The organism is Flaviflexus massiliensis, from assembly GCF_001375495.1.
Classification (GTDB): domain Bacteria; phylum Actinomycetota; class Actinomycetes; order Actinomycetales; family Actinomycetaceae; genus Flaviflexus; species Flaviflexus massiliensis.
Genome location: NZ_LN831058.1, coordinates 1,095,334 through 1,210,676 on the forward strand (window position 1 = coordinate 1,095,334; position 115,343 = coordinate 1,210,676).

Here is a 115,343-nt window from a genome sequence, read left to right on the forward strand (position 1 = left end):
TGGTGTGGCATCGGCCGACGACATCACGCAGGGTCTGCCCCGTGTCCAGGAGCTCTTCGAGGCACGTACCCCGAAGGGTGAAGCCCCGATCACGGAAGCGGCCGGTACGGTCTCCATCGAGGATTCCGAGCGCTCCCGCCAGATCGTCATCAAGCGTGACGATGGTGGAGAAGACCTCTCCTACCAGGTGTCGCGTTCGTCCAAGCTCCTGGTTGAGGATGGCGGACACGTGCAGGTGGGCGAACAGCTCACCGAGGGTAGCGTCGACCCGAAGAAGGTGCTCCGCATCTCCAACCGTCGCCGTGCCCAGCTCTACCTGGTGGAACAGGTTCAGGCCGTGTACCGCTCGCAGGGCGTGGAAATCCATGACAAGCACATCGAGGTCATCGTCCGGCAGATGCTGCGCCGCGTCACCGTTATTGAATCCGGTGACACGAGCCTCCTGCCCGGTGAGCTCGCTGACGTCAAGGACTACGAGTCCGCGAACCGCGAGGCCGTGGCACGCGGCGGCAAGCCTGCCACCGCACGCCCCGAACTCATGGGTATCACCAAGGCGTCGCTCGCAACCGACTCGTGGCTGTCCGCCGCATCGTTCCAGGAGACCACGAAGGTCCTGACCGAGGCCGCGCTCAACGCGAAGCGAGATCCGCTCAACGGTCTCAAGGAGAACGTCATCCTCGGTAAGCTCATCCCGGCCGGCACCGGCCTCGAGAAGCTCCGCAACGCGAAGGCAGAGCCCACCACGGAGGCCCGCCTCGAGTTTGAGAAGATGACGGGCTTCATCCGCCAGGATCTTGATCCCTACGATTCGGGACTCGATCTGGGTGCCGGACTCTACGGAACCGGATACTCCGGTTACGGTCCCGCATTCGGAAACTAGTCCGTGACCGCGACAATCTAATGATTGGCCTGTGTCGAGTACCACCGCTCGATACAGGCCAATCCTTTGACGACACACACGAAATCGCGCTAATCTGATAAACGGTGTTCGTTTCGGCGAACCTGCCTCGCGCGCGGGAGTTGCACCCGCGGGGGAGGAGACAGTCCGGCGTTGCTGCGAAAGACCGGATCGTCACGCTCTCGCTTTTAGCGAGTCCATACACCAGTAAATAATGAGCAGGAGATAGAGTGCCCACTATTCAGCAGCTGATCCGCAAGGGTCGGTCTTCGAAGCCAGGCGCCTCCAAGACGCCGGCGCTCCAGGGTAGCCCGCAGCGTCGTGGGGTGTGCACCCGCGTATACACAACTACCCCCAAGAAGCCGAACTCGGCCCTTCGTAAGGTCGCCCGTGTGCGCCTCTCGACCGGTATCGAGGTTTCCGCATACATCCCCGGTGAAGGCCACAACCTCCAGGAGCACTCGATCGTGCTCGTTCGTGGCGGTCGTGTGAGGGACCTCCCGGGCGTTCGCTACAAGATCGTTCGCGGCTCTCTCGACACCCAGGGTGTGAAGAACCGCAAGCAGGCACGTTCCCGCTACGGCGCTAAGAAGGAGAAGAAGTAATGCCACGTAAAGGCCCCGCTCCGAAGCGTCCCATTGTTGCAGATCCCGTTTACGGCCAGGAGCTCGTGACCCAGCTGGTCAACCGCGTCCTGCGTGACGGCAAGAAGTCAACCGCTCAGACCATCGTTTACGGCGCACTTTCCGGTGTTGCCGAGAAGTCCGGACAGGACGCCATCGAGGTCCTCAAGCGAGCCATGGACAACATTAAGCCGTCCCTCGAGGTGCGTTCCCGCCGTGTCGGTGGCGCCACCTACCAGGTGCCGGTTGAGGTGAAGGCTAACCGCTCCACTACCCTGGCTCTGCGCTGGCTCGTTGACTACTCCAGGCAGCGTCGTGAGAACTCGATGACCGAGCGTCTCATGAACGAGATTCTTGACGCCTCCAACGGCCTCGGCGCCGCAGTGAAGCGTCGTGAAGACACCCACCGCATGGCAGAGTCCAACAAGGCCTTTGCTCACTACCGCTGGTAAGCGGCTGTCCGACTACCTCGAACCGAAGAGAGCTTATAGTGGCACAGGAAGTGCTTTCCGACCTGACAAAGGTCCGCAATATTGGCATCATGGCTCACATCGATGCTGGCAAGACGACGACAACCGAGCGAATTCTGTTCTACACCGGCATCAACTACAAGCTTGGTGAGACGCACGACGGCGCATCCACAACCGACTGGATGGAAGATGAGAAGAACCGTGGTATCACGATCACTTCCGCAGCTGTCACCGCGTTCTGGAAGAACAACCAGATCAACGTGATCGACACCCCGGGACACGTCGACTTCACGGTCGAGGTGGAGCGTTCGCTCCGCGTCCTCGACGGTGCTGTCGCAGTGTTCGATGGTAAGGAAGGCGTTGAGCCGCAGTCGGAGACGGTGTGGCGTCAGGCGGACAAGTACAACGTCCCCCGCATTTGCTTCGTCAACAAGATGGACAAGCTCGGTGCCAGCTTCGACTTCACCGTGTCGACGATTAAGGATCGCCTCAAGGCAACCCCGCTCGTCGTGACCCTTCCGATCGGTTCCGAGAACGACCTCTCCGGTGTAGTCGACATCGTGCGCCAGGTTGCGTACCGCTTCCCGGCCGAGCAGAACGGCGAAAAGACCTACGGCACCGTTGTCATCGAGGAAGAGATTCCCGCTGACATGCTCGACAAGGTTGAGGAAGTTCGCGGCGAATTGCTCGAGGCCGTTGCTGAGACCGATGAGGCACTTCTTGATAAGTACCTCGGTGGTGAAGAGTTGACCGTTGAGGAGATCAAGGCTGCGATCCGCAAGCTGACGATCGCCGGCGAGGCATACCCCGTGTTCTGTGGCTCCGCCTACAAGAACATCGGTGTTCAGCCGATGCTTGATGGTGTCGTTGACTACCTGCCGTCCCCGCTTGACGTACCCTCCATCGAAGGCACCGCCGTCAACAACGAGGAAGAGATCCTCGTCCGCAAGGCAGACGAAAACGAGCCGTTCGCGGCCCTCGCCTTCAAGATCGCCGTGCACCCCTTCTTCGGTAAGCTCACCTACATTCGCGTGTACTCGGGCTCCCTCGAAGCTGGTTCTCAGATCCAGAACTCGACCAAGGGCCAGAAGGAACGCATCTCGCGTATCTTCCAGATGCACTCCAACAAGGAGAACCCGGTTGATGTAGCCCACGCTGGCCACATCTACGCTGTTATTGGTCTGAAGAACACGACGACCGGTGACACCCTGTGTGATCCGCAGAAGCAGATCATCCTCGAATCGATGACGTTCCCGGAGCCCGTGATTCACGTGGCTATCGAGCCGAAGTCGAAGGGTGACCAGGAGAAGCTCGGCACCGCGATTCAGCGTCTCGCTGAAGAGGACCCGACCTTCACCGTCCGCCTCGATGAGGAAACCGGCCAGACCGTTATTGGCGGTATGGGCGAGCTGCACCTCGACATTCTCGTGACCCGTATGCGCCGCGAGTTCAAGGTTGACGCCAACGTGGGTGCACCCCAGGTTGCGTACCGTGAGACGATCCGTCGCAAGGTCGACAAGGTCGACTACACGCACAAGAAGCAGACCGGTGGGTCCGGCCAGTTCGCTAAGGTCCAGGTGTCCTTCGAACCGCTGGAAACAACGGAAGATGGCGAAATGTACGAGTTCGTGGATGCCGTGACCGGCGGTCGCGTGCCCCGCGAGTACATTCCGTCCGTCGATCAGGGCATCCAGGCAGCCATGGAGAACGGTGTCCTCGCCGGATACCCGATGGTGGGCGTGAAGGCCACCCTCCTCGATGGTGCCTACCACGATGTTGACTCTTCGGAAATGGCATTCAAGATCGCCGGTCAGGGCGTGTTCCGCGAAGGCATTAAGATGGCGGATCCCGTGCTGCTCGAGCCGATGATGGACGTCGAGGTACGTACCCCCGAAGAATACATGGGCGATGTGATTGGCGATCTTAACTCTCGCCGTGGCATGATTCAGTCCATGGAGGACGCGACCGGTATTAAGATCGTCCGCGCCCAAGTTCCGCTGTCCGAAATGTTCGGTTACGTTGGCGACCTGCGTTCCAAGACGCAGGGCCGTGCGGTGTACACCATGCAGTTCGCGACTTACGCGGAAGTTCCGAGGAATGTCTCCGAGGAAATCATCAAGAAGACCCGGGGCGAGTGAGCCTAGGTCATTTAAGAAAATAACCGACTAGTAGATCGCTCAGCCCCAAGGATGCTCCTGTATCCTGAAGCAGAGAAACTACCCGAGTCCTACAGGAGGACAAGTGGCCAAGGCCAAGTACGACAAGTCCAAGCCGCATATGAACATCGGCACCATCGGTCACGTCGACCACGGTAAGACGACGACGACCGCTGCAATCTCGAAGGTTCTTGCTGACAAGTACCCGGAACTGAACGAGTTCACCCCGTTCGACCAGGTTGACAACGCTCCCGAGGAGCGCCAGCGCGGCATCACCATCAACGTGTCCCACGTCGAGTACCAGACCGAGAAGCGTCACTACGCACACGTTGACGCCCCCGGACACGCTGACTACATCAAGAACATGATCACCGGTGCTGCTCAGATGGACGGCGCGATCCTCGTTGTCGCTGCCACCGACGGTCCGATGGCTCAGACCCGTGAGCACGTTCTCCTCGCCCGCCAGGTTGGCGTTCCGCAGCTCATCGTTGCGCTGAACAAGTCCGACATGGTTGACGACGAGGAAATCCTCGAGCTCGTCGAGATGGAGGTCCGTGACCTTCTCTCCTCGCAGGGCTTCGACGGTGACAACGCTCCCGTCATGCAGATCTCCTCGCTCAAGGCTCTCGAAGGCGAAGAGAAGTGGGTCAAGTCCATTGAGGACCTCATGGAGCAGGTTGACGAGTACTTCGAGGATCCGGTCCGCGAACTCGACAAGCCGTTCCTCATGCCCATCGAGGACGTCTTCACGATCACCGGCCGTGGCACCGTTGTGACCGGTCGTGTTGAGCGTGGTCAGCTCCAGATCAACTCCGATGTCGAAATCCTTGGCATCAAGGAGAAGCCGATGACCACCACCGTCACCGGTATCGAGATGTTCCACAAGCAGATGGATCACGCTGACGCAGGCGAGAACTGTGGTCTGCTCATCCGTGGCATCAAGCGTGAAGACGTTGAGCGTGGCCAGGTTGTTTGCAAGCCCGGCACGATCACCCCTCACACCAAGTTCGAAGCTCAGACCTACGTGCTTAAGAAGGAAGAGGGCGGCCGTCACAATCCGTTCTTCTCCAACTACCGCCCGCAGTTCTACTTCCGTACCACGGACGTGACCGGCGTCATCACCCTCCCCGAGGGCACCGAGATGGTCATGCCCGGCGACAACACTGAGATGACCGTTGAGCTCATCCAGCCCATCGCCATGGAAGAGGGCCTCGGCTTCGCTATCCGTGAGGGTGGCGCAACCGTTGGTTCGGGCAAGGTCACCAAGATCATCGCCTGACCTCGATCATCCTAGATCTTAAGATCTTCAAAGTGAGCCCCGGCTTCGTCCGGGGCTCACTCGTCTTTCCAGCCCCGACCGCGGGCCTAACACAACTGGACCAGCGGGTTGTTTCATGGCCTTGGAGCAAGAAACTATTTAACTACTGCAACCTCGTTCGGCAAGGCAGCTGGACCGCGACAGTAGCGAGGGAGCATTGTTGTGCTCCAGTGGCATCAGTCTTGCTCTTGGATCGCTACTTCTAAACTGGTCGCTCCCGATCGGGCCCTCAGCTAGGGTGGTGGCATGAGCCTCCACGACGTTTTCCGCGCATGCGGACTTGATTTTCAACCCGCCGCGATCCTCTGGGACCTGGATGGCACGATCACGGACACAGAATCCCAGTGGGTTTTCAAAACCCGATCTGTCATTGAGGAACGGGGTGGCATTTGGACCGCCGACGATGAGCTTGTCTTTCACGGATGCTCGACCGAGGATCATGCTGAGCACATGCACACCATGCTCAAACGTGACAGCGGGGAGCTTGCCGAACCGATGGAATTGTTCCACGAGGTCGCAAGTCACATGGCTGAGCACGTGTATTCACAGCCGGCTCTCATGGCGGGAGCGATCGACCTTCTTGAGGCCTTCGCGGAAGCCAATATCCCGCAAGCCCTCATTACCGCCACCCCCATCGAACTCGCAGGGCCGGCCATTAAGAGCCTGCCGAAGCAGTACTTTGCTGCCCGGGTAACGGGCGATGAACCGATCCCGGGCAAACCCAACCCCGCACCTTACGCCACTGCAATGGAGCGGCTCGGTGTGGAACCATCCCGATGCCTTGCTTTCGAAGATTCAATTCCTGGCTCCCAGTCGGCTGCTGGGGCCGGTGCCACGGTGGTCAACGTGATGCATCAGGAACTCAAAACTTTGGCAACACTGCTGTAGATAAGAAGGAGTTTGTTGTGGGCTGGCAGGTGATCTGTCAGCCCACAACCATCCCAACCCAGCGACGCCCTTGCTAGTGGACTGAGTTCGTTGCTGAGCCTGGACAAGTATCGAGCCATGGCGCGAGGCCACGTCTAACCATGACTCGATACTGGTCTTGAGGAAGCGAGCTGGTTTAGCTCGCGGCGCTCTTGAGTCCCTGCGAAGAGGTCAGGCGGCTGACATCCCGCGTATTGGTCGTAAGGGTGCCAAGCAACTGAGCTGATTCGACCGTTGTCGTTTGGGTTTCGCGATCGATCAGGGTCTTGAGAAGCTGCACTGAGGGAGCGTGGTTTGCCGCAATTTGGTCGGCGAGTTCACGCGCGAGAGTGAGAGCGTTTCCGGTTTCTGTAACCTCGCTGACGAGCCCGGCTTCGCGTGCTCGCTCGGCCTCGTAGAAACGTCCCGTCAGAAGGAGATCGGCAGCGACCTTGGTTGGGACCCGGGAGGCAATCAATGTGCCACCACCACCGGTGATGCCGATACGGGCCTCTGGGTAACCGAACTGAGCTCCCTTACCTGCCACGACAATGTCACAGGACTGGCTGAGTACGAATCCAGCTCCCACCGCGTATCCCTCGACGGCTGCGATGATCGGCTTTGAGAGTTTGATCGTGAAGTTCGGGTAGGCACGAGAATCATCCGGGGGAGGGGCATTGAAGTCCGCTCCAGCACAGAACGCTTTGGTTCCTTCGCCATGGACGATGCCGGCAGCGAAGGGGTCCGTTTCGAGCAGGTCGTAGGCTTCACCCAGTGCATCGACCGCTTCCTGGGTAAGGGAGTTTCGCTTGTCGGGGCGGTTGATCTTGATCTCGAGAACGGGCCCGCGCTCGGTCACAATCACTGTGTCAGTCATGTCAGCCCACCTTCCTATTGTCTACATGGTTGTCTTGATTCAGGGATGAGATGACTTCGTCGGTGTGCGCACCGAGCTTGGGCGGCGGTAGCGCGACGGCGGGGCGCTGCGCATCAACAAACCGGTACGGCCTGTTGAACACGTAGTAGGGGGCCCTGCCTTCCTCCGTGATTTGTGCGAGCTGCTGGCTTTCGTGAAGGAGGCCGCGGTCGTAGATGTCCTGATAGCTGGAAACCTGACCGTGAGCAATCCGGATGGTGTCGAATGCTTGCCCCGCCTCGTTGACCGTCCAGTCCTTCTTGTCGATAGCATCCTGAAGTGCCTGCCACAGATCATCCTGGTTCTCGAGGCGATCCTGATTGGTGAGGTAGAGCGGATCGGTGACGAGATGGGGGATGTCGAGCAGGTGGCAGAGTGCCTCCCAGTGGGCGGGCAGGTAGGCGGAGAAAATGACATAGCCGTCGCGCACCTGATGGATTTCGGCGGCCGGTGCCACGGCGGGCTCGCGGTTGCCGATGCGGCCGGGGTTGATCCCGGTTTGGAGGAAGAGCCCCCAGTAGTAACTCTGTGCGTGCAGTCCGCCTTCGAACAGGCTGGTCTCTACCTCGCTGCCTTCGCCGGTGCGGAGCCGTTTGATGATCGCGGCAAAGATTCCCTGAAGCAGCGAATCGCCGGTTGCCACATCAACCGGGTTGTAGGGGAGCTTAAGAGGGCCCGTTTCCTCGGTTCCATTAACCCAGATCATGCCGGACTCGGCTTGGCCGATCCCATCGAAGCCCTTGTCGTTCGCGCGGGAGGTATTGGACGGGAAGCCGCGGATCGAGCCGTAGATGAGGGCGTGGTTTTTTTCTCGCAGAGTCTTCCCGCCCAGTCCGTGGCGTTCCATCGAGGAGGCGGAAATATTGTGGATGACAATATCGGCGCTGAGAGCGAGCTCTTGGGCGATCTGTTCGTCCTCTTCATCGTTCAGGTCGAGAACAACGGACTTCTTGCCGTGGTTGAAGGTCTCAAAGATGCTCGAGGCAACGCTGCCCGTGGCGGGCCTGGTGGGATCGCCCTTGGGGCTCTCAACCTTGATGACTTCTGCACCGAGGTCGGCGAGTGCCTGTCCCACGGAGGGGGCTGCGATGAAGTGGGAGAACTCCACCACTCGCCACCCTTCCAGGGGTTTGTCTATCTGTGTCATGACTGTCCTTCCTAACTGACCTGGCGCTGTGGCTCGCGGCCTAAAAGTTCGGGTGCCGTGAACGAGCGGCGGAGGAATTGTTTCGTTCGAGGATGTTTCGGGGTATGGATGACTTCGTGGGCGGGACCGGATTCGACGATCCGTCCCTCGTCCATAAAGATCACCCGATCGGCAACGTCAGCCGCGAACTGCATTTCGTGGGTGACGATGAGCATCGTGGTGTGCTCGGCAGCTAGCGAGCTGATGACGTTGAGGACTTCACCGACGAGCTCGGGGTCGAGAGCCGAGGTCGGCTCATCCAGGAGGATTGCGGCCGGATTGATAGCGAGAGCGCGGGCGATGCTCACTCGCTGGGCCTGGCCCCCGGATAGTGTCACCGGGAATTGGTTCTCAACCTCGGCCGTGATGCCAACTCTGCGGAGGAGGTTTTGGGCGATGGTTTTCGCCTCGTCCTTAGCAGCAACTTTTCGAAGCACAATCGGGTCCTGCACATTGCGTAGTGCGCTCCGATTGCGGAACAGGTTGTAGTGCTGGAAGACCATGGCGGTCTTGGACTGGAGTGCGGAAATTTCCTTCTTGTGGAGCTTCCCGACAAGCTCAACCTCAGTGTCGCTGATCGTGATCGTGCCTTGATCGGGACGCTCGAGGAGATTGAGGCACCTGAGGAGAGTTGATTTTCCGGAACCGGAGGGGCCGATGATGGCAACGACTTCACCCCGGTTCACTTCCAGGTCGATGCCCTTGAGGACTTCGTTCTCACCGTAGGTCTTGTGGAGATTGTGGACGCGGATCATTGTTCACCTCACGTAGGGGCGGCTCATGCGGGACTCGAGGACCCGGACGAGTTGTTCGATTAGGAAGATGACGGCCCAGTAGACGACGCCGACCATGAGATACGTTTCCAGGTAACGGAGATTGTCAGCCGCGGTCATCTGAGCGCTCGCAAACATGTCGGTGATGCCGAGCGTGAAGACGATCGATGTTTCTTTGATGAGTCCGATGAAAACATTCGCTGTCCCGGGGATCGCGTTGTACGCAGCCTGGGGGAGGACGTAGTTGGAGTAAATCTGTTTTGCTGTCAGCCCGAGGCTAAGTCCGGCCTCACGCTGACCACGGTCAACGGAAATGAGGGCGGCGCGGAAGATCTCAGCCAGGTACGAGGCTTCCTTGAGCCCCAGCCCGACCACCGCCGCCATCATCGCCGACATGCTGCTCATGCCCGGAATGAGCTGGGGTAGACCGAAGTAGATGAGGAACAGCAGGACGAGCCCGGGAATGCCACGGAAGAACGAAATGTACAAGATCGCGACATGGTTGAAGACCGGTGTTTGGGCGAAGCGAATGAGTGCGAGAACGAGACCAACTCCGACTGACAGCACCATCGCAAAGATCGCGATGAGGAGCGTGGTGGGCAGGAACTCAAGGAGCGCAGGGATTGCGCTCACCATGTAGGCTGGATCGAAACCTTTCATCAGCCTTCGCCACCGGGAATGGACAGTTCGGCAGGATCCGGAACCGTGAAGTTCTCACCCGGGACCGTCAGGTCCTCACCGAAGTACTTCTCGGACAGCTCAGCTAGCGTCCCATCCTCTTCCATCTCTTCCAGCGATGCCGAAATGTCCTCGGCAAGCTTGCGTCCGCGCTCCGTGTTGGCAAACGGGAAACGCGTCTGTTCATAGGTGAGGGTCCCGCTCACTACCTTGAGTTCAAGGCCTTTCGAGTTGATGTTCGCGTTGATCGACGCGAGCGGGCCTGCATACCCATCGATTCGGCCGAGCAGGGTGTCCTGTTGCGCCTGGGCCGGCCCGTCGTACGGTCGCACGGTTGCTCCGTTTCCGGTTTCGCTGATCCACGCCTCAACGGCCGCCTCGTTTGTGGAACCAGCACCCGTACCGATGGTCTTGCCGGCTAGGTCATCCTCGGTCTGAATCTCCTCATCGTCCGCGCGAGCGGCGAGAACTACACCACCGAAAGCATAGGCGCGAGTAAATACGTAGGTTTCGCTCCGTCCTCAGTCCAGGTCAGGTTTGTCGCCGTGGTATCGATGCGGCCCGCCGTCACCGAACCCATGAGGCCGGGGAAGTCCATTGTCTGGAATTCCACTTCGTATCCGGCACGCTCAGCCGCTTCGGTAATGACCTCGGTGTCGAAACCGGTCAGTTCAGAACCGTCCTTGTAGGAGTGGGGGAAGCTCGTGCCTGTTCCACCGACACGGATCACCTCTGCCTCGTCATCGGCGGTGCCGCAGGCAGCAAGGGTGAGCATGAGGGCAACGGATGCTGCGACGGTACGGCTGAGTTTGGTGAAGGACCGAGCCATGGTGGTCTCCTTTTTTGTTGTTTTTGGGTGGGGGAGAGTGGCGCATTGGGGAACAGAAGTGGGTACGCAAATGCATACGCGTCCGCTCATTCAACGCGGAGAATGAAAGTGGTTTGCCTACAGGCTGGAGAGAATTGGCTCAGGCATGCCATGCGCATACAGGTCGCCCAAGGGCTTTATATGCGTGAGACCAATCCTGGAATTTAGAGTGCCGACTCGTGCGGCTGAACTGGCTTCACAGATAACAACAGGTACACATGATGTCGTGCATGGAAGCTGACACGATGTGTTCGAAAATAGTTGACTGTGCAGTCGTAGCCATGGCTAGAACTGTAATCAATAAATCAACTTTCACAAATGTGTCTCACATCCCAGCCCGAGAAGGCATCCCAGAATCTAGCCGAGTAATGGCGCATAACGACCTGTCGATGCGAACTGACGAAACCTACTTCTTCTTGATGTTTCAACGAAAAGATTGCCGATTCGAGTGAGTCAGAATGCCTCTCAATTTCTTCGCAAAGTGACCTTCGCCACAGAGGGTGTTTGTGGTTTGGTATTCCGTCCCGTCAAGCCAACGTCTTTGACTCGTGGCCTTAAGTCAGGAATTAATCGTGAATCGTGAGCATCGAGGGATTTACGCGCCGATACGGTAGTGAGGAACTGGCAAGGGAATCAGCTCCTGGGTGAGTTCCTTCGCGCGGGGAGTGTCGGTTGATAGCCTCGGGATATGAACGCCCAGATAGATTTTGAGTCCATCGGTATTGGTTTTGGAACCTCGCCCCTCAAGGGCGAGGAGGCAGCCCGTGCCGTCACGTCCGCCATCGAAGCCGGATACACGCTCATCGATACGGCATCGCGCTACGAGAATGAGGAAGCTGTGGGTCAAGGCATCCGGGACAGCGGCATTGCCCGAGAGGATGTCATCGTCCAGACAAAGCTTCGCGGTCACGACCACGACAACGTGCGCGGCGCCCTGGAGCTGAGCCTGGAGAAGCTTGGCGTGGATTACGTTGACGTGTGGATGGTGCACTGGCCGCTTCCCATGCTCGGCCTCTACCCGCAGGCATACGAAGAAATGATCACCCTCCAGGAGGAGGGGCTCGTTCGCACTCTCGGTGTTTCGAACTTCCTTCCCGAGCACCTCGATGAACTGAAGTCCCGCACCGGCCACGTGCCCGCGGTCAACCAGATCCAGGTCGATCCCGGCATCCACCGCCCCGAGCTCCGTGCCGAGCTCAAGAACCGTGGCATTACCGTTCAGTCCTGGTCGCCACTCTCCAAGGGAGGCGACTTGTTCGAGACCGAACCCGTCAAGTCTGCCGCGGAGGCCCACGGCATTACTCCCAGCCAGGCCGTGCTTGCCTGGCACCGGGCCATTGGTGCAGTTCCGATTGTCCGATCCACGAGCGAGGAGCGTCGAAAGCAAAACCTTGATGCCATCAAGGTCACCCTGACACCGGCAGAGGTTGAAGCGATCGGCGGCCTGCCCCAGCGTGAGCTCGGCGAATGGGATCCGCGAACCCACGACGAGCGCTAGCTGGAAGCTCATTTCCTTGCCATACGTGGCTGTGCCCCTCCAGAATGTGAGGGGCACAGCCACGCCCTGCACCGGTCGTTTCAGGTCGGCTGAATAGGTGGAATTGTGGAGCGTGTGGTGGGTCATATTGCATTGCGGTTCCAAACTCTGAGACGCTAAGGACTCCTCGGTAACGGGGATGTCTAATTGAATAACCATCAAGAGTGGCTGAGAGACCTGGCTCTATGACGCTGCAGCAACCGAGGAGTTAACCGGTGCTACCGCCAGGACCGATGGAGGATGAATGATCAAGCTGGACAATGTCCACAAGGTGTACCCGGGGCCCGTAGTGGCCCTTGGTGGGATCAACCTTGACATACCCGAAGGGCAGATCCACGGCATCGTGGGTCAGTCAGGTGCGGGAAAGTCCACCCTGATCCGCTGTCTCACCGCACTTGAGAAGCCCACCGAAGGCCACGTCTGGGTCAACGGTCGGGACATGGCGGCGCTTGGCCCAAAGGAACTACGCTCAGCGCGCCGCTCGATCGGCATGGTCTTCCAGGGAGGCAATCTTCTTGACGCACGCACTGCTCGAGCCAATGTTGAATACCCGCTCAAGGTCGCGGGCGTGAAGCGTGAGGAGCGGCGCGAACGCGCCCAGGAACTCCTTGATCTCGTTGGCTTGGGGGATCGCGGATCTTCCTATCCCGCACAGCTTTCCGGCGGTCAGCGCCAGCGCGTCGCGATCGCTCGCGCGCTCGCCGCCCGCCTCATCCTTCCCCGTTCGGGGCTCAAGGCCATTCGTGGTTGAGGAGGTGTGTCTCTTTTTAACCCCACTGGGTGTGGAAAAGGAAACGCCCCCCCGCCCGCCCCGCCGTGCTCCTGTGCGACGAGCCGACCTCGGCTCTCGATACGGTCACCACCCAGCAGATCCTCGACCTCATCAAGGATGTTCGAGAGAAGACCGGTGTCACGGTCGTTATCATTACGCACGAAATGGCGGTCGTTCGCGAAACCTGCGACGCTGTCACCCTGCTGTCGGATGGCAAGATCGTCCAATCGGGACGAGTGGACGAGATCGTGGCCGATACGAACTCGAGTCTGTCGCATGCCATTGTTCCAAAGCCCAGGGTTGATGAGATCCAGCCGGGCAAGGCCCTGATCGACATCTCGTTTACGTCCGAACCGGGTGAGCCGGCGAGCTCCCAGGTTCTTGCTCTCGTTGCCGAGCTCGGTGCCGATGTCACCGCTGGCACATTCGAAACGATTGGAGCTGCACAGATCGCACGCCTAGCTTTGTCGGTTGATGAGGCGGAGCGGGAGCGGACCTTAGCCGTGCTGCGAGCGGAAGGCATTACTGCAGGGGAGCGTGCGGCATGATAGCGAACGCACGTACTGAAGAAATGGAATGGTTCGGTAACCGAATCATTCAGAACGAGCTGTGGGATGCGACCGTTGAAACGCTTCTCATGGTGGGATGGGCGTCGCTTGCGACCGTTCTCATCGGGTTGCCGATCGGCATGGCGCTCGTGGCAACCCGGCAGGGCGGCATTCGCCCCAACAAGATCATCAACTTCATCCTGTCCCTCATCGTCAACGTCGGTCGCTCCATCCCTTTCATCATTCTGCTCATCATCTTGCTCCCGGTCACGGACTGGGTGATGCAGACCAATATTGGCTGGCGGGGAATGGCCTTCCCGCTCGCAATTGGGTCCATTCCGTTCTTTGCCAGGCTCGTAGAAACGAATCTCCTTGCCATCGACTCGGGCAAGGTTGAGGCCTCGCAAATGATGGGAGCATCCCGGACGAGGATCATGGGGGATGTGCTCCTGCGCGAAGCGCTACCCGGGATCATCCAGTCCACCTCAGTTCTCGTCATTATGATCATTGGTTTCTCGGCCATGGGCGGCACCGTGGGTGGCGGCGGGCTCGGAGCCCTCGCCTACAACTACGGCTACCAGCGCTACCACCTCGACGTTCTGACGATCACGGTCGTCGTTCTCGTCATCATTGTGCAGCTCGTCCAAATGCTTGGCGACATGCTCAGCCGGTATGTGGACCACCGCTGAGTCTCCATATACCGGTAGAGCCGACTCGCAATCATTCGCTCTCCTGAGCACGGTCTCACGTGAGCACCCCATTTTCAAACAAAGGAAACAACAATGCGTCGCACTATTTTAGCTCTGGCAGCCACCACGGCCCTTGCCCTGTCCGCCTGCTCCTCCGATGACAACACCGCTGAGGAAACAACCGGTGGTAATGGCAATTCCGCGAGTGGCGAGGTCGTGACCCTCAAGGTGGGTGCCTCCCCGGTTCCCCACGCCGACATCCTCAACTTCATTGACGAGAACCTGGCTGAAGATGCTGGCATCGACATCGAGGTTGTTGAGTACACGGACTACGTGCTGCCGAACCGCAACCTCGACTCGGGCGAGCTCGATGCGAACTTCTTCCAGCACGTTCCCTACTTCGAAGCCGATTCCGAAGACAACGGCTACGACTTCGACCGTGGCGAAGGCGTCCACATTGAGCCCTACGCCGCCTACTCCGAGACCATCGACTCGATCGAAGATCTCCCCGAGGGCGCCCAGGTCTCGATCGTCAACGACCCCTCGAACCAGGCACGCGCACTCTGGCTGCTCGAAGAAAATGGCGTCCTGACCCTCGACGAATCGGTCGAGAACCCCACGATCTACGATGTCGTCGACAACCCGAAGAACGTCGAATTCGTTGAACTCGAGGCCCCCAACCTCGTGCGCACCCTCGACCAGGTCGACCTCGCGATCATCAACGGCAACTTCGCTCTCGACGGTGGACTTGTTCCCGCCGAGGATTCCATCGCCATTGAAGAGGGCGAAGGAAACCCCTACGCCAACGTTCTCGCTTGGAACGCAGACACCGAGAAGCTGGAAGCCATCCAGACCCTGGACGAACTGCTCCACTCCCAGGAAGTCGCCGACTTCATCACCGAGAACTACCCCAACGGTGAAGTCATCCCGGCCTTCTAATTCGGCGAGTTCCATTCGGAACATCGTGGACAACTCCACTTGAAAAACTAAGGATTCTGCACGTGGCTTCAAGTCGGTAAGACCCGCACAATAAGTTCCACAAGAATCCACACATATTTCCGCGAAAGCGGGGACGATCATTGCGGTCGCCCCCGCTTTTTCAATGCAAGAGAGTGGGCATTTCCCAGGAGCTGGGCATTCTCCCGCATGCTTAGGGAAAGCGTGCATGCAAACTTGTTGTGGAATATTTCCTGTTGCTGTGGAAGTGGGTTAGTCTTTCGAGTATTGATCAAGGAGGATTCATGCTCGCACAGGAACGCAGGGAGCTCATACTTCGAGACCTTCGCGCCACCGGTGGTGTCGAAACCGATGAACTAGCCGTCCGCTTCCAGGTCTCGGTCGAGACGATTCGTCGCGATCTTCTCGAACTGGAAAAGCGTGACCTGCTCGAGCGTGTGTACGGGGGAGCGGTTGTTGCTCCCGCGGTACGCAGCGAGGCATCGCACTCCGAACGAGAGTCGATTGCGGCAGAGCAGAAGAAATCGATTGCCGCGCGCATCGCTTCCCTCATTCCCCACACGGGAACGGTGTTCCTTGATCTCGGTACGACGGTCGAAGCCATGGCGCGGGAAATCCCTCGCACGTTCAGCGGGACGATCGTGACAGCCTCGCTGCGTGCCGTTGGCACACTGTCGGCCCTGCCCGATGCGGAAATCATTGTGTCGGGCGGTCGCCTCCGCAAATCGGAACTGTCGCTGTCAGGGAACATGGCGACCTCATTTCTGGACGGTCTCTACCCGGACCTGGCCATCATCTCCATCGGCGCCATCAGTGCCGAAGCCGGGGTGACGGACTACGACTTTGATGAACTGCACGTCAAGCAGGCAGTTCTCAAGAACTCTCAAACATCCATTGTTGCCGCGGACTCCACGAAGGTCGGCAAGGTTGCTCCCTTCCGCCTCTGTGACGTGGCAACACCAACCCATATTGCAATCGATCGCGGCCTGGATCAGGACCAGGTCGCCCTACTGGAAGAGCGTGGAGCGAGCCTGCTCCTCGCCTAAGTGAGAACAAGGTCAGCGTTGACCGGAAAGCAGTACCATGGCAATTCTTGCACTCGATCAGGGAACCTCGGGTTCGAAGGCAATCGTCGTTGATGAGGATGGAGTCCACGCAGTCGTGGAGAACTCCATTCACCCGCAGTATCTCCCGGGCGGTGCCGTCGAGCAGGACCCGGAAGAACTCTACAACTCGGTCATTGAGGCCGGGAAGGAAGCGGTCAAGCAGGCCGGCAAACCTATTGAGGGCATCGCGCTAGCCAACCAGGGAGAAACGGTTCTGGCCTGGGATCCCGAGACCGGCAAGCCCCTTACCCCGTGCATTGTGTGGCAGGACAAGCGTGCCTCAGCGGTCACGGACCGCCTGACCGAGCATGCCGACCGCATTCACGAGCTCACGGCTCTCGTTCTCGACCCGTACTTCACCGCTCCCAAGCTCACCTGGATTCGTGAAAACCTCACGACCGAAGGCGTTGTGACCACGACTGACACGTGGATTATTTACCGCCTGACCGGAGAGTTCGTCACCGACACGTCGACTGCCTCCCGCTCCCTCATTCTCGACGTCGACAAGGTCGAGTGGAGCGATGAGCTGCTCGAAATCTTCGACCTTCAGAACGAGAAGCTCCCCAGGCTCGTTGCCTCTGATGAGATCGTTGGCACCACGACTGAGTTCGGCGGGGAAATCCCCGTTGGCGGACTCATTGTCGATCAGCAGGCTGCGCTGCTGGCAGAGAACTGCCTGACCCGAGGGGAGGGCAAGTGCACGTACGGAACGGGAGCATTCCTGTTCGTCAACCTCGGCGATCAGGCACACCGGTTCGAAACGGGACTGACCACCTCGGTTGCGTGGACGCTACGGGGAGCGACCTCCTACTGCGTTGATGGTCAGGTCTACACAGCGGCCTCAGCGGTGCGGTGGATGAACGACATGGGCATCATCGACACCGCATCGGACCTCGACAAGATCACGGCCGCGGATTCCGCAGGAGTCATTTGTGGTCCGTCGTTTGCTGGACTGGCTGCGCCCTGGTGGCGCCCCGACACGGGAGCGTTCCTGACCGGAATGCGGCTTGCCACCGGCAAAGCCGAAATCGCCCGCGCCATCCTCGAAGGCATCTCGGCACAGATCGCGGAGCTCGAAGGGCTCATTGCGGACGAGGTTGGCCAGAAGCTTGAGCGCCTCAAGGTCGATGGTGGGCTCACACGTTCGCGGGTCTTCATGCAGATCCAGTCCGACCTTATCCAGGCCCCGATCGATACCTACCCGTCCGCACATGCCACCGCCCTCGGCGCTGCGGCAGCCATGAGGCTTGCTCTCAACCCCGAACTGACCCTCGAGGAAGGCCCCTTCGCGTGGGAGCCCGAGGTCACCTACGAACCCCAGATCACGGCCGAGGAAGCCGATGCATTCCGCAAGCGCTGGGTTGCAGCCGTTGAAGCGAATATGGAGTTCTAGCCATGGGAGTGAACGATATTATCGTCGTGATCATGGCGATCTTCGTGCTCGTGGGAGCGCTAGATCGCGCGATCGGTAACAGATTTGGGCTGGGAGAGCAGTTCGAAGAAGGTCTCAACACCTTCGGACCACTCGCCCTTTCCATGGTGGGCATGATTTCTCTTGCCCCGCTCCTGTCTAAGGTACTCAATCCCGTCGTCGTCCCCATCTACGAATTCCTTGGTGCAGACCCGGCCATGTTCGCCGGCACCCTGCTCGCGAACGACATGGGTGGCTTCCACCTGTCGATGGAGATGGCGCGGACGGAAGATGCCGGGCTACTGGCCGGAACAATCCTTGCCGCGATGCTCGGATGCACCGTGGTATTCACGATCCCCGTGGGCCTCGGCATCGTCGAAGAAAAGAACCGCCCCGAATTTGCACTCGGCGTTCTCGTTGGTGTCGTCATGATCCCCGTCGGAGTGTTCATCGGCGGCCTGGTTGCGGGCTTCTCCATCACCATGGTGCTCGCCAACCTCGTTCCGATCATTATTGCTGCCGCCCTCATCGCCCTCGGGCTGTGGAAGGCACCGACAGCCATGACCAAGGGCTTCCTCGGATTCGGTAAGTTCCTCGTCTTCATCATCTCGATCGCCCTCGGTATCGGAACCTTTGAGGCTTTGACGAAGTGGACGATCATGCCGGAGGGCTGGGAACTTGTTCCCGTCACCGAGGGCCTCGAAATCGTGGCGGGGATCTGCCTCTTCCTCATGGGAGCCTTCCCGCTCATGCACCTCATCGTCAAGGTTGCTCGCAAGCCGCTTGGTAGCTTCGGCAAGCTGATGGGCATGAATGAGGTAGCCTCGGGCGGTCTCATTGTGTCCCTCGCGAACGCGATCCCCACCTTTCAGATGATGAAGGACATGGACAAGCGCGGAATCTTCATCAACACGGCATGGGCCGTGTCGGCCATGGCGCTCCTGGGCGACCACCTGGGCTTCACGGCCAGCATTGCCTCGCACATGATCGTCCCCATGCTCGTTGGTAAACTGGTGGCGGCAATCGCTGCCATCATCCTCGCCTATCTCATCGCCAAACGGCGCTACCCGGCCTACGCGGAAGTTGAAGCTGAAGCCACGGCCACGACGGAGACCCAATAATATGGCTGCACCAACAACATACGATTTCGTCATTATCGGTGCGGGCGTCGTCGGTAACGCGATCGCACGAGATCTCGCAGGCACGCAGTACAGCGTGGCTCTACTGGATGCGAGAGATGATGTGTGTGAAGGAACGTCAAAAGCCAACACCGCCATCCTCCACACCGGCTTCGATGCCACCCCGGGCACCCTCGAATCCCGGCTCGTCCGCGAGGGCTACCACCTGGCAGAGGAATACAGCCACCGCACCGGTGTCGGATTGAAAAAGTCCGGAGCGATACTCGTGGCCTGGGATGAGGAAGAGAAAGCAACCATCCCCTCCCTACAAGAAAAAGCCATCAAGAACGGCTACGAAAAAACCGAAATCCTCACCTCCGAGCAGGTCTACGATCAGCTACCCCACCTTGGGGGAGGGGCGCTCGCGGGACTCGCAGTCCCCGATGAATCGATCATCGATGCCTGGTCCCTCCCGCTCGCACTGGCAACCGATGCCGTCAACCGGGGAGCGACCCTCCTCCTGGAGCACGCCGTCACCGGCGTGACGACAGGGGAGGACACGACCACGCTACATACGAGTAAAGGCGATGTAGGGGCCCGCTGGGTGATTAACGCGGCCGGCCTCGGCGGTGACACGATCGATCAGTATTTCGGTTTCGACCGGATCCGGGTTCACCCCCGCAAGGGCGAACTATTCGTGTTTGACAAGCTCTCTTCTCAGCTGGTCGATAAGATCGTTCTCGCGGTTCCTTCCAAGAAGGGCAAGGGCGTTCTCGTCAGTCCCACGGCGTTTGGGAACGTCATGCTTGGTCCGACGGCTGATGATGGGGAAGACAAGACCGACACTTCGACGACCGAATCCGGATTCGAGTTCTTGCTCGAAAAGGGTGCCCACATTTTCCCTCAGCTCCTGACCGAAGAGGTCACGTCCTCCTACGCGGGCTTGCGTGCTGCTCACAACCTGAGTGACTACCTTGTCGAGGTTGATGCGGACCAACGTTACGCGACCGCAGGTGGCATCCGGTCCACGGGACTGACGAGTGCCATGGCAGTATCCCTGTACCTCATGGATCTCATGAGGCAAGCTGGCCTAGAGTTCACCGAGAGGGAGAACCTGCCGGACGCGCCGACCATGGCTCCCCTGGGTGAACACCAGGTCCGCCCCTTCGCGAACGCCGAACTCATTGAGAAGGACCCTGCCTACGGTGAGATTGTCTGCTTCTGTGAGCGCGTCACCCGGGGAGAAATTCGGGACGCCATGAATCAGACGATCCCACCCACGACCATCAACGGCCTGCGCAGGAGAACCCGAGCCATGAATGGCAGGTGCCAGGGCTTCTTCTGCGGTGCCGAGGTTAAGACCCAATTCGAATCGTTGAAGAAGGAGGCCTGACATGGTGACAGAACTGAACCCCAAGGTCCTCATTATTGGTGCCGGCCCATCCGGGCTCACCGCGGCAGCGGAGCTCGGCAAGTCCCTCGGTAGCGAGGTGCTTGTCGTTGAGCGCGAGGCAACGCCCGGCGGAATACCCCGCCATTCCGACCACCCGGGGTATGGGATGAGGGACTTGAAAAGATTCATGTCCGGTCCCGCCTACGCCCGCAAGCTCACGCAGGCTGCCGAAGACGCCGGTGTCACGATCTTGACCAGCACTCAGGTCACGAACATCGGTGCCGATGGTGCGCTCGAGGCAACCGGCCCCACGGGCAGACTCTCAATCAAACCCGAGGCCCTCGTTCTGGCCACCGGTGCTCGCGAACGCCCCCGCATGGCACGCCGCGTCCCCGGCGACCGACCGGACGGGGTACTGACCACCGGTCAGTTGCAAAACATGGTGCACATGCATGACCAGAAGCTCTCGGGCCGCGCCGTCATCATCGGTGGCGAGCTCGTCTCCTGGTCGGCAGCGCTCACCTTGAAGGAGGCGGGAGCCAAACCCGTTGCTCTCGTGACCAAGTATCCGAGGAGTGAGTCGTACCGAGTCTTCCGAGGACCAGGCAAGGTCCTGTTTGGAACGAGGGTCGTCCCGAACTCCACCGTCACAAGAATCATTGGTAAGGGCCAGGTTTCCGCCATCGAAGTCGAGAACTCGGAAACCGGAGAGCGATCGACAATCGAAACCGACTGGGTCGTGTTCACGGGGGACTGGGTGCCCGATCACGAGATCGCACGAATGCTGGGACTGGAGATGGATCCGGCAACGAAGTCTCCCAAGGTCGATACCGGGTTGCGAACATCCCGCCCCGGCACCTTCGCCATCGGTAACCTCCTTCACCCGGTCGATACTGCGGACGTGGCGGCACTGGATGGCAAGCACGTCGCTAACCAGGTGCTTGCCTACCTTGGTGGAGCAAGCGCACCAACCGATGGCGTCGACCTCGAGGTTGATTCCTCCCTCCGCTGGGTCAGCCCCAACATCATTCGCCCAGGCGACACAGCTCCTTCGAGGGAAAGGTTGCTGTTCTGGACGGATGAATATATTGCCCGGCCCACGGTGGAAGCACGCCAGGGTGGCAAGGTCATCGGTTCGACTCGAACCTCGTGGCCAGCAGCTCCGGGACGAGTATTCCGTGCACCGTCGTCAATCCTAGGCAAAGTTGACTACACGGCTGGGCCGGTCACCATCACCGTTCGTTAGGTGACGGTCGTCTAGCACACCTGAGCGCATGGCGTCGCTTGGGTGGCATGCGGCCTAACGCGCTTGAGTCTCACCTAGGGCGAGAATCTCGGCTGGGGGTAACGGAAAATGTCCGCTACGCCCAGCCATCTCACTTCTGATGCACGGTTGTACGTGTGCTGTCAGGGTCAGCGACACTTCCTGTTTAATGTAATTCTTCTCGGAGCCCCGAGGTCATCAACCGAACGTGATCGGGTCGACAGTATTTCGATACAAGACGAAGCCAAAAAGTAGAAGGACGTAGAAGTAGATAACAAAGGGATTTCAGTTCACGAAATCTCCGCCCCCCCGATTTTCCTTGTTACCGTTGAGCGCATACGCAACGAGGATGTTGGGAGACTAAATGACGGAAAAGCGCATACGGCAACAGAATTCAAAAGCTCAAATTCAGTCACTCGTAGTCCGAATTGTATCGCTGTACTCGTTGGTTTCCTTGGCATCGTCGCCATTGGTATCGCAAGCATTCGGTTGGATGCCGCCTACTTGGGAGTGAGCGTCAATTGGTCGAACGAGATTGTGTCGTTGAGCGGGCCGTCTGCCCTCCTGTGGGGCCTTGCCCTCACGATCATCGGAGCCGTTATTATTGCCTGCCTGTGGCCGAATAGAAAAACTGCTACGGGAGCGATTCCGCCGCTAATCAGTGCCCTGATATTCCTTGGCTTTGTTATCTGGGGCAATACGGAGCGGACTCAGGGCATGCTGAACAGTTTCAGCACCGGACAAGCGGCTGACATCAACGGCCCGGTTCCCGGTTCGGAGGATGGCACCCTCCGGCAGTGGCTTCTCGCAGGAGCGATTAGCCCCGCAACATTCGCCCTGATCGGCGTCATGCTCGGCCTCGGCGCATACGTGTTGGTCACCTCGAGGAAGGTGCAGTGACGGATGTCCTGGGAGCCTGAGGGTTGCCCGGCGAAAGACAAAGGAGTGGCCCGCAGAATCTGCGGGCCACTCCCATTCTTAGTACCAAATACTAGGCGTTAAAGGTCTTGGCGATGGCGGGGTTCTTCTCGATGTAGGCATCAAGGACGTCCTTGGCTACGGTAATCGAATCAACAAGCGGGTGGGAGGCGAGTGCCTTCCAAGCTAGCTCGCGGTCACCGGTCAGCGCTGCTTCGATGACGAGTTCTTCGCAGGCCTTGACCGTGGTGACCAGCCCGAGTTCCGGTCCGGTGAGCGGTGCCTGGGGGATGGGGTGGATACCCGTGTTGTCGACATTGCAGGGAACTTCGACGATCGCATCGGGTGCCAGTTGAGGGATGAGGAGTTCTCCTCCGTCACCGTTGGCAACACCGAGAATCATGCGTGCCGGAGTTCCCGTTGCGAGCGCAGTCATGAGCTCCAGAGCCACGTGCTCGTACCCGCCACCCATGTCTTCTTCCCTGCGGTCTTCGCCCTCTTCGCGAGACTCCGCCATGTACGTGGCTTCGCGCTCGTTGTGGGTTGCGGTCCACAGTTCTCCAGCACGTGCCGGCTCGGCCGCTGCCTGCTCGTAGAAGGAGCCTTGCTGTTCTTGGAGGAATTCTCCGCGGGTTTGACCGTGGGAGATTGCCGCCACGGATTCTCGGTTGAAGTAGTAGTAGAAGAGGTACTCGTTGGGGATCATACCGAGGGTGCGGATCCAGTCGAAGCCGACCGTGCGCGCTTCCTCCAGGTGTTCCAGCACATCGTCATCGGCGATCATCTGGGGGAGCAGGTCCTCGCCCTCGAATTCCAGAGAACGCAGCCAGCCCAGGTGGTTGAGCCCGATGTAGTCGTAGGTGATGTCCTGTTCCCTGTGGCCGGCGATGGTGGCGGCGCGGCGTACGAGACCAATTGGGGTATCGCAGATGCCGACGACGTTGCGGTGGACGGTGCGCATGGCCTGGGTGATGATGCCCGCGGGGTTCGTAAAGTTAATGACCCAAGCGCTCGGTGCGTGATCGCGGACCGCTTCGGCGAGCTTCATTGCCTCCGGTAGGGTGCGGAAGGCGTAGGCGTAGCCGCCCACGCCAACGGTTTCCTGGCCGAGGATGCCGCGGGAGAGTGCTTCGCGTTCATCAATGACACGCCCGCAGGTGCCGCCGATGCGCATGGCGGAAAAGATGAAGTCCGAGCCTGTCACTGCCTCGGTCATGTCCGTCGTCGTGGTGATTGTCGGCAGGTTCTCGTAGCCAAGCTGGGCCACAACGTCCTTCATGACCCCAAGTCGTTCCTCGGAAATGTCGTAGAGGCAGACCTCGGTCAAATGAATGGGGAGGTCGGGATTCGTGAGGACACTCAGAATTTGAGGAACACGGAAGCCGCCGCCGCCGACGAGGAGAAGTTTCATGGATGAATCACCTGTGTGTTGAGGGACTTGATGGAATCAACTATAGGGCCCGTCGCGGTCGTGATCACGCCATCAAAATCGGTGATCGGCGCGATCTGGAGGATCCCGGAGCCGGGGAACTTGTCAGGGCTGGCAAGAAGATATGACCGGTTCGAGTTGCGCAGAATCGACTTCTTAATCGGTACCTCTGTACCCGTGGAGTCCATGACCATCAAGTCCTCTCGCACTCCCGACGTGCCTAGGAAAGCGATGTCGGCACGGAGCTGGTCCATTGCCTGTTCCGTGAGGGATCCAACCATGGACAGATAGGTTGAGCGGACCACGCCACCCAGGACCACCAGCTCGGTTCCGGGGGAGTTGCGGAGGATGTCAATGACGGCGAGGGAGGCGGTCAGAACAGTAACTCTTCTGCCGTAGAGCGCCTCGGCCGCGGCAGCGGTCGTGGTGCCAATATCGATGAGAACTATGTCTCCATCCGCCACCATTTCGGCTGCGGCCTCCCCAATTCGATGCTTGTCACCGGCCGCATGTGGTGCGATCTGAGCAAAAGTGCGCGCATTAACATCAATTGTTCCGCCACGGACCCGCTGGAGCATGCCCTGCGAGTCGAGCAGGTTGAGATCTCGGCGAATCGTCGACTTCGAGACTTGATAGCGTTCGGAAAGGGACACGACATCGAGTCCCCCAGATGTGCGCACTTCTTCAAGAATGCGCTTCCGGCGTTCGGCGGGGAGCATAGACTGAGCATAATGAATGCAAATTAGGTTCACAAGCACGCACTAACGATCACTTGCATTCAGCGATTCTCGCCTCTACGCTTCCCCTATGGGTTATGTCACGCCGGAGTTGGGTTCACCCACTGTCTACGTTGCCGGCTCCTTGTTCCTTGACGTCGTCATGGCGGGATTGAACCATGCGCCGCGCCCCGGTGAGGAGCAGTGGGTCGCTGGCAGTGCGATCATGCCCGGGGGAGTGGCAAACCAGGCCGTGGCTTGTGCTCGGCTGGGTATGAACGCCTCGGTCATTACCTACGTTGGGCGGGACCGTGCTGGCCACTGGGTGTCCGAGATGCTCGCTGACGAAAAGGTCGACATGAGCCTCGCGGAACCAACCGAATACCAGAACATCACGGTATCGCTGGTCATGGAGGGGGACCGGGCTCTTACCACTCAGGGTGTTGACGAAGTTCCGCTTCCCCCGGAAGGTACCCCGGCCCCCGATATTTTCATGGCCTCCCTTCCCTATCTCGCGCGCGTGCGGGAGCAGGTGGCCTGCTGGCGCGAACAGGGCACGATCGTTATTGCCGACACCGGGTGGGATGAGACGGGTCTGTGGCCCGAAGAGCACCTGCGTGCGCTCGACGTGGCTGATGTTTTTGTTCCCAACTGCGCTGAAGCGCAGCAGTACACGCGGACCCTAACGATTCCCGATGCGGCGCTTGCCCTGGTCGAGTACGTGCCGACCGTGGTTGTGACATGCGGCGGCGAGGGAGTGCATGTGACGCGGCGCGATGGCGATAATATTCGAAGTGACGTGTTTCCAGCGATTGAGGTCGACGCCATCGACACCACGGGAGCGGGGGATGCGTTTAGCGCGGGTTTCGCAACCGGTTTGGCTACGGGAGCTTCCCTGTCGGACAGCATTCATCTTGGCCAGTGCTCGGCTGCGTGGACCGTCTCAAAGATTGGCGGATCGTGCGCCGCGCCGGCCATGAATGAACTAATCGAGTGGGTAGGAAACGATTCAGCCTTGAATGCGCTTGCGGGCGACTCGGTCCGTGCAGTGCAGGCGAGGGTTAACGGTGTTCGGACGCAATGATGCGCCGACGGAAGGAAACAACAATGAAGACCAGCAAGAAGATCGTGGGACTGAGCGCGGCAGCGCTCCTCGTTCTCACGGCATGTAACCCCTCCTCGTCGGACGATGAGGAAACGACCGGTGGTGAAACTGATACCAGCGGTGAAGTCTCGACTGACATTAGCGAAGCGCCCGAACAGACACTTGTCGTGTGGGACCAGGAAGTTCGTGGCGGCCAGAACGAGCAGATGGAACGCCTCAACGAAGCGTTCACGGATAAGTACCCGAACATCAAGATCGAACGTAACTCGCAGTCGTTCGACGACCTGCAAACCACCCTCCGCCTCGCGCTGACGGGTGCGGACGCACCGGATGTTGTTCAGGCCAACAACTCGCGTTCGATGATGGGCCAGTTCGTGTCCTCCGGTCAGATCCAGTGCCTTGACGACTACGTTGAGGCCTACGAATGGGATTCCCGCTTCGAAGAGTCGATCCTCTCCTACTCCTCCTACTCTGATGATGCGAAGGTCTTCGGTGAGGGATGCGTCTACGGCTTGCCCCAGGTTGGCGAGACTGTCGGCATCTACTACTCCGAGTCCAAGCTCGACGAACTCGGCCTCGAATACCCCGAAACCTGGGACGAGCTCGAGTCGCAGCTGGCCGAGATCAAGGACGCCGGTGAAACTCCGCTCGTCCTCGGCAACATCGACAAGTGGCCCGCCGGCCACGTCTTCGGGCCTATCCAGGGCCAGTACGTAGAAGCCGACCAGATCTCCACCCTCGGCTTCGGCAACCCGGGTGCCTCGTGGGACACGGAAGAAAACATTGAAGCAGCCACCGAACTCCAGACCTGGGTTGAGGAAGGCTACTTCAACGACGGCGTCAACGGCGCAGACTACGACCAGGTGTGGCAGGACTTCGCCAACGGTGAGGGTGTCTACCTCATCGGTGGCTCGTGGCTCGCAGCCGACCTCGGTGAAGCGATGGGTGACGACGTGCGCTTCGCACTGCCCCCGAGCGATGGACCCACGACGACCGGCGGCACCGGCCTGCCCTTCGCCATGACCTCCGCAGCCAAGGACCCGGATGTGGCAGCGGCCTACATCGACTTCATCACCTCCGATGAGGCCATGCAGATCCTGGCCGAAACCGGCAACGTTCCCGTCAACAACGCGGCCGACTACGCCGATGAGGCAGAGGGTGTTGTTGCGGACGTCATGACCGCATTCGATGAGCTGACGACCGAAGGCAACATCACCCCCTACCTGGACTGGGCAACCGAGAACATGGACCAGGTGCTCGGTGATGCACTCCAGAACCTCATCGCAGGCAACTCCACTCCGGAAGAGTTCGTTCAGATTCTCGAAGAGGCCTACTCCGAGGCAACGACCGAATAATGGCAGTAGTACCTGAGGTTGCCGGCACCACCACCGGTGGTGCCGGCCCTCGGCGCAAGGCGCACAGCAAACGACGTACCCGACTCGTCACAACGGTCGGTCTGCTCACCATCCCGGCTCTCGTCTACGGCGCCTTTATCATCTACCCGATCATCCGAGTCATCGGACTGTCCATGTGGGAGTGGGACGGACTGGGGGATGCTACCTGGGCGGGCTTCGACAACTACGTTGCGGTCTGGGAAGACGAAAGGCTGCGGGCTGCGTTCCTGCACGGCCTTGTCCTCATCTTCTTCTTCGCGATCCTCCCCATCATCATTGGCCTACCCCTCGCCTCGATTCTTGTCCGCAGTAAGGCGCGGGGCCTCGGGTTCTTCCGCACCGTCGTCTTCCTCCCGCAGGTCATTGCCATGGTGGTCCTCGCGGTTGCGTGGCGCAACATCTATGCCTTGAACGGGCCCATCAATACCGTTCTGGGATGGTTTGGTGTGGAAATGAAGGAGTCGTTCCTCGGTTCCTTCACGTGGGCGCTGCCCGCGGTGGGCTTCATCGGTACCTGGGTGTCGGTCGGTCTTGTCACGGTGCTCCTCATGTCCGGCATTGCCCGCATTGACGAGTCCTACTACGAGGCCGCGACGCTTGATGGCGTGGGAGCCTTCGGAAAATTCCGGTACATTACCCTCCCCGCCGTGCGTGCAGAGATCCTCGTCTGCATCACCCTGACAACGATCAACGCACTCAAAACCTTCGACCTCGTCTACATGACAACAGCGGGCGGCCCCGGAACATCGACGACCGTTCCCGCCTACGAGGTCTATTACCAGGCCTTCAGGGCCGGCAGCGTTGGGACTGCGTCCGCGCTGGCCGTGCTCCTGACGCTCCTGATCTTCTCCATCAACCTCGTGGTCAATATCCTCGGTGAAAGGGAAAAGAAGTAAATGTCCCGTACCGAGCGCATTGGCACCTATGCCATCCTCTGCCTCTTCGCAATCTCTGCCCTGTACCCGATCCTGTCGGTTTTCATCCGCTCCCTCGACTCCACGGTCGCGACCGACCATTCGTGGGGACACTTCGAGAACTACGCGACTGCGTGGGATGACGGTAACTTCAATCTGTACATGAAGAACTCGGTGATGATCGCGGTGCTGGTCGTCACCACGGCCCTCATCCTCTCGATCATGACCGGATACGTTCTTGGCGTCATCAGACCCAGGGGCGGAAATATTATCTTCTTCATCTTCCTCGCGGGCATGATGGTCCCGTCCGAGGCACTCGTCATTCCCCTGTTCTACGACCTGCGAGACCTGGGATTGACGGACACGATCTGGGCGGTCGCGATGCCACAGATCGCCCAGTCACTCGCATTCGGCACGTTCTGGATGAGAGCGTACTTCCGGGGCGTCAACCCATCGGTGATCGATGCGGCCCGCATGGACGGGGCGAGCGAATGGCAGGTGCTGTGGCGAGTGCTGCTCCCGATGGGTCGTCCAGCGATCGTCACCCAGATCATGATCACGTTCATGTGGACCTGGAACGACTTCCTCATCCCGCTCGTTATGTCCCCCATGGGCAAGTTCCGCACCGCCCCCATGAGCCTCGCGTTCTTCGAAACGAACCACACCTCATCGGCGGTCCTCATGGCAGCGGCAGCGGTGCTTGTTGCCCTCCCCATGATCATCCTCTACGTGTTCCTGCAGAAGTACTTCATTGCGGGCATGACCGAGGGCGCAGTCAAGGAATAGGTCGATCATTCGGCATGTAACCAGATAGCAAAGTGATAATCGGATTGGCGTCCAATTAACCGGTTACGTAGCGAGAAGGGCATGTACAGGCCCGGAAGGGCCAGCACCTCCTCGCCCCTCACTCACAGCCACAGTGATGGATACGTGCTCATAGCTGCGCAATAATGATCGCCAAATTGGGAATTTCTCCCATATTCTTCCAAAAGAGTCCAATTGTACGTAGGCTGTGGCCTACAGCGCCCCACTATGGTGAAAATCCCGGGGTGATGGTCGGGCTTCAAGGAGGAAGCATGAAAAGGAAAATAGGACTGGCGATGGTTGCCATCGCCGGCCTGCTGACCCCAACATTAGCGAGCGCTGATGATGGGGCCAGTGCCGAAGAAACACTACAGATAGAAGAGGGCACCCGCGCCACGGATGTCTCGCCCGTCAAACTCGACGTGCTGGGCGTCTGGTCGCACCCGGATGATGATGCGGGGATTATTGCCCCGTGTGGCGTCTGGGGTGACCTGGCAGATATTGATTGCGGCATCATGCTCACCACTCGCGGTGAGGGTGGTTCGAACTCGGTGGGGCCGGAGGCAGGTCCCGACCTAGGACTGCGCCGTGAGAACGAGGACCGTGCTTCGCATGTTCGTGCAGGCACGGTCGACATGTATTACCTCGACAAGGTCGACTTCTTCTACAACACGTCTGCACCGCTGACGGAGCAGGCCTGGGGTGAAGAAGACGTGCTGAGGCGCGCTGTACGCGTGGTTCGTGAAACCCAGCCGGAGATCCTTGTTTCCTGGACGGGATCCGTCTCGGCAGGGCACGGCAACCACCAGTACGCGGGCAGGCTCGCATACGATGCTGCGGCAGCAGCCTCCGATCCGACAATGTTCCCCGAACAACTTGAGGGACCGGATGCGACCGACGTGTGGCAGGTGAAGAAGGTTGTCCAGCAGACCTGGGGCAACCCCGATGGCACCGGGCGCGTGACCGATGCTCCGAACTGTATGGCTGACTACCAGCCGAACAACCCGAACGCCTACACGATCCACGGCACGTGGACCGGCTACGAATCCCCGTACGAATGGGTGGAAGGCAACACCGCAGGCAAGCCCGCCGGCGAAAAGAAGACCTGGGCCCAGGTTGGTCGGGAAGATGGGCAGCTGCACGCCACCCAGGCCCGCACCATGGTCAAGAACACTGTCGACCCCGGATGCGTCAACTACCTTATCGGTGAATCATGGGTTCCCATGCAGGAGCTCGGAACCGAGGCGGCCGGTAACGACCTCGCCGTCCACTACGGTTCTTCGATCCAGGATCCGGGCGGCATGCCGCTCGGCACCATCTACTACCCGGAAGCAACCGAATACTTTGCTGCCCCGGGCGAAACCACTCCCGTGACGCTCACCGTCACCGCCGGTGAGACCGCGACCCCCGCGGGTACCGCTACCGTTGATGTCCCCGAGGGCTGGAGCGTCGAGAGCGACGCACAGATCCCGGCACTCAACCCCGGACAGAGTGAAACGGTCACCTTCACCGTCAACGTGGCACCGGATGCTCCACCCGGCGTGGTGCGCCTGCCGGTGAGGTTCGCTGGCGCCGATGTCACCGCCTACAATGAAACCCACGTGGAAGTCACCGCACCGGTTGATGGTCGCTTCTCCCGCTGGGGCAACTTCCTCGAATTTGAGGAATGGGCCGATGCCTCCGGTGTCCGCGTGGAAGGTAACTCTCCCGCGATCAACCAGATCGGCGCAGGCGAATCCGTGTCTCTCGATGTTGACGTCACCAACAGGACCTCCGAGGCCGCATCGGGAACCGTTGAATTCGACATCCCAGATGGCTTCGTTATCGACAACGAAAGTGTGTCGTTCGAGAACATTCCCGCGGGTGAAACCGAGGTTGTGACCGCGATACTGACGAACACGGACCCGTCCGATATGGGCGGGCGCATCGACGCTCTTACGGCCACCACCACGTCCGGTACGTCGGTTGCTGAGGAGACGATGCAGCTCTACGTTGTTCCCTCGACTGTGATTCCGCAGCTCGAAGCGGCCCCGGACATCGATGGTGCCGGCAATGAATACACGCAGGCTATCGATATCTCCAACCACTGGGAAGGCCCCGAATGTGAGAGCGACACCGACTGCGGTGCCGACTCTACGACGAAGCTCGGCTGGTTCGACGACGCCCTCTACATGTGGATCGACGTCGTTGATGACACGGCCTCTGCCGCTGCCACCCCCGACCGTTGCTTCGGTCATTGGCTTGTTGACTCCGTCGAGGTTCAGCTCGATCCCCTCGGTAACTCCGTCGACACGTCATCGACCTTCAAGCTCGGCGTCTTCCCCTTCACTGACGATGCTGACAACTGGGCCGGCAACGGCGTTAACGGACCGTGCTGGACGAGGGACGCTGACAACCACCAGGGCTTCTCGTCTGGACCGCTCGCAGCTGACATTGAGGGCGGACTGAACGCCGAAGGTGTCGAGGTTGCGGTCTATGCGGAACGTGAGGGTAACGCCTACGTGGGTGGCCGCTACCAGATCGAGGTCAAGATTCCTCTCGATCAGCTCCCCGCAGCCACCGGACCCACCTCCGACGCACCCACGGGTGATCAATCCACCAACGAGGTTGATCCCACCTACATGGGACTCAACATTTCCCCTTACGACACGGACAACCAGAATTTTGTTGGTGAAACCAGGCTCGCCTGGTCCGCTTTCGGATCGCAGCAGTCTGAACCGTACCGCTGGGGCCACGCCTACCTCGAGGGCTACGCACCGCCGGCGGATCGTTCGACCGAGGTATCGGAACCCATCATCCCCAACACCGCACTCCTCGGTGTGGAATCCCCGCAAACCGTCTACCAGTCCGCAGTGTCCGGTAACACCATTGCGGGAGAGCAGCCCAACAGCGCGGTCACCGTCACCCCGTCCCTGACGGGAGACACGGTCTCCCTCGCCGTCGAGAGCGCGGATGCTGGCACGGTTCGGGCCTTCCTCTGGCAGGGCGACCCCACCTATATTCCGGTGTGGACGAGCTCCTGTGAGGTGTCCGAATACGGTAACGATGCCTGCTCCGCATCCGATGGTCAGGCTCGCCCCTGGGCTCCGGACCTGAATGGCAGGCTCCTCGCCTCGAGCGAAGCCGCTGCTACCGCAGGAAGCCTCAACCTGGACCTAGCCGACGTCACCGTCGACACGGAACAGGAAGCCTACTTGCTCGTCTCCTACGCGGACGACACCACGGTCGAAGCCTGGTCTTTCCCGGTTTCGGCTAAGGACGAAGATCCCGAGGAGCCCGAGGAGCCGGGTGAACCACCCGTCACCCCGACCAAGGGCAACCTGTTCTACATCGCCAACTCCTGGACCACCACCAAGGCCGATCAGACCGTCGTCTTCGGACGCAAGGGTGACGAAGTGCTTGTTGGCGACTGGGACGGCGACGGCAAGGACACCCTCGGCGTCCGCCGCGGCAACGAGTTCTTCCTCGACAACACCATCAAGTCCGGCAACGCCGACATCTCCTTCCGCTACGGCAAGGTAACCGACGAAGTTCTCGTCGGCGACTGGAACGGAGACGGCAAGGACACGATCGCTGTGCGCCGCGGCAACACCTACCACGTGAAGAACACGCTCGTGGGCGGCAATGCCGATACCAAGTTCAACTACGGTCGCGTCACGGACGAGGCGTACGTTGGCGACTTCGACGGTGACGGCAAGGACACGTTCACGGTGCGTCGTGGCAACACCTTCTATGTCGCCAATGCCCTGAAGGGCGGCAATGCCGATGCCAAGTTCAACTACGGCAGGGCAACCGACGAAGTCTTCGTCGGCACCTTCAAGGCAGACGCCAACGACACGATCGCGATCCGTCGTGGCAACGTCTTCCACGTGAAGTACACGCTCTCGGGCGGCCCGGCCGATGTCTCGATCGGATACGGCAAGGCGTCCGATATTGCCTACATTGGTGACTTTGACGGAGACGGCATCGACACCCCAGTCGTGAACCGCTACGTCAAGTAACGCCTCCCGCCGCTATCCCAAGCCTGTGGGATAGCAGGCATCAACGGTACTCCCCGGGGCACAAAGCCCCGGGGATTACCCATGTCTTGAGCGCTGCCGAGCTGAGAATCGATAGGGTAGGAACATGCCAAGAACACTCTTGAGAGAACTCGGTTTGGAGAGCATGCCCGCGGGAGTGCTGTGGGACATGGACGGGACGATCATCGACACCGAACCCGAATGGCTTGCAGCCTCCATTGCCGTCGTCGAAGAGCATGGCGGCATCTGGCACCCTGACGAGGATCCGCAGCGAGTCCTCGGTGTCTCCTCGAAAGATCATGCGGAGGCGCTCGCGGACGCGGTGCGACGCGGGGGAGAAGAGGCTGACGCATGGGAACTTTTCGACCAGGTTGTTGCCCACATTGAAGAACACATCCGTGCCGGTGTTCCGCTCATCCCCGGTGCCGGTGAGCTCCTCGACTTCTTCCAGGAGAATGGGGTTCCCCAGGCTCTCGTCACTGCTTCCCCGCGCAACCTCGTTCAGGCCCTCGTCGATGGAATACCCCATCACCCATTCACAACCTTTGTGTCCGGGAGCGATGACATCCCTGGCAAACCCAACCCCGCACCCTACCTGCTTGGGGCAAGTCGGCTCGGTGTGGACATTGAGAAGTGTTTGGCGTTCGAGGATTCGATGACGGGACTGGCTGCGGCGCGCGGCTCGGGTGCCACCGTTCACGCGGTGACCGAACGCCCCCTCGCCACCCTGCTCGAGTACCTCCCCGGGAGCGGAAACGAAGCCCGTTAACTGGCGTCAATGCGGCGTTTCCCAAGTGTTTACTTTGGGCGTGAATTCGTGGTCCACAACTCGAAAATTGGCAGTTTTGGGCTATTGCCCTGAATCGCTCGTGTGAGAGAATCGAGCCATGGGTCATGCACTTAAGACTTTCTTCGGAGCCGTTATCGGCCTGCTCGTCACCTTCGTCGTCCTCCTCATCGCCATCGAGGTGGCCTTGCACTTCATCATGGGTGAGCCCCAGGTGAACCTCTCCGTCCTCATCGCCCTCGTTGGAACCCTGGCACTCTTCGCCTGGAACGCCTACCGCAGGCAGACGCGAGTCGTCTAGCAGCACGCAAGAGAGAAGGAAGCTACCGGCACCGACCGGTAGCTTTTTATTTACCCGGGTTTTGGTGGGGGCTTGCTCGGGGCCTGGTGGTGCTCGCTCGATGGGGACGTAGTGAGCCTGTGCGGAACGGGTGATTTGTTACCTCCCGATTCGAAAAAGGAAGGTTTAAGGAATATTCTTTGCGGAATTGTGAGGTTACTTGATTTCCGGTTTTCGCATGTTGCAGTTGATAAAGTAGAGATGGCTCACCGTGTTGGTTTGGCCGAAGTTGTTTCGTTGTGAATGCGTGAAAGGCTTCTGTAAAACTGCGTCGTCATCTCGTGTCATTGCTTCCCATTCGCCAAGATTTTACTGTTTTCCGTCACCACTGGAAGGGTGACATTGCCGCCGGTATCACAGTCGGCATTGTTGCCCTCCCGCTTGCGCTTGCCTTCGGTGTGTCATCCGGAGTGGGCGCCGCCGCTGGTCTCGTCACCGCCATCATTGCCGGGATCGTTGCCAGCGTTTTCGGTGGCTCCAACCTTCAGGTGTCCGGACCGACCGGGGCCATGGTTGTCATCATTGCCCCGCTCGTGCTTGAGCACGGTGCCGCGGCCGTGCCGCTCTTGTCGGTGCTGGCAGGAGTCATTGTCGTGCTCGCCGGGATAGCTGGGATGGGGAAAGCCATCTCTCTCATTCCCTGGCCCGTGATCGAAGGATTCACCCTGGGGATCGCGACCATCATTGCCCTCCAGCAGGTGCCCAACCTTCTCGGAGTTGATGCTCCCGCCGGATCGAATACCCTGCAGGTCGCGATCGAAACGATCGGGATCGCCTCCTGGCCGGAGGCCCTCACGACGCTGGGCCTTGCTGCCGGAACCATCCTCGTGATCCTGCTAGTAACGCGTTTCTTTCCGACCTGGCCTGCCTCCCTCATCGGAGTCGTTCTCGGCAGCCTCATAGTCTTTGCGTTCTCCTTGGATGTCCCACTCATTGGGGCACTTCCTGATGGTTTACCGATGCCGTCGATGCCGGCCATGAACCTCGACCTCATCACCGCTCTCGTTCCCGGCGCGTTCGCCGTCGCGCTCCTGGCGGGAATTGAGTCGCTCCTGTCGGCACGGGTCGCTGCGGGGCTCGTCAAGGGGGAGGGCTACCACCCCGACCGTGAACTCGTTGGGCAGGGCCTTGCCTCGGTTGCGTCAGGAATGTTTGGTGGCATGCCGGCCACGGGCGCGATGGCGCGAACGGCCGTCAACATCCGTGCGGGCGGGCGCACCCGCCTCTCGGTTATCACCCATGCCCTCTTCCTCCTCGCGGTTGTCTATCTCGCCTCCGGGATTGTTTCCCGGATTCCGCTTGCCAGTCTGGCGGGCGTTCTGGTCGTTACTGCATTCAACATGGTCTCCCGCTCGACTGCACGCACGATGCTGCAGTCAACCAGATCGGATGCTCTCGTGTTCTGTACGACCGCGGTGACCACGATCGTGCTGGATTTGATCTGGGCGATCGGTGTGGGCGTGGCCGTCATGTGCATCCTCGTCCTGCGCCACCTCGCCAAGCAGTCGGGTGTGCGCCGCGAGGATCACGGAGATGAAGATCGGAGGATCGCGATCTTCCGTATCGACGGGGCCATGTTCTTCGGTGTTTCCGATCGCCTCGAAGCAGAAATTCCGACCCTCGACGATGTTGATGTCGTCATCCTGCGACTATCGCGCGTGGGGGTCATGGATGTGACAGGTGCGAAGGCCCTCGCCGATATCGTCACTCGCCTGCGCGAAGCTGGAAACGTCGTCTATCTCAAGGGCCTGGACCCGAGCCTGCTGGACCTTGCCGACAGAGTCGGTGTTATCGATGCCCTGGGAGGGGCTGAACATCTCTTCGACTCACTCGATGAAGCACTCGAGCGCGCAAGGAATCTTGTGGCTTTGAAGGAACGCAAGGGACTCACCAGGTAGGTGTCACGGGATCAGGCCCGGGCAAACCGTGGTGCCAACATCCGTGTGCCGTAGCCGTAGTACTTGTTTTTCGAGCTTTCCCCGAGTGTTGAGGGATGAGTACGCGAGGATAAGGAGTTCATTGACGTGTGGGCCTCCCACTATCAGCCATTCGGCTGGTGCGGGAGGCCCACTCCTTAATTGTTGCCCGACGGTTGATGACCGCAGGACTATGGGTTGTTAGTTCTTTGGTTGTTCGTCTGAGCGGGGCTCGCGATGGAGGGCACCGGGATCGAGCTCCGCGCCACCGGGCACGGAGGCGGGGGAGGGGGACTCGAGAGAGGTGCCGCGCTTGCGGGCGATGAAGCGCATGGCGTGGTAGATCCCGATTGCTGCGAAGGAGCCGAGGGCGATGCCTTCGAATACCATGTCGCCCCAGTGCCAGGTGTAGTTTGCGATGGCGAGCACCATGGCAACGGCGGCGGTGTTGAGGTTGACCGGGTCGGAGAAATCAACGCGGTTCTGGACCCAGATCCGAACCCCGAGCATGCCAATCATTCCGTACAGCACCGTGGCCGCACCGCCGAGAACGCCCGGCGGGATCGTGGCGACGAGCTCACCGAACTTGGGGAACATGGATAGGCCGAGAGCGACGAATGCGGCGATGACGTAGGCGGCTGTCGAATAGACGCGGGTTGCCGCCATGACTCCAATGTTCTCCGCGTAGGTGGTTGTACCCGAACCACCGCCAGAGCCGGCGAGTGCGGTCGACAGACCGTCCGCGAAGAGTGCCCGGCCGGTGATGTCGTCCAGGTCTTTACCCGTCATGGCCGACACGGACTTTACGTGGTCCACGTTCTCAGCAACAAGGACGAGAACGACAGGGATGAAGAGCCCCATGAGGGAGATATCGAAAGAGGGGGCACGGAACTCGGGAACACCAACCCAGGCTTCACTCGCAATCCGATCGAAGTTCACCTCACCCTGCGCAACGGCGGCGATGTAGCCGGCGATGACACCGATGAGTATGGAGAGCCGGCCGATGATTCCCTTGAAGAAAACGGTGACGAACAGGATTGCTGCGATCGTGATGATCGCGGTGAGCGGTGCCTGAACCACGTTGTTCCATGCCGCGGGTGCCAGGTTGAAACCAATGAGAGCAACGATGGCTCCGGTAACAACCGGCGGCATGAGCTTGTCGATCCAGTGCGCTCCTGCGAAGTGAACGATGATGCCGATGAGAGCCAGCGACAGGCCGGTCGCAATGACACCGCCCTGGGCGAGCGAAGCCAGCTCCTCGTCGAGCGGCTGGCCACCGTTTGCCACGTATCCTGTCACGGCCCCAAGCGGTGCGAGCAGCGCGAAGGATGATCCCAGGTAGCTGGGCAGCCGTCCCGCGGTGATGAGGAGGAACAGGATGGTGCCGATCCCGGTGAAGAAAAGGGTCGTGGCCGGATCGAAACCGGTCAGCAGAGGAACGAGGAACGTTGCGCCAAACATGGCAACGACGTGCTGAGCTCCAATACCTATGGTTTGGGGCCAGGCGAGCCGTTCGTTCGGTTGAACAACCTCCCCTGATGCAATCGTTTTTCCATCACCGTGAAGTTGCCACCGAAACAAAGACATGAGGGCCTCCTAGCCGTAAATCCTAGGAAAGTGTAATGGCAAGACCGGCAGATCCAGCCTTCCGTCCATGTGACCTTCGCCAGAACCCGCCTCACGTCGGATACTCGCGGTCTCGCGGAGTTAAGGGGAATGGGAGAGGAAGGCGAGAGGTAAGGAGAGAAGGGAGGGGAAGGGGAGGGACGTCGCCGTGAACAACATTGTTGGGAGCGCGCTATAAATACATACCAAGACCGGAAACAGAGCGCAGCGTGGTAGATATAACGAGAGTCACGATGTCAGCTCTTTCGGATGATTTTTGAACCCGTTAGAATGGATGAGTCGCTTTCGGCTGGAGAGAGTCAGTCCCGGTGTTAACCAGGACGCAGTTTCTTCAGATGTTTGCACGTCCGGGGGCTTTTCTGCCAGACTAGGACGGTTGCTCGAGAGAGCGTGAAAGACGTTTGTCAGTCCACACGGGCTGGCAGGTAAAAAGAAAATGGTTCACTTAACCAACATAGGGCTGATTGTCGCGGGTCTTCCGCGGTGAGACACTCCCGGATGCGGGTACAGGTGAACACTGCGGTTAAAGAGAGGTAGACGACGCCATGGCGGGACAGAAAATCCGCATCCGGCTCAAGTCATATGACCATGAGGTCATTGATAGCGCGGCGAAGAAGCTCGTCGACGAAGTGACTCGTACCGGTGCTCAGGTAGTTGGCCCGGTGCCGCTGCCGACCGAGAAGAACGTTTACTGTGTTATTCGTTCTCCCCACAAGTACAAGGACAGCCGCGAGCACTTTGAGAAGCGTACGCACAAGCGGCTGATCGACATTATCGATCCCACACCGAAGACCATCGATTCGCTCCAGCAGATCGACTTCTCCGGTGACGTTAGCGTCGAAATCAAGCTCTGAGGTTCATCATGTCCAACAAAACTGAAGCGGTTGCCGCAGCGCCCAAGGCGCTCCTCGGCACCAAGCTCGGCATGACTCAGGTCTGGGACGAGGCAGGTCGCCTGATCCCGGTCACGGTCGTGCGAGTCGGCACCAACGTTGTTACACAGGTGCGCACCCCCGAAGTTGACGGTTACTCCGCTATCCAGCTCGCCGTAGGCGACAAGAAGCCGAAGAACGTCACACAGCCTATGCAGGGCCACTTTGCCGCTGCAGGCACCACCCCTAAGCGCCACCTGGCCGAGATTCGTACCGCGGCAGCAGCCGAGTTCGAAAAGGGCCAGGAGCTCACCGCCGAGGTGTTCGAAGCCGGTGACGTCGTTGACGTTGTTGGCACCACCAAGGGCAAGGGCACCGCTGGTGTCATGAAGCGCCACGGCTTTGCCGGTGTCGGCGCTTCCCACGGTTCACACCGTAACCACCGCAAGCCCGGATCGATCGGTGGGGCCTCGACCCCGTCCCGAGTGTTCCGTGGACTGCGTATGGCCGGCCGCATGGGCAATGCCCGTCGCACCGTCCAGAACCTCACCATCCAATCGGTTGATATCGAGAACGGCCTGCTCCTCGTAGCTGGCGCCGTTCCCGGCAACAAGGGTGGTCTCGTTGTTGTCCGCACCGCCACGAAGGGAGCCTAACAATGGCGAACCTCACCGTCGATATTCTCGACACCGCTGGCGCGAAGTCCGGTTCCTTCGATCTCCCCGCTGAGATCTTCGATGTGGAACTGAACATCCCCCTGATCCACCAGGTTGTTGTTGCACAGCAGGCTGCTGCACGTCGCGGCACCGCTGCAACGAAGACCCGTGCAGCCGTTCGCGGTGGTGGCAAGAAGCCGTTCAAGCAGAAGGGCACCGGTCGTGCTCGTCAGGGTTCGATCCGCGCTCCGCAGTTCGCGGGAGGCGGCGTGGTCCATGGACCTCAGCCCCGCTCCTACGAGCAGCGCACCCCGAAGAAGATGAAGGCTGCTGCGCTCCGTTCGGCACTGTCCGATCGTGCACGCGCCGGCCGCATCCACGTCGTCTCGGCATTCGTCGAAGGTGACACCCCGTCCACCAAGGCAGCACGCGGCCTCCTCGAGACCGCTATCGCGGACCGCAAGGCACTCGTTGTCGTGTCTCGTGGCGACCTGGTTAGCACCAAGTCTGTCCGCAACCTTGCTGAGGCACACGTCCTCACCGTGGAACAGCTCAACACCTATGACGTCATGGTCAACGACGATGTCGTCTTCACCGAGTCCGCAATCACCTCGTTTGTTGGTGGCGGCCAGGAGGAGGAGAAGTGAACCTTCACAGCAAGGATCCGCGCGACATCATCATCCGCCCCATCGTGACCGAGAAGTCTTACCGACTCGAGGACGAAGGCAAGTACGTATTTGAAGTTGCGCCCAGCTCCAACAAGACCGAAATCAAGATCGCTGTCGAGAAGATCTTCGACGTCAAGGTTGATTCGGTTAACACCATGAACCGCAAGGGCAAGACCCGCCGCACGCGTGACGGTATTGGCAAGCGCAAGGACACCAAGCGCGCCATCGTGACCCTGCGTGAAGGTTCCATCGAACTCTACGGGCAGATCGGCTGAGGCCGGCAGGAAGATTGAGGATTTAACTCATGGGTATCCGCAAGTACAAGCCCACGACACCGGGTCGTCGTGGCTCGTCCGTGGCTGACTTTGTCGAGCTGACCCGCTCCGAGCCGGAGAAGTCACTCGTCCGTCCGCTGCACAAGACCGGTGGTCGTAACAACAACGGCCGCATCACCACCCGCCACAAGGGTGGTGGCCACAAGCGCCAGTACCGCGTGATCGACTTCCGTCGTCACGACAAGGACGGCGTACCGGCAACCGTTGCACACATCGAATACGACCCCAACCGCACCGCACGCATTGCCCTCCTGCACTTCGCAGATGGCGACAAGCGCTATATCGTTGCTCCCGCCCGCGTGAAGCAGGGCGACCGCATCGAGCAGGGTCCCGCCGCGGACATCAAGCCCGGCAACAACCTGCCGTTGCGCAACATCCCCGTTGGTACCGTCATCCACGCAGTGGAGATGCGTCCCGGTGGTGGAGCAAAGATCGCGCGTTCCGCAGGCTCGTCGGTCCAGCTCGTCGCCAAGGAAGGCAAGAACGCTCAGCTGCGTATGCCGTCCGGCGAAATCCGCAACGTCGATGCTCGCTGCCGTGCAACGGTGGGCGAGGTCGGCAACGCCGAGCAGTCCAACATCAACTGGGGCAAGGCCGGCCGCATGCGCTGGAAGGGCGTTCGTCCTTCCGTCCGCGGTGTCGTCATGAACCCGGTTGACCACCCGCACGGTGGTGGTGAGGGTAAGACCTCCGGTGGTCGCCACCCCGTCTCCCCCTGGGGACAGAAGGAAGGCCGCACCCGCCGTCCGAACAAGGCCAGCGACAAGCAGATCGTCCGCCGTCGCAAGTCCGGCAAGAACCGATAGGAGAGGGCGAACGATATGCCACGCAGTTTGAAGAAGGGCCCCTTCGTCGACGAGCACCTTCAGAGGAAGGTCGATGCTCAGAACGAAAAGGGCAGCAAGAACGTCATCAAGACGTGGTCCCGCCGTTCGGTCATTACACCGGACTTCCTGGGACACACGTTCGCAGTCCACGACGGCCGCAAGCATGTTCCGGTGTTCGTCACCGAATCCATGGTTGGTCACAAGCTCGGAGAGTTTGCTCCGACCAAGACCTTCAAGGGTCACGAGAAGGACGACCGCAAGGGACGCCGCCGCTAAGGCGCGCCGCGACTAAGAAAGTTAGGAACACATGGAAGCCAAGGCACAGGCGAGATACATTCGTATTACGCCCATGAAGGCACGCCGTGTCGTGGACCACGTCCGCGGAATGCGTGCTGTCGAGGCCGTCGACGTGCTGCGATACGCGCCCCAGGCCGCTGCGGAACCTGTCCGTAAGCTCCTGGAGTCGGCTATGGCGAATGCTCGCCAGGCAGCAGATCAGGCTGGGGAGCGTTTCGACATCGATTCGCTTCACATCGTCGAAAGCTACGTCAACGAGGGCCCGACAATGAAGAGGATCCAGCCCCGTGCGCAGGGTAGGGCAAACCAGATCCTGAAGCGCACGAGCCACATCACGATCATTGTCGGCGACGAAGTCGCCCAGAAGAAGGGGAGGACCCGCTAGTGGGACAAAAGGTCAACCCGACCGGGTTCCGACTCGGCATTACCACCGAACACCGTTCGCGCTGGTTCGCTGATTCGACCGTTAAGGGACAGCGTTACCAGGATTTCGTCGCCGAAGACATTGCCATCCGTAACATGATGGAAGAGGGACTTGAGCGCGCGGGTATTTCTCGCGTGAACATCTCCCGCAAGTCTGGCCGCGTCGAGGTCGATATTCACACTGCTCGCCCCGGCATCGTCATCGGTCGCCGTGGCGCCGAGGCTGATCGCCTCAAGCAGCAGCTTGAGAAGCTGACCGGCCGTGCCGTGCAGCTCAACATTCTTGAGGTCAAGAACCCCGAAGCTGACGCACAGCTCGTCGCGCAGGGTATCGCGGAGCAGCTCGCATCGCGTGTCTCCTTCCGACGTGCCATGCGCAAGGGCGTTCAGTCCGCTCTCCGTTCCGGCGCCAAGGGCATCCGTGTCCAGGTCTCGGGTCGTCTGGGTGGCGCTGAAATGTCGCGCTCGGAGTTCTACCGCGAAGGCCGCGTGCCCCTGCACACCCTCCGCGCCAACATCGACTTTGGCTTCCACGAAGCCAAGACCACCTTCGGTCGTATCGGTGTCAAGGTGTGGATCTACAAGGGCGACATCACCGAAGCCGAATACCAGCGCCAGCTCAACGAAGCTCCGCGCGGTCGTGGCCGCGGTGGCGAACGCCGCGGAGGCGCACGTCGCCCCCGTCCAAGCAAGCCGCACGCGGAGGCGCACGTCGCCCCCGTCCAAGCAAGCCGCAGGCCGAGCAGGCCGCATCTACCAGCGAATCGGAGGCATAGACAATGCTGATCCCTCGCAGGACTAAGTACCGCAAGCAGCATCGCCCCACCCGTTCGGGTTACTCCAAGGGTGGTAACACCATCGCGTTTGGTGACTATGCCATTCAGGCTCTCGAGCCGGCATACGTCACCAACCGTCAGATCGAGGCAGCTCGTATCGCCATGACCCGTCACGTCAAGCGTGGTGGCAAGGTGTGGATTAACATCTTCCCCGACCGCCCGCTGACCAAGAAGCCCGCCGAAGTCCGCATGGGTTCCGGTAAGGGTTCGGTCGAGTTCTGGGTTGCCAACATCAAGCCGGGCCGTATCCTCTTCGAGCTCTCCGGTGTCGACGAGACACTTGCTCGCGAGGCCATGTCCCGTGCGCAGCACAAGCTGCCCATGAAGACTCGTTTCGTTATGCGTGAAGGCGGTGACAACTGATGGCAGTAGGAACCAAGGGACTGTTCCCTGAAGATCTGGACAAGATGACCGATCAGGAGCTCGAAGAGCGCCTGGCCGAATGCAAGGCTGAACTGTTCAACCTGCGCTTCTCCGCCGCCACCGGGCAGCTCGAGGATCAGGGCCGACTGAAGGCAGTACGTCGCGACGTCGCCCGCATCTACACCATTGCTCGCGAGCGTGAGCTCAAGATCCGGACCGCTCCGGCAGAGAAGAATTGAGGACGACAGTGACTGACACTCAGAACACCGAGTCGCTTGAGCGCAACTACCGCAAGACCGCACGCGGCTATGTCGTGTCCGACAAGATGGACAAGACCGTGGTCGTCGAGGTTGAGGAGCAGGTGAAGCACGCCCTTTACGGCAAGGTCATCCGTCGCTCCAAGAAGGTTAAGGCGCACGACGAAAACAATGAAGTGCACGTGGGAGACCTCGTTCGCATCATGGAGACCCGCCCGCTGTCTGCTACCAAGCACTACCGCGTGGTCGAGGTCATCGAGAAGGCCAAGTAGTCTTCTCCCCACCAACCCATCCGTTCGGCCAGGCTCGCAAGAGAACCGGCACGACGACAGGAGATAGTTCATGATCCAGCAAGAGTCGCGGGTCAAGGTCGCCGACAACACCGGTGCGAAGGAAATCCTTTGCATCAAGGTGCTCGGCGGTTCAGGCCGACGCTACGCCGGAATTGGCGACACCATCGTTGCCACCGTCAAGGATGCAATCCCTGGCGGCAATGTTAAGAAGGGCGAAATAGTCAAGGCTGTTATCGTCCGCACCAAGAAAGAAAACCGTCGTCCCGATGGTTCGTACATCCGCTTCGACGAGAACGCTGCCGTGATTATCAAGACCGATGGTCAGGATCCGCGCGGTACCCGTATCTTCGGTCCCGTGGGTCGCGAGCTTCGTGACAAGCAGTTCATGCGTATCGTTTCACTGGCTCCGGAGGTGCTGTAGATGGCGAAGATCAAGAAGGGCGACCTCGTCCAGGTGATCGCAGGCCGCGATAAGGGCCTCCAGGGACGTGTCCTCACCGTTGACACGGCACGCGACCGCGTGATCGTTGAGGGTGTTATGCGCGTCAAGAAGCACACGAAGGCCGGGCAGCCCGGAGCTTCCGCTTCCGGCGGCATCGAAACCGTTGAAGCCCCCATCCACATCTCCAACGTTGCCCTCGTGGGGCCGGACAAGAAGCCGGTCCGCGTTGGTTACAAGGAGGTTGAGGTGGAGCGCGACGGTCGTACCCGCAAGACCCGTGTCCGCATCGGCCGCCGTGGCGGAGAGGAGATCGAGCTGTGAGCGAAGCAACGACTGAGAAGGTAACCCCTCGACTCAAGACGAACTACCGCGAGAAGATCGTGCCCGCCATGATCGAAGAGTTCTCGATCAAGAACCCGAACCAGGTAGCGAAGCTCGATAAGATTGTTGTCAACATGGGTGTCGGAGACGCAGCACGCGACTCCAAGGTCATCGACGGCGCAATCGCGGACCTGACCGCCATTACCGGTCAGAAGCCGCAGGTCACCAAGGCCCGCAAGTCCATCGCACAGTTCAAGCTGCGTGAAGGCCAGGCCATCGGTGCCCACGTCACGCTGCGTGGCGACCGCATGTGGGAGTTCCTCGACAGGCTCCTGTCGCTCGCACTGCCCCGCATCCGTGACTTCCGCGGCCTCTCCCCGAAGCAGTTTGACGGTCACGGCAACTACACGTTCGGTCTGACCGAGCAGTCGATGTTCCACGAAATCGACCTGGACAAGGTCGACCGCACGCGCGGCATGGACATCACGATCGTCACCACCGCTAACAACGATGACGAGGGACGCGCACTCCTTCGTCACCTCGGTTTCCCGTTCAAGGAAAACTGAACACGCTTTGAATAGCATTCACCCGCTGGTAATTCCATCTACGTCGCAGGTCCTAAGGAAACCGCGACGGGAAAGGGCGCAGGCCCGATGACAATGACAGACCCCATCGCAGACATGCTGACGCGTCTGCGAAACGCCAACTCGGCGTACCACGAGACGGTTTCCATGCCGTACTCGAAGCTCAAGGGAGCCATCTCGGACATTCTTGTCCGCGAAGGCTACATCGCGAGCTTTGATGTTGACGATGCAGAGGTCGGCAAGACCCTCACGCTCAACCTGAAATTTGGACCCAACCGTGAGCGTTCGCTCGCCGGACTTCGTCGTATCTCGAAGCCGGGCCTGCGCGTTTACGCTAAGTCAACGAAGCTGCCGACCGTTCTGGGCGGCCTGGGCGTGGCAATTCTGTCCACCTCCTCAGGTCTGCTCACCGACCGTGAGGCCAAGGACAAGGGTGTGGGCGGAGAAGTCCTCGCCTACATCTGGTAAGGAGGGAAACACACATGTCTCGTATTGGTAAGCTACCCGTGACCGTTCCCTCCGGTGTTGACGTGACGATCAACGGTCAGGACGTTTCGGTCAAGGGCCCCAAGGGTTCCCTGTCCTACACGGTTCCTGCCCCGATCACCGTCGCTCAGGAAGATGGCGCGATTGTCGTGTCCCGTCCTGACGACGAGCGTGAATCACGTTCGCTCCACGGCCTGGTCCGCACACTCATTTTCAACAACGTCACCGGCGTAACCGAAGGCTTCTCCAAGAAGCTCGAGATCGTTGGTACCGGTTACCGCGCAGTCCAGAAGGGCTCCAACCTGGAGCTTTCTCTCGGCTACTCGCACACGATCGAGGTCGTGGCCCCGGAAGGCATCACCTTCCAGCTTGAAGGCCCCACCAAGATCACCGTGAGCGGTATCGACAAGCAGCAGGTAGGGGAGATCGCGGCCAACATCCGTAAGCTCCGCAAGCCTGAACCGTACAAGGGTAAGGGCGTTCGCTACGCTGGTGAACACGTCCGCCGCAAGGCCGGAAAGGCTGGTAAGTGATGGCTGTCTCGATCAAGGGAAAGGGCAAGTTTGTTGCCCGCAAGCGTCGGCACCTTCGCCTTCGCAAGAAGATCACCGGTACCGCCGCGCGTCCGCGCCTCGTTGTTACCCGATCCAATCGCCACATCGTTGCCCAGGTTATCGACGACCTGGCCGGACACACGGTTGCCTCAGCATCCTCCCTCGAGGTGGAGTTGCGCGACAACGATGGTGACAAGACCGCTAAGGCACGCAAGGTTGGCGAACTCGTCGCCGAACGCGCCAAGGCTGCAGGTGTAGAGTCCGTGGTCTTTGACCGTGGCGGAAACCAGTACCATGGTCGCATCGCGGCCCTGGCAGACGGTGCCCGCGAATCTGGCCTTACCCTGTAGTGACGGAACGAGAGTAGAGGAAAACTATGGCTGCATCGCAGCGTCGGACCAACGGTCCGGAAGGCGACGGCGAGCGCAACAATGAGCGTTCCGGTTCCGACCGTCCCAGGGGACGTCGTGGAAACAACGACCGTCGCAACGAACAGAAAGACGCCTACATTGAGCGCGTCGTCACCATCAACCGCGTATCCAAGGTAGTGAAGGGCGGCCGCCGCTTCTCCTTCACCGCACTTGTTGTCGTCGGTGACGGTAACGGCACCGTCGGTGTTGGCTACGGCAAGGCCAAGGAAGTGCCCCAGGCTATCTCCAAGGGCACCGAGGAAGCGAAGAAGAACTTCTTCCGCGTTCCCCTCATCGGCCGCACCATCCCGCACACCACTCAGGGTGAGGACGCAGCAGGCGTTGTCTTCCTGCGCCCCGCATCCGCAGGTACCGGCGTAATCGCCGGTGGCCCGGTGCGTGCAGTCATGGAAGCTGCCGGCATCCATGACATCCTGACCAAGTCGCTTGGTTCGTCGAACGCCATCAACATCGTTCACGCAACCGTCGCAGCTCTTCGTCAGCTCGAACAGCCAGAGGCTGTCGCGGCCCGCCGCGGCAAGTCCCTCGAGCAGGTCGCTCCCGCAGCCATGCTCCGCCAGCGTGCGTCCTACGACGCTGAACAGCGCGAGAAGCAGGCCGCTGAAGTAGCCGAAGCTGAGAACGAAGCCGCAGCAGCCGGAGTGGGTGCGTGATGCTGAAGATTACTCAGACCAAGTCCACCATCGGTGGAAACAAGAAGCAGAGGGACACCATGCTGTCGCTCGGCCTGCGCAAGGTGGGCCAGAGCGTTGAGCGTGAGGACCGTCCCGAGGTTCGCGGAATGATCAACGTTGTTTCGCACCTCGTCACCGTAGAGGAGGCATGATGTCGGAAAACACGAACGACGTCACCAAGCTCCACGATCTCGCACCCGCACCCGGCGCACACAAGGCGAAGACCCGTGTCGGCCGCGGTGAGGGCTCGAAGGGTAAGACCGCTGGCCGCGGTACCAAGGGTACGAAGGCTCGCTACCAGGTCCCGATCGGGTTCGAGGGTGGGCAGATGCCCCTGCACATGCGTATGCCGAAGCTGCGCGGGTTCAAGAACCCGTTCCGCGTCGAATACCAGGTGGTCAACCTCGATCGCATCAACTCCCTCTTCCCCGAGGGCGGCGACGTGACCGTAGACGAACTTGTTGCCAAGGGCGCAGTCCGCAAGGGCCACCCTGTCAAGGTTCTCGGTACGGGCGAGATCTCGGTCAAGGTGAAGGTGGAGGCCGACAAGTGGTCGGCATCCGCTCAGCAGAAGATTGAAGCTGCTGGCGGCTCCATCTCCGCACGATGAAGCACCACAATTAGCAACATGAGGCGGGCCGGATGACGGCCCGCCTCATTGCACGCTTGTCGCGGTTCTTTGATCGTTTGTCAGGCGCGTTACACTGTCTGTGGCCCCCACCGGGTCTCACCACCAAGGAGGAAGTTTGCTTTCCGCATTCGTCTCGGCCTTCCGCACACCGGACCTGCGCCGCAAGCTGCTGTTTACGCTGGGTATCATCGTGCTGTTCCGTCTCGGTACGTTCGTTCCGGCACCCGGAGTCAGCTACGAAAACGTTCAACAGTGTCTAGCCGAATCCGGCTCCGCTGACCTGTTGACGATGCTCAACATGTTCTCGGGCGGCGCCATGTTCCAGCTTTCTATTTTCGCGCTGGGCATCATGCCGTACATTACCGCCTCAATTATCGTGCAGCTTCTGCGCGTCGTGATTCCTCGTTTCGAGGAGCTTCACAAGGAAGGCCAGTCGGGCACCGCGAAGCTCACGCAGTACACGCGCTACCTGACGATCGGTCTTGCCGTCATGCAGTCCGCAGTCGTCATCTCGGTCGCAAACTCGAGCCTCTTCCTCGGCTGTAGCGTCAACCCCTTCCCGGACACGTCCCCGGCCATGATTCTGCTCGCCATTTTGGCGATGACCGCGGGGACGGGCCTCATCATGTGGATGGGTGAACAGATCACGGAATACGGTGTCGGCAACGGTATGTCGATTCTTATCTTCTCCGGTATCTGTGCCTCCTTCCCGCCGGCCCTCGGACAGGTGCTGCGCTCGAACAACGGCGTTCAGAACCTCATCTTCATTCTTGTTCTGTTCCTCGCGATTACCGTCGTAGTGGTCTTCGTTGAGCAATCCCAGCGTCGCATCCCCGTCCAGTACGCGAAGCGCGTCGTGGGCCGCCGCACCTACGGTGGTTCCACCACCTACATTCCGATCAAGATCAACATGGCTAACGTCATCCCCGTCATCTTCGCCACCTCGCTTCTTGCGCTACCGACGATGGCGATGCAGTTCGGTGACCCGACTGCCGGCTGGGTGCAGTGGCTGTCTGCGAACTACAACCAGACCTCCGCGCTCTACCTCCTGACGTTCGCTCTGCTCATTATCTTCTTCGCGTTCTTCTACACGTCGATCACCTTCAACCCCGAAGAGGTGGCTGACAACATGAAACGCTACGGCGGGTTCATTCCCGGCATCCGCGCCGGCGCACCGACAGCCCGCTACCTCAAGAACGTTGTCACTCGTATCACCTGGGTAGGCTCCTTCTACCTGGCGATCATTGCCCTCATCCCGACCATCGTCTTCAACCAGCTCGGCATCACGATGATGGCATTCGGTGGCACGTCCATCATCATCATCGTGGGCGTTGGTCTGCAGACCGTGAAGGATATCGACGCCCAGCTCCAGCAACGACACTACGAAGGTTTCCTCCGATGAACCGCATGATCATTCTTGGTGCACCCGGCGCAGGCAAGGGCACCCAGGCCACGATTCTCACCGAATCGCTCGGCATCCCCGCCATCTCCACCGGCGCCATCTTCCGCACCAACATTTCCGAAGGCACCGAGCTCGGCACCATCGCCAAGGGCTACATGGATCGGGGAGAGTTCGTTCCCGATGACATTACGGACGCACTGGTGAAGAACCGGCTGAACGAGCCGGATACCGACAACGGCTTCCTCCTTGATGGCTACCCCCGCACCCTCCAGCAGGTCGGGGCACTCGACGAGATCCTCCTCGAGCAGGGCCGCGAAGTCGACCTCGTCGTCGAGCTCGTGACCGAACCCGAGGTGCTTGTTGAGCGTCTGCTCAAGCGTGCCGAGATCGAAGGCCGCGCCGATGACACCGAGGACATCATTCGCAGGCGCATGGAAGTCTACGTCGAGCAGACGAAGCCGCTGTCCCGCGTCTACGAGCAGCGAGGCATCCTCCACCGCGTGGACGGACTCGGATCCGTGGACGAGGTCCAAGAACGCATCCAGGCCGTCCTCAAGGCACAGTAATGTTCGGTCGCGAAGCAATCGAGTACAAGTCCAACGAGCAGATCGTCAAGATGAGGAAATCCGCCCTCATCGTTGCCGACATCCATGACGCTCTGCGGGAGGCTGTCAAGCCCGGTATGACAACCGGGGAACTCGACCTCGTTGCGGGTAGGGTGCTCCAGGAAGCGGGAGCCCGCTCCAACTTCCTCGGCTACTACGGCTATCCCGCCAACGCCTGCATCTCCGTCAACGAAGTGATCGTCCACGGAATCCCCGGTGACCGCGTCATCACCGATTCCGATATTGTCTCCTTCGACTGCGGTGCGGTCCTCGACGGTTGGCACGGTGATGCTTGCTTCACGGTGACGATGCCAAACGCATCCGAAGTGAACAAGAAGCTCTCACACCACACCGAGACCGCCATGTGGCACGGCATCGCAGCCCTCGCAAACGCGAAGCACGTGGGTGAGGTTGGGGGAGCGATCGAAGACTACGTCGATTCGATTCCCGAGAACGAACGCCCGGGCCTTGTCATGGAATACATGGGCCACGGCATCGGGAGTGAAATGCACATGGCTCCCGATGTCCTCAACTACCGCGCCCGCAACAAGGGCGCCAAGGTCAAGCCCGGTATGGTCCTCTGCGTAGAACCCATGCTGACACTTGGCCGGCCCGCGAACGAAGTTCTGGACGACGACTGGACCGTGGTGACCAAGGACGGCTCCAATGCCTGCCACTGGGAACACCAGGTTGCCATCCACAAGGACGGCATCTGGGTGCTGACCGCACGTGACGGGGGAGTGGAAGGCCTCAAGCCTTTCGGTATTACCCCGGTGCCGCTCGACTAGTCACAACAAGTTAAGCGACCGCCCAGCAGCTGACTCATAATTGATTGGGGAGGCGCCGAGTAGCTGATGCTCGGCGCCTCCCCAATCAATATGAGTCAGTAGTCCGACAGCCCCGCGCTCTGAGATTAGAACTCCTTGTGCGACGTTGCACATCTCTTCCCCCTACAGTTCGAGTCCGCTTTCCTCTAAACTGAATAGTCGGTGCCTTGTATCAGCAGGGATACCGTAGCTATCAACCGATAGCATTTCAGATTAACTGCGTTAGCGGGGGTTATGGCGAAGAAAGACGGCGTCATCGAGGTTGAGGGAACTGTTGCAGAAGCACTTCCCAATGCGATGTTCCGTGTGGAACTGACAAATGGGCACATTGTGCTCGCCCACATTTCGGGCAAAATGCGTCAGCACTACATCAGGATTCTGCCCGAGGATCGGGTTGTTGTGGAGCTTACTCCCTACGACTTGAACCGCGGTCGAATCGTCTACCGCTACAAGTAAGCCCCGCACTACACCGAGCCCGGGAAACCTCCCGGGCTTAAAGAAGGTTGGACATGAAGGTCAAGCCAAGCGTGAAGCGCATCTGTGACAACTGCAAGGTGATTCGTCGCCACGGCAACGTCATGGTTATTTGCACAAACCCGCGGCACAAGCAGCGTCAGGGCTGAATCCCTGAAAGTGGGCACCCGCCCGCGACAGCGCTACAGATTTGCCCGTGGCCCGGAGGCCATGGACCAGGAACTGGACGGTAGCGCACCACACCTCCGGCCTACCAACAGGAGTTAAAGTTGGCACGTATTTCAGGTGTTGATCTCCCCCGTGAAAAGCGGGTAGAGGTTGCACTCACATACATTTACGGAATTGGGCGCACTCGCGCCTCCGAAATCCTCGCCGGCACCGGTGTTTCCCCCGACGTTCGGGTGAAGGACCTCACCGAGGATGACCAGGTTAAGATTCGTACCTTCATCGATTCGAACTACGAGGTGGAGGGTGACCTGCGCCGCGAGGTTCAGGCAGACATTCGCCGCAAGATCGAGATCGGCAGCTACCAGGGTATCCGCCATCGTCGCGGCCTCCCCGTTCGTGGCCAGCGCACGAAGACCAATGCTCGTACCCGCAAGGGCCCGAAGCGCACCGTTGCAGGCAAGAAGAAGTAGTTCGCTCAGCGAACCGATGATCTCAAGGAGAATGTAACTAATGCCCCCTAAGTCACGTACCGCTGCGCGCCCACGTCGCGCACTGCGCAAGAACATTGTCAATGGTCAGGTCCACATCAAGTCGACCTTCAACAACACCATTGTGACCATCACCGACCCGACCGGTGCAGTCATCTCGACCGCATCCTCCGGCATGATGGGCTTCAAGGGCTCTCGTAAGTCCACCCCCTACGCTGCTCAGCTGGCTGCAGAGACCGCAGCTCGCCGCGCCATGGAATCCGGCCTCAAGAAGGTCGACGTTTTCGTGAAGGGACCCGGCTCGGGCCGCGAAACCGCGATCCGTACCCTGACCGCCAACGGCCTCGAGGTCACCTCCATTTCGGATGTCACCCCGCAGGCACACAACGGTTGCCGTCCTCCCAAGCGCCGCCGCGTCTGATTTGTTGACCCGGCCCACCTCGGTGCCGGTTCCGTACTGCAGTGTCATATAGCGGTCACTGCTGAAAGGAAAATATCGTGCAAATCGCACAGCGTCCCGTCCTCTCCGAGGAAGTTATTTCCGAATACCGGGCCAAGTTCATTCTTGAACCCCTCGAGCCCGGCTTCGGCTACACCCTGGGTAACTCGCTCCGTCGCACCCTGCTGTCCTCCATCCCCGGTGCGGCAGTCACCTCGATCAAGATCGACTCGGTTCTGCACGAGTTCTCGACCATCGAAGGCGTGAAGGAAGACGTTTCCGAAATCATCCTGAACATCAAGGAACTCGTTGTCTCTTCCGAGAACGATGAACCGGTTCAGATGTATGTTCGCAAGCAGGGCCCCGGTGTTGTTACCGCTGGTGACATCAACCCGCCCGCTGGTGTAGAGATCCACAACCCGGATCTGGTCATTGCCACTCTCAACGAGAAGGGCAAGATCGAGATCGACCTGATTGTTGAGCGCGGCCGTGGCTACGTTTCCGCCGCACAGAACAAGAACCCTGATGCCGAGATTGGTCGTATCCCCGTGGACTCGATCTACTCGCCGGTCCTTCAGGTGTCCTACAAGGTCGAAGCTACTCGTGTTGAGCAGCGCACCGACTTCGACAAGCTCATTGTCGATGTGGAAACCAAGCCGTCAACGAACCCCCGCGATGCTTTCGCTTCCGCAGGTAAGACTCTCGTTGAACTGTTTGGTCTTGCAGCTGAACTCAACCTTGAGGCTGAGGGTATTGAACTCGGCGAGGCCCCCGTGGAAGAGGCGCAGTCTTCGGACCTGCAGCGTCCCATCACCATTCTCAATCTTCCCGCACGTTCGCAGAACTGCCTGCAGCGTGAAGGAATCGAAACCATTGGCCAGCTCATCCTGCGCTCTGAGGCAGATCTGCTGGATATTCGTAACTTCGGTGCGAAGTCGATCGAGGACGTGAAGGACGAGCTCGCAAAGCTCGACCTTGCACTCAAGGATTCCCCTGGCGCCTTCATGGGTGGCTACGACGATTCCTACGGTTCGTCCATGTTCAGCGACGACGCCGCGCACTGACAATCATTACAAGGAGACATCATGCCTCAGCCCTCTAAGGGTCCCCGCCTCGGGGGAAGCGCCGCTCACGAAAAGGCCATGCTGGCCAACCTCGCGAAGTCGCTGTTCGAGCACGGCTCGATCACGACCACCGAGAAGCGTGCACGTCGCCTCCGCCCCTACGCGGAACGTATCATCACCAAGGCCAAGAAGGGCACGACCGCTGCTCGTCGTGACGTCCTCAAGGACATCACCGACCGTTCCGCTGTCGCGATCCTCTTCGAAGAGCTCGCCCCCACCTTCGCCGAGCGCGAGGGCGGTTACACCCGCATCGTCAAGATCGGTAACCGCAAGGGCGACAACGCTCCAATGGCCGTCATCTCCCTCGTGACCGAAGCAGTTTCGCCCAAGCAGGCCGTTGTTGCTGAAGCCGAGAAGGCAGCCGTGAAGGCTGCCGCAGCTGAAGAAGCAGAAGAAGTCGAGTCCACCGACTCTGTCGAATCTGCCGAGGCAGCTGACTCCGTTGAGTCCGCAGAGTCCACCGACTCCGCCGCAGCAGCGGAGTCCGCGGATGCTCCCGAGGCAGCAGAAGCTGCTGAGGAAGTCACCGAGGAAGAGAAGTAACTCGCAGGAGTGATTCTTTGAAAGGGCCAGGGATTTTCCCTGGCCCTTTAGCTTTCATTGCTTCGTGACCCTGGACCTCCTGCTTGTTGGGTGGTCGAATGGGAGGAGAACGAAGGGAGTTCGCCATGAAACTCATGGATGTCGTCGACGAAGCAAAGAGGGTTGCGAAGGAATCCGACACCGGGAGGCATGCCGCGATCGTTGTGCATGACGGGCCGCTACGACAGTCGGTACTTGCATTGACCGAGGGGACGGAGCTTGCTCCACACAACTCTCCTCCCGCAGCATCGATCTTCGTGATCGAAGGTGAGATCACGATTGTGGGTACCGAGACAGACACGATCCGGGAGGGCGAGCTCAAGGCTCTGACCCACGTACGCCACGGAGTGGTGGCAAATCTGGACTCGGTTTTTCTCCTCACGACCGTCACGGGGATTGAGGGGACCGATAGCCACGACGAACGACAGTCAGTCTCGTAATCCCGCATTTTCCGGACTCAGTTCGTGAACCGTGGGCAACGTGTGCATGAAGGTGAACAAACGTGCTTGAAATAGGACGCAGAACGACTAACTGGGAGAATTTGACCTGGTATTCTGCCAGTGACTCAGTTTGTTATTGAATTGAGACCTAACTTTCCCCGACTGAAGGAAACTTTGTGGCCTCTCGTGTCCTGGGCTCCGTTCTTGCCCTTGTTTTGTTCTTATCAACCGCACTGTTCACAGTGCCTGCGAATGCGGCAGCAGATCCTCGCCTCGGGACAAACCCGGGCACGGGAACCCTTGTCTCCGCTGATCTCGCGGTCGATCAGGCCAAGATTCAGGCGGAGGCGCTTCCCGCTTTGCGAGAGATTCGCGCAAAGATGTACGACGACAAAGAGGTACTGTTCGACGGGAAGCCGCTCTACAAGGTTGTGCAAGAGCAGGGGATGACCCGGGAGCAGTACATCAACGCGGTCCAGTGGAGCACGGACCTGGAACGTTCCGCTCTTCAGAGGGCCTATGAACAGAACATCACCTGGGGTCATGTGCGTCCTGACGGTAGCTCCTACAAGGAAGCTGATGTTCGCGGGCGTTGGCCCGGCGAGATCCTCACCACCCAGGCAGATATCGCCGTGTCGATTGCCGATGTGAAGAACGGTTCGTGGGCGGGGGAGCGCGATGATCTCATCCGCTACAACGGTGCCTTCAACAACGACACCGGCCACCTCTACAACCTCCTGAACCCCCGCTACAAGTCCTACGGCTTTGCTCGCGTCGGTGGCGTGACGGTGGGGTGGATGGAAGGCGCGACCTCTACCTCAACGGGCGGCACCAAGCTTAAGGGCACCTACACTTTCGAAGCTGCTGTTAACGCCTCGAACCTCAACAGGCTGTCGGGCCAAATCGTGGTCCCGGTGTCCCTGAACTCGGGAGCTACGGGTACGGCAGAGGTGACAGGGTCTGCGAAGGCCATGACGTGGCTGCGCGCGGTTCCCGTCACGATCGATGCGACGTACACATCCTCGAACAGTAGCGTTCTGACCATTGATCGAAATGGCTCCTATCGCGCTGTTGGTGGCGGCAAGGCAACCATCACCGCAACTACCTCGGGAAAGACCTATTCGACGACGGTGACGGTCTCGGGGACCCCCGCTGCTCCTCAGCCCTCGATCAAGAACTACATGCATCTGACGAATGACTGGTCCACCCTCGCCATTGCCCAATCGGTCGTTTACGGCCGCGTCGGTGACGACGTCATTGTTGGTGACTGGGACGGCAACGGAACCGACACCTTTGGTGTGCGCCGCGGCAACACCTTCTACCTCAACAACACGATCTCAGGCGGCTCAGCCGACATCCAGTTCAACTACGGCAAGGCAGGGGACGAGGTCATCATCGGTGACTGGGACGGCAACGGCACCGATACCCTCGGGGTGCGCCGTGGCAACCGCTTTTTCCTCAACAACACACTGCGTGGCGGAAACGCTGATATTGCATTCGACTACGGCAAGAAGGCGGACGAAGTGATCGTTGGTGACTGGGATGGCAACGGGACCGACACGATCAGCGTCCGCAGGAACACAACCTTCCACATCAACAACACGCTGGTTGGTGGCTACGCCCAGCGCAGCTACAACTACGGGCGGACCGGGGACCTCGTTCTAGTTGGCGACTTCAATGGGGACGGGATGGACACGGTGACCCTGCGACGAGGCAACATTATCCACGTCAACAACAATCATTCCGGTGGTAATGCGGAGCGGTCTGTAGCCTTTGGTTACACAACCGACACGATCGTGATCGGTGACTGGAATGGTGACGGCATCGATACCCCCGCCATCAACCGAGTCGAGTAGCTGAAACACTTCAGCAGTGAAGGCTGTGCCGGGGCGGGATCTTTCCTACCCCGGCACGACCATATTCCAAGGCATAACAGCACCCGGTACCCAAGCATTGTTTACTGGTTCTGCTCGTTTCTGAATGAAGCGTGGAAGATATGTGCCTGAATCCTGGTACGGAGGAGTCACAGCAGAACGAACTGGTTCATCTGCGTGGGTCTGCCGGCGGCGGTGTCTTAGGATGAGAGGAATGGTCGGCGTTATGTGCGCGGCCGGGGTTCAGAATTTTCTGAAAGTGAGAGTCGTTATGGAGCGTGGCAAGGAAGACGGCAGGGTCTTGAATTTGGTGCGGAACACCGAGGTGAAGGACATCCACCAGTTCCGTCTCGCTTTCACCCGCTTCATGCTCAATTACGAGTTTGGTATGGAGGAGGTGCTGACCAAGATCAACATCCTCAAGGCAGAGTTCTCCCAGTTGCACGACTACAGTCCGATCGAGCACGTGACGAGCCGGATCAAATCACCCGAAAGCATCATGAAGAAGGTGAAGGCACGCGGCTTCCCGATCTCGATCGACGGCATTCGGGACAACATCTTTGACATTGCAGGAATCCGCATTGTCTGTAGCTTCCTCAAGGACGCATATGTTATCGCCAACATGCTCACCGAGCAGCCCGACGTGGAGCTGCTCGAGGTCAAGGACTACATCAAGAACCCGAAACCCAATGGTTACCGCAGCCTCCACCTCATCGTCGAGATTCCCGTGTTCCTCTCCCACGGTGAAGAACGAGTCCGCGTCGAACTCCAGATCCGTACGATTGCCATGGATTTCTGGGCCAGCCTCGAACACAAGATCTACTACAAGTTTGAGTCCGACATTCCCGACTACCTCAAAGATCAGCTGTATGAAGCGGCGCAGATGGTGGGGGAGCTGGACGTGAAGATGGAAGGGGTAAGCGATGCTGTCAAGGCCCTTCACCCCGACCCGGATGCTGAGGCCGGGGCACGTATCGAACTCTCACCTTCGACCACTCTTGAAGATCTGCTCAAGAACCTGCAATAGCCAGCGGACGTTAGTAACTCCTTGGCGGGGATCGCTCCCCAACCCAGTCCTTTCACTATCAATTGAACGATTCTAGGGTTTTACGAGCCGGAACGTGGGTTAAGAATTGGCAAACAATTTTTCGCCAGCGCGAGAATTTTCAACATCGCCACTAGGCTGAAAAGGACTGAGTTCTGGGAAGAATGTGAAAGGGTGCCTGTGGGTGTCATCAATTACGATCGCAGCGAGCTGAATACGCATGCGCAGACTGGCTGGAATGACGGACAAACTCTTGCCAACATCGCGTTCGGCGTCAACGAATTGAGTGGCGAAGCCGACAGCCGTGTTAAACCTTTACCGATTGATACGGTTGGTGGCTCCGGTAAGACAGATAATTCTGGCACCGAGAGTATGAAGAAGGAAATGGGATACTTCATCGAAACGATGAATTTAATCGTTCTTGAGTTTTCGGATGCCTGCGGAGTACTCGGGTCGGGATCTGCGGAAACTCTTTCAAACGCAGACTCGACTGAGTCAGTCATCACTCAAGATTTTGAATTCCTGACATCCTCGGTGGAGGTAGATTCATGAGCTATTCGACGAAGTCCGGTTCGGCAGCACTCCCGCTTCCTACTCAATCAACGTCGGTTACGGAGTTTGCGGGAGCGCTTGATAACGTTGCTTCCGCCCTCATGGAGACATCTATAGCCCAACAGGGCGGTGCAATAGATGTCTGGACCGGTAGCGCAGCTGCAGCATATTCAAGCGAAGCGAACGTGGTCCAGTCCCGTATTGGTGACGCTGAAGCCGCGCTCAACAATGCTGCAACTGCTATCAATGACTACCAGTCCGCCTATGACACCCTGGTAGGAACAACCATTCCCGACTACCAGCAGCAGTGGGACGAAGCGCGTCGGGTCCACGACGAGAATGTTGAATCGTATGAGGAACAGAAGGCCGCTGCTATCGCTCGGGCTGAGCCGGGTGTCACCGTTGATACGTCAGAGTTTGATCGGCTCATCCAGGAAGAGCACGAGACTCTGGAAGAGAATCAAGATGACCTGGCACGGTACTACAACCAGTCTGTTGATGAAGTCGACGGGATCGCTGAGGAAAAGGGCGGACTTGTGGCGGCCGCAATCGACGGTCTCGTTCCCCGCGATATCGCAACTGACGGTGGGGATCCCTACACGCCGAACCGGAACAACATTGGCGTAGAACTCTTCGGGGACCTTGATCATATTGGTTCGAATGCTCGCTGGGAGAACGCTCAAGAGGATGTTGAAGGTGCTGTCGAGCTACTGAATGATACGAGCGGTGAGGGCGGCATGCCCTCTCAGGAAGCTCTCGAGGCCTTCAACGAACAGTACGGGGATTTGCTTGCCAATGACCCCTTCTTCGCCGCAGCATTCGCCGACCGTGTACCTCCCGAGCAGATGTTCGAAATCTCGGGTGCACAACGCGACTACATGGTGAGTTTGCCGGCCGAATACCAGGCCGCCTACAGCGAGTTCCAGGCAAACATGGGGGCTGCCCTCATGCTCGCCACCGGATCAGAACCGGCCGGCGGAAGTAATACTGCTTGGGACGTGTGGCAAGGTGGCAGGGATGCTCTGGTTTTCTCTGGCAACACCGGGTATGAAGAGTGGGCGCCGCAGTACCTTGGCGATATTGGTGAAGCTGCTCAAGGTAACTATGGCTATAACGGCACGAGCGGCTACTACTATCTCACGCAGATGCTGGGTGCGACAGGTGACCACTATGAGAATCTCGCGCTCTCCGATGGTTTCCTTAATGATGGTGGAACCAACTCGCTGGGACACCAGATCGTTCAGTGGCGTCACGAGAGTCCGTTCCAGTTCGAAATGATGTCAGGGGCAAGCCCGACAGATTTCAGGGATCCCCTGTACAACATGTTCAAGGTGATGGATGGCAACCCTGATGCGACACGAACATTCCTCGGCTCCGAGACGGGCTTCGACTACGGTAACGACAATACAAACATGACAGCCTACCTGGTTGGTCACGTAACCGATATGGATCAGGCTCCGTGGCCCGACCAGGGCACTCAGCTCGGAACTATCATCGATGAGGCGACATCGACACCGGATGCTCGTCAACATCCGGAGACTTTCGAAATTCTTAATGGATTCCTTGACGGATACAACGATGGGCTGCAACGAGACCAGACGCCCGGACTCCTCGGGGGTGACGACAAAGTCTCTGATTGGAATTTCCTAAGTAATAAGGAAGGTGAAGGGCAGGACTACTTTGGTCGGAACAATGCCGGATTGCGTCACATGGCGGGCTCGATCTTGGAGGAGTACACCTCGGATCTTGCACGAGAAATTAGTCTTCCTTCCGGAGTTGCAGGCGCACCACCGTACATGCAGAGCCTCGACGGTAGCGGCTACACCTTGGCGCTTTCACCGGAGCTCCACAATGCTCTCACCGATTCTGAAAATGGGTTCTTCTTCGATCTCTCATACGACACGCCCGCACATCCCGGCAGTGACGCAAGCGCTGAAGAGCTCCAGGCATGGTCTGAACAGGTTGCGGATTCGGCACTCGGCAAGATCTCCACGTCGGCCGCTGCAGGTATGAGGACCGAAATGATCCAGGCTGAGATTGAAGGTAACGGGGCATATTACAACGACGTAGCGGGTGACTACGGTACTTTACTTACCCACCTTGAGCTAGCCGACTACAACGCCGACGTTGCTCAGGGGGCGGCGGCCGATGCTCGGAATTCGACCGTTCGCAGTTCAATCGATTTTGTGACTGACTTCCTCCCTGTCTCGAAAATCCCGGGTTGGGATGAACTCCCTGACTATGTGCAAACTGCCATTGAGAAGGGGCAGGAGGGCGCTACCGAGACGTCGTACGATGCATTCCTCTCGACGAATAACGAAGAAAATGCCCAAGACGCCCGTGGTGTGGGGCTCGAAAATATCGAGCGTCAGTTGCGTGACATGAGTAATGCTAACGGCATTATTGCGGGCAATGAGGCACTTGAAAATGCCTTGACTCCAGAGGAACTCGCGGCGCTTGAGCAGCAACGGGAGGAAGTCAGATCAAACCAGATCTTCGTTAACCCCGACGGCACAATCACCCAGTGGGGCCAGATGACACCGGAGGAGCAACAGGCTTATAACCTCTGGGTCAACGATTACCGCCTCGGCGATGGCGATAATACCGCCGACTTCAACAATGACATTGCCGACATCGTTGATAATGCTTACAACGATTCGGTGAACTATAACCCCTGATTGAAGCGCGCGATAGCACTGGCGTACCTGAACCTTGCTCGTTCGGGTACGCCAGTACTTGTGAAGGGATCCTCGAGAAGATCCGAGATGTACAGGGTTATCAAGCAGTCACTGTGAGGGCGAAGCGCTCTAAAGCATCTGGGGGCCTCACCGCATCGGTGAGACCCCCAGAAAAGTTCATGAAGAAGACTTTGGCCCTTGATACGGACTTTCAGTCGACCTCAAGGTGACTAGAGAGTGACAGCGTCAAGTGCCGCAGTTATGTCGGACGGAATATCGCCCTCTCCTGGATAGTCCACGGTAATTGTCAGGAGCTGATCGCCGCTGCGTGTATACCAAGACTGTGTTGTTCTCTCGTTGTCAGTATTGAAGTACTGGAGTCCGAAGGCCGGTTCAGCCCCGAATTCACGAGTCCCAACATCAGACACATCCTTTGTTGAAGAATCAATTTCCAGGCTCGTTATGCGCTCCTCACGGATCTGCTCGGGAGCGATGCTGGTTGTGCGGGACTGAATGATGAAGCGTCCAGTGCCCCCACTCTCCGACTCCCTCTCCATCTCAACCACAGTGTTAAGAGCGCCCGTACTTCCATACTGAAGTTTCGTCCATCCTTCTTCCGCAAGAGTGGTTTCAACCTGTGTGGGAAGGTCTTCTACAGCTGTCGTCACGGTGCTCTCCTCTTGTTGTGGGGTTTCGCTACCATCGCAAGATGCCAACCCAATGAGGGATAGCAAGCTGAGAACGAAAACTCCTGGCTTACTGTTCATAGTTCAACACTAATAGTTGGAAGGACGAACAACGATGCGTGAGCACATTGTTCACCGTTAGTTTGACTTGGACTTAAGTATGTAGTTGAAGGGTTTACCTTCCCGACAGGCTCCAGGCACGAACACCGGATGACATGCCCGCAGCGTTTGAGACGAAGTTTGCTTCGGGAAGGCGCTCGCGAACGGTCGGGACAATACGGGAGGCGTTGCCGCCACCGATATAGATCGTGTCCCACCGGATTACGGGATAGAGCAGTTCGATGGCGCGAAGGACGCGCCTCGACCAGGCGGAGTCACCAAGCCTGCGCCGCTCGTGTTCGCCAAGCACATCGTCAAAAGTTAGCCCCCAGCGCATCGGTGCGTGTGAGATCTCGAGGTGAGGGGAAAGGACACCCCGATCGACGAGAGCGGTTCCGAGCCCAGTGCCAAGTGTCATGAAGAACTCTAGACCCTGGCCGGTCACGATACCGGAGGCCGCCACCTCCGCATCGTTTAACACGAGTGCCGGCACGTCGAGTTTTTTGCTCAGCGCCCCCTGCATATCAAAATCCTGCCACTGCGACATGAGCTCGGGCACGGGCTTCGTCCGGGGTCCCGACCGGCAAATATAGTGCGGGGTGTGGACAACAATGCCGTGGCGGATCATGCCGGGCATGCCCAACGTGATCCGATCGAAGGTCGGTAGCTGCTTCGCCATGCCCGCCACGAGCGACAGGAGTTTCGACGGGGGAAGCGGGTAGGGCACGGGCTCGCGCAGTGCGGGGGCGATCTGGAAAGAACTAGCGTCCAAGACGGTTGCCTTAATACCGCCGCCACCGCAGTCCACCCCGAGGGTGAGAGGTCCCTCGTGCGAATTATTGTCCATGAACAAGACGCTAGCATCCATTGCCGGAACGACCGCCACCGTGTGCGAAACTTGTTGGATGAAACGCATCCGTATCGACTTGGCGTACGACGGGACGTCGTTCCATGGCTGGGCTGCCCAGCCCGGCCTCCGCACCGTCGAAGGGACCCTTACGGCAGCCCTGGAGACGGTTTTGCGGCACGAGGTGAAGCTGACCGTGGCGGGGCGGACCGATGCTGGCGTGCACGCCTCCCACCAGGTCGCTCACGTGGACGTCGAAGACGAAGCCTGGGCGCGGCTCCCCGGCCGATCCGACCGTACACCCGAACAGGCATTCCTCACCCGCGTCTCCGGAGTGTTAGCAAGAGATGGGGGAGAGGCAGGCGGGCCCGCCCGCCTCGTTACCGAGGTGGTCCTATCTGGCGCAACCGTTGTTTCCCAAGATTTTGATGCTCGTTTCTCAGCGCTAGGCAGGGCCTACCGGTACCGGATTGACGACCGCGATATCCCCGGAGTTTTTACCCGCCACATCGCGCTACGAACTGATGCGTTGGATGAGAGGGCGATGATGATCGCCGGTGCTGATCTGCTGGGGGAGCACGACTTCCTCTCCTTCTGCAAACCCCGCGAAGGCGCCACCACGATCAGGACTTTGCGGAAGCTTGCGGTGTCACGACCAGAGCTGGGCCCCGATGCTGGCCTGCTGGTCGTTGACCTGGAGGCTGATGCTTTCTGCCACTCCATGGTCCGCACCATTGTTGGCACTCTTATCGAAGTTGGCCGGGGCAAGCGGCCCGTGACCTGGCCGAAGGAACGCCTTGAGCAACAGAGCCGTGACCGGGGAGTCATTGTTGCTCCGGCTCACGGACTCACCCTCGAAATGGTGGACTATCCGGACCCGCAGCGATACGCTGAACGGGCTGAAATGGCGCGCCGTGTCCGTGAGAACCCACTCACATAGCTGGCTCAAGCAATTGACCAGGTTGGGCCGTGCCACTACAGTTATGAAAGTTGTGTTATCCGTCTGTGCGTTCCCACTCGCCTGGCGTTGAAAACAACAACGAGATTTGTTCATTTACCCTGGTGGAAGCTGAACGTGAGCCATGCGAACAGCTTTCCCCACATGAGAAACGAAGGCATAGCCCGTGCGTACGTACACACCTAAGCCCGGCGACGTTGAATCTAAGTGGTTCGTCATTGACGCCACCGACGTTGTGCTCGGCCGATTGGCAGCTCAAGTTGCCACCCTGCTCCGTGGGAAGCACAAGCCGAACTTTGCTCCCAACGCTGACCTGGGTGACCACGTCATCATCATCAACGCCGAGAAGGTTCGCCTGACCGGTAACAAGCGTCAGCAGAAGTTCGCTTACCACCACTCGGGTTACCCGGGTGGCATGCGCGCAGTATCCTACGAGGAACTTCTCACGAAGTACCCCGAGCGCGCAGTCGAGAAGGCCGTGAAGGGAATGCTCCCTCACAACCGCCTCGCAGCCCAGCAGATTAAGAAGCTCAAGGTCTACGCAGGTGCAGAGCACCCGCACCAGGCCCAGAACCCCGAGGTTTTTGAGCTGACCCAGGTGGCTCAGTAGAGCCCCGCACGGACCAGGAACTTTTAAGGAGAACTGTGGCAGAGACTACCGCAGCAGACGTTGAGCTTGAGGACGCCCCAAGCTCGTACACAGTGAGCAGCGATGCTCCCGAGACAGGCCAGGGCCAGTCCCTGACCGCCCCCGGCCAAGCACTTGGTCGGCGTAAGGAAGCCGTTGCACGCGTTCGCCTCGTCCCCGGAACGGGACAGTGGACCATCAACGGCCGCACCCTGGAAGACTACTTCCCGAACAAGCTCCACCAGCAGCTCGTGAGCTCCCCGTTCGCGCTCCTCGACATCGAGGGCCGCTTCGACGTGATTGCTCGCATCAACGGTGGCGGCACCTCCGGACAGGCCGGCGCCATGCGCCACGGCATTGCCCGCGCCCTCAACAACATTGACCGCGACCACAACCGTCCGGCACTGAAGAAGGCCGGCTTCCTCACGCGCGATGCTCGCGCAGTTGAGCGTAAGAAGGCAGGCCTCAAGAAGGCCCGTAAGGCTTCGCAGTTCTCGAAGCGCTAAGCTTTCCCGAACGCTACTCACCCCCGCATTTGCGGGGGTGAGTTGTTTCTATCCGAAAACTTGTTCGAGAATCAGCCGGAATCATTCCTCTGCTTTGTCCCCACTTCTGTCAATCGTGGTTTGCTGGGAGGTGCTGGGGTGATGCGGGATGGATGGAACTGCTCTCAAAGCGCGATTCTTGCGGTTGTCCCGGGACTGACAGAGCTAGTTGCGGTAGATTTGGGGACAGATTTATTACCGTGTGAAGGGAACATTGTGGGTCAACTGTTTGGGACCGACGGAGTCCGCGGGCTCGCCAACCATTTCGTGACTGCCGACCTGGCTCTGCAACTGGGTGAGGCAGCCGCCCGAGTCCTTATCAAGGACCGTGACGGAACGAACCGGCCCACTGCCATCATCGGTCGTGACACGAGACAGTCGGGCGCCATGCTCGCTCAGGCAGTTGCTGCGGGCCTCGCTTCGGCAGGTGTCGATGTCACCCACGTTGACGTGGTCTCCACCCCGGCAATCGCCTATCTGTCCGCCAACCAGGACTACGACCTCGGTGTCATGATCTCGGCCTCGCATAATGCGATGCCGGACAACGGGATCAAATTCTTTGCCCACAATGGCTACAAGCTTGAGGACGCCACCGAGGACGCCATCGAAGCACGCCTCGGTGAAGACTGGGAACGCCCCACCGGGACCGGAGTCGGCAAGATCGGAGACGACTACGAGGTCGCCTCCCGCGAATACCTCGATCACCTGTCCACCGTTCTTGAGACCGACCTGTCGGGACTACGCATCGCCGTGGACTGCGCCAACGGTGCTGCGAGCGAACTTGGACCCGAGGCACTGCGCCGGGCCGGAGCCGATGTTGTTGTCATCAATGCGGCACCCGATGGGAAGAACATTAACGACCACTGCGGCTCCACCCATCCGGAACAGCTCCAGGCTCTCGTTGTTGCCTCCGAAGCTGACTTCGGTGTCGCCTTCGACGGGGATGCTGACCGGTGCCTCGCCGTCAACCACGAAGGTGAGTTGGTTGATGGCGACCAGATCCTGGGCGTGCTTGCGGTGGGGATGAAAGAGTCGGGACACCTGACCGATGACACCCTCGTCATCACCGTCATGTCCAACCTTGGGCTTATTTTGGCCATGAAGGAACGCGGCATCAAGACCATCCAGACAGGTGTGGGTGACCGTTACGTCCTGGAGGCAATGCGGGCAGGCAACTACGCCCTCGGTGGAGAACAGTCCGGCCACGTCATTGCCGCGGAATACGCGACGACGGGTGACGGGCTGCTGACTGCTCTGCTGCTTGCCGAGCAGGTGGCGAAGAGCGGGAAGACTCTCAAGGATCTCACGAGCTTCATCCAGCGCCTCCCACAAACCCTCGTCAATGTCCCCGGCGTCGATAAGACCCGCGCCGCGACCGATCCCGTCCTCCAGGAAGCCGTCCAGAAGGCCGAGGAGGAGCTTGGGGAGACCGGGCGAGTACTTCTTCGCCCCTCGGGCACGGAACCGCTTGTAAGGGTCATGGTGGAGGCCGCAACCCAGGACCAGGCCGACCGCGTGGCAGACGACCTCGCAAAGGTTGTTTCCTCCCAGCTAGCGCTCTAGTGATCCGGTGGAAATCTTTCACGTGATCCAAGACTGGGTCATTGCAGCAGGCACCTCACCGTGGGCCCTGGTCATCACCTTTCTCCTCTGCATTGTTGATGGATTCTTCCCCCCGCTACCGTCGGAGTCGATCATCATTGCCCTTGCGGCACTGACGGTCACATCCGAGGGACCCAATCTCTTCCTCCTGTGGGCCATCGCCACCCTGGGAGCGTTCTTGGGTGACCAGGTTGCCTACTCGATCGGCAAACGCATCCCCGTCAAGAAGATTCCCTTCCTCAACCGGGGGAGGGGTGCCCGCGCGTACGCGCGGGCGGGAGTGCTTCTCTTGTCCCACGGACCCGTCTTTATCATGGGTGCCCGGTTCATCCCCATCGGCCGTATCGCGGTGAACATGGGTGCCGGCTCCATCGGCTATCGCCGCTCCACCTTCTCGGTCGTGGACGCACTGTCATCGATGCTGTGGGCGGGCTATTCGATCGCGATAGGCATTGGGGCGGCTCATATTCTCGAGGGTCACCCACTCCTGTCCATGCTGCTCGGGATCGTTGTAGGAGTGCTCCTGGGAGCTATCGTCTCCAAGCTCATCTCCGTCCTGCAGCGAACCTTCTTCCCACAGCGCTACGCTGAGGCCGAGAAGGCAGCACAGGAATGGGCTGAAAACTTTCCTGATGATGGGGCGGACTCCCCGGGTACCACTCACCTATAACGGTGGTTTCATGCGGTTTTGAGATGTTCTATCGTCATCTCAGGAGGTAATCATCATGACCGCGATTCAGACCCGCCCAGCCCCTTTCAACACCAACTATGTACCCGCTGCCCGCTACCAGGCTCCGAACAACTTCGCCCCCGTGGGGCACCGCCGTCCGGTAGCCCAGTCGGCGCCGATGTGGGGCCAGCAGGCCCCCCGCCCGCAGCAATTCTCCACCGCCCCCTACACTCCTCTCCAGGGAGCAGGAGCCGCCTACCTCGAGCGCCCCAGGCTCCACACTTCGATCCCCATGCCGGTCGTCACCCTGCTCGCCGCGATCGTCATCATCATTGCCATCGCCGTCGGCTACTGGGCTGCCGCCTAGGCGCACCAGGTTCCGACATCAATGCTGCCTGTGGACCAATCAACGAAATCCCAAGGGCACGCATACTCTCTCGATCTCTCCATCCCTCTATCTCTCCATCTCTCTCACGAGGTCTCCCTCAATCAGCGCTGCTGAGAATGCCTGATCGCCCGCCTGCCAGTCGCTAGTGTGAGCACGTGGATTACGTCGATCACGAGGCTGTTGTTGCGGTGTACGTTGCCGGTTCGAGTGTCACTGGGGAAGCAGATCCTCATTCCGATCTCGATATCTATGTGCTGACCGATGGGCAAATTGACCTGTCCTGGCGTGAACAACTCATCGGCCCCCGCTTACCGCCCAGATATTCACTGGCCCCGGGCCACTTTGGTGATGGGGATGCGTGGGAGACAGACGCAGGAAAATTCGACGTGATGTTCTGGGAAGTGTCAGACACGATCGAGAACCTGCGAAGCATCCTTGACCACCATGTCCCACGACTGGGGTACACCACCGCGTTCTGGCACACCGTCCGCACCTGGCAAGAGCGCGGGCGCTCCGGGCGAAGCCCGGAGAAGCTGGCGGAACTGGAAGAACTTGCTGGTCGCGACTATCCGGACGCATTGGCACGAGCAATCGTGGATCACAATGCCGTACTCCTGCGTGGCGTGATGTTTTCCTTGGAGGAGCAACTCTCCGCAGCACAGGTGCGCCAGGATCCCGTTTCCATCCAGCATCGCACAACCGCCATCCTCGCAAGCTGGTTCGACATCGTCTTCGCTGTCAATAGGCGCACCCACCCGGGGGAGAAGAGGCTACTGAACCACCTGAAGAAACTACCCTCCCAGCCGCGCGATGCTGATCCAATGATCAGGGAGCTAGTCGCGAAACCCGACCGAGCAACAGAAACGTGCCGCCAGCTTCTTGACCAGCTATTCGACTGGCTCAGGGCAGAGGGATATCTACCGTCAACCGGGTAAGGTCCCGCGATGAATTAACCGATTAGACACGTCGGGGTTCCAGTTGTGGAACTGTTGAAATCGAGTGATGCGACACCCGAATGTTTAACGGGAGCCAGGGCTCTAGCCGGTGTTACTGGTAGAGATTGAGTAGGAATACGACCTGGTCGTCAAGAGCCTGCTGAATGACCTCGTTGCTGCCGTGAATGGTGAGGCCGTGGCCCGCCTCGTATTCGGTGAGGAGGAAGGGTTTGCGGGCCTTGTTGAGGCGTTTGGCGAGGTTCTCGCCATCGTCCTTCAGCAGGTCATCGCTTCCCGTTTGAATGAACACGGGCGGCATCTTCTTCACGAGTGCCAGATCGTAGGCGGGGCTGGCGAGCGGCTGGATCCGTGATTCCGGATCCGGGAAGTACGCATCCGCAGTGAAGGTCACGATCTTGGCGTAGAGCCGGTGGAGGAAACCGTCCTGCTCATCGTCGCCCTGCTGCTCTGCGATCGGGTTGCGGTTCGGGCGGCTCACGTCCGTCACGGGAGTGGTTGCGATCAGTCCTGCCAGTCCCATTCGCGTCTCGTGTGCCTGCTGGGCGACGTTGAGGGCGAGCTTCGCTCCCGTTCCCGTGCCGCCAACGGTGATCCGTTCGGGGTCCCATCCGTACCGGTCGGCATTTGCTCGGGCCCACTGGAGCACGTCAAAGCAGTCCTGCTCGGTCGTGGGGAACGTGACCTGGGGTGCGGCACGGAAGTGGGGAGTGAGAACGATGGCTCCGGTTTCGGATGCGAGGTAGCGGCTCACGTGCTCATCTTCCCGGACTGCTCTGCCGATCATGCCGCCACCGTGAAACTGAATGTGAAGGGGAGGGCGAGAATGTTCGTCACCGGATAGTGGAGCGATGCCGCGGGAAAGATACACGAGTGTGCTCATCGGCCCCGACCGCGTGGGGACGGTGAGCGTGGTTTCGTCAACCTGGTGGGTGGTGAGTGGGAAGGATGCAGCGCCGGTCATACGGCTACGAGTTTGGACGGACCACGCCAAAATCCAGCGGTCTGGTCGAAACTCGTTCATCCTACCTCCCTCACCTAGCGCCCTGTTTATGGCCAGCCGACGGGCCTACCACGACAGGTGAGCCACGCTAATAATTCTGTCACGAATCCCTGGGCTTAACCGTGAAGCTTAGCGGTGCGCTATCAGCTTTTTCGCAGGTAAACCGATTCCATCCGGTGATTCTCGCCCTTGCGGAGGATGACGGTTGCGCGGGAGCGGGTGGGCTCGACGTTGATGGAGAGGTTGGGGGCGTTAACGGTCGACCAGATCTTGTTCGCAATCTCTTTGGCTTGCTCGACGGACAGGTCGGCATAGCGGGAGAAATAGGACTGTGGATTGACGAACGCGGTCTGCTGCAGTTTGAGGAAACGCTTGACGTACCAGGAACGAATATCGTCGATATCGGCATCGACATAGATGGAGAAGTCGAAGTAGTCCGAGACTGCGGACAGTTGGCCGGTGGCATCGGGGCGGGGCGCCTGCAGCACGTTGAGGCCCTCGACAATGACAATGTCGCAGGCCTGCACCTGCTGCACGCGGTCGTCAACAATGTCGTAGGTGACGTGATCGTAATAGGGTACTTCTTGCGGGAAGCGGCCGGCCTTGACTGCCCTCATGAAGCGCAGGAGGGCGCGCCGATCGTACGATTCGGGAAAGCCCTTCCGGTTCATGATGCCGCGCTTTTCGAGGACGGCATTGGGGAACAGGAAACCGTCCGTAGTGACGAGCTCGACCTTGGGGGTGGAGGGCCAGCGTTGGAGGAGGCGCTGCAGGAGACGAGCTACGGAGGACTTGCCGACGGCAACGGACCCGGCAATCGCGATAACGAAAGGCGTGTGTTCTTCCGTGGTCTTGAGGAAGTCACTGACCCTCACGTGCCTTCTCAGTGCGGACTCGACATGCATCTGGATCAGAGCGGACAGCGGCCGGTACACGGCATCCACCTCCGCCATATCGATCGGGTCACCGAGGGACGACAGTTCGGTCACTTCGTGTGGAGTCAGCGGCAGAGGTGTGCTGGTTGCCAGTGACTCCCAGTGATCCCGCGTAAGATACAGGAAAGGATCCAGCGGGTTCGTAGCCGGGAATTGGGTCATGTTCTATAGTTTGTCATCTCGTCACCAAATCATCTGCGAGGAGCTAGAAGTATGTGCGGAATAGTCGGATATGTTGGGGCAGAAAACTCAACGCGTGCAGTTGACGTTGTTCTCGAGGGCCTGTCACGGCTCGAATATCGGGGATACGATTCGGCCGGTGTTGCCGTGACAACCGGGACAATATCCCAGGTCAAGAGGGCTGGTAAGCTCCAGAACCTCCTCGATGAGCTCGCCAGCAACCCGCTCCCGAACTCCGCCACCTCGATTGGGCACACCCGCTGGACAACTCACGGCGGACCGACGGATGAGAATGCTCACCCCCACCTCTCCTTCGACGGATCGATCTCCCTCGTGCACAACGGCATCATCGAAAACCATGCCGAACTCGCTCGTGAACTTGCCGAGCAGGGCATCGAACGCGTCACCCAGACCGACACGGAAGTTGTCGCCCACCACCTCGCCCTCTCCTACAAGAAGGAGGGCGACCTGACCAAGGCACTGCTCGCGACCGTGGCCGAGCTCGAAGGCTCATTCACGATCGTTGCCATCGCGGCAGACGCACCGGGCACGGTTGTGGCCGCCCGCCGCAACTCGCCCCTCGTTGTTGGTCTGGGCGATGGTGAGAACTTCGTCGGATCCGACGTGGCAGCATTCGTGGGGCAGACGAAGCGCGCGATCGAAATGGGACAGGACGAGCTCGTCACCATCACACCTGACTCCGTCACGATCCAGACCTTCGAGGGTGAACCCGTCGAACGCGACGAGTTCGAGATCAACTGGAACGCCGAAGCCGCGGTGAAGGGCGGATTCAACACGTTCATGGAGAAAGAAATCCACGACCAGCCCTCCGCCGTGCGCGACACGCTGCTGGGCCGCATGAGCGAATCCGGTTCCCTCATGCTCGACGAACTCCGCATCGACGAATCGATCCTCCGCAGGATCGACAAGATCATCGTCGTTGCCTGCGGCACGGCAGCCTACGCCGGCCACGTCGCCAAGTACGCGATCGAACACTGGTGCCGGATCCCGGTCGAAGTGGAGCTCGCCCACGAATTCCGCTATCGCGACCCCGTCGTATCCGAAAAGACCCTGGTCGTTGCCATCACCCAGTCCGGTGAAACGATGGATACGCTCATGGCGGTCCGTCACGCCCGCGACCAAGGCGCAAAGGTCCTTGCCATCGTCAACACGCACGGCTCCACCATCGCCCGCGAATCCGATGCCGTCCTCTACACGCATGCGGGACCGGAGGTTGCTGTCGCGTCAACAAAGGCCTTCGTCGCGCAGATCACCGCCACATACCTCCTGGGCCTCTACCTGGCCCAGCTGCGAGGCAACAAGTACTCGGACGAGGTCATCACCTACCTGGATGAGCTCATGGCCATGCCCGACAAGATCACTGCCGTCATCTCCCAAGAAGACGAGATCAAGGCGCTCGTTGCCAGCATGAAGGACGTCAAGACCGTTCTCTTCCTCGGCCGCCACGTCGGATACCCCGTCGCTCTCGAAGGAGCACTCAAGCTTAAGGAGCTCGCCTACATTCACGCGGAAGGCTTCGCGGCCGGCGAGCTCAAGCACGGCCCCATCGCCCTCGTGGAAGAAGACCAGCCCGTCTTCTTCATCGTCCCAACCCCGCGCAGGCCAGTCCTGCACGCCAAGGTCCTCTCGAACCTTCAGGAAGTGAAGGCCAGGGGTGCGCGCGTCCTCTGTATCGCCGAAGAAGGAGATACCGCGGTAGCGGAATACGCGGACACGGTGATCCGCATCCCCGAGACCCCGACGCTCCTTCATCCTCTCGTCTCGGTCGTTCCGCTCCAGATCTTCGCCTGCGCACTCGCAACCGAGAAGGGCCTGGACGTGGATCAGCCGAGGAACCTCGCCAAGTCCGTCACCGTGGAGTAACCATGCTGAGAGCCTTTCGTTCCGCAGAAGTCAGGGCAGCCGAGGAACCCCTCCTAGCGGAGGGTGTGCCGCTCATGGAGCGGGCCTCCTTTGCGCTCGCAACCGTGGTCGCTGACGAGCTCCGTGCCCGCGGGCACCTCGTCACCGGCTCCCACATCCTCGTCCTTGCGGGTGGGGGCAACAACGGGGGAGATGCACTACTTGCTGGAGCGTACCTGGCACGCCGCGGAGCCCGCGTCGATCTCGTAGTCCTGACCGACCACGCTCATGAGGAGGGCCTCGCCGCGGCCCGTGAGGCGGGATGCCGGATCGTGGCACCCGGAACCGAGGCTCTCATCAAGGCTGCCCGCTACGCTGGGGTCTGGATCGATGGGATCGTCGGTATCGGCATCACCCCACCCCTGCGCGAACCACTCGCGGGAGTGGTGGATCTGCTTGAGAACGAACGGCTCCGTTGCCCGGACGAACCAATCGTTGTAGCGGCCGACTGCCCCAGCGGCATCGGAGTCGACGACGGATCCCTATCGGGACCGCACCTAACCGCGACTGTGACGGTGACAATGGGAGCGGCGAAGCCCGGACTCCTCGCCCCACCAGCATCCCGCGTGTGCGGACGGGTCGAGATCATCGATCTTGGACTCGACCTTCCAGGTACCCCGGCTCTTGCGAGCCTGACGGGGGCGGATGTCGCGGATCTGCTGACCGTTCCCGGTCCCAACGACCACAAGTACACGCGCGGCGTTGTGCTTCTCGGAACCGGCTCCGAATCCTATCCGGGTGCCGCCATCTTGTCGGTGGGTGGTGCACTCGCGGCCGGCCCGGGCATGGTCCGTCTCGACTCGCCCGACACTGCCGGCCTCGTGCTCCGCAGCTACCCGGAGGTCGTCACTGGCCTTGGCAGGGCGCAGGCAACCGTTCTGGGTTCCGGTGTTCCCGCCACCGAGGCTGATCGCCTGCGGGCACCACTCGACCGGGCACTCGAAGAGAACCATCCGGTGGTGCTTGATGCTGGGGCTCTTGAACTACTCAAGGAGGACTACACCGACCTGCCCTCCACCGTGGTTCTTACCCCTCATGCTGGTGAACTTGCCGAACTCCTGTCCGCACGAGGTGAAGGGCTGACCCGGCGCGATGTCGAAGCCGCTCCCATCCGTGCCGCCCGCCTCGCGGCCACGGTCACGGGCGCGACGATCGTGCTCAAGGGGGCAACGGATCTTATTGCGGGGCCGGACGGCCCCGTCTATGCTCAGCCTGCACCTTCCCACTGGAAGGCGACCGCGGGAGCGGGGGACGTGTATGCGGGACTGCTCGGAACGCTTCTCGCCTCAATTGGGGACGAGGTGGCGCGGGCGGGCCGCGGTCACGGTAGGCCGGCCCTCATGGCGGCCGCAGCAAGTTGGATCCATTCGGAAGCGGCCGACTCCGCCCGTCCCATCAGGGCCACCGACATCATCGCCCGCATCCCCCACGCCATCGGCAAGGCCCTCCGTGGCTGAGCCCCGCCACACTACCCGTGTCGCAGTGGGGAGAGCACAAGTGAGCGGGAACGGGATTGTGAGAATCATGAGGGGAGACCGGTGAGCGGCGAAGGAGAGAACGGGACAATGTCAGGACCGGATGGTGGATACGGAGAGATGGTTGGCGGTGCCAGCATTGATCTTGATGCGCTCGAACAGAACTTCCGCCACCTGAAGTCGCTAACGAATGCGAAGATCGCCGCCATCGTCAAAGCGAACGGATACGGGCACGGCATGGCCGAGGTGTCGCGCCGCCTTGTCGAAGCCGGTGCCGACTACCTCGGCGTTGCACAGCTGTCCGAAGCCCTGTCCTTGCGCGAATGCGAGCCCGACATTCCGATCCTCACCTGGCTCTACGCACCGGGTACGGACCTGACGTATGCCATTCGGGCGAAGCTCGACATCTCCATCGGTGCCCCCTGGGCATTGGATGCCGTTCTCGAGGCCGCCCGCCTACTTGGTCAAACAGCCCGCGTGCACATCGAGGTGGATACGGGAATGTCCAGGGGCGGATTCGAACCGTCACGTATCGCGGAGGCCGGCGCCATACTTGCTCGTGCCGAAGCTGATGGCCTAGTGAGGGTCATTGGCGCGTGGTCGCATCTGGCGCGAGCCGATGAGCCGGACAGTTCCGAGACGGGTCGTCAACTCGCTGCCTACCGGGAAGCGCTGGATGTTTTGGAAGGGACTGGAGTGGTGCCAGAAATCAGGCACCTGGCCAACACGGCCGGGCTCCTGTGGCATCCCGAGACCCACTTTGACATGGTGCGTCCCGGCGTCGGGCTCTTCGGACTCAGCCCCAACCCCAATGTCGAAACAGCGGATGAGCTTGGGCTTGTCCCGGTCATGACTCTCACCTCCCGCATCGTCGCCACCCGCAAAGTACCTGCCGGCACCGGGGTCTCCTATGGGCACACGGACATCACCGACCGCACCACGCGGCTCGGGACAGTGCCGCTTGGCTACGCGGATGGGATTCCGCGTTCCGCATCATCACTCGGCCCGGTCACTGTTGTCGGGATCCGGACCCACGTCGTGGGCAGGGTCTGCATGGACCAGGTTGTGATCGAACTGCCCGATGGGGTGGAGGTTGGTGATGAGGTGATCTTTTACGGTCAGGGCGGTGCGAGCGCGGATGAATGGGCGGATCTTGCCGGCACGATTGGGTACGAAATCACAACCCGTCTCGGCAGGCACGTTCCACGCACGTATCGGGGTAAAGTAGGGCACTGACAGGAGGACGGCATGGAACTAGTGGCACGCGACGCGGACGACATGCGCGCGATTGGGAAGTCGATCGCGGCGCACGTGGAGGCCGGCTCCCTCATTATGCTCTCCGGACCGCTCGGTGCAGGGAAGACCACGTTCGTCCAGGGCCTTGCCGACGGGCTTGGGGTGACCGGCAGGGTCACGTCACCCACGTTCGTTATTTCCCACGTTCACCGGGGCAATCCCGACCTTGTGCACGTGGATGCCTACCGCCTGGAGAACCTGGACGACGTTGACGCCCTTGACCTCGACACGTCCCTGGACGAGTCCGTCACGGTGATCGAATGGGGTAAGGGCAAGACCGACGGCCTGTCCGATGACAGGCTGGAAATCGATATTGTCCGCTCCACGGGAGCGGACACGGGTGAAGAACCGGAAGACCTGCTCGACGACAGCCCTAGGACCCTGACGATCAGGGGCACTGGGGTTAAGTCCCGTGCGCTCGTGGAAAAACTGGGATCCTAGTGCGTTCCGTTCTCGTCGTCTTCTCGATGCTGCTCGTGCTCTTAGGGGCAGCGGGCGTAGCCCTGACCGACTCTGCCAAAGAGTGGTACGACACTGAAGGGCAAGCAACACTGCAGTCTTTCGCGGGCAGCATGTTCCCCGAATTGAGCGAACAGGAGCTCGAAGAGCTCGTCATTAGGGAACCCGTTGCCGCAGTGTCTATACCGGAAGACTCCAGCGACCCGCGCCGGGTGGAAACGGAACCCGAATACTTCGCCGCCCCCGTCACCTCCGACGACACCCCCGTCGGGGTCCTCACCTACCACGAGACCGAAATAACCAGCGAGGGAGCTGTCGTTGCCGACACGTACCTGGCTGAACGCATTCACTCACTCGAGGAGGGCGACACACTCCTGTATGACGCAAAATACGGGAGCTTTTTCATTCTCCGGGACGAACAAATCATCCCCGCGAACACCGACGCTCTCGAATACTTGGCGGGATCAACGACACTGAGCTCGTATCTGGACTGGCGAAAATCTCTCGCGGATGAAGGCCCGATCCTGGGCGATGAGCCGTCGCAACGGAACTATACGCCGGTCACCATTGCAGGAATCGTCCTCACCCTCTTCCTCACACTCACCCTCATCTTCACCTGGCTACGGCACTCACCCCACGCCCCGCAGCATTTCTAAATCCGTGACAGAAACATTAGGCCCGTCCGCTTCTACCGCCGAGGAGGCAACCGTGTTAACGCTGACGATTGATACATCCACCGTTTCCGTCATCGCACTCGTCGACCAGGATGCCGAGGTTCGCAGAAGCCCCGACAGCCGTCACCACGCAGAAACCCTCGCCCCCCTCATCAACGAACTCGTCGGCGACCGCACACCCGACCGCATAGTTGCCGGCACCGGCCCGGCCGCATTCACCGGCCTGAGAGCAGGGCTCGTCACCGCACGCGCACTCGCCAGGGCATGGAACATCCCCCTCATCGGTATCGGCTCCCTCGACATCCTCGGACGCTCCGGACTCGACAGAGTCGGCAAGAGTGGCACTCCGAATTCCCCGGTGATTGCCGTGGGAGACGCTCGGCGCAAGGAAGTCTACGCACAGGTTGTCACCGCGCGCGGCAACGACGATCTCGACATTCCCTGGGGTCCCGAGGTTCTCACCCCGCAGGCGCTCGCCGAACGCTACCCGGACGCAACCTTTGTTGGACCAGGGGCCGTTCTGTACAGCGACATCCTGAAAGGCGCCGTCAACGAAGAGATCGACCCTCTCGTCATGGTGCGCCTTGCCAACTCACGGCTCGCACGCGTTGACTCCGGTGAAGAACTCGATCTCGGTACGGAACCCCTCTACCTGCGCCGGCCCGACATTCACGGAGCATGAGACTCCTCGGCCCGGCCGACACGGAAGCCTTTGCCCAGCTCGATCTTGACATCTTTGGTGTAGAGGCATGGCCGGCAGGAGTGATTGCCGAACAACTCGCCACCAATCGCATCGTCGCCTACGGCGTTGACTCAACGAGTAGTTCTCCAGGCGAGGACGGCACTGGCACGGTGATTGAGGGGGGAGCGGGCAGGCTCGATGCGGCGGCAATTCTGGCCCTCGGGATTGAAGCTGAACTCTTGACAATCTCGGTACGTCCCGAACGCAGGCGCGAGGGTCTCGCCACCCGCCTCATTACCCAGCTCCTCACCCATGCCGGCAAAGCAGAGGCATGCTTTCTAGAAGTGAGAGCAAGTGACCGGGGTGCGCGCTCCCTGTACGAGGGGCTCGGCTTTGTCGAGGTGGGGCGCAGAAAGCGCTATTACCGCGATGACGATGCCGTGGTCATGCGAAAAGAATTACGCAAGCATTTAGGAAACACAGATCTCGCTTAAGACCTGGATCACATTTATTGGATGTATTCCATCTATGTGCGCATCCATAATCTATCCCAATGATAGTGTTTCGTGGGTTTGGGTGAATTTTGCGCGAGTGGCGGGCGAATAGTTTGCAGACTCGGGGGACAAGCTGGGACGGAAATCGCAAAATGGACATGTGTCGAGGGCTACGATGTGATGTATGGCAACCTCTACGACGACAGCGCCAAAGAAGGTAGGAAAGCTGTCAACCTCCGTGGGTCTGAAGATCCAGATGGCGGTCAGCGGGCTCATCTTTGTGCTCTTTGTTTTATTCCACATGTACGGCAACCTCAAGATGTTCAACGGGCCGGAAGCGTACAACGGATACGCGCAGTTCCTGCGCGACGTTGGCTATCCGATCGTTCCTCACGGGAGCGTGCTCTGGATTCTTCGCATCATCCTGCTGGTAGCGCTGGTGCTACACGCACGGGCAGCGATCATCCTGTGGCGCCGCGGCAAAGCCGCACGCGGCCCCAACCAGTACAAGGTGAAGCGTGGCAAGAAGAACCAGCAGACCTATGCGTCAAGGACGATGCGCTGGGGCGGCATTATTCTTCTGCTCTTCATCGTGTGGCACCTCCTGCAGTTCACGACCCTGACCATCTCCGTTGGCGCTGATGACTATTCGGCACTCACCCCCTACGACCGCATGATTGCTGGCTTCCAGCCAGAAGTGTGGTGGGGTTACGCGATCTATCTGATCGCCATCCTTGCCCTCTGCCTCCACATCAGGCACGGAGCATGGTCCGCCCTGCAGACCCTCGGTTGGAGCAACAGGCACCGCGAGCCTGTCTTCCACGGCATCGCCATTGTCATCGCCGCCATTATCTTCATCGGCTTCATGGCTCCCCCGACCGCCATTCTCTTCGGCCTCATCCCGTGAACGGAACTAGTGACATGACTGAACTTATTGATGGCCTCTACCGCGAAGGCGAACCAATCGCGGACACGAAGGCGCCGGCCGGCCCACTCGAGAAGAAGTGGGAGACCCGCAAGTTCGAAGCCAAGCTCGTGAACCCCACGAACAGGCGCAGGATGCACATCATCATGGTGGGCACCGGCCTCGCCGGAGCATCGGCAGCCGCATCGCTCGGTGAAATGGGCTACCAGGTGAGCGCGTTCTATTACCAGGACTCGGCACGCCGCGCCCACTCCATTGCCGCCCAGGGCGGCATCAACGCTGCGAAGAACTACCGCAACGACAACGACTCGACGTTCCGGCTCTTCTATGACACGGTCAAGGGAGGCGACTACCGTTCACGCGAATCCAACGTGTACCGCCTCGCCGAGGTCTCCGAATCGATCATCGACCAGTGCGTGGCCCAGGGCGTGCCCTTCGCCCGCGAATACGGTGGCCTGCTGGATAACCGCTCCTTTGGTGGTGTCCAGGTTTCCCGCACGTTCTATGCTCGCGGCCAGACAGGCCAGCAGCTCCTCATCGGCGCCTACCAGGCGCTCGAACGCCAGGTCGCGGCCGGCACGGTCAAGACCTACGCACGCCACGAAATGGTTGAGCTCATCGTTGTTGGTGGCAAGGCCCGCGGCATCGTCACCCGCGACATGGTGACTGGCAAGATCGAAACCCACCTCGCTGACGCGGTCGTGCTCGGCACGGGCGGCTACGGCAACGTGTTCTTTCTGTCCACGAACGCCATGGGTTGCAATGCTTCGGCCGTGTGGCGCGCACACCGCAAGGGCGCCTACTTCGCGAATCCCTGCTACACGCAGATCCACCCCACCTGCATCCCCCAGGCCGGCGAATACCAGTCGAAGCTGACCCTCATGTCCGAGTCGCTCCGAAACGACGGCCGGATCTGGGTGCCGAAGAAGAAGGAAGACTGCGAGAAGGATCCCCGCCAGATCCCCGAAGAGGATCGCGACTACTACCTGGAACGCATCTACCCGGCCTTCGGTAACCTCGTGCCCCGTGACATTGCCTCCCGCCAGGCAAAGAACATGTGTGACGAGGGGCGTGGCGTGGGACCAAAGATCGACGGTGAAGCACGCGGCGTATACCTCGACTTCGCCGAAGCGATCGAACGTCTCGGCAAGGACACGGTCTCTGCCAAGTACGGCAACCTGTTCGACATGTACCAGCGGATCACCGGTGAGAATCCGTACGAAGTTCCCATGCGCATCTACCCCGCCGTGCACTACACGATGGGTGGGATCTGGGTCGACTACGATCTCCAGTCCACCATCCCCGGGCTCTTCGTCACGGGTGAAGCAAACTTCTCCGACCACGGAGCGAACCGCCTCGGAGCCTCGGCTCTCATGCAGGGCCTGGCCGATGGCTACTTCGTTCTGCCCAACACGATCAACGACTACCTGGCCGGAGCGCCCTTCGAGGACGTATCGAACGCCCCCGAGGTCGCCGAGACCCTCAAGAGCGTCGAAGACCGCATCAACACCCTCATGAGCATCAACGGCACCCGTTCCGTGGATTCATTCCACAAGGAACTGGGCCACATTATGTGGGAAAAGTGCGGCATGGAACGCACCGAAGAAGGATTGCGCGAAGCAATCACCGAGATCCGTGCCCTGCGCGAAGAATTCTGGACCAACGTCAAGGTTCCCGGTAGCGCAGCGGATCTCAATCAGTCCCTCGAGAAGGCCGGCCGCGTTGCCGACTTCCTTGAACTGGGTGAACTCATGTGCATTGATGCGCTCCACCGCAGGGAATCCTGTGGCGGACACTTCCGTGCCGAGTCACGCACCGAAGAGGGCGAGGCCCTCCGACACGACGACGAATTCGCCTATGTTGGAGCGTGGGAGTGGGGCGACGACAACCAGCCACCTACCCTCCACAAAGAGGACCTCGTGTACGAATTTGTCGAAATGAAGCAGCGGAGCTACAAGTGAGAATTACACTCGAATACTGGCGTCAGAACGGACCTGCAGATCCCGGTCGCTTTGAAACCCGGGCGGTCAATGTTGACGAACACTCGTCCTTCCTGGAAATGCTGGACGTCCTCAACGAGGAACTGTTTGCCGAAGGACTCGAACCCGTTGCCTTCGACTCGGACTGTCGCGAAGGCATCTGCGGCCAGTGCGGCCTCGTCATCAACGGCGACCCGCACGGACCCGAAGTCACCACCACCTGCCAGCTGCACATGCGCAGCTTCAAGGATGGCGACAAGATCACGATCGAACCCTGGCGTTCCACGGCCTTCCCGGTACTCAAGGACCTAATCGTCGACCGCTCCGCCTTCGATCGCATCATCCAGGCCGGCGGCTACATCTCGGTTAATACCGGTGCGGCCCCCGATGCTCACGCACAGCCTGTCCCGAAGACCAACGCCGACCTCGCCTTCGAGGCCGCCGCCTGCATCGGATGCGGCGCCTGCGTGGCAGCCTGCCCCAACGGCTCAGGCATGCTCTTCACCGCAGCCAAGGTCGTTCACCTCGGCCTGCTCCCGCAGGGACAGCCCGAACGTGACGAGCGCGCACTCAACATGGTGCGTCAGCACGATGCTGAAGGCTTTGGTGGATGCACGAACATTGGTGAATGCCAGGCGGCCTGCCCGAAGGGCATCCCGATTGAGTTCATTTCCATGCTCAACAAGGACCTGCGCACCGGAGCCGCAATCTAGCCCGGTTGCACACCCTTAACCACGGAAGGCCCGCACATTGTTATCAAGGTGCGGGCCTTACCAGTACCGACACGAGTTCTCCCAGCCCCTCACAACCGGTATTTGGATACTTGTTTCTCAGAACCGCAGTGGCCGAATCCTTGGATGAGCCGCGAGACTGTACCGAATGCGGTGCGGGTGTGAGTATGAACCCCGTAGGTCCAATGCGAATTTGCATGGAATCGGCGGGTGTTAGTTGAATCAAGGAAAACCGTGATCCCTAGGATGCTGCTTTCTCGTGCACTAGACTGGCTTCTCGTGGCTGAACCCTTGATTCTTGGTATTGAAACATCGTGCGACGAGACCGGCATCGCCCTCGTACGCGGATACGACCTGCTGACCGATGTGACGGCGTCGTCGATGGACGAGCACGCTCGATACGGCGGGATCATCCCCGAGATTGCGTCCCGTGCCCACCTCGAATCGTTTGTTCCCACGCTCGATGCGACCCTCGAGAAGGCAGGCGCCGAGCTTGCGGAGGTGGACGCAATCGCGGTCACGGCGGGTCCCGGCCTTGTTGGTTCGCTCACCGTTGGAGTGTCTGCTGCCAAGGCCCTTGCTCTTGCACTGGGGAAGCCCCTGTACGGCGTCAATCACATCATTGGTCATATCGCTGTCGATGAACTTGTCAACGGCCCGATCCCGGACAACTCCGTGGGGCTTGTCGTTTCGGGGGGCCACTCGTCACTCCTGCGCATCGGCAACATCGCGACCGACGTGGAAGAGCTCGGATCAACGTTGGATGATGCTGCGGGTGAAGCCTTCGATAAGATCGGCCGCATCCTCGGCCTGCCCTACCCGGGTGGCCCTCACATTGATCGTCTCTCCAAGGAGGGTGATCGTACCGCGATCCGCTTCCCGCGCGGTCTCGTTGGTGGCAGGAACAAGGAGAAGCACCAGTACGACTTCTCGTTCTCTGGGCTCAAGACGGCGGTTGCTCGCTTCATTGAGGGCCTGGAGGAATCGGGTGCAGCAGTGCCGGTTGCGGACATTGCCGCCGGATTTTCCGAATCTGTTGCCGATGTGCTATCGGCAAAGGCCATCGCTGCCTGTGAGAAGCAGGGGACCGATACTCTCGTCATCGGTGGAGGATTCTCCGCCAACTCCCGCCTGCGTGAACTCGTCGCAGAGCGCGCCGAGAAGGCGGGCGTGACCGTCCGTATCCCACCGATCCGCTACTGCACCGACAATGGTGCCATGATCGCAGCGCTCGGCTCAGCCCTCGTACGAGCTGGGGTTGCCCCCTCATCCCTCGACATCACGGTCGATACTGGGATGCCGATGGAGCTCATCAGGGCATAGTCGGCCACAGGGCCCCGCATATTCTCTAAGTACTGGTAAGTTACCGGTAGCGTCCACCCAAAGATTCCCGGAATCGCGCCGTGGTCCAGGGGCGGTGCCCTAACGGGATGTCCCCAAGTAGTTAGCTTAAATTTTTTAATGCTGCGGTAGCCGGTTGACGAGCAGGGCGTGCCGTCCAGTGACAAGCGGGGTAAGGATCACCGTGGCTGACTCAGTCCCCGAGAGTTTGAGGCGTTTCCGAAGAGTCTCCGGGGTGATATCGACCCCGCGCTTCTTAATTTCTAGCGAACCAATATTTCGTGATTTCAATTCACGAGCCAGTTTCTTTTCCTGAAGGGGAAGAACATCCTTCACCTGGAAGGCATCGAGAAAAGGTGAGGTGATGGGGGAGTTGCCGGTGAGGTAGGCGATCCCCGGTGCGACCGGGGCAAGATCATACTTTTCGCACAGGAGGGCGATACCTCCCGAACGGATGATGGCCGGATCGGGTTCAAACACGTACTCACCAAGCGGCGCGGGATCAACCATGGTGACGGGACCGTTCGGGGGTCCAGGAACAACGAGTTGCCCACCATCCAGAAGGGTTGCCACTCGTGCTGGTTCACCGGTCCCCAACCAGATGATTGCCTCGATCAGGTCCCTGCCAAGCGACAGCCATTCGACTCTGGAATCTGATGGCAGGTGGGCGTGATCAATGCCGGGGGCAACCTTGATCCCTGCGACTTTGACTCCACGAGCGGCCCGAACTACTGAGGACAGGGCCGGCATCCACTCCTCAGGATTAGAGATCCGACCCTTGGCGCCACGGCGTGCGGGGTCCGCCCACATCCCATCCTCATCGATATCGGCCAAACCATCAGCCACGTCAATGCGAACGTTCTTGAAGTCAGCCAGATTGTGGCGAGCAAGACGTGCTCTTTCATTATCCAGTTCGCGGGCGGTGACGGTCAGTCCAGCGCTAGCAAAGGCAGTCGTGTCGGCACCGATGCCGCACCCAATCTCCCGAAGCGATTGCACTCCAGCATCGAGAAAAATCCGAGCATGGTGCGCTGCTGCCTCCGGCCGGCTTGCCTGCTCGAGAGCATCGCTGGTGAAAAGCATTTTCGAAGCGCGATCACCAAACTTCGGCACAGCCTTCTCTCGCAGGCGTGCCTGCGTCAGAGCCTGAGAGATGATCTCGGGCTGCCACCCGTCCTTGCGGAGTGAGTTCGTCAGGGAAAAGACCTCATCCTCCCGGTAGGGAGGTAGCTGATCCAGGAGATGAAGGACATCCGCGTGTAGTGGAGAAGGCACCACACCATAGTGCCAGATCGAAATCATTACACCTGCGTAGCGGGGGATAAGACTCGCGGTCTTTGTGGGCGGGGCAAATGAAGGCAGTGAATCTACGCGTAAGCTCCCCTTCCCACCTGCGTGGAATGCGGCCTTGCCGTAGGGTTTCGCCCATGACTGAGTCAACTGATGAACATGGGGGAGTGGATCCACCATTTGATGCGGGGGAGTGGGAGATACTCGTGGGTAGAGCTTTCTTCGCGGCACAATCGCCATGAAGACCGCCAGTCTGTCTGATGATCGGTTGAGACAGCGACAAGACCAAGCGAGATAACACTGGGTGGGATGCTCAAGCACCTCACCTTGGTAGAACGACAGTGGTTCTCTGACTGTCTTGCCGGGGAGGTCTACGGACAGCCGCGGGAGAGTGTCGACTGTGATGCTGACAACGACTGGGATTGGCACAGTGCGGGCGAAGACTCGGGTGAGACATTGCGCTCGGAGTGGCATCAGGCCACTGCAGACTCTGACTAACTGTGCCAAGGAAGCTTATTCGGCTGAAGGAATGGATGCGCTCGCGAAGCACCAGTGCAAGAAAGGTGTGGTTTTCGGCTTCACTGGATCATGGTTCACATGATCGAAGAGTACGGCAGGCTCTGCGGCCACGCTGCTCTCATCCGAGAGTCCATCGACTGTCAAACCGGCGAATAAGAGGCGGATCTGAGGTTGTGAATCGCTTCTTTGCGGCGGTGCGTATGGCATCAACTCGCTCATCGTGAACAATTGGCACTCGAGTTGACCGAGTGCTAACTACTCTTTATTCTATGTAGCAGACGTGGTTCGCCACGCACACGTTTCTTCCGGCCCCCGCGACGGCGGACAGAGGCGTTGTCCAATCCGTTTAGATAGGAAAAGGAGGGGTCCGCGTGTCGGTCTCCATTAAGCCTCTCGAGGATCGCATCGTCATCACCCAGTTGGAAGCTGAGACGACCACTGCCTCGGGTCTCGTTCTCCCCGATACCGCAACCGAGAAGCCCCAGGAGGGCAAGGTTGTCGCCGTTGGACCTGGTCGCATTGACGACAAGGGTAACCGCGTTCCCGTCGATGTAGCCGTCGGCGACGTAGTCATTTACTCCAAGTACGGTGGCACCGAAGTGAAGTACGCAGGCGAGGAATACCTCATCCTCTCCACCCGCGACGTGCTCGCTGTCGTCGAGAAGTAACCCGATAAGAAGTACTAAAGCCTGTGAAGGGGCGGCCGAAAGGTCGCCCCTTCAGTCATGTTTGTCTGCCATTGCACTAATCAACCATTTCGATGACTGGGATTTCGGAAGTGTGAAGCGGGACACGAGAGTCAGGCAACGCGGAGAGTCCTTCGGTTGTCCCTGAGATCTTTATGGGATGGTTCGATTCTCTATGGGGAATCTGATTGTTTGTCGACTATTCGTGAGCGGCCGGGACGACACGGGGCCGGTACCTCATGAGTACCGACCCCGAACAATTCTGTGGAATGAACTTATGAGACCCTTTTGATGCGCTGAGCGGCAATGATGGCGTGGCGTTCTTCTTCACTCATGCCACCCCACACCCCATAAGGCTCCTGAGTGGCAAGTGCGTGCTTCCTGCACAGCTCCAACACCGGGCAGCGTGCACAAACCCTCTTTGCGGCCTCAGCTCGGCGACGCCGTGGTCCACCACGTTCTCCCTCCGGATGGAAAAAATGATTGGGATCCATTGAACGGCACAGCCCGTCCAGCTGCCACTCCCAATGATCTGAATTTGGTCCGGGAAGTCGATGGATGTCAGCCACTGAGCTTGCACCTCTTCCTAGGGGTATCGGTCGCATTGCCGCCTGCCAAAAACCGGCGGCAATAAAAAAGAAACCGTTGGTATTTCAACGGTTGTGATTACTGTTCCATTTTTGACCGGCCCGGAATTGAAGTCAACAATATTCACCTGAATCGGGTGGGGAGTGGTTCCCAGAGCGGCCTCGAAAACCGTTTCGCTGACGAGTCTCACAGTGGGCGGATATCGCCAGATATTCGCTTTGGATCTAAGGTTGGGGTGTGAGCAACGAGAATCATGACCCCTTTGGCTTTATCGGACTGACCTACGACGATGTCCTCCTGCTTCCTGGAGAGACCGACGTGATCCCGTCGGAAGTGAACACTTCGGCGCGACTCACGAAAGAGATTAACATCCAAATCCCGCTCGCCTCGGCAGCAATGGATACTGTGACCGAAGCGCGCATGGCGATCGCCATGGCCCGTAACGGTGGTATCGGCATTCTCCACCGCAACCTGTCGATCGAGGATCAGGCACACCAGGTGGACCTGGTGAAGCGAACCCAGACCGGCCGCATCACCAATCCCGTGACCATCGGCCCCGATGCGACTCTCGATGAACTCGATGCGATCTGCGGACAGTTCCGTGTTTCGGGACTGCCCGTTGTCGACCCGGACGGCAAGCTACTCGGCATTTGTACCAACCGAGACCTGCGCTTCACACCAGTGGCAGAGTGGGGAACCACCCTGGTGCGCGATGTCATGACCTCCGAAGGTCTCATCACGGGTGACTCCAACATCACCCACGAGGATGCCACCGCGCTACTCCGCAAGTACAAGCGTGAGCGGCTGCCCCTGATTGATAAGAACGGGATCCTCACCGGCCTCATTACCGTCAAGGACTTTGTTCGCTCCGAACAGTTCCCCATGGCATCGAAGGACTCCAATGGTCGCCTCCTTGTGGGAGCTGGCGTTGGCTACTTCGGTGATGCGATGCAGCGCGCAGAGGCGCTCGCCGAAGCCGGTGTTGACGTGCTCGTTGTCGACACCGCCAACGGTCAAGCACGCCTCGCCCTCGACATGATCCGCTCCCTCAAGGCATCCTCCACCTTCGATGACGTGCAGATCATCGGTGGAAATGTTGCGACGTATGAGGGTGCGCTGGCGCTCGCGGAAGCGGGAGCTGACGCGGTCAAGGTCGGCGTTGGACCGGGCTCGATTTGTACGACACGCGTGGTTGCTGGCGTGGGCGTTCCCCAGGTCACCGCAATCTATGAAGCCGCCAAGGCCTGTAAGCCCCTCGGTGTGCCGGTGATCGGTGATGGTGGGCTCCAGTACTCCGGAGATATCGCAAAGGCACTCGTGGCCGGTGCCGACACCGTTATGCTCGGCTCTCTCCTCGCGGGTTGCGAGGAATCCCCGGGTCAGCTCGTCCTCATCAACGGCAAGCAGTACAAGGCATATCGTGGCATGGGTTCGCTCGGCGCGATGGCTTCCCGCGGCAAGAAGTCCTTCTCGAAGGACCGCTACTTCCAGGCTGACGTGGCCTCTGATGACAAGATCGTTCCCGAAGGTATCGAAGGCAAGGTCTCGTACAAGGGTAGCCTCGGCACCGTTACCCACCAGCTTGTTGGTGGCCTGCACCAGTCCATGTTCTACGTGGGTGCACGCACCATTCCGGAGCTCAAGGAAAAGGGCAAGTTCATTCGCATCACCCCGGCCGGCCTCAAGGAATCCCATCCTCATGACATCACGGCCATCGCCGAAGCACCGAACTACAGCATTAATTAAAACCACCTAGCGGATGATCCGATAGTCATCCCCGGACAGGCATATTGCCGTATTCGAACCTCCCCGGTCACTGGACCAGCACGATCCAATGTCCGGGGAGTGTCGCTGTATCTGGATGGTCGGGGGTGGGGGTGGAGGTACGTGAACTCTCGTGACTCTCAGTCGCCGGAATTCTGCGGGCTCGCCAGTGGCCACGACGCATCAACATCGGGTTTCCGGCCCCTGCTTTCCAGCCACTTGTTGAACGAGACCGCCCACTTCTCGTGCGATTGCTTCTGGAGCTCTTGGAGCTTCCTCAAGGATGAGGCTTTGAGCATCGCGTGCTGATTGATCATGGCACGCAGCAGTCGGAGTGTAGCCACAACATCGTTGTGAGCATCGTGGAATCCGCCAGCATCAATCTTGTAGATGCCGACAAGTGTTTCGAGACGGCGCGGCCCCTTTCGATAAGGGTCGAGCATCCGATCAAGAACGAGGGGATCAAGAACGGGAGCGGGTTCGTGACCCAGGAGCTCGGTCATGGTGGAAAGCCCGTGACGTGCGAGCTCAAATTCCATGAGAGTGAGATCAAAGGAAGCATTGAAGGCGACAACGGGATGACCGGCCCCCATGTGCCTAACCAGGATGTCGCGAATTTCTATGAGGACCTCGGCAGGTGGCCTGCCCTGGGAGCGAGCCTGAGCGGTAGAAATACCATGAACATCTTGAGCCGCACGCGGAATCTCTACACCCGGGTCTGTCAGCCAATCGAAAGTCTGAGATTCTTCGCCGGTGATGATGATAGAGGCGGTAACGAGACGCGAATGGCGCGGACTCACCCCCGTTGTTTCGGTATCAAAACCAACGAGCGGTCCAGCGGTCCAGTGTGTTTGCGTCGACATGACACGATTCTACGCGGGCGAGAGGCAAAAATCGGTTGGCTCTCGTTACACTGGTGGAATGGTACAAGAGGTTGAAATTGGTCGCGGAAAGCGGGCGCGCGTCGCCTACACACTCGACAAGGTGGCCGTCGTGCCGTCGCGTCGCACACGAGATGCCTCGGATGTGTCGACCGGGTGGCAGATCGACGCCTACTATCTCGATATTCCGATCATGGCCGCACCCATGGACTCGGTCACGTCCCCACAGACCGCAATCGCGATGGGCAAGTTTGGCGGAGTCGGTGTTCTCGACCTTGAGGGCCTGTGGACCCGTTACGAGGATCCGACCGCACTGCTGAATGAGCTGGCTGACATGCCTGCCGAACAGGCCGGTGTGCGCATGCAGGAGCTGTACCGCGAACAAATCAAGCCCGAACTCATCACCGCCCGCCTGAGTGAAATCCGGGACGCCGGTGTCACCGTTGCCGGAGCACTCTCACCCCAGCGCACCCAGGAACACTGGCGCACCGTTGTCGAAGCCGGTGTTGACCTCTTCATCATTCGCGGCACCACCGTCTCGGCCGAACACGTCTCCTCGAACCGAGAACCCCTCAACCTCAAGCGTTTCATTTACGAACTCGACGTCCCCGTGATCGTCGGTGGCGCAGTCACGTACACGGCAGCACTCCACCTCATGCGCACCGGTGCCGCCGGTGTGCTCGCCGGCTACGGAGGTGGCGCATCGTCCGCCAACCGCCGCACTATCGGTGTTGCCGCCCCCATGGCCACTATCGTCGCCGACATTGCCGCAGCACGCCGCGACTACCTTGATGAGTCGGCAGGCCGCTACGTTCACGTCATTGCCGATGGTTCGGTTTCCTCCTCTGGTGACATCGTGAAGGCTCTTGCCTGCGGTGCGGATGGTGTCATGCTCGGCACCGCCCTCGCGCGTGCCAGTGAGGCACCGGGTCGCGGCTGGCATTGGGGTGCGGAAGCACGCCACCCCGACCTGCCCCGAGGTGAACGAGTCTGGGTCGGTGACGAGGGAACGCTCGAGCAGGTCCTGTTCGGGCCCTCGCACAACGCTCGCGGTGTCCTCAACCTCGTTGGTGCACTCAAGCACGCGATGGCATCGTCGGGCTACTCGGACCTCAAGGAGTTCCAGCGCGTTGAGATTGTGGTTCAGCCCGACTAGACGAGAGGGACCATTCGCCGTGTTTTCTTAGCTCAGGTGAGGGACAATTGAGCCATCACCACATCAAAGGAGAAAACAAGTGAGTGAAGAGTTCCGTATCGAACACGACACAATGGGCGAAGTTCAGGTTCCGATCAATGCCCTCTACCGTGCACAAACACAGAGGGCAGTCGAGAACTTTCCGATTTCCGGTAAGACGCTCACCTCTCACCACATCAGTGCCCTCGGCCAAGTGAAGCGCGCCGCCGCGCTCGCGAACGCCGAGCTCGGTGTCATCACGGAGGAGCAGGCAAAGGCTATTGCTGCAGCCGCGGAACAGGTGATCGCTGGCGATCACGATGGCGAGTTCCCAATCGACGTGTTCCAGACCGGGTCCGGAACCTCGTCGAACATGAACACGAACGAGGTCATTTCGACAATCGCTACGCGTGACTCGGGGATCGAGATCCACCCGAACGACCATGTGAACGCCTCCCAGTCCTCGAACGACGTGTTCCCGTCCTCCATGCACATCGCCGCCACCGAGGCCGCGGTCCGCGTTGTCGTTCCCAAGCTGACGATCCTCGCCGAGTCGCTGGAGAGGAAGGCGGAAGAGTTCAAGGATGTTGTCAAGGCTGGTCGTACTCACCTGATGGATGCGACACCGATCATGCTCGGCCAGGAATTCTCCGGATATGCGCAGCAGATCCGCAACGGCATCACCCGCGTCGAGGCCACGATCCCGCACCTGGCGGAGCTCCCGCTGGGCGGCACCGCAGTTGGCACCGGCATCAACACCCCCGCTGGCTTCTCTCAGCGCGTCATCGAACTCATTGCCGAGAACACGGGACTGCCCTTCGTGGAGGCACCCAACCACTTTGAGGCACAGGCCGCACAGGATTCCTTCGTCGAAGCATCTGGCGCCCTCCGTGTCGTCGCCGTGTCGCTTGTTAAGATCGCGAACGACCTGCGCTGGGCAGGTTCGGGACCCCGTGCCGGCATCGGAGAAATCAATCTCCCCGATCTGCAGCCCGGTTCGTCGATCATGCCAGGCAAGGTCAACCCCGTCCTTCCCGAGGCAACGATCCAGGTGGCGGCCCAGGTCATCGGTAACGATGCAGCAATTGCCTTTGCTGGTGCCCAGGGTAACTTCGACCTGCTTGTCATGCTGCCCGTCATGGCACAGAACCTGCTCGAGTCGATGAACATCCTCGCCAACGTGTCCGAGGTGCTCGCAAAGCGATGCGTCGATGGCATTACAGCGAACGTGGAGCACGCTAAGGAACTGGCGGAGTCCTCACCCTCGATCGTGACACCGCTCAACCGCATCATCGGGTATGAGAATGCAGCCAAGATCGCGAAGCACTCTGTCAAGGAGAACATCACGGTACGCCAGGCCGTCATCGACCTTGGCTATGTGGAGCGCGGTGAAATCACGGAGGACCAGCTCGATGTTGCACTCGATGTGGCTTCGATGACTCGCCCAGCAACCAAGTAGGACTGCTTCCAATCCGAAACCTGTCAGTGAGCTGACATGCTACTGACCGTTGGTGGAGTGTGTGCCCGCAATCTTGCGGGCACACAGTCTTTTCACTCCCAGAGTGCTACTCGTCCCTCTCAGAGCGCTACCTTGCCGCTGAGCGGTGACAATCCCGTGGCATGCGCTTTTGCTGAAGTTCTTTCGTTGAATATGCGAATTATTTGATCGCACGGGGGAGTGGGGCAGTACCTTATAGGAATGGAACTTCCCGGTCTTATCCTCGTGGGCCTTGCCATCGCCATTGGCATCATCGGCACCATCATCCAGCTCTACCCAGGTCTCCCAATCATCCTCATCGCAATTGGTATCTGGGCTTGGGCCGTGGGAACAGCAACGGCGTGGTGCATCTTTGCTGCCGTTGCTGTTGTCATCATTCTTTCTTACGTGCTTTCGTTCGTGTTGCCAGCGAAACTCATGCGAGACGAGGGGGCACCCTGGAGTGCCCTAACCGCGGGTATCATCCTCGCCTTCATCGGCTTCTTTGTCATCCCGGTGGTGGGTATGCCGATCGGCTTTATCGTGGGTGTTTACACCGCTGAGTGGATCCGGCTGAAAGATAATGCGGGAGCCTGGCGGCAAACAAAGTCAGCGCTCAAGGGAGTGCTCCTCTCAATCCTCATTGAACTGATCGCGGGAACTCTCAGTGCCGGTCTGTGGGTTCTCGGACTCGTCCTCACCTAAATAGCGTGAAATGACAGCCAGTTTCCGGGGCTGAACCCAAGAACTGTGCGGGCTGACAAATAGTACGAGCTCAGGAACTGCACGAGCCAAGCAACTGCAGGTGTTCAAGAACCGCACGAATTCAAGTACTGGATGAACTCTTGATTCATAGGATTCGGGTGATGGGCACCTGGTTGGCAGATGCCCATCACCATTTGCTTCGTCGCTCTGAGCTGAGCTCAGGCCAGATAGATAGAGGTGAGCGGTTAGCTCTGCTTCTTGTAGCGGTACACGTTTGTCTCGCGCTGGATGAAGCCGCACCGCCTGTAGAGGCGGTTGGCGGCCTCTCGTGAGGGGCGGGAAGTGAGATCGACGGATCGGGCACCGATGTGGTCCGCGTATGCGATTGCTTCTTCGATGAGAGCCTGGCCCGCACCCTGACCGCGGGCTTCCTCCGAGACCACAACATCCTCAATCCAGGCACGAAGCCCCGTGGGGATGATAAATGTGGCGAGGGTCAGCATGCCGTTGATCTTGCCAGTTTCCTCATTGCGGAACGCGAAGAAGAAGGTGCGGTCCTGATTGAAAAAGGCCTCGACCTGTTCCTCGCTCAACGGGGTTGGGGTGGAGGTGAGCTGGGGCAGGAGTTCGTTGATCGCGTCGATAACTTCAGGGGTAGGTGCGGTAATGAGTTCAACTGGCATGATATGTCCTTCCAAGACTATTCAGGAACCAGTCTGCCACCCGCCTAAGTGGAACTGGGTGGACGAAACTCCGGGAACCAGAACCATCGGGTAGGCGACATGTCTGCCTAAGTGCGTGGCAAATGGGAGGGGAAGGAGAATTCGTGGGCGACGATACGCCACGGAAAAGACGATTATCGGCCTCAAGTCGGATAGGCTAAAAGGCGGATAAAACTAAGCGGAAGGGTAGCTGCTTCATCATGACGAACTCAACGGAAAAGTCGGCGGTGCAAGGCGACTATAACAATGACCAGGTGCGACGCGTTCTACTCAAGCTTTCGGGTGAAATGTTTGGTGGCGGCGCCGTCGGACTTGATATTCAGGTCCTCACCCGCGTTGCAGAAGAGATCAAGCAGGCGGTCTCGAAGGGCGTGGAGGTTGCCATTGTCGTCGGTGGCGGCAACTTCTTCCGCGGTGTCGAACTGCAGAATGCTGGCATGGACAGGGCACGGGCCGACTACATGGGTATGCTCGGCACCGTGATTAACGCCGTTGCGCTCCAGGACTTCCTCGAGCACGCGGGAGTGCCGTCCCGTGTGCAGACCGCAATCCACATGACGCAGATTGCAGAGCCCTACATTCCGCTCCGCGCCATCCGCCACCTCGAAAAGGGCCGCGTTGTCATCTTCGGTGCCGGCGCCGGCATGCCCTACTTCTCGACCGACACCGTCTCAGCTCAGCGTGCCCTCGAACTTGGGTGCGACGAGATCCTGGTCGGCAAGAACGGGGTCGACGGGGTGTACACAGCGGATCCGAAGGTCGACCCGACCGCAACAAAGCTTGATTTCGTCACCTACCAGGATGCTCTAGGTCAGGGACTTCGGGTCGTGGATGCTGCCGCGTTCTCCATGTGCATGGATAACAATATGAATATGCGGGTCTTTGGCATGGGAGAAGACGGTGCCGTCACGCGCGCGCTTCTTGGCGAAAAGATCGGTACCGTAGTCTCATCAACACCAGTGGAATAGGACAACTCATGATTGAAGAAGTACTGCTTGAAGCAGAAGAAAAAATGGAGAAGGCAATCGAGGTTGCTCAGAACGACTTCTCTAACATCCGTTCCGGCCGTGCCAACGCTGGCATGTTCAACTCGATCCTCGTCGACTACTACGGTGCACCCACCCCGCTTCAGCAGCTCGCAACGGTTGCCATTCCCGAGGCCCGTACCGTCACCATCTCGCCCTACGACCGCAGCGCCATCGCCGCCATCGACCGCGCACTGCGCGAATCTGACCTGGGTGTGAACCCGACCGATGATGGTCAGTTCCTGCGCATCAACCTGCCCCCGCTCACGGAGGAGCGTCGCCGCGACTACGTCAAGCTGGCACGCACGAAGGCGGAGGATGCTCGCATCACGATCCGTTCCGTGCGCCGCAAGGCCAAGGAAGAGCTCGATCGCATCAAGAAGGATGGCGAAGCGGGCGAAGATGACGTGGAACGCGCCGAGAAGGAACTTGAAGCCGTGACGAAGCGCCACACCGACCAGGTTGATCAGATCCTTGAAGCCAAGGAAAAGGATCTTCTCGAAGTCTGATATGGAGGCGGTACGAGGTGATGCGTGGCTGGGCAGGCTCGCCCCCGGGCCCCCGAAGCCACCCCCGCCCTCCGACTCTCGGGCGGGGAGGAATTTGCCGGCCGCGATTATCACCGCGGTCGCACTCCTCGCTGTCGTCGGGCTGTCACTCTTTGTTTGGATCGACAGCTTCGTTGTTCTTGTCAGCCTGTTCATGATTGTCGGACTGTGGGAGGCGGCGGGAGCGTTCTCCACCCGCAACTTCTACATCCCCGTCGTTCCGCTCTGGATTTCCTCGGTCATCATTCCGCTCAGTGCCTGGGTGTGGAAAGACCTTGGCCTGCTCCTGTCCTTCTTCTTCTGTGCCTTCCTCGTCATGGTATGGCGCATCAGGGTCGGGGGACAGTGGGCGGCACGAGACAGTGCCGCCGCCATGTTCGCCCTCTCCTGGGTGGGTCTTCTCGGCGGTTTCGCGGTGCTGCTTGCGGGGATGGATAACGGTGCCTGGGCGGTTATCACCTTCGTCGTCCTCCCCGTCGCGAACGATACTGGCGGATACTTTGCTGGCGTGCTTTTTGGTCGGCACCCGATGGCGCCTTCGATTTCACCGAAGAAATCCTGGGAAGGATTCGCCGGGTCCATTACCCTCGCGGTCCTCATCGGTATCGTCTGCGCCCACTTTGCTCTCGACATTTCCTGGTGGTGGGGGATCATCCTGGGCATTGCCTGCACGATCGCAGCAACGGCCGGTGACCTTGCTGAATCCCTGTTGAAACGCGACCTTGGTGTGAAAGACATGGGATCGATCTTCCCCGGACACGGCGGTGTCCTTGACCGTGTTGACTCTGTCCTCGTGTGCGCCCCCGTCGTCTACATCCTGCTCTTGGCCGCCACGGGTGGCTTCGGCGCGTGAGCTACCTGTCTGTTTACCGGGTGTAAAGTCTTCCCTTCTTTTGAGAGACTTGGGCGGTGAGTAACTCAAAGCCCCGCCAGGTCCGCCCCGCAGTCGAATCGGGACCCCGTCCCGTCCTGACCTTCACAGCCCAGCGCCGCGGCAAGCCGCCCCGCCACTTCGCTGACCTGTCCGTTGAAGAACGGAAGGAACTCGCGGAGGAACTGGAGATCCCCGGTTTCCGCATGGACCAGATTGCTCGCCAGTACTACGTGCACCGCAATGCTGACACGTCAACAATGACGGACCTGCCCGCAGCGGACCGTGAGCGCCTCGGCGAGGTCCTCTTCCCACCCCTCCTGGAGAAGGTGCGTGACCTGGAAGCGGACGGCGGGTCAACAATCAAGTCCCTGTGGAAGATGTATGACGGGGCCATGGTCGAATCGGTTCTCATGAAGTACCCGGAACGGGCCACCCTCTGCGTTTCCTCGCAGGCCGGATGTGGGATGGCGTGCCCTTTCTGTGCGACTGGGCAGCAGGGCTTCACCCGCAACCTTTCCACCGCTGAAATCATGGAACAGATCCGCCAGGCACACCTTGCCTGCGAACGCGGTGACCTCGGCGAAAAGGTGAAGCTCACAAACATTGTGTTCATGGGCATGGGTGAACCCATGGTCAACTTCAAAGCAGTGTTCAATTCCCTCCACAGGATCTGCGATCCCGCCCCATCGGGCTTCGGTATGTCTGCCCGCGGCGTCACCGTCTCCACGGTTGGTCTCGTCCCCGGCATCAACAAGCTTGCGGACCTCGGCATCCCCGTCACACTCGCCGTCTCCCTCCATGCCCCCGATGATGATCTGCGTGATGACCTCATCCCGATCAACTCTCGCTTCAAGGTCACCGAACTTCTCGATGCGTCCCGCGACTACTTCGTCAAGACCGGTCGCCGCGTCTCGATCGAATACGCACTGATTAAGGACATGAACGACCACCAGTGGCGTGCACAGGCACTGGCTGATGAGCTGAACAAGCGCGGCCGCGGCTGGGCTCACGTCAACCCGATCCCGCTCAACCCCACCCCGGGTTCGATCTGGACCTCGTCAACCAAGCGCGCCCAAGACACCTTCGTCCAAACCCTGCGTGATAATGGGATCCAGACAACAATCCGAGACACTCGCGGCTCGGATATCGATGGTGCGTGCGGCCAGCTAGCAGCGGAGTTGGTGGCCCAGAAAGGTCAGGCGTAGTGGCGACGTTTAGGACAACGGGGAACTGGAAGCAGGGTTACGATATTGACGCGGTTGATACGTTCCTGATGGAAGCCCGGGAACTCTACCAGCAGGAAGAACTACCCGAAGAGCTCGACATCGAGCGGATCCGCACCGTCGCGTTCCCCATGTCTCGCAACGGCTACCGCGTTGACGATGTCGACGAGGCCCTCAATCGTCTCGAGCAGGCCTGCTGGCAACGCAAGCGCGCCCAGGTTGTTTCCACTTCGGGAACGAAAGCCTGGTTGTCCGAAGCCTACGACTCTGCCTCCTCCCTCTACCCGAGACTCAATCGCCCACGCGGTGAACGATTCGACGCACCGAAGAAAGGCAGGGGCTACGATCGTGCAGAGGTTGACGATCTGCTGGACAGTCTCGCGAAGTATTTTGATGGGCGGGTGGAAATGACCGCGGAGGACATTAGCTCCGCAGCCTTCAAAACCCGGCTCAAGTCGCGCTCCTATTCGATCCCGGTTGTCGATGCCTATCTTGATCGGGCGAGCGCTGTTCTTCGGGCAGTCGAATGAATGAGATCGTTATCCTCGGATCCACCGGATCCATCGGCACTCAGGCACTCGAGGTCGCCCAAGAACACGAGCGGTTCGAGATCAAAGGACTGTCTGCCGGGGGAGGAAACCTCACCCTCCTTGCCGAACAGGCCGCCCGCTTCAACGTGCCAGTCGTTGCTCTTGCCGATGACACCAAGACCGATGAGCTCGCACAGGCACTGAGTGTAGCCGGTGCGAAGGCAGAGATCATTGCCGGTCCCGGTGCCTCGGAACAGCTTGCCACCCTCGTCCCAAACGGAACCGTCCTCAACGGAATCACGGGATCCATCGGGCTTCGCCCCACGCTTGCAGCGCTCCGTTCCGGTGCCACCCTGGCTCTTGCGAACAAAGAATCGATGGTTGCTGGTGGAAGCCTCGTCAAGGATGCAATGGTGCGTCCCGGACAGCTTGTCCCCGTTGACTCCGAACACTCCGCAATCGCCCAGGCGTTGCTCGGGGGACGCCACGAGAAGGGACTCACCTCCCCGGTTGTGACCGGCCATAGCGAAGTTTCACGCCTCATCCTCACGGCATCGGGCGGACCCTTCCGAGGGAAGACCAGGAGCGAGCTTCAGGATGTCACTGCCGAGGCCGCCCTCAAGCACCCCACGTGGGCGATGGGTCCCGTCGTGACGATCAACTCTTCGACCCTCATGAACAAGGGCCTCGAACTGATCGAGGCCTCCCTGCTCTTCGATATTGCACCGGACCGGATCGTTCCCGTCGTTCACCCCCAGTCGGTCATTCATTCGATGGTGGAATTCATCGACGGCTCGACGCTCGCACAGGCATCGCCGCCCGACATGAAGCTCCCCATTGCCCTCGGCCTCACCTGGCCGGAAAGATTGGTCGGGGTTGCGACCCCGTGCGCGTGGGATAGCCCCACGCAGTGGACTTTCGAACCCGTTGATCACGAGACCTTCCCGGCACTGACAATGGCCAAGGAGACACTCGAATCAGGTCCCCTCCATCCGGCAGTACTCAACGCCGCGAACGAGGTCGCGGTTGACTCGTTCCTCAAGGGCAGGATCGCGTACCTCGCGATCACGGATCTTGTTGCCAGAGTTTTGAATGAGTTTGTATCTCCCTCCGAGATCACGATCGATACCGTTGATCAGACGGAGGCGTGGGCGCGAAAGAGAGCAGGGGAACTAGCAGCGTGAGCATCACAGGATTCCTTGTCCTGTTCGTTGGGATCATTCTTGCGATCGCGCTCCACGAACTCGGCCACCTCATCCCCGCCAAACGCTTCGGAGTGAAAGTACCCAAGTACTTTATTGGCTTTGGGCCAACGATCTATTCCAAGACGATTCGGGGAACCGAGTACGGGATCAGGGCAATACCGCTCGGTGGCTTCGTTACCCTTTCGGGCATGTACGCACCCTCGAAAGAGGGAACCAAGATCTACAACCGTAAAGGCCAGCTCACCCTCGCGGAAGAAGCTCGCCAGGTCTCCACCGCACAGATTGAACCGGGCGAAGAAGAACATGCCTTCTACAAACTGTCGGCTCCCAAAAAGCTTGGGGTCATGTTCGGTGGCCCCTTCGTCAACCTCCTCATCGCCATCGTCCTCTCCATCGTCCTCCTGGTCGGGATTGGCGCCCCCGCCATGCTCGCCCAGGTCGGTACCGTCTCCGAATGTGTGAGCGCGACCGAATGCACAGATGAGGACCCGAGGGGGCCTGCAGCCGAGGCAGGGCTCCAACCCGGCGACGTGATCGTGTCCTGGGGCGGAGTCGAAGTGGACGACTGGAACGACGTTCAACAAACCATCGCCGGGGGAGAAGCAGCCCCCACGACCGTGGAGATTGTGCGCGATGGGGAGGCGATGACCGTGACGGTCACTCCTGTCATGCAGGAGCGTCCCATGATCGATGTCAACGGGAACCCGATCACCGAGAACGGTCAGCAACTTACTCACACCGTGCCCTTCGTTGGTATCTCTCCTGCAGTCGGTCTGGAACAGCAGTCTCTCGCGGAGGTGCCTGGTTATATCAGCAATATGCTGTGGCAGACCGGGGGAGTGATTATTCGTCTTCCGCAGCAGCTGTGGAACCTCACCTACGACTTCGTGAGCGGCGAGGAGCGCGACCAGACCGGCATCGTCGGTATCATCGGAGTCGCCCAAGTGGCTGGGCAGATCACCGGATCCGATATTGAAGGCTATTCTGGGGTGGAGAAGTCCGCGGACCTCATCAACCTCCTGATCGCCCTCAATATCTCGCTGTTCGCCTTCAATATGCTGCCGCTCCTGCCGCTCGACGGTGGGCATATTGCGGGAGCCCTTTACGAGGGGGCAAGGCGCCAGTGGGCAAAGCTCCGAGGCAAACCAGACCCGGGACCTGCCGATACGGCACGGCTTATGCCGCTCAGCTACGGGGTTGCCATGGCTTTCGTGCTCATGACAGTCATCCTCATTGTTGTCGACATTGCGAATCCGATTACGATTCTCTAGCGGTTGACGACAGGACTGGATCGCGCAAGTTGGTAGCTTGTGCTCGCGAGTTAGAGATACCCAACACAATCCGTTCTGCAGTGCCATAATGGGATGCGTGAGTGAACCAATTTCGCTGGGAATGCCAAAGATCCATGAAGAGCCTGCCGTGCTCTCTCCACGGAAGAAGACCCGCAAGATCAAAGTCGGGGATGTTTACGTGGGTGGGGATGCTCCCATTTCTGTGCAGTCGATGACGACGACAAAGACCCACGACATTGGTGCCACACTCCAGCAGATCGCTGAACTCACCGCTGCGGGATGCGATATTGTGCGGGTCGCGTGCCCGACCGATAAGGATGCTGACGCACTCAAAGTTATCGCTCAGCAGTCCACGATCCCCGTGGTTGCCGATATTCATTTCCAGCCCCGCTACGTGTTTGCTGCTATCGATGCCGGCATGGGAGTGCGGGTGAACCCGGGAAATATCAAGAAGTTTGATGACCAGATCCCCGAGATCGCTAAGGCAGCAAACCTGAACGGGACAGCCATGCGCATCGGCGTCAACGCCGGCTCGCTCGATCCCAGGCTCTTGAAGAAGTACGGCAAAGCAACTCCTGAGGCAATGGTCGAGTCCGCTGTGAATGAAGCTCTGCTCTTTGAGGAAGCGGGATTCCACGACTTTGCCATTTCCGTAAAGCACCACGACCCGGTGGTCATGGTGCGGGCCTATGAACTCCTTTCGGAGGCGGGGGACTGGCCCCTCCACCTTGGAGTCACCGAGGCTGGCCCTGCCTTCCAGGGCACAATCAAGTCTTCCGTTGCCTTTGGTGCCCTTCTTGCTCAGGGCATTGGTGACACGATCCGAGTGTCGCTGTCCGCCCCTCCGGTGGAGGAGATCAAGGTGGGGGAGCAGATTCTGCGTTCCCTCGGACTTCGACCAAAGCAGCTCGAGATCGTCTCCTGCCCCTCCTGCGGTCGCGCTCAGGTCGACGTTTACACCCTCGCTGAGAAGGTAACAGAGGGACTCAAGGACGTAACCTTCCCGCTTCGCGTGGCTGTCATGGGTTGCGTTGTCAACGGCCCCGGTGAAGCCCGTGAAGCAGACCTTGGTGTTGCCTCAGGTAATGGCAAGGGCCAGATCTTTGTTCAGGGTAAAGTCGTGGAGACCGTTCCTGAAGATGAGATCGTGGATGCACTGATCTCTCGCGCCCGCATTGTCGCCGAGGAGCTGGGGCTGGAATCGGCTGAGGGTGTTAGCCCGGACGTCATTGTCTGATGCTGTGGGGATCATCCGGCCGTAAGGTTACGAGGCTCTCGGGCCGCTATCGGAGTGCAGTTCTCCAGCATCTAGCCCAAGACCCCGTGGCATCCGTCTTGGCAGCGGTTCACGTCGATAGCCTGGGACTAGGATCGTCCCGCATGCTCGGCATTGTGGAACGTGGCGAGCTCCAGAACACCGTCTGGTACGGAGCAAACATGGTGCCGGTGGGAACCAACCATGCTGACCGGCTCCTGTATGCGGACTTTGCTTTGAACAGACCAAGGGAATGCTCCTCCATTGTCGGCAACGCCGACGAGGTGCTGGATCTGTGGGAGATGCTCAGGGACTACTGGAGCGCAGACGAAGTTGAGGTACGTGCCAGTCAGCCCTCGCTCGTCGCCGGGGAACTCAAAGTCCAGGCAGATCCATCTGTGCGTCCCGCACGGATCGAGGATGCTCCGATCGTGGCACCGGCAGCTGTCGCCATGTTCACCGAGGAGGTCGGTTACGACCCAACTGCTTACGGCCCAGGATATCTTTCTCGCGTGTACGAGCTGTGCCGTATGGGACACAGCCTCATCCGGACAGGAATTGGTCCGGATGGGAACGAAAGGGTTGAGTTTAAGGCCGATATTGGTGCTCTCTACAACGGTGTGGCACAAATTCAAGGAGTGTGGACGGCTCCGGACCTGAGAGGAACGGGGATTGCGACGGGTGCCATGGCTGCCGTCGTGGAGCACGTGCGCACAAACATTGCTCCCACCGTTTCCCTCTACGTCAATTCCTACAACCATGCCGCCCTCAAAGTCTACGACCGCGTCGGCTTCCACCAGGTTGGCGAGTTCGCCACGGTCCTCCTATAAAGATCTGCACACGTTTGGTCTAGCGGACTGGTAGCTAGTTTTGCGAGCAATGGCTCTGTGAGCAGCAGGGAACTAAGTGTCAACCTGGGCTGCGTGGACCTGTCTTCGAATTGAGGCCTGCTTTCGAGGATGGAAATGAGATCGGCGACCTGCCAGTGAATACATTATTGGTGGGAAACGATAGCGGTCATGATTCGGTATGCTAGATGGGTGCTGAAAATGTCGAATCTCTTTGTCCGTACCCTGCGTGAAAACCCGGCAGATGCCGAGGTGCCCTCGCATCAGCTTCTCGTGCGCGCCGGCTACATTCGCCGCGCCGCCCCCGGCATCTACTCCTGGCTCCCACTGGGACTCAAGGTGCTCCGCAAGGTGGAACGGATTGTGCGGGAGGAAATGGATGCCTCCGGTGCACAGGAAGTGCACTTTCCTGCGCTCCTGCCCCGTGAACCCTACGAGGCAACCAACCGATGGGCAGAATACGGTCCCAACCTGTTTAGGTTGAAGGACCGCAGGGAAAACGACTACCTGTTGGCACCGACTCATGAAGAGATGTTCACCCTTCTGGTGAAGGACCTGTACTCCTCGTATAAGGACCTACCGGTCAACCTCTACCAGATCCAGACGAAGTACCGTGACGAGGCACGTCCACGCGCGGGTCTGATCCGTGGCCGCGAATTCATCATGAAGGACGCCTACTCGTTTGATGTTCGTGACGATGGGCTGGATATCCAGTACCAGACGATGAGGGACACGTACGAGAAGATCTTCACCCGTCTCGGACTCGACTACGTCATCTGCTCCGCAGTATCAGGAGCCATGGGTGGCTCCAAGTCCGAAGAGTTCCTGCACCCCACCTCAATCGGTGAGGACACCTTTGTACGCTCACCGGGCGGCTATGCCGCGAACGCCGAGGCAGTCACCACACCTCCCGCTGAGGATGTCGATTACTCCGACGTGCCCGAAGCAGCGGTCTACGACACCCCGGGCTCGACCACGATCGAGGCTCTCTTGGAGGCCGCGAACGGACTGAACCTGAGGGATACCTCGTGGGAGGCATCCGAGACCCTGAAGAACGTCGTCGTTACCCTCACTCAGCCCACTGGTGAACGCGAAGTCGTCGTTATTGGTCTGCCCGGTGATCGCGATGTCGACCTGAAGCGAGTCGAGGCAGCCCTCGCACCCGCCGAAGTTGAGGTCGCAGGCCCCGAGGATCTGAAGAATCATCCGGAGCTGGTTCCCGGCTACATCGGCCCCACCGTCATCGGACCCAACTCGGACAAGCGAGTGACCGACGAAGACGGCAACATCTCCGGTTCAGTTCGCTACCTCCTCGACCCGAGGATCGCACGCGGTTCAGCCTGGGTGACCGGAGCTAACGCTGAGGGCAAACACGTCTTCAACCTCGTCTACGGACGCGACTTTGAAGCAGACGGAACCATTGAGGCCGTCGAGATCCGCGAAGGCGACCTTGCCCCAGATGGCTCCGGAGCACTCGAACTCGCCCGCGGTATCGAAATTGGACACATCTTCCAGCTTGGTCGCAAGTACGCGGAAGCTCTCGACCTCAAGGTTCTTGACGAGAATGGCAAGTCCCAGGTTGTCACCATGGGCTCGTACGGGCTTGGAATATCAAGGGCGCTGGCTGCGCTCGCGGAAAAGAACCACGACGATCTCGGATTGATCTGGCCGATCAACATCGCACCCGCCCACGTTCACGTTCTCGCCACGGGCAAGGGAGATGAGCTTTTCGATAAGGCCGAAGAACTGAGCTCCGCCCTCACCAAGGCCGGATTCGACGTTATTTACGACGATCGTCCGAAGGTCTCGGCCGGCGTGAAGTTCAAGGACTACGAGCTCCTCGGTGTCCCGTACGGACTCGTGGTGGGCCGCGGACTTGCCGACGGCAAGGTCGAAATCCGTAACCGCGCGACCGGTGAATCAACTGAGGTCAGTGTTGATGAAGCTGTCGCACAGCTCTCTGACATCCTCAATAAGGATCTAGCTGATCACGGAGAGTAATCTTCACGTCTGACTGATGGGTGTGGGGTTGTGTCCGATTAGGACGCAGCCCCACACCTCTTTGTTCTTCCAGAAATGTGGAGTAAATAGTGTCTGGAGAGAAGTTTCAAGGACTGAGCGGACCTCTTCTATGAGGCCGGAAACTTCCATCAAACGCAGATCTGCGATCTTGGGACTATCTGGAAGACTGCGTACTCGAATCTGCGTTCAATGGATTATCAGTCCATGGGACGCGGGGATTCGTGAGCTATTTGAAAGTCTGCATGAGTGACGGAATCTTGGTCACATGCCGCTTCAAAGCATCGAGGGCAACGTCGAGCTCCCCGTTGTTGATAGCTTCCACGATTTCGACATGCTCAGCGTGAATTGTGGCGAGTCGATCGGGCGCTGTCGAAATGGTGCGGACTGCGAGACGCACCTGCTGCGGACGGAGGCTGTTATAGAGTCCCGACAGAACCTCATTGCCTGCCTGCGCAACGATGAGTGCGTGAATTTCTTGGTCCAATTGAGCGGACTTGTTCCACTCGCGTGCGAGTCCCGCACTGTGGTGAGTTTGGACGAGAGACATCGCTGATGGGGGGAGTTGTTTGCCCTGGGAAATGATCTCAGAAGCCGCGTGAGATTCAATGACAAGCCGAGTTGCGTACACTTCTTCGAGTTCGCGGGCGCTAATGACGTGAACCTGTGCTCCACGGCGGGGCAGGATCTCGATGTAGCGCTCTGCTTGGAGCTTGTGCAACGCCTCCCGCACGGGTGTGCGCGAGGTGCCAACCTCATGGGACAGGTCGACTTCATCGAGGAAGTCACCTTCTTGGAACACTCCGGTCAGGATTGCGTCACGAATCCATTCGTAGGCTCGATCACTCGCTGAAACCCGCCGAGGTCCCCGGGCTGGTGCGGTTTCGCTTAGCTGATCCATGGGGACAGCATACTCCACGGGATGGACATTGAATACATCTCATGTATACATTACGTCTACACTGTGTGAGTCGGGCAACGCTGTCCGGCCCTATGGAAGGAGAGCAATGACGTTTCCTGCATTGAGCGTATGGTTAACGGAACCATCAACGGCCGCAGTAGAGATGGCAAAGCTAGCCGGTTACGACACCGTCGTTCTCGATGTTGAGCACGGACTGTTTGATCTGGCGGCACTGGACTGGCTGGTCCCCGGCATTCGAGCCCGGGGCATGGACGTGATCGTCAAGGTCCTGGGACCCGAGCGTGGCCCCATCCAGCAGGCCCTCGACTTTGGTGCGAATGCGGTTGCTATTCCCCACATCGAGTCAGTCGAGCACGCACGAACGGTTTGTGGTTACGCAAAGTTCCCGCCGCTCGGCGACCGTAGCTTCGCCGGTGGTCGCACCTCGAACTACCGGGGATTCACTGACGAATGGGTGACGGCTCAGGATACCGAAACCAAGTGCTACGCCATGATTGAGGATGCTTCTGCCTTTGAGCAGGTTGACGGAATCCTCGAGCTTGACGTCGTTGACGGAATCTTTGTTGGCCCCTCCGACCTGAGCCTCCGCGTTGATCGCGGCGCCTACAGCGTGACCGAAGCGGATCTCGCAGATATCCGTCATCTCGCACATGCCGCAAAGAAGGCAAACAAGCCTTGGATCTTGCCGGCATGGAGCGAAGCAGAACAGAAACTCGCCTACGTAGAAGGCGCATCCACCATTGTTCTCGCCATGCAGTACGGCGCGATTCTCAATGGATTTACCCAGACACTGAACAATTTCCACACCATGACGAAACGGAAGAACTCATGACTTTGAAAGCCGCTGTACTCCAATACAGCCCCTCCGACGATAAGGCCGCGAACCTCGAGCTCATTGAAAAGCTCGTGCGTGAAGCAGCGGGCGATGGCGTTCGACTTGCAGTCCTGCCCGAATACGCAATCTTCACCGTGGCAACCATGGATATGCGATTCGTCGAAAGTGCAGAAACGCTTGATGGTCCCGCGGTCTCGCTTCTGAAGAGCCTGTCCGCTGAACTTGGCATCGCCCTTGTCGCTGGCATTAACGAGGTTGCGAACGAGACCCACGTGTACAACACCCTCGTCGGAATCGATGAAGGCGAAGTGAAGGCAACCTACCGTAAGGTCCACCTGTACGACGCATTTGGATATAAGGAATCAGACCGCGTGCTCGCTGCCGATCCCGGTAACGGTGACGTATTCAAGGTCGATGGATTCACGGTTGGAATGCAGACCTGCTACGACCTGCGCTTCCCCGAGACTTCGCGCGCACTGATTGATACTGGTGCTGACGTCCTTGCACTGCCCGCCGAATGGGTGCCTGGACCGCTGAAGGAATACCACTGGAATACCCTCATCCGGGCCCGCGCAATCGAAAACACGGTCTACGTGCTCGCAGCCGACCAGTGCGCCCCGCACGGTGCAGGTCAGTCTGCGATCCTCGACCCCATGGGTATTGCACTCGCCCAGGTTGGTGAGATCCAGGGAATCGGTTCTGCCACGCTCACACAGGAGCGCCTCGCAGCGGTTCGGAAGACCAACCCCGCTCTCAGCCTGCGCCGTTACAAAGTTGAGGTCGTTGATGGCTAGGCGCAAGGGAATGGCGGCGACGTTGATCGCCGGCCTTGCGCTGGCTACCACCGCCGCCTGCAGCGAATCCGATGCCGAGTACGTGCTGCACTACACGACATATTCGAGCTCCTCATCCGACCAGTCACGGTCGGCACAGCGATGGGCTGAAGAGGTTGAGAAGCTGACGGACGGCGAAGTCCAGGTGGTCTTCCACTATTCGCAAAGCCTTGTTGGTGCTGATGAAACCGTGCAGGCGACTCTTGATGGGCGTGCAGATGTTGCGCAGGTCGGATCGATCTATGCGGCATCCGACCTGTCGATGTACACGGTGATCGAGCTGCCGTTCGAAACCCAGAACCCCGAGGCCCATATGAGGACCATTTTTCGCCTGTACGAGGAGAGCCCCGGCTATCGGGACGACTTCGACAGGCAGGGCGTGCGACTCCTCTTCCCGCTACCTTTGGGAATCATGGCGATGGGCCTCAACGAGCCCGCATATTCCCCGGATGATCTTTCCGGTCGGTCAATCCGATCGGGCGGTCTCGCTTCCGAAGTGCTGCTCGACTCCGGCGTCAATCCGGTGGCAATGACAGCCACGGATATTTACGAATCCATGGAGCGTGGAATTGTTGACGGTTACACGGCACTCGCTCTTGCAAACCTGTCAACCTTTGGCCTGACCAAGGTCAGTCCGTACATCGTTGATCCGGGGATCGGTGCCTATTCAAGCTCGATCGTTGTTATCAACGAGGAGCTGTATCAGTCCATGCCCAAGGAATACCAGGACGCTATCGACCAGGCATCTGCCATGGGTATCGACTTTGGTTTGGAAGAAATGGATGTGGCAGCAAAAATTGCTTGCGATGAATTGGATGCAGCCGGTTCAGAGTTCATTTCTTTCAGCGATGCAGATGTCGAGGCGTGGGCGGAAGAATCCAAGATCGCCGACGAGTGGGTCGCGCGCTACGATGAGCGCGGCTACGACGCGCAATCGGTTCTCGACGACTACCGCGAAATTCTGGCAGACGAGGAAACAAAGTCTGACTACGACGATCCGCTCGTGGCTTGCATGGGAGGCACACTGTGAGAACCATTCCTAAGCCCCTGCAGATCATCTCCCAGGCACTTGTTGTGATCTCGGGAATTTTGCTCCTGTTCCTTATTTTCCTCACCGTTGGTGACGTCCTCGGGCGTACCACTGCCAACAAGTCCATCGTTGGCGCCGTCGATATTTCCACCCTCGCACTCGTCGCGATTGCATTCCTGGGGCTTGCCGCGGCAGAAATCGATGGTAGGCATGTCTCGGTTGACCTGGTGGAAATGAACCTGCCAGCAAAACTCCGCATCGCTCTTGCCGCGCTACGGACCGTCCTCCTCGCCCTCCTCGGGCTCGTCCTTAGCTGGGGACTGTGGGACAGCATGGTTTCCGCTTTCGATCGCATGGAAACGACGAACGGCATTTTGAGGCTTGCGACGTGGCCTGCGAAGGGAGCTCTCGTTGCATCCTTCGTCCTGTTCTTCATCGTTGCGATCTGGAAATCGATTAATGAGTTCCTGGATATGAGGGACGGTATTGGCCTCGACGGCGACTCAGTCATTGTTCAGCAGGCCCAGTTTGAAGCCGAAGAGTTCACAGGCACGGTGAACAAGGGCTACACGGCTACGAATGAAAGGGAGGAATCATGAGCGGAGCAGCCGTAACGGCACTCATTACCGTCATTGTCACGTTCCTCGTATTGCTCGCGATTCGCTTCCATGTGGGCCTGTCGCTCATGCTTGCCGGAATGGTTGGCGTTGTCATGCTTCGTTCCACGAATGCGGCAATCTCAACCGGAGCAAACTCTCCCTTCTCCTCAGCGGCAGACTTCTCTCTTGTCATTATCCCGCTGTTTATCCTCATGGGTATCTTCGCGGTGAAATCGGGTCTTGCCCAGGCAGGCTTCGATATCGCCTCCCGGCTTTTGCGGAAGCTTCCGGGTGGTGCTGCTCTCGCATCGCTCGCAGGCTCTGGCCTGTTTGCGGCAGTGACGGGCTCTTCTGTTGCCACTGTTGCGACCCTTGCTCGCGTATCAACCGATGCGATCGTTAAGGCCGGCCACAGTGTCAAGCTCGCTGCGGGTGTTGTGAGTGCGGGTGGTACTCTCGGAGTTCTCATCCCACCCTCGATTGTCCTCGTGCTTTACGGGGTTGTGACGGAAGAGTCGATCGGTCAGCTGCTTCTGGCAGGTATCGGACCCGGGCTTGTTACCATCCTCGCCTATGGCGTGACGATCATTCTTCTTGTTCTGCGTGAGCGGAAGAAGACCGCGAACACGGATGATCCTCCCATCAAGCGTGAGGAAGCTGCCGCGAAGGAAGCCAGCAAGATCAAGGCTGACTGGATGGGCGGCGCATACCTGGTCGTAATCTTCGGAGTCTCGATCGGGACGATTTACGCCGGAGTCGCAACACCGACCGAAGCTGCCTCCTTCGGTGCGCTCGCGGCACTGATCATTCTCATTCTTCGCACCCGTTTTTCGAAGCTACTCGGTGCACTCAAGGAATCGCTCATCGAATCGATCGGTTTGACGTCCATGACATTCCTGCTGCTGGCAGGCGCGGGAGTCTTCACTTACTTCCTGGCGCTGTCGGGTGCGTCATCCGCTCTCGTGAATGCAGTTATTTCGGCAGATCTTGGGCCCTACGTTGTGCTCGCGCTCTGCCTCGCCATCCTCATTCCCATGGGGATGTTCCTGGACGGCATTTCGATGATCCTCATCGCCGCCCCGCTCCTGCACCCCATCCTCACCAGCTATGGATTCGACGCGATCTGGCTGGGCGTGCTCATCGTCAAGGTGGCGGAAATGGCGCTCATTACACCGCCGGTCGGTATGAATGCCTTCGTCTATTCGGGAACGGTCAAGGAAGTCGGTCTTGGCACCACCTTCCGCGGCATTGTCCCCTTCATCCTCGCCGACCTCATAGTTGTCGCGATCCTCATCATCTTCCCCGACATCGTCACGTTCATCCCGAACCTGTCGGGTGCTAACTAAGGAGAACAGTGTTCATTCAAAATCCTATGCCGGAACAGATCGACCCCTCGATTGTTGAGGAACTGTCAGGTACCTGCGTGTCGACCCTCGGCCACCTGCGTGACGACGGGTTTGCAAAGGGGCTCGTCCCAAACCGGCGCCCGGTTAAGTTCGTTGGTACAGCCGTCACGGTTCGTATCCCTCACATGGACTCGACAGCGGTACACGTTGCTGCCGACCTGATCCGCCCCGGTGACGTCCTCGTCCTCGACCAGAGTGGTGACACGGAGCGTTCCGCCTTCGGCGGACTCGTCTCCTACACCGCGAAGGCCAGGGGAGCGGTCGGTGCCGTCATCGATGGTGCAATCAACGACTACGATGAGACACTCGCGTACGATTTCCCGATCTTCTCACGCGGCTTTAGCCCCATCACCACCCGTATCCTCGGAATCGAAGGAGCGATCAACGTTCCGGTTTCTGTGTGCGGTGTTGTCGTTCGCCCTGGTGACGTGGTGTTTGCAGACTCCGACGGCGTTGCATTCCTGCAGCCCCACGAGGCGGTTGGTCTCGGTGCAATTCTTGCAGGCAAGGAAGCTGCAGAGATTCCGGCACAGAAGGATATCTCAGCCGGCGGCTCCATCGCGGAATTCTCGGGTGCAAAAGCACTGTTTGACGCAAAACTCCAGAAGTAAAACTCAGGTAACCAGACCTTTTGATCAAGAGATTTCCGTATTGGGTATAGATTTCTGATCTCGTGGTTATTGGGAACGGCGAGGGGGTGTGAGACAAGCTCAGGCTTGTTTCACACTCCCATTGCTATGTCGAAACGACGAAGAATGCGAGTAACGGTTATTCACACGCTCACCGCTGCCGAACCTTCTCAGCCCTGACCAGTTTCAACCAGTATCACAGGTTCCCGATCGCGTTGATGACGTGATCCCAGAACCTGTCCACATCAATTCCCGTGGCAACGTGGGTGTTCTTGTCGGGGTTGATCCAGGGCCTGCGGTCTACGAGGGTCATGCCAGTCGTATACTTACCTGCCGTTTCAACGAAGATGGGCCGGTGTTCCGTGGCGAGAATACCCGGGTCGATAACGTGGGCGACTGCCACGGGATCGTGAACCGGGGGAGCGGCGAACTGTTGCTCACGTTGGTTTGACCTAATAAAGAAAGCCATCAGATCATCAACAAAGGAACTGATCGGCGTGTTGAGTGCCCGGATTTGGTCCAGTACGTCGGGTGTTGCCTGGGCTTCATGGGTGACATCCAAGCCCACCATGGTGACCTTCCACGGCGCTGAAAAGACAATGTCCGCAGCCTCGGGATCGACAAGAATGTTGAATTCGGCAGCGGCCGTGGCGTTACCAACGCTGGCGCCCCCACCCATAAGACTCACCTCGGCAACCCGGGAGGCGATCTCGGGCTGTTTCTGCAGTGCGGATGCAATGTTTGTTAGTGGCCCGGTTGGTACCAGGGTGATGGTTCCCGGATCTGATTCCATGATGGCGTCGATGATGAGGTCAACTCCGTGACGCGGATCGAGATCCATTGCTGGATCTGGCAGTGTCACACCGTCGAGCCCCGATTCGCCGTGAATCTCGGGAGAGGTGACGAGGTTACGGTTGAGCGGCCCATCGTGTCCCGCAGAGATTGGGGCAGTGATTCCAGCGAGCGTTGCCAGGCCGAGTGCGTTCCGGGTGACCTTCTCCAGGGTTTGATTGCCGCCCACGGTTGTGATTGCACGCAAATTGATGTCGTGGTGACCTGCTGCCAGCAGGATTGCAATCGCATCATCATGCCCTGGATCGCAGTCCAGGATTATGTCTTTTACCATTTGCGCCTACTTTCTGTCTGGCAAGCACCATGTCCACCGGTGTACATCGCCTTGTGTTTACTTCTTCATGACCAACCCAGCCTAGCCGTGGGGGAACTGATGCTCGGATGTGCTGTGATGGGTGATGTTGTTGTGCAGGCGGGTAGTGGCGTTATTGTCCTGCGATGATTATTCCGTGACCGTGAGGAATGGGAATGATTCGATCTCGGCTCGCTGATCCACGGTCATGAACTCGAAGATCGTCGCAACAATTTGGGAGTTCTGATCCATAGTGGAGGCGGGGATGTAGGAGAACAGTTCGTGCATGACCAGGTCGTAGGCTTCCTCTTCTAGGCGCAGAGCAGTCTCGGATCCCGGGTCTGCCAAGAACCAGTCGGGGAGTGTAGCGAATGCTTCCCTGTTATCGACTGTGCCGGAGTCAAGGATCTGGCTGGTGTAGGCGTTGAGGAGCGCAATGCGGTTGGTGATCCGCTCGGGCGAATCCAGATGAGGAGCAGCGGTCTCCAGCCACTGGCGGGCTCGATCAAATTCGATTAGTGACGACTCCGATGACAGCTCGGCGATTTCTGCTGGGGTGAGGGGAGTGGCTGAAAGCCCGCTCCCTGACTCTGCCTCGTCACCGGCACCACTTGCAGTCTCGTCCGTTGATTCACCTTCGTCCCCGGGTGCGTCACTGCTGTCGTCACCGCTGTCGTTACCGCCCTCACTTTCCACCGCGGTTGTATCGGCGGGGAGGGAGTCGTAGGCGACCTGTTGGCGAATGAGGATGGAGGCGTAGAGGGGAGCGTCCGCAGGGTCTCCCTCTTCGAGTGCCAGCTGGGTGTGGGAGATGGAGGTGGCGAGGAGCTCGCGAACATCGGATGAAGCCGGTTCGGGTGCGGGCGGGTTTGTGGCGCCCTCGGGTACCTCGTCCGGCCAGGGAACCCAGACATCACCGATCGTATCCAGGTGATCGGAGGCCATCGTTGCAACCGTGGAGTAATTCTCTCCACCCGCTGTGGCTGCTTCGTAAAGGTCACGGTAGGCGTATGCCGCGTCTTGGCGAGCAACCTCGTCGGCGCTCGCGGGTGGCGGATCGTTCGGTCCTGTATCGAGCCGGGTGCCGAAGATGACCATGGCGAGAATGAAGATGGCGATACCAATGGCAACCGATAGCGCGAATGCTGGTGTGCTGAGCCCCTTGCGATTGGTCATGGCTCAATAGTGCCACAGGCGTACGGATTGGCAGGTGACGAATCTGGGAGTGCCAGGGTGTGCTCGCGGTGGCGTGCCAGGTAACCTAGACATCATGAATGACGTCAAGAACCTCCACGAGATCCTCGCTCCCGTCGTGGAGCAAACTGGTCTGTACCTGGAAGAAGTTGAGCTGAAGCCCGCGGGCAAGCGCACTCTCATGCGCGTCACCGTGGACCTTGGTGATGGCCCGGGGGGAGTGGATTCCGATCTGCTCGGTGATGTCACCCGAGCTGTCTCTGCGGCGCTCGACAAGTCGCCGGCCGCCCCGAAGGGACAGTACGTTCTTGAAGTCACCACCCCGGGAGCAACCAGGAAGCTGACAACACCTCGCCACTACCGTCGTGCGGAGGGCAGAATCGTTATTGTTACCACGGACTCGGGCCAGCTTCGGGGACGCGTTGAATCAGTCGGAGACGATACACTGACCATCAGCACAGACGGGCAGTCGGAGGAAATCGCTTTCTCCGATATTGTTAGTGCCCGCATGGACGTCGAACTCTAGGAGTACCCGTGGATATTCAGATGAGCGAGCTGCGAATCGTCGAAGCAGAGCTCGGAATCAGTGTTGACGTTCTCGTCGGTGCTATCGAAGACGCACTTTTGCACGCCTACCACCGCGTACCCGGAGCAATCGATCAGGCCCGTGTAGAGCTGGACCGCGTGTCCGGCAAAGCCACCGTGTGGGCCGTCGAATTCGATGACGACGGTAATCCCGCCGGGGAGTTTGACGATACCCCGAACGATTTCGGTCGTATCGCCACCTCAACCGCCCGTTCGATCATTGCTCAGCGACTGCGTGATGCTGAAGCTGACCGGGTTCTTGGCTCCTTCAAAGGCAAGCAGGGCTCCGTAGTCTCCGGTGTTGTCCAAGCCGCCCCGCCCCGCTCCAATCCCGACGACCTCTTTGTCAACGTTGGTGAGCACGAAGCGATCCTGCGGAAGGACGAGCAGGTCCACTCCGAACGCTTCCGTCACGGGGATCGCTTGCGCGCCTACGTTGTGGATGTGTCCGTTGGTCACCGCGGTGCCACCGTGCGCCTGTCCCGCTCCCACCCGGAACTCGTGCGCCGCCTCTTTGAGGCCGAAGTGCCCGAAATCGAGGGTGGCGACGTTGAGATCGTTGCGCTTGCACGCGAGGCAGGGCACCGCACCAAGCTTGCCGTGTGGAGTGCCGATGAGTCCCTCAATGCGAAGGGCGCCTGCATCGGCCACAACGGCCAGCGCGTGCGGGCTGTCATGGAGGAACTGAATGGCGAGAAGATCGACATCGTTGACTACGATGACGACCCGGCCCGCTTCATCGCCGCCTCCCTGTCGCCTGCCAAGGTCAGCCACGTCGACATTCTTAGCCTTGACAACCGTCAGGCCCGCGCCATCGTCCCCGACGATCAGGCTTCCCTCGCTATCGGCAAGGAAGCGCAGAACGTGCGCCTCGCAGCGAAGCTGACCGGATGGTCGATCGATATCCGGAAGGAATCCGAGATTCTTGCCGCCCGTGCAGAGGCTGAGGAACGACGTGCCGCACTTGCTGCTGCGGCAGAGGCCGCGGAAGCTGATCTGGACGAGGCAGATAGTTCGGACTTTGATGAAGAAAATCCCGTATCTGAGAACTGAGACATCTCACACCTTGTAAACAAGGTAGTTGGAATGTGAGCCGGAATTGATAGACTGGCTGATGGTTTACGTCGCTGGATGGATGGACAGGTGTTGACTCACATACCTCAACGCATGTGCATCGCATGCCGACAACGCGAACCCCGATCCGTCCTGATCCGGCTCGTGGCACGGCAAGACAAGCTTGTTGTAGACCCCGAGGCGATGCTTCCAGGGCGAGGTGCGTGGCTACATCGTCGCCGCGACTGCCTGGACAAGATGCTGAAATCCCGGTCCTATGGGCGCCTGTCTCCACAGGCGACCGACACGACCGAGGTAAGCGCCTGGTTCGATCACGGCTCAACCGGAGCCATGACCCAAGAAGCGACGAAGAAAGCGGGTAGAGAGCCGATGGGCGCCCGATGAGTACCCAGCGATGAGCTGCCAGCAATAACGGGTCTGTCGCACCTGCGCGGACCCCACACGAAGGAGAAATGTGGCAAAAGTCCGCGTCCACCAACTCGCCAAAGAGCTTGGTATCCAGAGCAAGGAACTGCTCGCATACCTAGCCGATGCAGGCGAGTTTATTAAATCTGCGTCATCGACGCTCGAGCCTCCCGTTGAGATGAAGGCTCGTGAACACTACAAGGCAACCGCGAAGCAGGAAGCTCCGAAGGCTGCCCCGAAGACAACCTCGGCTCCCAAGCCGGGACCCAAGCAGGCGGCCACGCCTGCCGCGAAGCCTGCCGACAAGGAGGCAGCTCCCGCGACCGAGACGGCCAAACCGGCCGCTCCCAAGCCCGGCCCGAAGACGGCACCAAAGCCCGCCGGTAACCGTCCCGGTCAGGCCGGCGGTCCTGCTCAGGGTGCTCCCGGTGCAGGCGGTCCGAATAGGGGCCGTCCGCAGCGCGGTGGTACCGCTGGTGCGTTCGGTCGTGGCGGCGGCCGTCCCGGTAAGGGACGGAAGTCGAAGCGGGCGAAGCGTCAAGAGTACGAGCAGCAGCATGCACCGATGGTGGGTGGCGTTCGCGTCCCCCGCGGTGACGGTTCCACCGTTATCCGTATCCGCTCCGGTGCTTCGCTTGCCGACTTCGCTGAAAAGATTCAGGTCGATCCCGCAGCACTCGTGACGGTCATGATCACCCTCGGTGAAATGGTGACCGCCAACCAGTCCCTGGACGAAGACACGTTCAAGGTGCTAGGTGCCGAGCTCGGGTACGACATTCAGATCCTGTCCGCCGATGATGAGGACCGTGAGATTCTCGAATCCTTCAACATCGACCTCGAAGCAGAAGATGCTGAAGAGGACGATGAGGATCTGCTCCCGCGTCCCCCGGTCGTCACCGTCATGGGTCACGTCGACCACGGTAAGACCAGGTTGCTTGACGCCATTCGTTCCGAAGAGGTTGCGGCCGGCGAAGCCGGCGGCATCACCCAGCGCATTGGTGCCTACCAGGTATCGGTTCAGCACGATGGCGAAGAGCGCGCCATCACCTTCATCGACACACCCGGTCACGAGGCGTTTACGCAGATGCGTGCCCGTGGTGCCGAGGTCACGGACATCGCGATCCTCGTTGTCGCAGCGAACGATGGTGTCATGCCCCAGACCGTTGAGGCATTGAACCACGCTCAGGCTGCCGGTGTGCCGATCGTTGTTGCGGTCAACAAGATTGACGTTGAGGGGGCTTCCCCGGACAAGGTCCGCGGTCAGCTCACCGAATATGGTCTCGTTGCCGAAGACTACGGTGGCGACACTATGTTCGTGGACGTGTCCGCGAAGCAGGGTCTCCACATCGACGAGCTTCTCGAAGCTGTTCTGCTGACCGCAGATGCTGCTCTCGAGCTCAAGGCGAACCCGAACAAGCCGGCACGTGGCGTCGCGATCGAATCGAAGCTCGACACGGGCCGCGGTTCCGTCATCACCGCTCTCGTCGAGTCCGGTACGCTCCGTGTCGGCGACCCGATCGTGGCTGGTTCCGCACACGGTACGGTCCGCGCCATGTTCGACGACAAGGGCAACTCGGTTGAAGAGGCGGGTCCGTCAGATCCGGTTCAAGTTCTTGGCCTGGCATCCGTGCCGAGCGCCGGTGACGGTTTCCTCGTCGCCGAAGACTCGCGTCAGGCACGACAGATCGCCGACAAGCGTGAGGCAGCCAAGCGTGCGGCAACGCTCGCGAAGCGCCGCAAACGCATCTCCCTCGAAGACTTCAACGAGGCACTCAAGGCCGGTCAGGTTGAAACCCTCAACCTCATCATCAAGGGTGACTCCTCGGGTACGGTCGAGGCTCTCGAGTCCTCGCTTCTCGAACTGGAAGTTTCCGACGAAGTGGCGCTCAACATCATTCACCGCGGTGTTGGTGCGATCACCCAGAACGACGTCAACCTGGCAACGGTCGACTCGGCTGTCATCATCGGCTTCAACGTCCGCCCCGCGGAACGTGTCGCCGACTACGCGGATGCCGAGGGTGTGGAAATGAAGTTCTACACCGTCATCTACGACGCCATCGACGACGTGGAAGCAGCCCTGAAGGGTATGCTCAAGCCCATCTACGAAGAGGTCCAGCTCGGTACCGCGGAGATCCGTCAGATCTTCCGTTCCGGCAAGTTCGGCAACATTGCCGGCTCGATGGTCACCTCTGGCACGATCAAGCGCGGCAGCAGCGCCCGCCTCGTACGAGACGGCGTTGTCATCACCCCGAATCTCGAGATTGTCTCTCTCCGCCGTGAGAAGGATGATGTCACCGAGGTCCGTGAAGGCTTCGAGTGCGGTATCACGCTCGGCCACAAGGACATCGCCGAAGGCGACATCATCGAGACGTTTGAGATGCGGGAG

Annotated in this window: 118 protein-coding genes, 3 pseudogenes and 1 riboswitch (2 of these 122 only partly in view); of the genes and pseudogenes, 102 read left to right on the plus strand and 19 right to left on the minus strand. The window is 59.5% G+C overall.

Features of this window, described 5'->3' with window-relative positions; genetic code table 11:
• From BN1241_RS09005 to BN1241_RS09030, 6 genes are all read left to right on the plus strand, one after another.
• Positions 1-880, plus strand: partial view of a DNA-directed RNA polymerase subunit beta' gene (locus tag BN1241_RS09005; RefSeq protein WP_082418293.1) — the final stretch only. 3,008 nt of this gene lie to the left of the window's left edge; the window shows 880 of its 3,888 coding nt (coding positions 3,009-3,888); the start codon falls outside the window, past its left edge; its stop codon occupies positions 878-880.
• Positions 881-1,128: 248 nt separating this feature from the next.
• A complete protein-coding gene (gene rpsL / locus BN1241_RS09010) occupies positions 1,129-1,503 on the plus strand; it encodes a 30S ribosomal protein S12 (protein WP_054953267.1) in 375 nt (124 codons plus the stop codon).
• The gene (gene rpsG, locus BN1241_RS09015; protein ID WP_054953268.1) at positions 1,503-1,973 is read left to right on the plus strand and encodes a 30S ribosomal protein S7; all 471 of its coding nucleotides are present in this window, start codon (positions 1,503-1,505) and stop codon (positions 1,971-1,973) included. Before rpsL ends, rpsG begins: the two co-directional genes overlap by 1 nt.
• A 38-nt stretch (positions 1,974-2,011) precedes the next feature.
• A complete protein-coding gene (gene fusA / locus BN1241_RS09020; RefSeq protein ID WP_054953269.1) occupies positions 2,012-4,129 on the plus strand; it encodes an elongation factor G in 2,118 nt (705 codons plus the stop codon).
• Positions 4,130-4,232: 103 nt separating this feature from the next.
• Complete coding sequence (gene tuf / locus BN1241_RS09025) at positions 4,233-5,426, plus strand: elongation factor Tu (protein ID WP_054953270.1); 1,194 nt, start codon at positions 4,233-4,235, stop codon at positions 5,424-5,426.
• 285 nt (positions 5,427-5,711) lie between these two features.
• Entirely contained in the window at positions 5,712-6,353 is a 642-nt protein-coding gene (locus tag BN1241_RS09030) for an HAD family hydrolase (protein WP_054953271.1), read from the plus strand.
• Positions 6,354-6,528: 175 nt separating this feature from the next.
• Here BN1241_RS09030 and BN1241_RS09035 read toward each other — a convergent pair whose 3' ends face one another.
• The 5 genes and pseudogenes from BN1241_RS09035 to BN1241_RS09055 form a co-directional block, all read right to left on the minus strand.
• Entirely contained in the window at positions 6,529-7,248 is a 720-nt protein-coding gene (locus BN1241_RS09035) for an enoyl-CoA hydratase/isomerase family protein (RefSeq protein ID WP_054953272.1), read from the minus strand.
• A gap of 1 nt (position 7,249) precedes the next feature.
• Positions 7,250-8,434, minus strand: a complete 1,185-nt coding sequence (locus tag BN1241_RS09040; protein WP_077138338.1) for a CaiB/BaiF CoA transferase family protein — start codon at positions 8,432-8,434, stop codon at positions 7,250-7,252.
• Between the two features lie 11 nt (positions 8,435-8,445).
• Positions 8,446-9,228 carry an amino acid ABC transporter ATP-binding protein gene (locus BN1241_RS13025; RefSeq protein WP_054953274.1) on the minus strand — a complete coding sequence of 261 codons (783 nt, stop codon included), beginning with the start codon at positions 9,226-9,228 and terminating at the stop codon, positions 8,446-8,448.
• A 3-nt stretch (positions 9,229-9,231) separates the two neighbouring features.
• Entirely contained in the window at positions 9,232-9,906 is a 675-nt protein-coding gene (locus BN1241_RS13030) for an amino acid ABC transporter permease (RefSeq protein WP_054953275.1), read from the minus strand.
• Positions 9,906-10,843 (minus strand): annotated as a pseudogene (locus BN1241_RS09055) (transporter substrate-binding domain-containing protein). Before BN1241_RS09055 ends, BN1241_RS13030 begins: the two are co-directional and overlap by 1 nt.
• Positions 10,844-11,480: 637 nt before the next feature.
• On the opposite strand from BN1241_RS09055, the gene BN1241_RS09065 reads away from it, so the two are divergent.
• The 10 genes and pseudogenes from BN1241_RS09065 to BN1241_RS09115 all read left to right on the plus strand — a co-directional run bounded on the left by BN1241_RS09065 (position 11,481) and on the right by BN1241_RS09115 (position 22,487).
• Positions 11,481-12,290, plus strand: coding sequence for an aldo/keto reductase (locus BN1241_RS09065; protein WP_054953278.1), 810 nt, complete (start codon positions 11,481-11,483; stop codon positions 12,288-12,290).
• 191 nt (positions 12,291-12,481) lie between these two features.
• A riboswitch (SAM riboswitch) is annotated at positions 12,482-12,569 on the plus strand.
• Positions 12,570-12,573: 4 nt separating this feature from the next.
• A pseudogene (locus BN1241_RS13625) lies at positions 12,574-13,649 on the plus strand (methionine ABC transporter ATP-binding protein).
• The gene (locus BN1241_RS09080; protein ID WP_054953281.1) at positions 13,646-14,338 is read left to right on the plus strand and encodes a methionine ABC transporter permease; all 693 of its coding nucleotides are present in this window, start codon (positions 13,646-13,648) and stop codon (positions 14,336-14,338) included. Before BN1241_RS13625 ends, BN1241_RS09080 begins: the two are co-directional and overlap by 4 nt.
• Before the next feature lie 93 nt (positions 14,339-14,431).
• Entirely contained in the window at positions 14,432-15,277 is an 846-nt protein-coding gene (locus BN1241_RS09085) for a MetQ/NlpA family ABC transporter substrate-binding protein (protein ID WP_054953282.1), read from the plus strand.
• A 302-nt stretch (positions 15,278-15,579) separates the two neighbouring features.
• A complete protein-coding gene (locus tag BN1241_RS09090) occupies positions 15,580-16,341 on the plus strand; it encodes a DeoR/GlpR family DNA-binding transcription regulator (RefSeq protein WP_054953283.1) in 762 nt (253 codons plus the stop codon).
• A gap of 37 nt (positions 16,342-16,378) precedes the next feature.
• Positions 16,379-17,794: an FGGY family carbohydrate kinase gene (locus BN1241_RS09095; protein ID WP_054953284.1), complete on the plus strand. Its 1,416-nt coding sequence runs from the start codon at positions 16,379-16,381 to the stop codon at positions 17,792-17,794.
• Positions 17,795-17,796: 2 nt separating this feature from the next.
• Positions 17,797-18,933, plus strand: a complete 1,137-nt coding sequence (locus BN1241_RS09100; protein ID WP_054953285.1) for an ethanolamine utilization protein EutH — start codon at positions 17,797-17,799, stop codon at positions 18,931-18,933.
• A gap of 1 nt (position 18,934) precedes the next feature.
• Positions 18,935-20,323 carry an NAD(P)/FAD-dependent oxidoreductase gene (locus BN1241_RS09105; RefSeq protein WP_054953286.1) on the plus strand — a complete coding sequence of 463 codons (1,389 nt, stop codon included), beginning with the start codon at positions 18,935-18,937 and terminating at the stop codon, positions 20,321-20,323.
• A 1-nt stretch (position 20,324) separates the two neighbouring features.
• Positions 20,325-21,569, plus strand: coding sequence for an NAD(P)/FAD-dependent oxidoreductase (locus BN1241_RS09110; protein ID WP_054953287.1), 1,245 nt, complete (start codon positions 20,325-20,327; stop codon positions 21,567-21,569).
• 528 nt (positions 21,570-22,097) lie between these two features.
• The gene (locus BN1241_RS09115) at positions 22,098-22,487 is read left to right on the plus strand and encodes a hypothetical protein (RefSeq protein ID WP_054953288.1); all 390 of its coding nucleotides are present in this window, start codon (positions 22,098-22,100) and stop codon (positions 22,485-22,487) included.
• A gap of 91 nt (positions 22,488-22,578) precedes the next feature.
• Here BN1241_RS09115 and BN1241_RS09120 read toward each other — a convergent pair whose 3' ends face one another.
• Both BN1241_RS09120 and BN1241_RS09125 read right to left on the minus strand, forming a co-directional pair.
• Positions 22,579-23,916 carry a family 4 glycosyl hydrolase gene (locus tag BN1241_RS09120; RefSeq protein ID WP_054953289.1) on the minus strand — a complete coding sequence of 446 codons (1,338 nt, stop codon included), beginning with the start codon at positions 23,914-23,916 and terminating at the stop codon, positions 22,579-22,581.
• Positions 23,913-24,653, minus strand: coding sequence for a DeoR/GlpR family DNA-binding transcription regulator (locus BN1241_RS09125; protein ID WP_054953290.1), 741 nt, complete (start codon positions 24,651-24,653; stop codon positions 23,913-23,915). Before BN1241_RS09125 ends, BN1241_RS09120 begins: the two co-directional genes overlap by 4 nt.
• An 88-nt stretch (positions 24,654-24,741) precedes the next feature.
• On the opposite strand from BN1241_RS09125, the gene BN1241_RS09130 reads away from it, so the two are divergent.
• From BN1241_RS09130 to BN1241_RS09165, 8 genes are all read left to right on the plus strand, one after another.
• Positions 24,742-25,734, plus strand: a complete 993-nt coding sequence (locus BN1241_RS09130; RefSeq protein WP_054953291.1) for a carbohydrate kinase family protein — start codon at positions 24,742-24,744, stop codon at positions 25,732-25,734.
• 23 nt (positions 25,735-25,757) lie between these two features.
• Positions 25,758-27,110 carry an ABC transporter substrate-binding protein gene (locus BN1241_RS09135; RefSeq protein WP_054953292.1) on the plus strand — a complete coding sequence of 451 codons (1,353 nt, stop codon included), beginning with the start codon at positions 25,758-25,760 and terminating at the stop codon, positions 27,108-27,110.
• A complete protein-coding gene (locus BN1241_RS09140; protein ID WP_082418295.1) occupies positions 27,110-28,045 on the plus strand; it encodes a carbohydrate ABC transporter permease in 936 nt (311 codons plus the stop codon). Before BN1241_RS09135 ends, BN1241_RS09140 begins: the two co-directional genes overlap by 1 nt.
• Complete coding sequence (locus tag BN1241_RS09145) at positions 28,046-28,849, plus strand: carbohydrate ABC transporter permease (RefSeq protein WP_054953293.1); 804 nt, start codon at positions 28,046-28,048, stop codon at positions 28,847-28,849. It abuts the gene before it with no gap.
• Positions 28,850-29,139: 290 nt separating this feature from the next.
• Positions 29,140-32,868 (plus strand): sugar-binding protein, encoded by a 3,729-nt coding sequence (locus BN1241_RS09150; RefSeq protein WP_187117624.1) that lies wholly within the window; start codon positions 29,140-29,142, stop codon positions 32,866-32,868.
• A 124-nt stretch (positions 32,869-32,992) separates the two neighbouring features.
• A complete protein-coding gene (locus BN1241_RS09155; RefSeq protein WP_082418297.1) occupies positions 32,993-33,655 on the plus strand; it encodes an HAD family hydrolase in 663 nt (220 codons plus the stop codon).
• Between the two features lie 118 nt (positions 33,656-33,773).
• Positions 33,774-33,974: a hypothetical protein gene (locus BN1241_RS09160; RefSeq protein WP_054953295.1), complete on the plus strand. Its 201-nt coding sequence runs from the start codon at positions 33,774-33,776 to the stop codon at positions 33,972-33,974.
• Between the two features lie 320 nt (positions 33,975-34,294).
• Entirely contained in the window at positions 34,295-35,911 is a 1,617-nt protein-coding gene (locus BN1241_RS09165; RefSeq protein ID WP_230198300.1) for a SulP family inorganic anion transporter, read from the plus strand.
• A gap of 219 nt (positions 35,912-36,130) precedes the next feature.
• On the opposite strand, the gene BN1241_RS09170 is transcribed toward BN1241_RS09165, so the two are convergent.
• A complete protein-coding gene (locus tag BN1241_RS09170) occupies positions 36,131-37,516 on the minus strand; it encodes a uracil-xanthine permease family protein (RefSeq protein ID WP_054953297.1) in 1,386 nt (461 codons plus the stop codon).
• A 584-nt stretch (positions 37,517-38,100) separates the two neighbouring features.
• Here BN1241_RS09170 and rpsJ point away from each other — a divergent pair.
• The 34 genes from rpsJ (at position 38,101) to BN1241_RS09335 (ending at position 60,203) form a co-directional block, all read left to right on the plus strand.
• Entirely contained in the window at positions 38,101-38,409 is a 309-nt protein-coding gene (rpsJ, locus tag BN1241_RS09175; protein ID WP_054953298.1) for a 30S ribosomal protein S10, read from the plus strand.
• A gap of 8 nt (positions 38,410-38,417) precedes the next feature.
• Positions 38,418-39,083 carry a 50S ribosomal protein L3 gene (gene rplC, locus BN1241_RS09180; RefSeq protein WP_054953299.1) on the plus strand — a complete coding sequence of 222 codons (666 nt, stop codon included), beginning with the start codon at positions 38,418-38,420 and terminating at the stop codon, positions 39,081-39,083.
• A gap of 2 nt (positions 39,084-39,085) precedes the next feature.
• A complete protein-coding gene (gene rplD / locus BN1241_RS09185) occupies positions 39,086-39,730 on the plus strand; it encodes a 50S ribosomal protein L4 (protein ID WP_054953300.1) in 645 nt (214 codons plus the stop codon).
• Entirely contained in the window at positions 39,727-40,026 is a 300-nt protein-coding gene (gene rplW, locus BN1241_RS09190; protein WP_054953301.1) for a 50S ribosomal protein L23, read from the plus strand. Before rplD ends, rplW begins: the two co-directional genes overlap by 4 nt.
• Before the next feature lie 29 nt (positions 40,027-40,055).
• A complete protein-coding gene (rplB, locus tag BN1241_RS09195; protein WP_054953302.1) occupies positions 40,056-40,892 on the plus strand; it encodes a 50S ribosomal protein L2 in 837 nt (278 codons plus the stop codon).
• A gap of 15 nt (positions 40,893-40,907) precedes the next feature.
• The gene (gene rpsS / locus BN1241_RS09200) at positions 40,908-41,189 is read left to right on the plus strand and encodes a 30S ribosomal protein S19 (RefSeq protein ID WP_054953303.1); all 282 of its coding nucleotides are present in this window, start codon (positions 40,908-40,910) and stop codon (positions 41,187-41,189) included.
• Between the two features lie 31 nt (positions 41,190-41,220).
• Positions 41,221-41,595 (plus strand): 50S ribosomal protein L22, encoded by a 375-nt coding sequence (gene rplV, locus BN1241_RS09205; RefSeq protein WP_054953304.1) that lies wholly within the window; start codon positions 41,221-41,223, stop codon positions 41,593-41,595.
• On the plus strand, positions 41,595-42,419 hold the full coding sequence (rpsC, locus tag BN1241_RS09210; protein WP_077138340.1) for a 30S ribosomal protein S3: 825 nt from the start codon (positions 41,595-41,597) through the stop codon (positions 42,417-42,419). The genes rplV and rpsC overlap by 1 nt, the downstream gene beginning before the upstream one ends.
• Positions 42,413-42,832, plus strand: a complete 420-nt coding sequence (gene rplP / locus BN1241_RS09215) for a 50S ribosomal protein L16 (protein WP_054953306.1) — start codon at positions 42,413-42,415, stop codon at positions 42,830-42,832. Before rpsC ends, rplP begins: the two co-directional genes overlap by 7 nt.
• Positions 42,832-43,071: a 50S ribosomal protein L29 gene (rpmC, locus tag BN1241_RS09220; RefSeq protein ID WP_054953307.1), complete on the plus strand. Its 240-nt coding sequence runs from the start codon at positions 42,832-42,834 to the stop codon at positions 43,069-43,071. The genes rplP and rpmC overlap by 1 nt, the downstream gene beginning before the upstream one ends.
• 8 nt (positions 43,072-43,079) lie before the next feature.
• Positions 43,080-43,361: a 30S ribosomal protein S17 gene (gene rpsQ, locus BN1241_RS09225; protein WP_054953308.1), complete on the plus strand. Its 282-nt coding sequence runs from the start codon at positions 43,080-43,082 to the stop codon at positions 43,359-43,361.
• A 70-nt stretch (positions 43,362-43,431) separates the two neighbouring features.
• The gene (rplN, locus tag BN1241_RS09230) at positions 43,432-43,803 is read left to right on the plus strand and encodes a 50S ribosomal protein L14 (RefSeq protein WP_054953309.1); all 372 of its coding nucleotides are present in this window, start codon (positions 43,432-43,434) and stop codon (positions 43,801-43,803) included.
• A complete protein-coding gene (gene rplX / locus BN1241_RS09235; RefSeq protein ID WP_054953310.1) occupies positions 43,804-44,145 on the plus strand; it encodes a 50S ribosomal protein L24 in 342 nt (113 codons plus the stop codon). It begins immediately after the preceding gene.
• Positions 44,142-44,711, plus strand: coding sequence for a 50S ribosomal protein L5 (rplE, locus tag BN1241_RS09240; RefSeq protein ID WP_054953311.1), 570 nt, complete (start codon positions 44,142-44,144; stop codon positions 44,709-44,711). Before rplX ends, rplE begins: the two co-directional genes overlap by 4 nt.
• An 87-nt stretch (positions 44,712-44,798) precedes the next feature.
• Positions 44,799-45,197 (plus strand): 30S ribosomal protein S8, encoded by a 399-nt coding sequence (gene rpsH, locus BN1241_RS09245; protein WP_054953312.1) that lies wholly within the window; start codon positions 44,799-44,801, stop codon positions 45,195-45,197.
• A gap of 14 nt (positions 45,198-45,211) precedes the next feature.
• Positions 45,212-45,748, plus strand: coding sequence for a 50S ribosomal protein L6 (rplF, locus tag BN1241_RS09250; protein ID WP_054953313.1), 537 nt, complete (start codon positions 45,212-45,214; stop codon positions 45,746-45,748).
• Positions 45,748-46,119, plus strand: a complete 372-nt coding sequence (gene rplR / locus BN1241_RS09255; protein WP_054953314.1) for a 50S ribosomal protein L18 — start codon at positions 45,748-45,750, stop codon at positions 46,117-46,119. Before rplF ends, rplR begins: the two co-directional genes overlap by 1 nt.
• 26 nt (positions 46,120-46,145) lie before the next feature.
• On the plus strand, positions 46,146-46,853 hold the full coding sequence (gene rpsE, locus BN1241_RS09260) for a 30S ribosomal protein S5 (protein ID WP_054953315.1): 708 nt from the start codon (positions 46,146-46,148) through the stop codon (positions 46,851-46,853).
• Positions 46,853-47,026 (plus strand): 50S ribosomal protein L30, encoded by a 174-nt coding sequence (rpmD, locus tag BN1241_RS09265; RefSeq protein ID WP_054953316.1) that lies wholly within the window; start codon positions 46,853-46,855, stop codon positions 47,024-47,026. The genes rpsE and rpmD overlap by 1 nt, the downstream gene beginning before the upstream one ends.
• Positions 47,026-47,484, plus strand: coding sequence for a 50S ribosomal protein L15 (rplO, locus tag BN1241_RS09270; protein ID WP_077138341.1), 459 nt, complete (start codon positions 47,026-47,028; stop codon positions 47,482-47,484). Before rpmD ends, rplO begins: the two co-directional genes overlap by 1 nt.
• 136 nt (positions 47,485-47,620) lie before the next feature.
• A complete protein-coding gene (gene secY / locus BN1241_RS09275) occupies positions 47,621-48,907 on the plus strand; it encodes a preprotein translocase subunit SecY (protein ID WP_054953318.1) in 1,287 nt (428 codons plus the stop codon).
• The gene (locus BN1241_RS09280; protein ID WP_054953319.1) at positions 48,904-49,473 is read left to right on the plus strand and encodes an adenylate kinase; all 570 of its coding nucleotides are present in this window, start codon (positions 48,904-48,906) and stop codon (positions 49,471-49,473) included. The genes secY and BN1241_RS09280 overlap by 4 nt, the downstream gene beginning before the upstream one ends.
• On the plus strand, positions 49,473-50,300 hold the full coding sequence (gene map, locus BN1241_RS09285) for a type I methionyl aminopeptidase (protein WP_054953320.1): 828 nt from the start codon (positions 49,473-49,475) through the stop codon (positions 50,298-50,300). The genes BN1241_RS09280 and map overlap by 1 nt, the downstream gene beginning before the upstream one ends.
• 273 nt (positions 50,301-50,573) lie before the next feature.
• On the plus strand, positions 50,574-50,795 hold the full coding sequence (gene infA, locus BN1241_RS09290) for a translation initiation factor IF-1 (RefSeq protein WP_054953321.1): 222 nt from the start codon (positions 50,574-50,576) through the stop codon (positions 50,793-50,795).
• A gap of 53 nt (positions 50,796-50,848) precedes the next feature.
• Complete coding sequence (gene rpmJ, locus BN1241_RS12385) at positions 50,849-50,962, plus strand: 50S ribosomal protein L36 (protein ID WP_077138342.1); 114 nt, start codon at positions 50,849-50,851, stop codon at positions 50,960-50,962.
• A 120-nt stretch (positions 50,963-51,082) separates the two neighbouring features.
• Positions 51,083-51,451, plus strand: a complete 369-nt coding sequence (gene rpsM / locus BN1241_RS09295; RefSeq protein WP_054953322.1) for a 30S ribosomal protein S13 — start codon at positions 51,083-51,085, stop codon at positions 51,449-51,451.
• Between the two features lie 40 nt (positions 51,452-51,491).
• Entirely contained in the window at positions 51,492-51,890 is a 399-nt protein-coding gene (gene rpsK, locus BN1241_RS09300) for a 30S ribosomal protein S11 (protein WP_054953323.1), read from the plus strand.
• Positions 51,891-51,967: 77 nt separating this feature from the next.
• The gene (locus BN1241_RS09305; RefSeq protein WP_054953324.1) at positions 51,968-52,972 is read left to right on the plus strand and encodes a DNA-directed RNA polymerase subunit alpha; all 1,005 of its coding nucleotides are present in this window, start codon (positions 51,968-51,970) and stop codon (positions 52,970-52,972) included.
• 21 nt (positions 52,973-52,993) lie between these two features.
• Complete coding sequence (gene rplQ / locus BN1241_RS09310) at positions 52,994-53,575, plus strand: 50S ribosomal protein L17 (RefSeq protein WP_054953325.1); 582 nt, start codon at positions 52,994-52,996, stop codon at positions 53,573-53,575.
• A 125-nt stretch (positions 53,576-53,700) separates the two neighbouring features.
• Positions 53,701-54,054: a cupin domain-containing protein gene (locus tag BN1241_RS09315; protein WP_054953326.1), complete on the plus strand. Its 354-nt coding sequence runs from the start codon at positions 53,701-53,703 to the stop codon at positions 54,052-54,054.
• Between the two features lie 176 nt (positions 54,055-54,230).
• Positions 54,231-55,910 (plus strand): CAP domain-containing protein, encoded by a 1,680-nt coding sequence (locus BN1241_RS09320; protein WP_054953327.1) that lies wholly within the window; start codon positions 54,231-54,233, stop codon positions 55,908-55,910.
• A gap of 277 nt (positions 55,911-56,187) precedes the next feature.
• Positions 56,188-56,955 (plus strand): GTP pyrophosphokinase, encoded by a 768-nt coding sequence (locus tag BN1241_RS09325; RefSeq protein ID WP_222704438.1) that lies wholly within the window; start codon positions 56,188-56,190, stop codon positions 56,953-56,955.
• 198 nt (positions 56,956-57,153) lie between these two features.
• On the plus strand, positions 57,154-57,525 hold the full coding sequence (locus tag BN1241_RS09330; protein WP_054953328.1) for a hypothetical protein: 372 nt from the start codon (positions 57,154-57,156) through the stop codon (positions 57,523-57,525).
• Complete coding sequence (locus tag BN1241_RS09335) at positions 57,522-60,203, plus strand: hypothetical protein (RefSeq protein ID WP_054953329.1); 2,682 nt, start codon at positions 57,522-57,524, stop codon at positions 60,201-60,203. Before BN1241_RS09330 ends, BN1241_RS09335 begins: the two co-directional genes overlap by 4 nt.
• Positions 60,204-60,433: 230 nt before the next feature.
• Here BN1241_RS09335 and BN1241_RS09340 read toward each other — a convergent pair whose 3' ends face one another.
• Both BN1241_RS09340 and BN1241_RS09345 read right to left on the minus strand, forming a co-directional pair.
• The gene (locus tag BN1241_RS09340) at positions 60,434-60,871 is read right to left on the minus strand and encodes a hypothetical protein (RefSeq protein ID WP_054953330.1); all 438 of its coding nucleotides are present in this window, start codon (positions 60,869-60,871) and stop codon (positions 60,434-60,436) included.
• A gap of 193 nt (positions 60,872-61,064) precedes the next feature.
• Complete coding sequence (locus BN1241_RS09345; RefSeq protein WP_147599379.1) at positions 61,065-61,835, minus strand: ROK family protein; 771 nt, start codon at positions 61,833-61,835, stop codon at positions 61,065-61,067.
• A 58-nt stretch (positions 61,836-61,893) separates the two neighbouring features.
• Here BN1241_RS09345 and truA point away from each other — a divergent pair, with 58 nt between their 5' ends.
• From truA to BN1241_RS09380, 7 genes are all read left to right on the plus strand, one after another.
• Positions 61,894-62,775 carry a tRNA pseudouridine(38-40) synthase TruA gene (truA, locus tag BN1241_RS09350; protein WP_054953331.1) on the plus strand — a complete coding sequence of 294 codons (882 nt, stop codon included), beginning with the start codon at positions 61,894-61,896 and terminating at the stop codon, positions 62,773-62,775.
• 184 nt (positions 62,776-62,959) lie between these two features.
• Positions 62,960-63,403, plus strand: coding sequence for a 50S ribosomal protein L13 (gene rplM, locus BN1241_RS09355; protein ID WP_054953332.1), 444 nt, complete (start codon positions 62,960-62,962; stop codon positions 63,401-63,403).
• A 35-nt stretch (positions 63,404-63,438) separates the two neighbouring features.
• Positions 63,439-63,927, plus strand: coding sequence for a 30S ribosomal protein S9 (rpsI, locus tag BN1241_RS09360; RefSeq protein ID WP_054953333.1), 489 nt, complete (start codon positions 63,439-63,441; stop codon positions 63,925-63,927).
• A gap of 255 nt (positions 63,928-64,182) precedes the next feature.
• Positions 64,183-65,529 (plus strand): phosphoglucosamine mutase, encoded by a 1,347-nt coding sequence (gene glmM, locus BN1241_RS09365; RefSeq protein ID WP_054953334.1) that lies wholly within the window; start codon positions 64,183-64,185, stop codon positions 65,527-65,529.
• Between the two features lie 7 nt (positions 65,530-65,536).
• Entirely contained in the window at positions 65,537-66,238 is a 702-nt protein-coding gene (locus BN1241_RS09370) for a DedA family protein (protein WP_054953335.1), read from the plus strand.
• Positions 66,239-66,293: 55 nt separating this feature from the next.
• Positions 66,294-66,605 carry a hypothetical protein gene (locus BN1241_RS09375; protein ID WP_054953336.1) on the plus strand — a complete coding sequence of 104 codons (312 nt, stop codon included), beginning with the start codon at positions 66,294-66,296 and terminating at the stop codon, positions 66,603-66,605.
• A gap of 176 nt (positions 66,606-66,781) precedes the next feature.
• Positions 66,782-67,561 carry a nucleotidyltransferase domain-containing protein gene (locus BN1241_RS09380; protein WP_054953337.1) on the plus strand — a complete coding sequence of 260 codons (780 nt, stop codon included), beginning with the start codon at positions 66,782-66,784 and terminating at the stop codon, positions 67,559-67,561.
• A 112-nt stretch (positions 67,562-67,673) separates the two neighbouring features.
• Here the strand turns inward: BN1241_RS09380 and BN1241_RS09385 are convergent, their stop codons facing one another.
• Both BN1241_RS09385 and coaA read right to left on the minus strand, forming a co-directional pair.
• On the minus strand, positions 67,674-68,603 hold the full coding sequence (locus BN1241_RS09385) for an alpha/beta hydrolase fold domain-containing protein (RefSeq protein WP_082418298.1): 930 nt from the start codon (positions 68,601-68,603) through the stop codon (positions 67,674-67,676).
• 122 nt (positions 68,604-68,725) lie between these two features.
• A complete protein-coding gene (coaA, locus tag BN1241_RS09390; protein ID WP_054953339.1) occupies positions 68,726-69,679 on the minus strand; it encodes a type I pantothenate kinase in 954 nt (317 codons plus the stop codon).
• Positions 69,680-69,730: 51 nt separating this feature from the next.
• On the opposite strand from coaA, the gene glmS reads away from it, so the two are divergent.
• The 11 genes from glmS (at position 69,731) to tsaD (ending at position 81,658) form a co-directional block, all read left to right on the plus strand.
• A complete protein-coding gene (gene glmS / locus BN1241_RS09395) occupies positions 69,731-71,581 on the plus strand; it encodes a glutamine--fructose-6-phosphate transaminase (isomerizing) (protein WP_054953340.1) in 1,851 nt (616 codons plus the stop codon).
• A 2-nt stretch (positions 71,582-71,583) separates the two neighbouring features.
• A complete protein-coding gene (locus tag BN1241_RS09400) occupies positions 71,584-73,077 on the plus strand; it encodes an NAD(P)H-hydrate epimerase (protein WP_054953341.1) in 1,494 nt (497 codons plus the stop codon).
• Positions 73,078-73,158: 81 nt separating this feature from the next.
• A complete protein-coding gene (gene alr / locus BN1241_RS09405; RefSeq protein ID WP_147599382.1) occupies positions 73,159-74,331 on the plus strand; it encodes an alanine racemase in 1,173 nt (390 codons plus the stop codon).
• 12 nt (positions 74,332-74,343) lie between these two features.
• Complete coding sequence (tsaE, locus tag BN1241_RS09410; protein WP_054953343.1) at positions 74,344-74,832, plus strand: tRNA (adenosine(37)-N6)-threonylcarbamoyltransferase complex ATPase subunit type 1 TsaE; 489 nt, start codon at positions 74,344-74,346, stop codon at positions 74,830-74,832.
• On the plus strand, positions 74,832-75,506 hold the full coding sequence (locus tag BN1241_RS13035; protein ID WP_054953344.1) for a hypothetical protein: 675 nt from the start codon (positions 74,832-74,834) through the stop codon (positions 75,504-75,506). The genes tsaE and BN1241_RS13035 overlap by 1 nt, the downstream gene beginning before the upstream one ends.
• A 4-nt stretch (positions 75,507-75,510) precedes the next feature.
• Positions 75,511-76,206 carry a tRNA (adenosine(37)-N6)-threonylcarbamoyltransferase complex dimerization subunit type 1 TsaB gene (gene tsaB / locus BN1241_RS09420; protein ID WP_187117625.1) on the plus strand — a complete coding sequence of 232 codons (696 nt, stop codon included), beginning with the start codon at positions 75,511-75,513 and terminating at the stop codon, positions 76,204-76,206.
• Positions 76,203-76,700 (plus strand): GNAT family N-acetyltransferase, encoded by a 498-nt coding sequence (locus BN1241_RS09425; RefSeq protein ID WP_054953346.1) that lies wholly within the window; start codon positions 76,203-76,205, stop codon positions 76,698-76,700. Before tsaB ends, BN1241_RS09425 begins: the two co-directional genes overlap by 4 nt.
• A gap of 184 nt (positions 76,701-76,884) precedes the next feature.
• Positions 76,885-77,607 carry a succinate dehydrogenase cytochrome b subunit gene (locus BN1241_RS09430; RefSeq protein ID WP_054953347.1) on the plus strand — a complete coding sequence of 241 codons (723 nt, stop codon included), beginning with the start codon at positions 76,885-76,887 and terminating at the stop codon, positions 77,605-77,607.
• 14 nt (positions 77,608-77,621) lie between these two features.
• The gene (locus BN1241_RS09435) at positions 77,622-79,586 is read left to right on the plus strand and encodes a fumarate reductase/succinate dehydrogenase flavoprotein subunit (protein WP_054953348.1); all 1,965 of its coding nucleotides are present in this window, start codon (positions 77,622-77,624) and stop codon (positions 79,584-79,586) included.
• Positions 79,583-80,317, plus strand: a complete 735-nt coding sequence (locus tag BN1241_RS09440; protein ID WP_054953349.1) for a succinate dehydrogenase/fumarate reductase iron-sulfur subunit — start codon at positions 79,583-79,585, stop codon at positions 80,315-80,317. Before BN1241_RS09435 ends, BN1241_RS09440 begins: the two co-directional genes overlap by 4 nt.
• A 297-nt stretch (positions 80,318-80,614) precedes the next feature.
• Entirely contained in the window at positions 80,615-81,658 is a 1,044-nt protein-coding gene (gene tsaD / locus BN1241_RS09445) for a tRNA (adenosine(37)-N6)-threonylcarbamoyltransferase complex transferase subunit TsaD (protein WP_054953870.1), read from the plus strand.
• Between the two features lie 135 nt (positions 81,659-81,793).
• On the opposite strand, the gene BN1241_RS09450 is transcribed toward tsaD, so the two are convergent.
• Complete coding sequence (locus BN1241_RS09450; protein ID WP_147599386.1) at positions 81,794-82,951, minus strand: class I SAM-dependent methyltransferase; 1,158 nt, start codon at positions 82,949-82,951, stop codon at positions 81,794-81,796.
• Between the two features lie 300 nt (positions 82,952-83,251).
• Between BN1241_RS09450 and BN1241_RS13630 the strand changes: the two are divergent.
• Positions 83,252-83,641 (plus strand): annotated as a pseudogene (locus BN1241_RS13630) (mycothiol transferase); the annotation flags it as partial.
• Positions 83,642-83,856: 215 nt separating this feature from the next.
• A complete protein-coding gene (gene groES / locus BN1241_RS09460; RefSeq protein ID WP_054953352.1) occupies positions 83,857-84,153 on the plus strand; it encodes a co-chaperone GroES in 297 nt (98 codons plus the stop codon).
• Between the two features lie 293 nt (positions 84,154-84,446).
• Here the strand turns inward: groES and BN1241_RS09465 are convergent, their stop codons facing one another.
• Positions 84,447-84,740: a WhiB family transcriptional regulator gene (locus tag BN1241_RS09465; RefSeq protein WP_077138344.1), complete on the minus strand. Its 294-nt coding sequence runs from the start codon at positions 84,738-84,740 to the stop codon at positions 84,447-84,449.
• A 256-nt stretch (positions 84,741-84,996) separates the two neighbouring features.
• Here BN1241_RS09465 and guaB point away from each other — a divergent pair, with 256 nt between their 5' ends.
• Complete coding sequence (guaB, locus tag BN1241_RS09470; protein ID WP_054953354.1) at positions 84,997-86,505, plus strand: IMP dehydrogenase; 1,509 nt, start codon at positions 84,997-84,999, stop codon at positions 86,503-86,505.
• Between the two features lie 158 nt (positions 86,506-86,663).
• Here guaB and BN1241_RS09475 read toward each other — a convergent pair whose 3' ends face one another.
• Positions 86,664-87,386, minus strand: coding sequence for an exonuclease domain-containing protein (locus BN1241_RS09475; protein ID WP_054953355.1), 723 nt, complete (start codon positions 87,384-87,386; stop codon positions 86,664-86,666).
• Between the two features lie 58 nt (positions 87,387-87,444).
• Between BN1241_RS09475 and BN1241_RS09480 the strand changes: the two genes are divergently transcribed.
• The 3 genes from BN1241_RS09480 (at position 87,445) to BN1241_RS09490 (ending at position 90,760) form a co-directional block, all read left to right on the plus strand.
• Positions 87,445-88,560, plus strand: a complete 1,116-nt coding sequence (locus BN1241_RS09480) for a GuaB3 family IMP dehydrogenase-related protein (protein ID WP_054953871.1) — start codon at positions 87,445-87,447, stop codon at positions 88,558-88,560.
• Between the two features lie 79 nt (positions 88,561-88,639).
• Positions 88,640-90,037, plus strand: a complete 1,398-nt coding sequence (locus BN1241_RS09485; RefSeq protein WP_077138345.1) for a class II fumarate hydratase — start codon at positions 88,640-88,642, stop codon at positions 90,035-90,037.
• A 240-nt stretch (positions 90,038-90,277) separates the two neighbouring features.
• The gene (locus tag BN1241_RS09490) at positions 90,278-90,760 is read left to right on the plus strand and encodes a DUF456 domain-containing protein (RefSeq protein ID WP_054953356.1); all 483 of its coding nucleotides are present in this window, start codon (positions 90,278-90,280) and stop codon (positions 90,758-90,760) included.
• A gap of 245 nt (positions 90,761-91,005) precedes the next feature.
• Here the strand turns inward: BN1241_RS09490 and BN1241_RS09495 are convergent, their stop codons facing one another.
• Entirely contained in the window at positions 91,006-91,443 is a 438-nt protein-coding gene (locus BN1241_RS09495; RefSeq protein ID WP_054953357.1) for a GNAT family N-acetyltransferase, read from the minus strand.
• A gap of 239 nt (positions 91,444-91,682) precedes the next feature.
• On the opposite strand from BN1241_RS09495, the gene pyrH reads away from it, so the two are divergent.
• The 10 genes from pyrH (at position 91,683) to BN1241_RS09545 (ending at position 102,283) form a co-directional block, all read left to right on the plus strand.
• Complete coding sequence (pyrH, locus tag BN1241_RS09500) at positions 91,683-92,450, plus strand: UMP kinase (RefSeq protein ID WP_054953358.1); 768 nt, start codon at positions 91,683-91,685, stop codon at positions 92,448-92,450.
• 8 nt (positions 92,451-92,458) lie between these two features.
• A complete protein-coding gene (gene frr, locus BN1241_RS09505; RefSeq protein ID WP_054953359.1) occupies positions 92,459-93,016 on the plus strand; it encodes a ribosome recycling factor in 558 nt (185 codons plus the stop codon).
• A gap of 1 nt (position 93,017) precedes the next feature.
• Complete coding sequence (locus BN1241_RS09510) at positions 93,018-93,908, plus strand: phosphatidate cytidylyltransferase (RefSeq protein WP_077138346.1); 891 nt, start codon at positions 93,018-93,020, stop codon at positions 93,906-93,908.
• A gap of 56 nt (positions 93,909-93,964) precedes the next feature.
• Positions 93,965-95,134: a dual-specificity RNA methyltransferase RlmN gene (rlmN, locus tag BN1241_RS09515; RefSeq protein WP_054953360.1), complete on the plus strand. Its 1,170-nt coding sequence runs from the start codon at positions 93,965-93,967 to the stop codon at positions 95,132-95,134.
• Positions 95,134-95,682, plus strand: a complete 549-nt coding sequence (locus tag BN1241_RS09520; protein ID WP_054953361.1) for a DivIVA domain-containing protein — start codon at positions 95,134-95,136, stop codon at positions 95,680-95,682. The genes rlmN and BN1241_RS09520 overlap by 1 nt, the downstream gene beginning before the upstream one ends.
• Positions 95,679-96,866 (plus strand): 1-deoxy-D-xylulose-5-phosphate reductoisomerase, encoded by a 1,188-nt coding sequence (dxr, locus tag BN1241_RS09525; RefSeq protein WP_054953362.1) that lies wholly within the window; start codon positions 95,679-95,681, stop codon positions 96,864-96,866. Before BN1241_RS09520 ends, dxr begins: the two co-directional genes overlap by 4 nt.
• The gene (locus tag BN1241_RS09530; protein ID WP_054953363.1) at positions 96,863-98,158 is read left to right on the plus strand and encodes a M50 family metallopeptidase; all 1,296 of its coding nucleotides are present in this window, start codon (positions 96,863-96,865) and stop codon (positions 98,156-98,158) included. The genes dxr and BN1241_RS09530 overlap by 4 nt, the downstream gene beginning before the upstream one ends.
• Positions 98,159-98,246: 88 nt before the next feature.
• The gene (ispG, locus tag BN1241_RS09535) at positions 98,247-99,416 is read left to right on the plus strand and encodes a flavodoxin-dependent (E)-4-hydroxy-3-methylbut-2-enyl-diphosphate synthase (RefSeq protein WP_077138347.1); all 1,170 of its coding nucleotides are present in this window, start codon (positions 98,247-98,249) and stop codon (positions 99,414-99,416) included.
• Positions 99,416-100,264 (plus strand): GNAT family N-acetyltransferase, encoded by an 849-nt coding sequence (locus BN1241_RS09540; RefSeq protein WP_054953365.1) that lies wholly within the window; start codon positions 99,416-99,418, stop codon positions 100,262-100,264. The genes ispG and BN1241_RS09540 overlap by 1 nt, the downstream gene beginning before the upstream one ends.
• Before the next feature lie 219 nt (positions 100,265-100,483).
• Positions 100,484-102,283, plus strand: coding sequence for a proline--tRNA ligase (locus BN1241_RS09545; protein ID WP_054953366.1), 1,800 nt, complete (start codon positions 100,484-100,486; stop codon positions 102,281-102,283).
• 247 nt (positions 102,284-102,530) lie between these two features.
• Here BN1241_RS09545 and BN1241_RS09550 read toward each other — a convergent pair whose 3' ends face one another.
• Positions 102,531-103,202, minus strand: coding sequence for a GntR family transcriptional regulator (locus BN1241_RS09550; RefSeq protein WP_054953367.1), 672 nt, complete (start codon positions 103,200-103,202; stop codon positions 102,531-102,533).
• Positions 103,203-103,308: 106 nt separating this feature from the next.
• Here BN1241_RS09550 and BN1241_RS09555 point away from each other — a divergent pair, with 106 nt between their 5' ends.
• From BN1241_RS09555 to BN1241_RS09580, 6 genes are read left to right on the plus strand one after another with little or no spacing between them, the layout of a single operon-like run.
• A complete protein-coding gene (locus tag BN1241_RS09555; RefSeq protein ID WP_054953368.1) occupies positions 103,309-104,055 on the plus strand; it encodes an HpcH/HpaI aldolase family protein in 747 nt (248 codons plus the stop codon).
• On the plus strand, positions 104,052-104,852 hold the full coding sequence (locus BN1241_RS09560; RefSeq protein WP_054953369.1) for a carbon-nitrogen hydrolase family protein: 801 nt from the start codon (positions 104,052-104,054) through the stop codon (positions 104,850-104,852). Before BN1241_RS09555 ends, BN1241_RS09560 begins: the two co-directional genes overlap by 4 nt.
• Entirely contained in the window at positions 104,845-105,921 is a 1,077-nt protein-coding gene (locus BN1241_RS09565) for a C4-dicarboxylate TRAP transporter substrate-binding protein (protein ID WP_054953370.1), read from the plus strand. The genes BN1241_RS09560 and BN1241_RS09565 overlap by 8 nt, the downstream gene beginning before the upstream one ends.
• On the plus strand, positions 105,918-106,520 hold the full coding sequence (locus tag BN1241_RS09570) for a TRAP transporter small permease (protein ID WP_077138348.1): 603 nt from the start codon (positions 105,918-105,920) through the stop codon (positions 106,518-106,520). The genes BN1241_RS09565 and BN1241_RS09570 overlap by 4 nt, the downstream gene beginning before the upstream one ends.
• The gene (locus BN1241_RS09575) at positions 106,517-107,866 is read left to right on the plus strand and encodes a TRAP transporter large permease (protein WP_054953371.1); all 1,350 of its coding nucleotides are present in this window, start codon (positions 106,517-106,519) and stop codon (positions 107,864-107,866) included. The genes BN1241_RS09570 and BN1241_RS09575 overlap by 4 nt, the downstream gene beginning before the upstream one ends.
• Before the next feature lie 8 nt (positions 107,867-107,874).
• On the plus strand, positions 107,875-108,537 hold the full coding sequence (locus BN1241_RS09580) for an RraA family protein (protein WP_054953372.1): 663 nt from the start codon (positions 107,875-107,877) through the stop codon (positions 108,535-108,537).
• A 214-nt stretch (positions 108,538-108,751) separates the two neighbouring features.
• Here BN1241_RS09580 and BN1241_RS09585 read toward each other — a convergent pair whose 3' ends face one another.
• Complete coding sequence (locus tag BN1241_RS09585; RefSeq protein WP_054953373.1) at positions 108,752-109,681, minus strand: nucleoside hydrolase; 930 nt, start codon at positions 109,679-109,681, stop codon at positions 108,752-108,754.
• A 168-nt stretch (positions 109,682-109,849) separates the two neighbouring features.
• Positions 109,850-110,875, minus strand: coding sequence for a hypothetical protein (locus BN1241_RS09590; protein WP_054953374.1), 1,026 nt, complete (start codon positions 110,873-110,875; stop codon positions 109,850-109,852).
• 94 nt (positions 110,876-110,969) lie between these two features.
• Here BN1241_RS09590 and BN1241_RS09595 point away from each other — a divergent pair, with 94 nt between their 5' ends.
• The 4 genes from BN1241_RS09595 to infB form a co-directional block, all read left to right on the plus strand.
• Positions 110,970-111,419: a ribosome maturation factor RimP gene (locus BN1241_RS09595; protein WP_054953375.1), complete on the plus strand. Its 450-nt coding sequence runs from the start codon at positions 110,970-110,972 to the stop codon at positions 111,417-111,419.
• A gap of 8 nt (positions 111,420-111,427) precedes the next feature.
• The gene (gene nusA / locus BN1241_RS09600; protein ID WP_082418303.1) at positions 111,428-112,531 is read left to right on the plus strand and encodes a transcription termination factor NusA; all 1,104 of its coding nucleotides are present in this window, start codon (positions 111,428-111,430) and stop codon (positions 112,529-112,531) included.
• A gap of 114 nt (positions 112,532-112,645) precedes the next feature.
• Positions 112,646-112,936 (plus strand): YlxR family protein, encoded by a 291-nt coding sequence (locus BN1241_RS13635; RefSeq protein ID WP_054953376.1) that lies wholly within the window; start codon positions 112,646-112,648, stop codon positions 112,934-112,936.
• A gap of 70 nt (positions 112,937-113,006) precedes the next feature.
• Positions 113,007-115,343 carry the 5' portion of a translation initiation factor IF-2 gene (gene infB / locus BN1241_RS09610; RefSeq protein WP_054953377.1) on the plus strand. 15 nt of this gene lie beyond the right edge of the window, so 2,337 of the gene's 2,352 nt are visible here — the first part of the coding sequence; the start codon lies at positions 113,007-113,009; the stop codon falls past the right edge of the window.

Coding starts and splice junctions, on each gene's coding strand:
- rpsK (WP_054953323.1), top strand. CDS start 51,492: ATGCCCCCTAAGTCACGTACCGCTGCGCGCCCACGTCGCGCACTGCGC.
- BN1241_RS09035 (WP_054953272.1), bottom strand. CDS start 7,248: ATGACTGACACAGTGATTGTGACCGAGCGCGGGCCCGTTCTCGAGATC.
- coaA (WP_054953339.1), bottom strand. CDS start 69,679: ATGACCCAATTCCCGGCTACGAACCCGCTGGATCCTTTCCTGTATCTT.
- rplN (WP_054953309.1), top strand. CDS start 43,432: ATGATCCAGCAAGAGTCGCGGGTCAAGGTCGCCGACAACACCGGTGCG.
- BN1241_RS09430 (WP_054953347.1), top strand. CDS start 76,885: ATGGCAACCTCTACGACGACAGCGCCAAAGAAGGTAGGAAAGCTGTCA.
- infA (WP_054953321.1), top strand. CDS start 50,574: ATGGCGAAGAAAGACGGCGTCATCGAGGTTGAGGGAACTGTTGCAGAA.
- BN1241_RS09315 (WP_054953326.1), top strand. CDS start 53,701: ATGAAACTCATGGATGTCGTCGACGAAGCAAAGAGGGTTGCGAAGGAA.
- BN1241_RS13025 (WP_054953274.1), bottom strand. CDS start 9,228: ATGATCCGCGTCCACAATCTCCACAAGACCTACGGTGAGAACGAAGTC.
- BN1241_RS09545 (WP_054953366.1), top strand. CDS start 100,484: ATGTCGAATCTCTTTGTCCGTACCCTGCGTGAAAACCCGGCAGATGCC.
- BN1241_RS09280 (WP_054953319.1), top strand. CDS start 48,904: ATGAACCGCATGATCATTCTTGGTGCACCCGGCGCAGGCAAGGGCACC.
- BN1241_RS09065 (WP_054953278.1), top strand. CDS start 11,481: ATGAACGCCCAGATAGATTTTGAGTCCATCGGTATTGGTTTTGGAACC.
- BN1241_RS09125 (WP_054953290.1), bottom strand. CDS start 24,653: ATGCTCCCCGCCGAACGCCGGAAGCGCATTCTTGAAGAAGTGCGCACA.
- rplF (WP_054953313.1), top strand. CDS start 45,212: ATGTCTCGTATTGGTAAGCTACCCGTGACCGTTCCCTCCGGTGTTGAC.
- BN1241_RS09475 (WP_054953355.1), bottom strand. CDS start 87,386: ATGTCGACGCAAACACACTGGACCGCTGGACCGCTCGTTGGTTTTGAT.
- BN1241_RS09590 (WP_054953374.1), bottom strand. CDS start 110,875: ATGACCAATCGCAAGGGGCTCAGCACACCAGCATTCGCGCTATCGGTT.
- BN1241_RS09135 (WP_054953292.1), top strand. CDS start 25,758: ATGAAGACCAGCAAGAAGATCGTGGGACTGAGCGCGGCAGCGCTCCTC.
- frr (WP_054953359.1), top strand. CDS start 92,459: ATGATTGAAGAAGTACTGCTTGAAGCAGAAGAAAAAATGGAGAAGGCA.
- rpsG (WP_054953268.1), top strand. CDS start 1,503: ATGCCACGTAAAGGCCCCGCTCCGAAGCGTCCCATTGTTGCAGATCCC.
- BN1241_RS09090 (WP_054953283.1), top strand. CDS start 15,580: ATGCTCGCACAGGAACGCAGGGAGCTCATACTTCGAGACCTTCGCGCC.
- BN1241_RS09155 (WP_082418297.1), top strand. CDS start 32,993: ATGCCAAGAACACTCTTGAGAGAACTCGGTTTGGAGAGCATGCCCGCG.
- pyrH (WP_054953358.1), top strand. CDS start 91,683: ATGACGAACTCAACGGAAAAGTCGGCGGTGCAAGGCGACTATAACAAT.
- BN1241_RS09585 (WP_054953373.1), bottom strand. CDS start 109,681: ATGGTAAAAGACATAATCCTGGACTGCGATCCAGGGCATGATGATGCG.
- BN1241_RS09100 (WP_054953285.1), top strand. CDS start 17,797: ATGGGAGTGAACGATATTATCGTCGTGATCATGGCGATCTTCGTGCTC.
- BN1241_RS09375 (WP_054953336.1), top strand. CDS start 66,294: ATGACCGCGATTCAGACCCGCCCAGCCCCTTTCAACACCAACTATGTA.
- rplX (WP_054953310.1), top strand. CDS start 43,804: ATGGCGAAGATCAAGAAGGGCGACCTCGTCCAGGTGATCGCAGGCCGC.
- BN1241_RS09510 (WP_077138346.1), top strand. CDS start 93,018: ATGGAGGCGGTACGAGGTGATGCGTGGCTGGGCAGGCTCGCCCCCGGG.
- BN1241_RS09170 (WP_054953297.1), bottom strand. CDS start 37,516: ATGTCTTTGTTTCGGTGGCAACTTCACGGTGATGGAAAAACGATTGCA.
- rplP (WP_054953306.1), top strand. CDS start 42,413: ATGCTGATCCCTCGCAGGACTAAGTACCGCAAGCAGCATCGCCCCACC.
- rplD (WP_054953300.1), top strand. CDS start 39,086: ATGGCGAACCTCACCGTCGATATTCTCGACACCGCTGGCGCGAAGTCC.
- BN1241_RS09040 (WP_077138338.1), bottom strand. CDS start 8,434: ATGACACAGATAGACAAACCCCTGGAAGGGTGGCGAGTGGTGGAGTTC.
- BN1241_RS09335 (WP_054953329.1), top strand. CDS start 57,522: ATGAGCTATTCGACGAAGTCCGGTTCGGCAGCACTCCCGCTTCCTACT.
- truA (WP_054953331.1), top strand. CDS start 61,894: ATGAAACGCATCCGTATCGACTTGGCGTACGACGGGACGTCGTTCCAT.
- rpmC (WP_054953307.1), top strand. CDS start 42,832: ATGGCAGTAGGAACCAAGGGACTGTTCCCTGAAGATCTGGACAAGATG.
- BN1241_RS09140 (WP_082418295.1), top strand. CDS start 27,110: ATGGCAGTAGTACCTGAGGTTGCCGGCACCACCACCGGTGGTGCCGGC.
- BN1241_RS09595 (WP_054953375.1), top strand. CDS start 110,970: ATGAATGACGTCAAGAACCTCCACGAGATCCTCGCTCCCGTCGTGGAG.
- BN1241_RS09435 (WP_054953348.1), top strand. CDS start 77,622: ATGACTGAACTTATTGATGGCCTCTACCGCGAAGGCGAACCAATCGCG.
- rplO (WP_077138341.1), top strand. CDS start 47,026: ATGTCGGAAAACACGAACGACGTCACCAAGCTCCACGATCTCGCACCC.
- BN1241_RS13635 (WP_054953376.1), top strand. CDS start 112,646: ATGTGCATCGCATGCCGACAACGCGAACCCCGATCCGTCCTGATCCGG.
- rpsE (WP_054953315.1), top strand. CDS start 46,146: ATGGCTGCATCGCAGCGTCGGACCAACGGTCCGGAAGGCGACGGCGAG.
- rpsS (WP_054953303.1), top strand. CDS start 40,908: ATGCCACGCAGTTTGAAGAAGGGCCCCTTCGTCGACGAGCACCTTCAG.
- BN1241_RS09495 (WP_054953357.1), bottom strand. CDS start 91,443: ATGCCAGTTGAACTCATTACCGCACCTACCCCTGAAGTTATCGACGCG.
- rplR (WP_054953314.1), top strand. CDS start 45,748: ATGGCTGTCTCGATCAAGGGAAAGGGCAAGTTTGTTGCCCGCAAGCGT.
- BN1241_RS09160 (WP_054953295.1), top strand. CDS start 33,774: ATGGGTCATGCACTTAAGACTTTCTTCGGAGCCGTTATCGGCCTGCTC.
- BN1241_RS09565 (WP_054953370.1), top strand. CDS start 104,845: ATGGCTAGGCGCAAGGGAATGGCGGCGACGTTGATCGCCGGCCTTGCG.
- BN1241_RS09130 (WP_054953291.1), top strand. CDS start 24,742: ATGGGTTATGTCACGCCGGAGTTGGGTTCACCCACTGTCTACGTTGCC.
- BN1241_RS09425 (WP_054953346.1), top strand. CDS start 76,203: ATGAGACTCCTCGGCCCGGCCGACACGGAAGCCTTTGCCCAGCTCGAT.
- rpsH (WP_054953312.1), top strand. CDS start 44,799: ATGACAATGACAGACCCCATCGCAGACATGCTGACGCGTCTGCGAAAC.
- BN1241_RS09490 (WP_054953356.1), top strand. CDS start 90,278: ATGGAACTTCCCGGTCTTATCCTCGTGGGCCTTGCCATCGCCATTGGC.
- BN1241_RS09095 (WP_054953284.1), top strand. CDS start 16,379: ATGGCAATTCTTGCACTCGATCAGGGAACCTCGGGTTCGAAGGCAATC.
- tsaE (WP_054953343.1), top strand. CDS start 74,344: ATGGAACTAGTGGCACGCGACGCGGACGACATGCGCGCGATTGGGAAG.
- BN1241_RS09150 (WP_187117624.1), top strand. CDS start 29,140: ATGAAAAGGAAAATAGGACTGGCGATGGTTGCCATCGCCGGCCTGCTG.
- BN1241_RS09105 (WP_054953286.1), top strand. CDS start 18,935: ATGGCTGCACCAACAACATACGATTTCGTCATTATCGGTGCGGGCGTC.
- BN1241_RS09145 (WP_054953293.1), top strand. CDS start 28,046: ATGTCCCGTACCGAGCGCATTGGCACCTATGCCATCCTCTGCCTCTTC.
- BN1241_RS09560 (WP_054953369.1), top strand. CDS start 104,052: ATGACTTTGAAAGCCGCTGTACTCCAATACAGCCCCTCCGACGATAAG.
- BN1241_RS09540 (WP_054953365.1), top strand. CDS start 99,416: ATGCTGTGGGGATCATCCGGCCGTAAGGTTACGAGGCTCTCGGGCCGC.
- BN1241_RS09385 (WP_082418298.1), bottom strand. CDS start 68,603: ATGAACGAGTTTCGACCAGACCGCTGGATTTTGGCGTGGTCCGTCCAA.
- BN1241_RS09480 (WP_054953871.1), top strand. CDS start 87,445: ATGGTACAAGAGGTTGAAATTGGTCGCGGAAAGCGGGCGCGCGTCGCC.
- BN1241_RS09120 (WP_054953289.1), bottom strand. CDS start 23,916: ATGAAACTTCTCCTCGTCGGCGGCGGCGGCTTCCGTGTTCCTCAAATT.
- rplV (WP_054953304.1), top strand. CDS start 41,221: ATGGAAGCCAAGGCACAGGCGAGATACATTCGTATTACGCCCATGAAG.
- ispG (WP_077138347.1), top strand. CDS start 98,247: ATGGGATGCGTGAGTGAACCAATTTCGCTGGGAATGCCAAAGATCCAT.
- rpmD (WP_054953316.1), top strand. CDS start 46,853: ATGCTGAAGATTACTCAGACCAAGTCCACCATCGGTGGAAACAAGAAG.
- BN1241_RS09575 (WP_054953371.1), top strand. CDS start 106,517: ATGAGCGGAGCAGCCGTAACGGCACTCATTACCGTCATTGTCACGTTC.
- BN1241_RS13030 (WP_054953275.1), bottom strand. CDS start 9,906: ATGAAAGGTTTCGATCCAGCCTACATGGTGAGCGCAATCCCTGCGCTC.
- BN1241_RS09110 (WP_054953287.1), top strand. CDS start 20,325: ATGGTGACAGAACTGAACCCCAAGGTCCTCATTATTGGTGCCGGCCCA.
- glmS (WP_054953340.1), top strand. CDS start 69,731: ATGTGCGGAATAGTCGGATATGTTGGGGCAGAAAACTCAACGCGTGCA.
- BN1241_RS09030 (WP_054953271.1), top strand. CDS start 5,712: ATGAGCCTCCACGACGTTTTCCGCGCATGCGGACTTGATTTTCAACCC.
- BN1241_RS09550 (WP_054953367.1), bottom strand. CDS start 103,202: ATGGATCAGCTAAGCGAAACCGCACCAGCCCGGGGACCTCGGCGGGTT.
- BN1241_RS09080 (WP_054953281.1), top strand. CDS start 13,646: ATGATAGCGAACGCACGTACTGAAGAAATGGAATGGTTCGGTAACCGA.
- BN1241_RS09400 (WP_054953341.1), top strand. CDS start 71,584: ATGCTGAGAGCCTTTCGTTCCGCAGAAGTCAGGGCAGCCGAGGAACCC.
- rpmJ (WP_077138342.1), top strand. CDS start 50,849: ATGAAGGTCAAGCCAAGCGTGAAGCGCATCTGTGACAACTGCAAGGTG.
- rplB (WP_054953302.1), top strand. CDS start 40,056: ATGGGTATCCGCAAGTACAAGCCCACGACACCGGGTCGTCGTGGCTCG.
- BN1241_RS09085 (WP_054953282.1), top strand. CDS start 14,432: ATGCGTCGCACTATTTTAGCTCTGGCAGCCACCACGGCCCTTGCCCTG.
- dxr (WP_054953362.1), top strand. CDS start 95,679: ATGAATGAGATCGTTATCCTCGGATCCACCGGATCCATCGGCACTCAG.
- rplC (WP_054953299.1), top strand. CDS start 38,418: ATGTCCAACAAAACTGAAGCGGTTGCCGCAGCGCCCAAGGCGCTCCTC.
- rpsJ (WP_054953298.1), top strand. CDS start 38,101: ATGGCGGGACAGAAAATCCGCATCCGGCTCAAGTCATATGACCATGAG.
- map (WP_054953320.1), top strand. CDS start 49,473: ATGTTCGGTCGCGAAGCAATCGAGTACAAGTCCAACGAGCAGATCGTC.
- rplQ (WP_054953325.1), top strand. CDS start 52,994: ATGCCTCAGCCCTCTAAGGGTCCCCGCCTCGGGGGAAGCGCCGCTCAC.
- BN1241_RS09345 (WP_147599379.1), bottom strand. CDS start 61,835: ATGGACAATAATTCGCACGAGGGACCTCTCACCCTCGGGGTGGACTGC.
- BN1241_RS09555 (WP_054953368.1), top strand. CDS start 103,309: ATGACGTTTCCTGCATTGAGCGTATGGTTAACGGAACCATCAACGGCC.